Consider the following 115,343-nt stretch of genomic DNA (forward strand, 5'->3'; position numbering starts at 1 on the left):
ATAAAACTATTTTTTTAGAAAAAGATTTTTTAAATAAGAAAGATGAAGTAAACAAAGCCAGAAAAAACTTTGAAGATAAACAAGAAAAGGAAAAAAAATTAGCTGAAGAAAGAGAAAGAAGAAAAAAATTAGCCGAAGAAAAATTAAAAAAAACCAAAAATAACATTATGACTCTCAAGAATAATTCATCAAATTCTAACACAGCAGTTTGTATTAATGGCAAAACTCTAAAAAGCGCTACAAATTTTTTAATTTATGTTGACACAAACAATCAAAAAACTAATGTATTTTCAAATACAAATGGTCAATGGAATCTATCCAAGAGTATAAGTTGTAGCACAGGAAAATCCGGCTCAGAAACTCCATCAGGTACTTACAAAGTTAATTATAGAGGTACTTGGTTTTATAGTAATAAATATAGTGAAGGAGCAAAATATTGGGTTAGTTTTTATGGAAATTACTTATTTCATTCTCTACCAATGGATATTAACAAGAAAATAGTAGATTACACTTTAGGTAAACCTGCTTCCCATGGATGTGTGAGATTACCTGTGGAAGATGCAAAATGGATTTATAATAATATACCTAATGGTACTACTGTGTATATTAAATAAACGTTATATTCTTACTTATTTTGAATTGCTTTTATTCTGTTTTCAATTAACCTAAATAATCTAAGCTCCATTAATCAAAAGTTCTACTACAAATTTAAATAAATATAAATAATAAATAAATAAAAAATAATGGGGACGGTTAATTAAGTTTTAATTTTTTAAATAAACTTCTTAACCGTCCCCAAAAAAACCATAAACTTCTTAACCGTCCCCAAAAAAAATTGAATATTTTCTAATCCAGCTAATGCTTTAAATATAGCTATATACTTATTCTAAATATGTTCTTTGGAATATTTATGAATAGCAAAATAATACTTAACCATGTGCCTATTTCCTTTTTTTGTCGTAATCGAATAATAACTAGATAATGCTTAACATCCCTTTGTTTTTCTTCATTTTTCAAATTAAATTCTTAACCTTCATCTTTTCCATTGAAAACCTAGTATGAAATGTTATATATTATAATAGTAACTAATGTTTAGGAGGCATATTTTGAATGAGTAGACAAAAGAAACGCAAAGGAAAAAATCATATTCGACCTAGTTTTATATTATTGGGCGTAATTATAATCTATTTATGTACGGTATTATATTTTAGAAATCATTTTCAATTAAGAACTACTATTAATGGTGTTAAAGCATCCAATAAAACTGTAGAACGGGTCACTAAAGAACTAGAAAATGAAGTAAAAAATTATACATTACAGTTAGAGGGTAGAAATGGAACTAAAGAGAAAATTTCAGCAAAAGATTTTAATCTCAAATATAATCCTAATGATGAAATTAAAAAATTGAAAAAAGATCAAAATCCCTTTAATTTGCTTGGAGGTATTTTTAAAAGAAAACAATATGAAGTATCTAGGACTATTTCTTATGATGAAAAACTGTTAAAGGAATGCATTGATAAAATGTCCTTTTTTAATGAAAATGCAATAACAAACCCTAAAAATGCTAGTTTAAAATATACTGATAAAGGCTATGAAATTGTAAAAGAAACTATGGGAAATAAGATTATTAAAGATAAACTATATAAAGAAATAAAAGATGCAATAATTAATAATAAAAATGTTATAGATTTAGAAAAAAGTAATTGCTATGAAAATCCAAAATATACTTCAAAGTCAAAAGAAGTTGTAGAAGCTCAAAAGACCATGAATAAATATTTGCAATCAACAGTAACATTTGACATTAGAGGAAATAAAGAAGTATTTGATACCTCTATAATAAAAAATTTAATTAAAGTGGATGAAAATTTTAATGTTTCTATAGACAAACAAAAGGTATGGACATATATAAATAATTTAGCATATACTTATGATACAGTTGGCAAAGCAAAAGATTTTGTTACCGCATCAGGTACACATATAAAAGTAAACGGCGGAAACTACGGTTGGAAAATTAACAGGTCAAAAGAAGTAGAAAATTTAGTACAAGCTATAAAAGAAGGTAAGTCTGTAAGTAAAAAACCTTCATATTCTCAAATTCCAAGTAGCAGCGACCCTAATGAAATAGGTAACTCTTATGTAGAAATCGACCTAACAAAACAGCATTTATGGGTTTATAAAGATGGTGCTCTTGTGGTAGATGGAGATGTGGTTACTGGTAGTGTAGTTAAAAAAACCCCTACCCCAGAAGGTGTCTATAAATTAAGTTATAAAGAAAAGGATGCTACCTTAAAAGGAGAGGATTATGCCACACCAGTTAGTTTTTGGATGCCTTTTAATGGAGGTATTGGTATGCATGATGCTACTTGGCGAAAAGAGTTTGGTGGAAAGCTCTATGAAAAAAAAGGTTCTCATGGCTGTGTAAATTGTCCTTATGAATTAGCAAAAACCACCTTTGAAAATATTAAAGCTGGAACTCCAATTATTTGCCATTATTAATAATTGTATTTTACTTATGTGAACTATCCCCGACATAAACAACGGTGGTTTTCACAAATTTTTTATAAAACACAAATAAAAATATAAAATACAAATGCAAACAAACATAAGTAAAAATAAATACAAATAAATATAAACAAAATAAATTAAACAAAATGGTTTAAACACAATAAATACAAGCCCACATAGGTTAAAAATATTTAAATTTACCTATGTGGCTTTTATTTTTGTTTATTCTATTTTCATAAGGTACATGAAAATAAATAACAAGTCAAAGATGCAGGTATATTTTGTGTCAGACAAGGAAACAGGTTCCGCCGCTGTAGAGCTATCGGTGGTTTCTGCTGACGCAGTATGACGCAAAATAGACTAGAATACTGACTTGTTATTTATTTGAATGTGCCTAAAATAAGCAAAATGAAAATGCAGAAGGTTATAATAAAATTTTTAAATTCATAAGAATATAAAAATACTGTTTTTCTATGGCTAAGGTATAACTAAAAAGGAGGCATTAAAATGGATAATAACAACAATCTTTGGAATGATAATCAAAATTCCCAACGGAAATCAACAAATGTATTTGCTATAACTGGTTTAGTTTTAGGTATAGTATCTTGGTTTTTAAACCTTTTTGGAATCATTGGAACACTAGCGATTGTTTTCTCATCAATTGCCTTATCACAAATCAAAACAGATAATCAAAAAGGAAAAGGCTTTGCTATCGCTGGTTTGGTTTCAGGAATAATAAATGTTATTTATGCAGTCGTGATGTTAACAACACTTTTATAGATTGAATTACAAGTACAATAGATAAACTATTATCTTTTTTCTGCAAATAACTTATATATTCAACTTTTCCAGCTATAAAATTACAATTAAAAATTAAATAGAAAAACTTTTTTAGAAATTTTAACCTTAATTTCGCATTCTAGAATTAACGGGGCTGTCGCACTAAAAATAAATACTACAATATATTGTGTTAAGCTTAAACTTGCAAAACAGTATATTGTATGTAAATTTCTTAATGCGACAACTCAATTTTTTTATGTATGTATAACTTACAGTAATGGATATAATAAGTATATGTATGTATAGATTACATTAATGGAAATAATAAGTATAAAATAATTTTAACCTTCATTTTAAATTTTACATTACTAAGGGTGCCATATCCAATACGGCACCCTGTGCATTTTATAATATTCACATCCTCATTTTATAATATTCATAAAAGTCCTTAATTTAACTCAGTAATTTTCTTTCCTGTTTTTTCTTTAAGAATATTTACTATTTTTTCTTTTTCTTCGCCTGCAATATATAAAAGTGTCCTTTTTTCTTCTTTTTTATCAAAATAATCTTTTACAAATTCTTTTTCACTAGGTTGTTTTAAGTATCTTATTGATTCCATTGGGAATCCTTGAATGTTTAAACATCTTAATGGAGTGCTATACTCAAGTTTAGTTATATTTTCATATTGCACTTTTGTCTTCTCTACTCTTGGTCCCATTTTATCGCCTCTGTCTAAACCATCATATAGTATTGTAATTGCCTCCTCATTCAACTCAACTTTTGTAACTACACTCTTGTATCCAGCAACCGGTCTTGTTCTAGTTAATACAAATATAGATAAGATTACAGCTATTATTTTGGTTCGATCTAATGAAAAGTCACCTAGCCATATCTCAAATAAGCAAAGTACACCAATTATGATTAATGTCCCTTTAGTTAGTTTTCTTATGGTTGGATGCGGTGATTCTCCTTGTGTATATATTTTACTTATAAATTCTACTACCTGGTTTTCCATTGAACATTCTCCTTTTTAAATTACATAAGGAGTGCTGCTGCACCAAGAATAAATACTACAATATATTATGCTAGCTGCAATTGGTAATTTGAAATCTATATTAAAATTTTCTAAACGAAACAATATAGTTTCAAGCCATTCTTAAATATAATGATTAACCCACAATAAGGTACAATGCAGTGAAATTATGAAATTTCTCTGGAATGAGTTGAATAAGAAGCGAAGGAACTATTTAAATTAAATTTATTGTTCCCAGCTCTTATGTAACTCATGGAGGAGACATTTCATAATTCAAGTAATGTAATACTTTTTGTGGGATAATCATATAATAATTATACAAAAACAATGAATATTTCATGTATAAAGTTTATATTACAAATTAAAATATGCCAGTTTAAAGTTTGCAAAACAATATATTAGCTGTAAATTTCTTAATGCAACATGCCCTTTGTAATTTATTTTGATGAAAATATTTTTGCTAATTCTGCATCTGTTTGTTCTAAATTTTCTGCTGCTCCATTCATTTGATTTGCTAAACCTTCTACTGTTGGCGGGAATGTTTTTACAAACTCTGAATATATTTGTTCAAAGCTTTGTACATAACTACTCTGAGCTGCACCTTCCCAGTTATTTGCTACCTGATCTACTGTAGACTTTAATGTTTTTAAATCCTGCATTATAGAATTTGCTATTCCTTTTATCTTATTAGATCCGTCATATAATTCCTGTGGTGTAATTCTAATTTGTGACATATAAAATACCTCCCAAAAATTTAATATTTAAAACCGCTTAGCGGATTTAACCTATGGATTTTAATTTATTAGCTTCTTCTATTAAACTTTCAAACTGGATTTGAGAACCACTTAAAACACCATCTAAAAAATTAACCACTTTAATATACTTATCAATCTCTTTAGCTAATTTATCATCAAATTTTTTCATACAAGCTTCTCCTGCTTCACTATCCCACCCACTATACTTCAAGCTAAATAAAATTCTATCTATTTTCAATTTTATGGTTTCTAAATTTTCTAATTGTTTTTCGTATTCTCCTGCAGCTTTTTTTAAAGCATCTGTATCTATTTTAAAATCCTCCATATAATCACCCTTTTAATTACTCCTCTGGATAATCCCTTATTTCAATCTCTACCCCGCTTTTTTCCAAAAGGGTTCTCACAAATTCTTCTAATATCTATACCCTTTAAAATTTATCAATTTCTAGCATTTATAATTTTTTCTTTATTCTGATGGATAATTAACAACTTCTATCTTTACACCACTTTTTTGAGAAATAGTATCCATTAATCCATGGTTATCGTCATAGTAAAGAAATAATCTTAACTTATTATTTTTATCTCTTATTCCTCTTTCTAAAGCAATCTCTCCTGTATTATAATTTTTGTACCATATTTTTTTATATCTTCCGTAAATGTCCAAGTTTTGATGGTATTCATTATATACTAATCTTTGTACCTTGGTGTACTGAAAGATATCCTCTTCATACATACATATTCTTTTTGCATCCTGAGGGAGATACACATTTCTAATTTCTTTATCTGTTAATATTAAAGTTTCATTTTCCTTATAATCAATAAAGCTTCTACAAGTTTTACGTAAAATAAAATAATAAGACATTGACGGTATCCAAAAAATTAATAATCCTGATATAAATCCAACAAAAAAATCACTAATACTTCTTCCTTCTTCTCCTTTATAAAACATAACTCCAACTACTATTGATCCAACTATCATAAAAATTTTCCAAAACCATCTAAGCCAAGCTCTCTTTTTCCACTTAGGATGTTTTTTATGCTGCGTCATTATTAACTTTAATCTTAATTTTCTATCAACTTCATACTGCTTCATATTTTCTCCTTATAAAACTTATTTATATTTATCATAAACTTTACTAATATTTACTTCCTAAAGCGTTATTGCTTTCTCTTAAATATTTCTGGTAATTTATTATTGCTTCTTTAATATCATCTATACTAGATTTCAATTTTTCTATATTCGGTGCTATTAGCTGTGATATAGTTATAGGTAATTTATTATCTCCTATTGCCATTCCTATCTCACTTAACCCTTTTCCAGTAAAAAATTTTCCCTCAATTTTTAGATTTAAATTATTTACAAAACTACTAAAGTCGCTTTTAAATGTTGATTTGAAAATATCTAAAGCTCTTTTACTTGTTTGACTATCACCCTTAACAACCTTACCAACTAATGATTTAGCTTGAATTAGAGTAGATTTTTTATACTTAAACTTATCTATTAATTCATATTTAAATAAGCAACAACTCTTTCCTATCTTAGACCTAAATTCATTATCACATATTAATGATTCTAATCCATTTCCTATACTCCTAAAAGTAAAAACTTTCTTTTTACCATTAGTTACCTTAAATTTACTTCCCAAAATTCCTACACTTCTAGCATTGTTTTGACTTCCGAAAAGTTGCTTTATTGAAATAAACCCCTTAGTTTTACCAGGAGTTGTAAATAATTTTCCTAAACTAGCTATAGAACCTACCCCTACTGTAATATTACTAATACATTCTGTTACATTTAAAATATTTATTACAGTTTTACTTTCATTATTATTAAAATTAGCTCTTATGAATTGTGCAAGTTTATCAATTTTCCCATATCTAACAGCCCATACTAACTCACCATTTTTATTGGAATTATACGCCTTTTCACTCTGAAACATATTTATAGTATTATTTATTATTATAAATCCATATGTTATTACCTCCGCTACAATAAAAATAAATGCTCCTCCACCATATATAGTAAATATAGTAGCTGCAACAGCTGCAACCACTGCAACTAGTGATACTCCAATATCCTCTACATATTTTCCTCCACCGGTTCTAAACCAATGCTTTATTTCAGTTTTCCAGTCATTAACTTTATTTTCTACTTTGTTGTAGACATTTTTTACCCATCTTCCTAAGGAAGTTGAGTTTATAGCGTTAACGGCTAAGTTTTCAAAGAAAGCTGAAACTTTTCCTATTTTAAATCCATTTCTATTAGCAAAATCAGCTGTAGCTTCTTTTATCTGTTTTGCAACGTTTTTATCAGTTTCTTTAACTTTGTTATGAAAATTATCAATTTGGGCAGCATAATTATGGAACTTTTTACCCTTTTCTCTTAACTCTTTTATCTTTAGCTGAGTTTCATAAAAGGCATCATTTGTCCTACAGCTTTGACCTCCTGAGATATTGCTAATTTTCCTTGATACCCCTCTTTCCATTTTTGAAGCATAATTTTCAAGCTCGCTGGCTGTTTTTTTAATATATTTACTTCCAAGTGAAAGTTCTCCATAAGTCACTTTAAGTATTGACATATATTAATCACCTCAATTTATTGAACTTTATTAATATTTTTCTTTTTTCTATTCTTCTGGATAATCCCTCTTTTCCATCTGAACTCCACTCTTTTCTTCTAATGTTTTTACAATTTCTTCATTGCCTTCAAAGTATAGGTATAGTCTTATTCTCTCATCCGGTTTATCCACCTCTTCTGTCCTACCTATCTCACCTGTCGTAACATCACTATAATATATCTCCTTTTGTTTACCATAAATATCTACCCTCTGATGATATGTGTTATATATCATCTTTGTTATATCATTAAACTTAATTTCAAATTGATGGAACAACTTTATATTATCTCGATTACTTGGATGGTATATATATTTTATATCTTCATCTGTAATTACCACGGTATCATGTTCTCTATAGTTTACTACGCATTCACAGCTTCCTTCTAATGCTTTCCGATACACAAAGTATGGTATACTAGCAAAAATCCCCATGCTTACTGCAGTGGTAACTCTTACAATCCCGTCAACTCCATCTTGAGCAAACATACCATTTTCAAACCTGTAACGAAAAAACGATAGTATACCCCCTATTGGTGCAAGCAATAAAAGTATTCTTCTTACCCACTTCCTCTTATGCCACTTTGGATGTTTCTTATATTGTGTCCTTTGTAATTTTCTTTTTAATTTTGGATCAGGATAATATTGTTTCATATAAATTTTCTCCTTTCTTTTACTTCACTCTTTAATTAAATACAAGTTTATAACGTTTAATTTTTATATCTTTAAGGGATTTGCTTATTTTATTTAAATTAGAATGGAACGAGGCAATATTTGGAATAAATATATTTCCATTACGTATATTTTTTCCTGTTTTATATACTATATCTGCTTTATTTAATCCAATTATTGCATGTTTAAATCCTTTTCCTATTTTAGAATTAAATTTTAATTTTATGCCTAACATATTTGCATTGTTTAATTTATCCAATTTGGAAAAATCAGGAATAATATCTTTCTTTATTTTATATCCTTTATTTTTAAATGCATTTTTTATATCATTCTTAATAAAATTTGATATTATTTTTTTTGAACGTAACTTTTGATATTTATTTCCTTTTACTAAATCCTTTAAAACATATCCGCTGTGTTTCGTGTTCATCTTGATATATTTAAACGTATCTATTAACTCATCTTTAAACAACTTATTATTTTCACCTATGGCTTTTCTAAAATTACTATCAGTAAAAATTGATTTCGAACCTTTATAGAAACTTTTTATTGTAACTTTAAACTTTTTATCTCCTTTGACCATAAATTTATTACCTAATATTCCTACTGTCTCATCAGTACTGTTTCCAAATAAATTCTTAATAGATATAAAACCTTTATTTCCTAGGGAATCTGTCAGCTTTCTTCCTAATTGTCCTATTGATGTGACACCTGTTACTATTGTAGTAACACCTTCCGTTATGTCCAATATAGCTGCTGGTTCCTCATATCCTTCTTTTCGTAAGAAATCACTTAATTTATCTAGTTTCCCATATCTATGAGCCCATGCTGGATCTTCTTTGTTTTTGCCATATGCCAAACCACTTGCAATAATATTTGTTACCCCATTTGATATTGCTATTACTGCTCCTACTACAGCTAATATTGCTAGTATCCCTACTCCTGCAGTTACTATAGTAAAAACGGCTACTCCTATTGCCAATATTGATAGAGCAATATCCTTTACATATTTTCCTCCACCAGTTCTAAACCAATGCTTTATTTCAGTTTTCCAGTCATTAACTTTATTTTCTACTTTGTTGTAGACATTTTTTACCCATCTTCCTAAGGAAGTTGAGTTTATAGCGTTAACAGCTAAGTTTTCAAAAAAGGCTGAAACTTTTCCTATTTTAAATCTATTTCTATTAGCAAAGTCAGCTGTAGCTTCTTTTATCTGTTTTGCAACGTTTTTATCAGTTTCTTTAACTTTGTTATGAAAATTATCAATTTGGGCAGCATAATTATGGAACTTTTCACCCTTTTCTCTTAACTCTTTTATCTTCAGCTGAGTTTCATAAAAGGCATCATTTGTCCTACAGCTTTGACCTCCTGAGATATTGCTAATTTTCCTTGATACCCCTCTTTCCATTTTTGAAGCATAATTTTCAAGTTCGCTGGCTGTTTTTTTAATATATTTACTTCCAAGTGAAAGTTCTCTATAAGTCACTTTAAGTATTGACATATATTAATCACCTCCAAAAATCTTTTTATTTACTAAACGTCTTTCTTCATCTTTTAATTCCTCTAACCTATAATTTAGTGAATTTAGTTCATTTGTAGCTGAGATAATTTCATTTCTAACCACATTTCTTTCCTTATTTAATTTATCTATTGCAACACTAATTTTATAATCAGAATTAGTGCTTTTTTCCTTTAAAGAAGTTGAATCTGTTGAAACTGCACATTTTCCATCTACTGCTACTGCACATTTTAAGCAACTAAAACCATTATATAAGGGCCCATTTATATCCATAATGCAATTATTAACTCTATAAAATGAACTAATTGCTTCATCAATATCTTCTAATCTTCTGTTTTTTTGTCTAATATACTGTTTTTTATTTCTAATTGCATTTCTTGTAGACCTAATTCTACACCTAACATAGTACAATGATTCAGCCATATATACACCTCCACATTACCAATTTATTATAATGAAATATAATTAACTGAATTTTCGGACATATATTTCCGAGAATTTCCCTTTACGAATATATATTTCTGAGAATTCTCCTTCATGAACATATTTTTCTAAGAATTACCCTCTATATTTTTTGCTATCTTCTCATCCGTTTCCATATAAGCTGCTATACTCTCAACAATGCCATCATATAAATCATATAAATCATCCTCAATGTCCTTTAAATTTCTTTTTAGTAAATTGTATTCTACCTCATAAGAATTTCTAGCATTACCTATCCAGGTTGAAAGTAACTCCGATGTTATGCTTTCTATTTTATTTCTACAATTTTGAAACTCCTTAACATTATCCCTAAGTTCCTTTACTGCTTCTGTCATCTCCTCAGTGCTAAGCTTAGTAATACTTCCTATACAATCTACCGAAGTTTTTGAAGCCATAGACTCACCCCTTAATCTTTTAATACTTTTATACAACTCCATCACTTTAATACTTTCTTAATTCTCATAACTAATTCTTTGATACACCCCTAATCCTTTAATATGGTCTTAATCTTCTTAAATTCTCCACTATCTATCCAGTAGGCATCCCCTAAGCTCAATGGTTTTTTATAGTTTCTACTAATATTAATTGGCAAATCAAAGAATTTATTATCCCCCACGTTATCAAATATGAAGCCATTGTTTCCTTCCTTTAAGGACTTTAGTAATTCCGATGCTGTAAATCCTACTTGAGAATTTTCAACATCATTGAATATAATGCATACCTTTAAATTTTTAAATTGTGATGTAATTTTCTTATACCTGTTCATTACTTCCCCATTAGCTCCTAAGCTATTCATTGCATCTCTATTGTTATTAATTATTAAAATTAAAGGTTCATTTTTAAGAATTTCCATTCCACTTTCTGCAACTTTTTCGCTTCTATATTCTAATTCATCATATACTTTTTCAATAATCAGCTCTAAATCATTAAATAATAGAGAATATTTTTCTACAAACCCATACTCCTTCATAAAGCTTAACTTTTTCTCTATGTTATCCACTACATAGACTTGCACTGGATTTTCTAATATTTTTCTTTGTACGTTTTGGGCAATGCTAGCAATGAAGTTACTCTTACCCTTATTTTCTTTACCGATAATAGCCATAGAACTTTCTTTTAACAAGTTTATAGTTTCTAAATTAATAGTTTCATAATTTAATCCTATTGGTATTTCATATGCAGCTAATTGTTTTTTACCATAGTTTTCTTTTATAAACTTCATGTCTAAAACCTCTGGTATTTCAGGTATTATTTTTGCCTTCATATTTGGATACTTAAGCTTAATATGCTCAATAAAGCTCTTCATATCTTTAACCCTATCTATCTCCTTTTCACCTATAAAAGCTAGATAGCTTTGGTATTCATAAATATCCTTATCTATTGAGATTAGTCCTCTTCCTGGAATATTCTTTGGCTGCATTCTACATCTGTCAAACAAACTTCCATATTCACTTGAATCATTGCAATATAGTGCTATTCTGCTGGAAAAGTTAGTCATATATTTATATCCTATTCCAGTGGTTTGAGCATTGGCAATAATTACTGTTATTCCTACTGCTACTCCTTCTCTACATATATTTAATAACTCTTCATCTCTCTCGGAATACATTTCTTTAAATGCAGTCATGTTATCTAAGAAAATAATTATCTGACACATATCCTTATAACCAGCTTCCCTATAGGATACAAATGAACTTATACCAAGCTTAGATAAAACTGATTTACGATGCTCTATTTCTTTAAGCATCATGGTGGTAAAAGTCTTAAGCTTTTCATCATCTGAGGATGTAATAACACCACCTACATGTTTAAGCCCTTGAAAATTCTTTAAAATCATAGAAGCAAAATCCAAGATGTACATATTAACTTCTTCCGGTGTATAACTTTCTGCCACGGTTCTTATTATTGTTTGTAATAAGCTTGTTTTACCAAATTGTGAAGAACCTACAATAAATAAGTTACCTTCTGAAATATTTAATCTTACAGGTGCCTGCAATTGTTTAGTTGGATCATCATATATACCTATAAAAGCTTCAACGCAGGTGTTATTCTTATGAAGTTTCTCACCCTCCTTTAAAAGTATTACATCTGGCAATGGTGGTAGACATATTCCCGGAAGTTTTTCAATATTATTTTCTAAACAGTATTCATTAATATATTTAACTAATGCCTCTAACTGAGTGGCACTAGTTCCACTATTTTTTTTCTTTTCCCGTTTAAATATTGTAGTCCTCTTTCCCCATAAAGCTACCTCATTTATTTCAAATTCCTTATTATTACCCATTTCATCTCTTAGGGCTTCTGCTCCGCTATAAGCTGATTGAAATAATTCAAACACTTCATTATTACCTACTTGAAGATACGCTCTTCCTGGTTCTTTTATTTCTGCAGCTAAAGGTGATTTCAATACTTCATTACTATCACTTTGATTTTGCACCTTTAAGCAAAGCTTGAATTTTGAGTTACTCCATATCTGATCATCTATTACTCCTGACGGCTTTTGAGTTGCAAGTATTAAATGCACTCCTAAGCTTCTGCCAATTCTTGCTGCACTTATTAGTTCTTTCATAAATTCTGGTTGATCACTCTTAAGCTCTGCAAATTCGTCAACAATCAATATCAGATGTGGCAGGGGCTTAGATATTTCTCCGCTTTTAAATTTCTTAATATATGCATCTATATGGTTCACCCCATATTCAGCAAATAGTGCTTGACGCTTAGTTAACTCAGCTTTAATTGAAGATAGCGAACGGTTAATTTCCCTCCCATCAATATTTGTAATTGAGCCAACTAAATGAGGTAAATCTTTAAATTGATTAACCATTCCACCACCTTTAAAATCTATAATCACAAAGCCTACTTCATATGGATGGAATAAGGTACACATAGATAATATATAACTTTGTAATATTTCACTTTTACCTGAACCTGTGGTTCCGGCTACCAAGCCATGAGGACCGTGTTTTTTTTCATTTAAATCCAGGTATATGATTTGTCCTTTGGTTTTTACTCCTAGTGGAGCTGCCATGCTCTTATATACTTTAGATTCCTTCCATCTTTTTTCAATATCTATTTCATCTACTACGGTTACTCCAAGAAGCTCAAATAAGGATATATTTTTGGTCAACTGACTTTCCAAACTTACCTCATCTACATAAATTGGCGCTAATCTTAAAGCTAGTTCATTTAAATCCACATAATCTATATTTTTATAGGTAAAACCAGTAATGCATTCTCCATTATTACAGTTTACAATTTCTGCACTAGTACCATTTTCATCAAGCCTTATTATTTCACTACAGCCCATAGGCAACAGTTCTTGACTCTCATTAAAGAATATAAATGTAGTGCCAAGTTTACTACTGGATTTAATAAATCTTGATATGGGATGGTTTTTTATGCCCTTATCATCTACTACAAAAATAACAAAATGTGTATGGAAATCTCCCTTATTAGATTTTATTTCCTCTTCTCTTTTGATCAATTGTATATATAAATACTCAAACAATGAATTTTTACTTTCCTCATCATATATTAAATTTCTTACACCTATATCCTCATTGTATATGTGTTTTATCCACCTTAACCATTGAAATTCAGCTTTATTCTCTTCATTAAATACATAAAACATCTTTACATCTTTATAAAAATGTCTTCCTATAATATCTACAGTTATATTTTTAAGCATTCTACATAAGTTTTTATAATTTCCTAGTATACCTACAGCATTAGCTGAAGCTAATTTCAAAATAACTGGTGCATTATCAATAAATTTATATTTATTTTCTATTTCTTCTGGTTTATCCACTAATTCATCTGTGGTATCTTTAAATTTCTGTGGAGTTATCTTCACTTCACACCGGGATGCTACTGTTCCATATCCCAGTGTAACCTCTAAAAAATCTTCATCTTCCTTGCTTCTGTCAAAAAGCTCCTTATTAAATTCTCGTACATTTTTTACATTTTCTTCTAAGGAAATATACTTTTTCTTTAATACCTTTAATTCCTTTTCTCTCATGTTTTCTATAAAGTTTGCTTTTTCTTCTATATATTTAAGATAATTAGTTTTTCGTTTTTCTACTTCTCTTTTGTATTCTTTTTTTGTATTTATGGAATTTACTATAGACATAATTATTCCTATTGACATTGTAGCAACGCTATAGATTACAAAACTGCCTCCGTTGCCTATAACTCCTCTTAAAACTATGAGTAATGCCACCATAGCTAACGCAGGAATCAGTGTAATCAATATATTATTTTTAGGTGGGTTTGGTAATTTTTCCGGAGGTAAGACTTCTATATCTGTGTTTGGTGTTATATACTTTATTCTTGTGCTTCTATTAAATTTAGGATATTTTAATTTATTGGTATATATCTTATCAGTAAATTTAAGTCCCAATATGTGCATATTTTCATTTTTATCTGTGTATAACTTATTATTTTTAAAGTAAAAATAATACCCCATAATTATAAGGAAATCACAATCTTTAAGCTGAGTTTCCTTATTAATTTTCTGGGTATTTTTATAAACCCCGTATTTTGTATTGTTATCCTTTATGTAATATTTATTGTCCCTTAAAAACAAAGTTACATTTCCCTGCTTCAGCAAATCATCCTGTATATATATAGTATCTTTTTCACTTCCACCAATTGTAACTTTTTTAACTTCCTTTAAATCTATTACTCTATCATAATTTCTTTGAATACTGTCAAAATCAATTAAAAAGTTTAACTTAAAAACTGTTTCATTATAATTTTCGTACTTTATAATTATTTCATCACCATGCTGCAAATCTTTATTATATAATTTCATAATACCATCTATTGTAAAATACACTGAATTAGTACAATTTATTTCAAAGCCATCGACATGCCTTAAAAGTTCAAATTCAAAATCCTCAAAAAATCTTTCTTTTTTAAATCTAACTTGGCATCCTTTTGTTGTTCCTACTTTTACTATATTGCTTTCAAAGTCTGAAAGAGAATATTCTCGATAGATATTTTTGCCAAATATAATTATTTTATATTTATTTTTTCCCATGACTTTATCTCCCCTACTCTAAAATATTTATAATAGAACCATCTCTAATATTGAATTCCTCTAGTGTTTTATTCCCTTTTAATAAAGCTATGGGCTTTTCAGACCTTGCATAAACCTCCATAATATTATCAGTGTTAATTTTTAAATCATAGGCCTTATTTATAGCTATCACCAAATCATTAGCTGTAATGTCTAGAGGTACTTCTATATCTACCTTCTTATTAAGTTTTGGTATATTTAATATTACAATTGCCTTATTCATTTCTGCCCCCTTAATTAAACATATATAGTCTTATTTTATAACCGCTAGAATCTAAAATCATTTTAGGGTCCCTTAATTAAACATATATATAATCTTATTAAAGCATCTATTCTTTGCTAAAAAATCTATTGTAATATCCTCTTCTCTAAAACAATCTATATATTCGGAAATATTACAATTACTAATATACTCATCTTTGATTAAATAATTTTCCTTAGTGTCTACATACTTATTGCAAATAAATATAAACTTATTTGGATTTGAACAATCTATATTAACCCTTAAATTATTTAATTTTATTGCATCTACTTTGCTCTGCTTTGTTAATATGATTACCTTATGGCAATAACCCATAAGCATAGACTTTTCACTGTTAAACTCATTAGATGTGTCAACTATTATATAGTCATACTTACCACTGTCTTTAAGTTTTTCAATAAAAAATCCAAACTCCTTCATACCTATATTTAATGAAGACACAGGTTGTTTAAAAGGTAATAAATAATCAAAAGGTTTTTTACCCATTGCATCATCTAAATGATTAAGAATTTTCTCATCCTTATTCACCAAATATCTATCAAAGCCTGAAGTGCAATATTGATCATTTCCAATTATAAAATCAAAGCTTTGTATACTTTCCGTATTTAAATAAAATACTCTTTTATTTAAATGTTTTAAAGCTGCAGCTATACCTATAGACACAGTGGTTTTACCACTTCCCCCTATTGGAGAATAAACCATTATTACCTTTGACTTATGATTTTCTCTAACTGGCTCTATAGAACTATTACTCATTACTTCATTGTAAATTTCCTTTACACTTGTATATTTATATATGTTGTGTACACTTAAGCTACAGGTTATTTCCTTTAACTCTTCTTGTTCTGTTAATATAAATGTATTTGCTATATTATGCTTTTGCAGCTTTGGATCATATAATTCCTCATTTATTATCAATATATCTATATGTCTTGGTAAATTGAAATACTCCTTCAAATAATCTTCATTGGAAATCACTATGAGCTCAAGTTTATCACCCAGCTCTTGTATTAATTTTAATTCAATAGGCATTAAATATTTTTCATCTCTATCAACCAACATAATAACTATATTTTTCATTATTTGTTTCTCCTTTACATAAAAACAAATTATGTTAGGTACATGAAAATAAATAACAAGTCAAAGATGCTGGCATATTTTGTGTCAGACAAGGAAGCAGGTTCCGTCGCTAGTAGGACTATCGGTGGGTTCTGCTGACGCAGTATGACGGAAAATAGACTAGCATACTGACTTGTTATTTATTTAAATGTGCCTTATTTCAACAATCATAAATTCACTATTGGCAAGGGTAACTATATCCCCTGGCACTATCTCTTCTTTTACATCTTTTTCTAGCCTTCTACCATTAATAAATGTACCATTGGAGCTTCCAAGGTCAACCATATAGTATTTTTCATTTTCCTTTAAAATACTGCAATGCTTCCTGCTTATAGCTTTATTAAATGTAATTAATCCCTCTACATATTCATCCTTACTCCCTATTATAAATTCCGGCTTATCTATAACTATTGTTATTTTTTCTGGAGTATTTACTCCCGTTAACGCTATTTTTGCACTTTGCTCTTCAGATAGCAAAGTTGTACCATCATCCTCTAATAATCTTGTATCATGGCAGTTATTGTAGTGCTCATATTTAGTGCGAAAACTTGATGTATTGTGTCCACTTTTATGCTCCTCAGCTTTATTTTTTCTTTTTCTTGAAAATATGCTACTAAATGGTCCTATATATCTCTTTTTATTTTTAGTGTCCTTGTAATCTCTAGTACCCCCATGATCTTCACTATCTATATGATTTTCACTAAGCTTATGCCTAACTTCTTTTTTTACACCAGACTCTTTTTTTACTTCTGATTTAATATTTGCAGTACTAATGTTAATCTCCCTGAAAATATTCTCTAAAGATTTGCTTGAATTTAAATTAGAATACAAGTTATCAATGGCGCTTCCTGTAAGTTTTTTATTGTTATCAATAGCTTTTAATATATTTTGTTTTAATTCATTACTAAATGTCTTTTCTGTTCTTCCGTTATCATATATTACTGGAATGTATATATAATAAATATTAAGATTGTTGGTATCTACAAATATAGAATTTAAGTTTGTATTAATATTTTTATATTCTATAAATCCGTTTTCTTCTACATTTAAGGCCACTATCAGTAACTTTCTTATTATTTTTATAAATATGTCTACGCCACTATTTTGTATTACAGTTTCTAAATCTTTATATTTTGAAATGTCATAAACCAATTTAATTTTTCCATTATGCATGACTTTAACGCATTTCACAAAACCATTATTCACTTGGTTTTGTAATACCTTATATCCAACTTCGTAAAAAATACTCTCCTGACTAAGTATATAGTTTATATTTGTGCTATATCTATTTTCTTCAATAAGAGAATTCAACCATAACTCCCCCTTAAAATATTTTCTATCTATATTTTTCCTTAAATCAATGGTTCAATTTCATCATATTCTCAACTATCTTCATAAGCTAAAATCTCTCACTACCTTAGAGTTCTTTAGTCCCCTCACTAAACTAAAGTAATTCAGTCTCCTGGCTATCTTCCAGTAATTCTGTTTCCTCACCATTCTGAAGTAACTCAATGCCCTGGCTGTTCTCCAGCAATTCTGTTTCCTCGCCATTCTGGGGTAACTCAGTACCCCGGCTGTTCTCCAGTAATTCTGTTTCATTGCTGTCCTTGAATAACTCAGCTTTTTTACTCTTATCAAGCAATTTATTATCATCACTATTTTGGAGTAATCCATTAAGATTTTTATTATTTACCTTTTCTTCATTAATAGTTAATTTAAGTTTTTTATTATTAGAGGATTTATTAAGTGCTCCTTTGGATCCTTTAAATTCTTTAGATGCTTTAGATAAGTAGCACCATAATATACCTATGATTGAAACTACCGATATAGCTATGCCAATTATTAAAATTACCCAACCTATATTCATAAAAACCCCCTTATTTTACATACCCTTGGTTTTGAAGTTCCTTATATATTTGTTTCAACGCTTGTATGTCATTGCTACTTTGAGTTGTACTGTATTTTTCAGCCAGTTTGTAATTTTTGAAAAAATCTGAAAAATCTCTTTGCTCTTTGTCCTTTGTCATTTGCTTTAAATAAAATAACTTAGCTAACTTAGCATATCCTATGGAATTATTAGGATATTTATTAATCAAAACTTTAAAGTATTTTTCAGCTTCATCAAAGTTTCGCAATTGAAGCTCCACATTGCCTAAACTACTATAAAGAGTCATAGTATCTGTTCCTAATTTCTTAACCATTAAATAATTTTCTAAAGACTTATTATAATATTTTTTCCTTTCCGCCTCATTATCCGATAACATAGCCTTTGCATTGTATGCAGCGCCTAATCTTTCATAAATAGCCGTATTTCCTTTATCCTTACTTTGAGAATTGATTTTTTCTAATAAATCTATTTGCTTATTATAATCCTCATCTAATATCATAAAATTATCTCTGTATATATCAGCTATCATTATATAGCCTCTTAATCTCTTTTCCTCATTTTCTATGGTTTCTATATATTTAATTAGTTCGTCAACATTTTTTATAGCTTCATCGTCTTTGGTAAGCTTCCCTGGTTTATTTAATGACTTAGATATAGCATAATAATAATTAACACCTTCAAATTTTTTATCTTTAACCTTTTCAAAACAACTGATAGCTTCCTTATAATTTGCTTTTGAAAAACACGCCAGACCTAAAAAATAATTATACTTATCATTTTGGATTAATTCAGGTCTTTCACTAACAGCTTCCACTTTTAAATACTTGAGCATTTTGTCAAAGTCTGATTGAGCATAGTACAAATTGGCCACTGCTAAATATCCCTCATCTTTATCAGGCAAATTATCAATAGCACTATTAAAAACCCTTAAAGCATCATCATATTGCTTTGCCTCTTGATACTGTTCTCCCTTAGTTAAAAGTGACATGTAATCATTGTTTTTTAGATTATTTATTTTAAAAACACCAAACACCGTTATTGCCACTCCAATGCATAAAGCAGCTATAAAATACTTGCCTTTGCTTCTTCTCTTTTTAATTTTATAACTATAGCTTAATTTTTCTATATTATTCAAATCATAAATGAGTTCCTCTATATTTTGATATCTGTTAATAGGGTCTTGCTGAATACATTTTGAAATTATATGTTCTATCCCCTCTGAGTACTTTGGGTTTATAGTCCTAACTGGTACAAGTTCATAGGGTGGATCATTGGGTCCTTGTCCCGTCAATAGATGGTATAAAGTAACCCCTAAGCTATAAATATCTGTTCTATTATCTGTTTGATGATTGCCATATTGTTCTGGTGCTGCATATCCCCTAGTTCCTATAATTACAGTATCTGATGCAGTATCTTTTTTATATTCTCTTGCTATTCCAAAATCTATAAGTTTTATTTTTCCTTCTTTATTTAGCATTATGTTTCCAGGCTTCATATCCCTATATATGATTGGATTTGGCTTCTGATTGTGTAAGTATTTCAATACATCACATAGCTCCTTGGCCCAACTTATAACCTTTTCTTCTGGAAAAGATATACACTGATTCAATAGAATATTTAAACTTGTCCCATCTATATAATCTAAAACTATATATATTTTTTCTTCTTCATTTATAATATCCACAATCCTAGGCAGCGCTGGATGATCTAAATTTTTTAATATGTTTGGCTCAGCTAGAAAATCTATATCAGCATTTTTATTGAGAGTAATTTCCTTTACAGCCCAATTCTTTTCAAAATTTATGCTTACAGCTTTATATACTACACTCATACCGCCCTTACCTAATATCTCTATAAGTTTATATCTACCATCTATTATCTTCCCTTTGTATTCAGACATACCTTTCCTCCAAAATTATCTTCCAAATAATCTATTAAAAATCCCCATTTTTCTCTTTTCATTTTCTATTAATACAATAATTACGGATATATTATCTCTTTCTTCTCTGGACTTTACTGTATGAATCATATCCAAAGCTAATTTTTGAACCTCTATATCATAATTTTTGCCCCCATAGTCCTTATATAAATAATCCTTATCTACATAATCTTTGCCTTGGTAGTGCCCACCTTGGTATTTCTTACTTTCGTAATGCCCACCTTTGTAATTCCTGCCCTTATAGTGCTTTCCTTTAAATTTGTTATTTCTATAATCCCATTGTCCATAGTCCTTACCCTTTAAGAGCTTATTAACATTTTCTATCATTTCTTCTTCCTGAAATTTATTATAAAAGCCATCGCTACACAATATAAAAGCATTGGTATCCCCTATTGATCCCATTTTTTTATAAACTACTATATTCTCTTTGGCACCTACGCATTGTAAAAGTACATTCTTCATTTTACTTCTTTTAGCCTCTTCTACTGTCATCTCTTTGTTTTTAACCTTCATAGCCACATAGGAATCATCCTCTGTTTCTTGTACTATCCTCCTATTTATTTTATAAATTCTTGAATCTCCTACATTGGCAATATAATATTTTCCTTCATATATAAACAACACTGTTATAGTTGTTCCCATTTTAATATTATTTTCCTTAGAATATTTGTATATTGATTTATTGGCAAGTAAAATAGTCTCTTCCAATGAATTCAATATTGCTTCATGACCAGCTTTAATCACTCCGCTAAACTTTTGTTCCCACCATTCCTTAAATAATCTAACTGCTGTAATACTAGCTATTTCTCCTTTGGATAAGCCTCCTAACCCATCACAAACAATAAATAATCCAAACTCTTCCTCCCTATGCTCACCAATTTCAACTAACACGTTATCTTCGTTAATTTTTTTTATATTGCCTATATCACTAGCAATTCCTACATGAAATTTTAAATTTTTCATTTTTAAACTCCTCAGTAGATTTACTATCATCTTTTATATCTATATAAATTACACTTTTATACAAAGTAGCCATTTACATTTTATCATCTTAAATACTTTATTTCAATTATCTTCAAATATATTTCAAAATTTTCAAATATGTATTGATATTATGTAATTTTAACTATAAAATATAATATATTTATATTATGTATAATAATGGAGGTAAACATGAATAGAAAAAAGCTAAAAGCTATTATAGCTTTAACATTGAGCCTGTGTTATTCCAATGTAACATTTGCTAAACCTGTTAAAGCTTTTTCAAATGTCATTTATAAGGCACATTCTCCTAGAGATATGTATGAAAACTTTATTAAAGACAAACTTAACTTACAAACTATTGACTTTACTGCTGCTGAGAATAGCTCAACTAATCTAGATGCAGCCAGTGCTCTTATGCAAAATAATAAGGAAAATATTAAATTATTTCTTGGGGAAAATGAGAAAGGTATCTTTGTAAGCCCTACTATAAATTCTGACAAACAAGAATTCTCAATACCCACAAAATCCTTTTTCAAGGAAAAGTCACTGGTTATTGCTCCTGCTGAAAATATAGAAACTTTAAACTTATTTTTAAGTACTGGACAATCTGTAAACTACTCAAATTTAAACAAAAACTCTTTTTATAAATTATTAAATTTAGATTCTAATACTCAGCTTAATTATGCTTTAATAAAATACAAAAATGATACAAATATATATAAGCAAGTGTTTTCCTTTATAAAGGACGAGAAAGAACCTTCCATTACTGATATAAAAAAAGAGTACAGAGTAGAAAATTCCAAGCCAATAGTTCGTATTTCTTGGAAAGAATCAGATACTAATTTATTTGATGAAATCAGTTATAAAAAAGTTTATTTTAACAATGATCTACTAGATGTTACAAAATCTAATTTAAAAAATTCGTATTATTGTGATATTCCAATACAAAATTTACCATCCAAAAATATCTTTCATATACTAACTTGTGATTCAACTTATCAAACAGGGGATATGCAAGGTGAATTTTTAGCATTGCCTCACATGGACTACAGTGATAAAACCTTAATTAAGGATGATATTATAGATGGAAAATATACAATTAAATTTCCTTTTAACTCTAATGTAAAAAACGTTGCCGTTAAGTGTAACGAAGATAATTTCACTTTAGACAGTAATAATACCACAGCCAATATCTTAATACCTGAGGCTGGAACTTATGAAGTAACTTTTAAAGTAACATTAATTTCTAATGAAAGTTACACTTTTACTAAAAACTATATTTATGATGATAAACCATTGACTTTGGATAATACAACATATAAATCAAAAATATATAAAACCTTTGACCACACTGTAGACACTGATTCTATTATTAATAAAAAAATAAAGAATGGGGATACAATTTATTATGATGGAACAACCATTGACAAAGGAAAAAATGTATTTCCTATAAATGTTTCTGGAAATAAGGATTTAAAAGACTTATCTATAACAGTTAATGATCAGTCTGTTTTAGATAAGTCTACAAATTTTACTCAAGACTTAGCTTTAAATGCTGGCAGTAATTTAATTTTTATAACAGCTAGGGATAAATCTGGCTATACTGCAAAACTATATTTCACTGTAGAGGTTGCGACAGAAAATTATAATTTTAATATAGATGCTGATCGGGGCAGTGTGAACAAATTAGATGAATCTAACTATGAAATTAATTCTAATAAAAAATTAAATTTAAAAGCAAAGTTAACTGATTATCCTGAGGATTTAGTTAAAGAAAATCTCTATATAGAAGCTTTAGATAATAATAAAAAAGCTTTGCAATTAGATTACAGCATTGACCAAAATGAACTTATTATAAATGATGTATCATCCAATTGTTCTAGTATTTCAATTAAATACTTAGATAAATTCAATAGAGTTATAAATTCAAATATATCAATAAATATAGACGTTGTTAATCCTATTATAAACTCTGAAATTTCCAGTACTGAATTTTTAAATCTTTCTGGACTTGATAAATTAAAAATAGATGTTTGGGATGATAGTTTATTTATACCTAGAAGAATTAATTTAACCTCTGACTTTTCTAGTAACGTGAAAAACAGCTTCTGCTATGAAATATTAGACAAAAATTCTAATGCTGTGGCTTTAACTTTGCCTAGGGATGCAGTTAAAATAAATATACTATCTAGAAAGCTATCCATTGATTTTAGCAGCTCTGTAAAGGCTTTAAATCTTCCTGATGGAGAATACACTTTAAAATGCAAGTATATTGATAACGTATATAATTCCTCCGATGAATATTTAAGAAAAATAGTAGTAGACAATACTACACCTGTTATAAAATCTGATTTTTCTACTACTTTGTTTAAAGATTCAATATCAATTAAAAAGGATGGAAGTTCATTATTATTCAATGATAAAAAAGTAATTTCAGTTGAAGACAATAACTTCCATAGTTTAGACTACAGGATATATAAAATGGATGACAATTCAAAACTAGAAATTTCTGACTCCACACTTAACACCAGTGGAGATTATGTAATTTCTGTTTACTGTAGAGATAAAGCTGGAAATGAATGTACATTAAATGAAGCTAAATTTTCACTGGACTGTGATGCTCCATCAATTGATGCTTCTGAAAATGACTCTAATGCCTTTAATCATAGATATTATTATAAAAATGGTGTTTTTACATTGAAATTTGATGATAATTATATGGATTTTAGTAAATCAATATATTCAAGTATAGATACAGATAAAACTAATTCCATTTATGTATCACTAACGGACACTGAAAACCCCCATATTAATTTATTTGATTCTGATAAATCCATTGAAGCTGACCCTAAACAATTAAAATTTAACATTGATGAGTTAAACCTTAAAGATGATGAATACAAACTTTGTGTTAAGGTAATTGATAAAGTTGGCCACATTACAATTAAAGATTATACCCTTGTAGTAGATAAAACCCAACCTAAAATTACAACAAATGAGCAGGACTTCAAAGATAAAGCTAGCATTGGAAATCTAAATTATTATTTATTTGATAAAGCAGTTACTATAAATACAACTACTTCTAAACCACTAAATCCTAATAAGAAAAATACCTATAACATTTCAATTGACGAAAAAAACTTTAAAAAAGGTAATATTACCATATGTAAGCTAAAGCCAAATTCAGAATCAGAAGAAGTCGAAAACATCAATTTAGATGCTATATCTGTTAATAGCTACTCTAAAACTCTTACAGAGGGAATGTATACTATTAACTATCACTTTGAAGACCTGGTTGGAAATAAAACAGAACAATCAATAACCTTAGCTGTAGTATCTACTCCAAAAATAAATTTTGGTTATTTAGATAAGGACGGTACTTTTATATATTTGAAAGATGTGAAATACACTAAAAATGATTTTTCTCCTGTTATTAAGGTGGAAGGCTTATTAAATGGTAATTTAAAGAAGTGTAATATAACTAGAACCCACTTAGATGATTCTAATAATATACAAACAGAAGAATTTAATGAAAGTGATTTTACTGTCACTAACCATGTTAATGAATATGGTGAGTGTTACTACAAATTAGGCAGTAATGTGGATAACGCATTTAAATTTATAACTCTTGATGATGGAGAAATAAATTATAACTTTACTTTTTCCAGTTTCTTTGGTGAAGATGTAATTTTACACAATAAAATATTCTTAGAAAAAAATTTACCAGCTGTCAGTGCAACCTTAAATGACTTGCCTACAGAAAATCAAGTTAACTATATTAACACTACTCCTGAATTTAAAATTAATGTGAGCAAAAATTATTCCTCATTAAAGGAGAATACTCCATCATTTATTATGAAAAAATTAAATGCTGACAACAGTGAGATTGACGTTTCCGATAAATTTGAAATTATAAAATCTAATAGTACTGATTATTGTTCTGAATTTGAAATTAAGTTAAAACCCGGCACTATGTTTAATGAAAATGGCGTTTATATGGTTTCTTACAAAGTAAATACCAATGCCCAAAATAGTATAAATAAAAGTTTTAATTTTTCATACGATACAAATTCGCCATCTTACAGCATTAAAGCTGTAAATAACGGTACTGAAACTAATTTCAATATGGATTCTGTGGGTAACTGCTTCAATAAAGATTCAAATACCTCTTTAAAGATAGAATTTAATGATAACTCATTTAAATTTAATCAATCATTAGCTGACGTTAGCAAACTTACAAATAGTATTATTGTGAAAAAATCTGATTCAAATAAAACTATTTTTGAAAGCGGCAACTTTAATTCAAATAGTAGGATTATAAATTCTAATATATTTACTGAGGGCTGTTACCAGATTATTATTAAATCTACTGATGCTGCAAACAACATTTTTACTAAAAATATAAAATACTATTTAGATCATACAAAACCTAGTATAGAATTTAAAAATTCACCTATTTTAACCAAAGAAACAACTCATTACTTCAAAGATAATTTTAAACCAAATTTTGTTATAACGGATGCCACCCCTCTAGATACTATAACTATTAATTATAGTGTAAATGGAATACATTATAGCTCTTCTGCTGATAAATTTAATGAGAATTTATTAGATACATTAAACTCTTTAAAGAAAAATATTTCTAATAAAAATCAATGCAAATTTCACTTGATTATTAATGGTACTGATAAAGCTGGAAATACAATTTTTGAAAATAATGAAGAATTTAAATGCAAATTAGTTTTAGATTCAACTGCACCTAAAACCACTGTATCTGTTAATGGCACTGATATTACCAGCAATAAACACAAAATTTTTGATGCCATACCAAATAATATTAAACTTATAGTAAATGATAGCAATTTAAACATTGATGATATAAAAAATGATTTTAAAGTAAGATACCTTGAAACTATTTCAAATGACCCACAAAAGGATGTACTTTCCTCCCCTGCTATGGACATAAAATTTCATTACGATGATATCATGAAAGGGTATGTGGCTGATATTCCTTACTCTGGCAATGGATATTACTATATAGAAACTTCCGCAAAAGATTATAGTGAAAACGCTGAAGGATTAGTACGCACATTTTTCACTATAGATACTACTAATGTGAATGTAAATCTTGAAAGTAATGATGGTTCTTTCAATTTAAATAAAAAGTACTATAATAATTCCATGAATTTTTCACTAAATGTAGCTGGTCACTACTCTGGTTTTGAAAAATGCCAATATAGCTTAATTAGAGATGGAGTTGATGTAACAAAAGATTTCTTAACTGCAAGCTTTAGTGGTGTAAATAAAGGAGGATATATATCTTTTAGCTTACCTAAAAACAAAACTTTAGAAGGAAATTACACATTTAAATACTCCATAATTGGTAAGGTTGGTGGAAAAAAAGAGAATGTTGTGAATTTTATTGTAGACAAAACAGCTCCTAGCTTATCCCATTTTAATTTAAACATGGGGGATGGTAAAGTTGTAAATAATATATTCTACACCAATGCACCTAGCGCAAATATTAAGTTCAATGCCTATGACAAATACACTGAAGTTGGTGATTTAATAAAAACCGTTTCTATAAATGGTTCAAATTACAAACTAAGTGATACATCTGTTCCAAATAACTATATTTCTGCAGATGGAAAATACACTGTATCCTTTAGTTTAACTGACAATGCTGGAAATACATCTTCCTATAGTTATAGTATTGTAATTGATAGAGTTTCTCCAAAACTTAAGGTTGATGGTTTTAATGGAACTACCTCTCCAGAAGATCAAGAATTTTATATTAACAGAAACATCACTCCACAAATTTCTGTAACTGACACCAATGGTGAAGATGTATCCGCTAGAAATATAACTTTAGATAATTCAACCTATAGTAGTTCAACAATTTCAAGTAACGGCAAGCATACTTATAAGGTTAGAGTTAAAGATTATGCGGGAAATTTCTCTGAATTTGAAAAGACCTTCATTTTAGATACGGTGTTCCCTGTTATATCAACCAGTGACGTTATAAATAATAAATACTATAACAAAAATGTTTTACCTAAATTCACTGTTGATGACCCAAATGCTAAATTATATGCTTATTTAAATGGTTCTAGCTATAATGGTGCATATATTAAAAATGATGGTATCTATGAATTAGTTATTAAAGCTACTGATAGAGCTTTAAATACAACTGAAATTAAAATACCATTTACTATAGATAAAATAGCTCCTATTATTTCAATAAAAGGCGTTTTAGAAAATCAAGTTAATGGCGGTTCTGTTACACCATTAATCACAGCCAATGAGGCACAAGCGTTGATTACTTCTTTATTAAATGGAGAAGAATATTTAGGCTTTACTATAACAGATAGCGGTAAATATACTCTAATAGTCCGTGCTATTGATTTAGCCGGCAATGCTGCCCAAAAAGTTATTAGCTTTATTGTAGACTCCACGTTACCACAAATAACTGTGAAAGGTTTAGAAAATGGTAAAGTATATACTGGACCAATAACCCCTAAAATTTTTGCTTCTAAAAATGCTAAGCTAAAAATATTCTTAAATGGCAAGCCTTATGATGGAAGTAAAATTTCAGAGGTTGGAGAGTATGAACTTAAAATAATTGCCACCGATAAAGTTTCTAATACGAGTGAAGCAATTTATAAATTCTCAATAACCAATGATGCTGCCCAAGTAAGTTCATCCAGTGTGGGCAAAACTAGTACTAAAGCAAATTTAAAAAATAAATCTAAAAATAATAAAGCTAACAATAATTTCTTTAGTAAAAACGTATTACCTATAACTGCTACAGCTATTGTAGGAGTTATTATAGCCATCCTAGCCTCTATAAATATTAAAAAAAAGAAAAAAGAAAATAAAAAACCTGAACAATAAAAAATACTAAAAAACACAATATAAGACCACATGGAGCAAAGTGTATTTCACTTTACTCCATGTGGTCTCTTGTTTCTATTACACTATTAGTCCATGTGTGGTACTCACTAATAATATCCGTAGTGATAACCTCTAGAATTTTTTTCTTTAAATTTATTTAAAACTACACCTAAAATATTTGCATTTACTTTTTTCAGTGATTCTTTTGCCTTTATGGCCATAGCTTTTTCTGTCTCTCCAGAGGCAACTACTAAAATCACTCCATCAGTTATAGTTGATAGTATCTGTGCGTCAGTAACTGCCATTACTGGTGGACTATCAATTATCACCATATCAAATTGCTGAGAAACTCTCTGTAAAAAATCCCTTAATTTATTTGAAGAAAGCATTTCTGATGGGTTTGGAGGTATAATCCCTGCTGTCATTATAAATAATTTATTTCTATAAATTTTAATAGCTTGTTCAAAGTTAACTTCCCCTAAAAGGAAATTGGTTATACCTACCTGATTGGATATATTAAATTTTTTATGCAAACTAGGTCTTCTCAAATCACAATCTAGTAAAAGTACTGACTTTCCTGTTTCTGATATAGAAAGAGCTAAATTAGCTGCAGTGGTAGATTTCCCCTCTTTTGGTCCTGAACTTGTCACCAGAAGCCTTCTCACTTCTTTATCGAAAGATGCATACTGTATATTAGTTCTTAAAGTTCTAAAAGCTTCTGCTGGTACTGATTTAGGCTTTTTTTCTATAATAAGCATATATCTTTCCCCCTAACCCTTATTTGTATTTTGTTACTATGCCCCCATAAAATTTATTGAAAATACTTGTCTAAAGTGTAATGTTATGTATCCATTTATTTTATTTATCTTATTGTAATATATTTCCTATATTTTTTAAATTTAAATTCAAATTTATCATAATATTAAATAGCACTATTTTATAATACTTAAATATTTAAAGTTTTTTGGATAATATAAATACAATAATGTATAATAGTTTAAACCATGTACCGAACCTTTATCAGTTCATTACTAATAGTACAATATATACTTTCATTTGTAAACAGCATGGTTTTATGTAATATTATGTTAATATTTTTTATTTTTAAATTAAATTTTATAATAATAGTTTTATTTTCATTAACTTTCCTATGGCTTTTTATATTTATACATATTTCTTAATGTATATTTAAAATCTACTATACTCTACATGCTTTATCATAAACACTATATTAATTTTCGACATAGATTTCTTATGACTCTTACCCTTTTTTAATTAAATATTTTTTTACCTATATATAAAGTTGTGCTAAGTGAGTTCACACACATACTTAACTTCATTTTCATAACAAACCTAAAAACGTAAAAAAGACCACATAGAAAAGTAGAATATACTTTAATCTATGTGGTCTTTTTATACCATTTTATCCAAACCCTCTAACTTATTTCATATAACAGTTACTCTAGTGTTTCTAATTATATGTGTAGATTCTTTAATAATGTAGTTAAATTTAATATTAAATCTTGTAAATTCTTTCTTACAAAGGATCCCAATATAATTAATATTATAAATACTACTATAGTACTTATGATTGGAGCTACATAAACTGCTACATCTCCACTTTGTAGTAAGTAGTTTCTAATAAGTAAAGTTAAAATTGATATAGTAATTGCTATTCCTACTATTAGTACAAAAATGCCAATAGTATTATTAATATACGAAACTAGAACTGATAATATTTCCATAAAAATAAATGGAAATACAGATATTATACTTATTTTATAAATATTAAAACTATCTACTTTCTCCTTATTAATTAAATTATAAATTAAGAACAAACTTATAAATAATATTATAATAGCTGTAATAATTAATATGCAATTTTGAAAAAATATTTTACCGTAAGGCACATCCATTACATTTTTTATACTCATTATATGCTGCTGTAATTCTCTCATTTCATCAGGAGACATTTCAGGCATATTTTTGCCAAACAAAATGCTTGTAGATCTAATTTTATCTATAATTGTATAAATTAAACCGCTCAATTGTGACACTATCTGGTTGGATTTCCATATACCTAAAAGACCCTGTAGAACTATAGCTACAATAGTAACTATCATTGCTGAATCCTTTTGGCCTTCATCTATAAATTTACAAGCAGTAGTAAACGGTCTTGAAATCAATTTAGCCACATAATCCAACGCTCCATATTTGAGAAATTTAGGAGAAGTATTTACATTATCCTCATTTACTCTTTTCCCACATGCAGTACAAAACACATCATCTTCATTTAAGTTATTCCCACAGTATTTACATACATTCATAAGTTGGCCTCCTCTATTATGTATTTATATTCATGTTTATTATATTATTTTGCACTTCTTATGTTCTTTAAGATTTCAATGTTGCTTTTCTCAAAATCATTGAAATCACTTTCTTTAACATCACTTTTTACTCCCACATACCAAGTTTTATTTGAAAAATAATTTACCCATTCCTCATCACTAAATTTATAACCATGTTTAGCATAAATCTCATTTATTAATAATTGAATTTGATGTTTATTTAGCTTTGAAAAGTCTCCCTCAGCTAAATAGGTTTCGCTTAAAGCAGAACAAATATATTCATTATCTCTACACTTAAAATTGTATAAATTTGAAGACGCATTTGAAGATTCCTCTGTTAGTACACTTTCTTCATTCTTTTCTTCTTTTGCAACTTTACTATCTTTACTCTTCATAGTTTTATCATCTTTACTCTTATCACTCTTTGCAGAATCATCATTTTTACTTTCTACTTTATTACTAGTCTTATCCTCATGTTGAGTTATACTTTCAGTAGGTTTAGAATCATTAGGCTTGTTTGGCTTAGAAAAATATATGTATGATCCAGCAAAAACTGCTATAGCCGCTAAAATTGTTCCAATTATTATAAAAATATTATTTTTTCTACGACTAGATCTAATATTTTCTTCCTCTAAATCATCATTTTTCTGTGGCGATACAACCTTTGTTTGCTCCTTATAATCATTTCTTTCCCCAGAGGCAATATTGACTGGTGACATATTTACTTGAGTTACATCCCCTGATTCTTCTATAAAACCACCTTTATTATTCTTACTTTGCTTGTTTTGTGAAACACTAAAGCTTTGTCCACATTTTCTACAAAACTTACATCCATCTTTATTTTCACTTCCACACTTAGGGCAAAACACCTCGTAACACTCCTCTTCTATTTTATTCAATTTAATATGACAGTAACCTACTTTTTTTAATTTTACCAAGTAATATTATAGCATATTTTGTACAAAAATGTATGTAAAGTTGCATATTCCTACAAGTTACAGCTATATTTCTCTAGTTTCTATTAAGAATTGTTTTTTTTATTCGAAGTATTTAATACAACATAAAATAGGGGTGATATTATGGATAATAGTATTTTACTAGAATCTGGTACTGGTGAATTAGAAATACTAGAGTTTATCATAAATGATAAGCACTATGCTATAAATATCATAAAGGTTAGGGAAGTAATAGACATAGATAATTTAACAAAACTTCCTCAATCACATGAAGCTATAGCTGGATTAATACTATATAGAGAGGAAATATTAACTTTAGTAGATTTAAAATATATTGTGGACGGTAGGAAACAGGAATTTAATAAATCTAAAGTAATAATATGTGAATTTAATAAAATAAAAGTGGCTTTTAATCTAGACAGAATTGTAGGAATTCATAGAATCAAATGGGAACAAATAGTGAGACCAGATGATTTATCATCTAATTCATTAGTTACAGGAAATATAATATTCGAAGATAAAATAATACTTCTTTTAGATTTCGAAAAAATAGTTACTGACATAAATCCTAGCACAGGCATAAGTGCAGAAAAATTAGTTGATGTAAACTATAAAGATATGTCACATGTTAAAGTAGCATTAGCTGATGACTCTCCATTAATAAGAAAATTATTACATGACACATTAACCAAGGCAGGGTTCACAAATTTAAAATTCTTCAATAACGGAAAAGAAACTTACGATTATCTAATGGAACTTTCAGATAAAAAGAAAGATAAATTTATAGAAGATGTGCAGATACTTATAACAGATATTGAGATGCCCCAAATGGATGGTCATACACTTACTAGAAAAATTAAAGAAGATCCTATTTTAAGAGAGCTTCCAGTTGTAATATTCTCCTCTTTGATTACAGATAATTTAAAACACAAAGGAGAATCTGTAGGTGCTAATGCTCAATTAAGTAAACCTGAAATTGGTGACTTAATAGATGTAGTAATGAAACTTATGCAATAAAATGAACTTTCCCTCCACTTGCTTACACTGAAGTGGGGGCTTCTTAGTTAAAATATAAAAGGCCACATAGCTAAAGTATATTTTACTTTAACTATATGGCTTTCACTTTTACTTTTCAGCGCCAAGTGATTTTTTTTCAGTTACTAATTTATTATTAAATTTACTATTCCTTTTTTTAGAAACAAATGTATCATTAAAGAAATTACTTTTTTGTCCAAATCCATCTTCTACTTTTTCTAATCCATCGTTTTCAATCAGTGTGTTCTTATTAGAAAATAAATTAGTTCCAAGTCCTAACTTATCTCCTTTAATTTCTACACCCATACTTGATAAAATAGTTGGAAACATATCAAAATTAGAAAACTTCCTATTTTTCACTCTATCCGTTGTAACAGCTGAATTAAGTAATAAATTAAAAACTGTTCTATGATATGATTTATCAAAATCCTTAAAAAACTTCTTATCCATACTTAAATGATCTCCAGTAACTACAATAGTAGTATCTTTATAAAATGGCTGCTTTTGAATCCATTTTATAAATTTAACTGCTTCTTTTGTGGAATAAGCAATAGCATTTGCATATTGTGAATCATATTTTTTAGCTGCATTTTTAGATAAATATCCATCTGGGAAATGAGTGTCCGCTGTTTCCATAGTAAAGTTAAATGGCTTTCCTGTATTAGATAAGCGTGTTATTTCGTCTTTGGCATATTTATATAATTTGTCGTCTTCAAATCCCCACCATACTTTATAATCCTCTGGTATAAGTTTCTTCTTTTTTGCTGCTTTATAATCAAAAATATTAAAATTACCATGAGTAGTAAAGTAAGTAGTCAATCCACCAAAATCCGCATCTGCACCAAACATTATTGTTTGCTCATAACCTTGCGCATCTAAAATATCTCCAATACCCACAGCACCTGGTAAAAAAGTCCCTGATTTACCATAAGCGTTTCTTTGCATAGGAATTTTAAGTGGAAGTCCCATATCCATATTTATCATAGATGCAACTGACCAGCTAGAACCATAAGTTTGATATGGACCACCAAATTTATCAGAATGAGAAAAGTGAATTCCTTCTTTTGATAGTTCCGTTAGCTCCGGCATCAAATTTTCCTCCATATATCCGCCTAACTCCTTAGAAAGATATGAGTTTTCTATAGATTCTAAGTATATATGTATTAAGTTTCTCTTTTTAGCTGGAAAAGCCATAGGAACTGAACGCGGGTCTGAATAATTATCTTTAATGTAATTTGAATCAGAAACATATGCCTTATACACTTCCTGTAAGCGTAATTTTTTTACACTATATGATGCTCCTCCAACAAAAGAAACAATTGAAATTACAAAGGATATAATTTTTACTCCTTTACGACTTAATATTTTTCTATGGGTTTCCCCTTTCCTCAATAAAATCTCATAATGACCACCTATAAATATTGAAAATACAACTATACAAATTATACTACAAAGTACTGGTGACATGATTATTTCTTTAATCATGTTAGAGCTCGTCCCTTTAATTGGTGAATTAAAATTAAACAAAAACTGTTCTGGAGTTATTTCACCGAAGAAATTAATAAACCATGTTGAAAAGAATATGCACAGCATACCTATTGCAAAAAATAAAACTAATAGTACTTTATTAAGCACACTTTTCCAATTACTTCTACATTTCCATGGTACAAAAACAATTTTTGAGCTTCTAATACCTTTTATTAACAAGTATACTATTCCACATAACAATGTAAATGCTATATATTTAATAGAAAATGCACCTGTATATGTAGAAGATTTAAGTACATAGGATTTTCTAAGTAAAAATTTTAATATGCTTAATGATATTACATTAAATATCACAACACATGTTAATATCTTCTTTACAACAGATAAAACACCCGTATTCTTTTCAAAGAAAAAATAATCCATAAGACCTATTAAAATTCCTGTAATTAAATAACTTAATGTCTGCATAATTCCTCCTGAAAAATTTTAATTATATTTTTTAATAAAAATCCCCTATTTTAAATATATGCTGCAGTTCCCCATACTACTCACTTTTAAAATTTTATCATAAAATCTATAATGAAAAAGTAACAAACAAATAACATCATGTAGGAAAAGCTCAAATAAGTTGCTAGAACTGCCAATATTTATTACAAATTTAAACTAAATATACTACATCTTTACAAAATATATTTTTTGTAATACAATATAAAATATGGTAGTTAACTAATTGCAATATTGTCATTAGCTATTTTATTATCCATAAACTAAAAATTTAAAATATATGATTAGCAACCACGAAGGTTGATACTGTAATCGTAATTACAGCTTTCAATTTTTGTGGTTTTTTATTTTCATTAAATTTTATAAGAAAGAAGGAGAAACAAAATGAAAAAATTTAAATTAAGTGCTAGTATTACTTTTTTGATTTTAATTTGTTTTAGCATGACTGTACTAGCAGGAGTTCCTAATGGCATGGAAGTTATGTCCAGTAGAACTCAAGGAGAAAAACTAGTTCTAGAGGCTAGATATATGTTCGGTGGCACCGCAGAGATAAAAGATGTAGATGCCAATAACTATATGGATATTATCATAAAGGATGGAAACTACCTACTTGGTGAAGTAATGGAAAGCAAAGGTTACTTCAAATATGTTAGGGAACATGGAGAATTTATTCAGTTATCTACTCTAAATATAGCGGGAATCTCTCTTTCCAATGTAAATATATTTGATGCAAACTGCAATAGAGATATTTGCAACGCCTTTATAAAATTAGCCAACAAAAAACACCTTAATGAAGTTACCTTAAACTCTTTAAAAGGTAAATTTTTTAGAGGAAGCCTTAATGGTATTACTTATACCATCAGCTTTAAAGAAGATGACATTGCCACAACACCAATTGACATATTAAGAAAAACCATTAAATATGCCCAAACATTAAATTCAAAAGATTACTCATCAGAAGCCTATAAAGGCATTGAAAACGCTATCGTTGAAGGGGAAGCTGTAGCCAATAAAATAAACTCATCAGCAAATGATATAGAAAAAGCAATACACAATATTTGGGATGCCATAGAAAAAGCAAACTCATCTAAAGATAAAACTGAAGAATTAAAATCTATCTTATCAAAATTACCAGAAACAGAAGAAGCCGCAAGCAAAATGATTAGAAGCCAATTGCAACCTTTACTAGAAAACTATGAAACAAAAGTGAAGGAATCAGCAGTACCAACCAAAGAAATAAGAGAATTACCTAATTATAGTAGATTGGCAATCGCCAAGAGAAGAATGGCAGACATTGCTCATGGTAAAAAAGTCTATACAGGTAAAGTACATTTTACTTTACTTGTGTAGACTTTTGTTTGTTACATTTCTATCCAGATAGCAAATATCTATATTTGTTTTTTCTTAAAATTAAAATAATTTCATCTATATATTAGTTACCTATAAAGAAATATTCTTTTTCTTCGAAATATTTATTATACATTATTGCAATATATGCATAATATCCTGTTAATTTTCGGAAAATTCCAATAATTAAGTTTCTACTTATTATTAACATTTAATTAAATAATGATCTTTTTTAATTATTGCATACTATTAATAAATGATATACTTTTAATTCATTTACGTTATTAGTAAATTATATAAAAGAAGAGGGGATTAAGTTGCAAAAAAAATTCAAAAATCTTAAAATTTCAAACATCATAATTCTTTTAGCTTCTATAGCTACAATTTTCAGTTTATGCATTGGCCTTTTAGGAACCAAAGCTGCATCTAAAATTAATGACAATGTAACAACTATGTATGACGATGCACTATTAACAATTTCAAATGTATCAAAAATGAGAGAGAATTTTTTATACATAAGATTACACAGCGCCAATGCATTTGCAAATTATAATGAAAAATATTCACAACTTATAGACAAGTGTGATAAAGAAGTAATGAAAGAATATAAAGCATATACTTCTACACCATCAGATGAAACCGAAACAAAATATTTAAAAATATTTGAGGACAACTATAAAATTTATCTAGATACATCAAAACAATTCCTCATAAATGCTAAAGAAGGTAAACCTATCCCAAAAGAAGAAGACGAAAAATTAACGGTACTAGGAAATAAAATTGAAAAAGCTTTAGATGATTTACGTATATATGACACAGAATGGTCTGAAAGAGATAAAATAGAAAGTAATAAAGTATATAGTACAAACAGAACTACTCTAATTATAAGTTTAATATTATGTATTTCTATTTTTACCATATTGTCTGTGCTAACTGTAAGAGTTTTGAAAAGCTATTTAAAAGAAATAGATGACATTTTAAAAGAAATGTCCTATGGAAATTTAGATATAGAAATTAAATCTACAGGTAAAAATGAATTTGAACAAATGAAAAAATATATACAAAACACTGTAAATGGCTTTTCAAATATAATACGAGAAATAAAGGAAAAAAGTCAATTAATAAACACATCTTCTGAAAATTTAAGCGCTATTTCAGAGGAAATGGCATCCTCCTCCGAAAATGTATCCACTGCTATAAATGATGTAGCAAAAGGAACTGGAGAGCAGGCTGAAAACTTAGTTGATATAAGCACTATATTAAATGATTTTGGACATGCTATTAAAGAAATGACTAATAACTTAAATAATTTAAATTCTATTTCTAATGAAATAGAATCCACTGCAAGCGTAAGCAGTGACAAAATGAAAAACTTATATACATCTTTTGAATTTGTTGGAGAATCCTTTAGAAAATTTATATTTAAAATTGATGGTTTAGGAAATGAAATAACTAAAATTGATGAGATAACTTTACTCATAAATGCTATAGCTGAACAAACCAATTTATTAGCTTTAAATGCTGCTATAGAAGCTGCTCGTGCTGGGGAATCTGGAAGAGGATTTGCAGTAGTTGCAGATGAAATACGAAAACTTGCTGAACAAAGTAAGGAATCAGCTAATAATATAAGCAATCTCATAAGTCAAATATCAAAAGAAACTGAAAATATAATACATGATACCAATGATATAGATGAAAAGCTAAAAGATTCTTCTGAAGTAATAAATGACTCTCTCCTTTCCTTTAGAGACATTATTACCTCAATAGACAATGTAATTCCTAAAATAAATCACTTAAATAATTCTGCAATGACTATAGATAAAGAAAAAGATAATATATTTGATAAAGTAGAGGAAGCATCTTCTGTATCAGAAGAAGTATCTGCATCTTCCGAAGAAATTGCAGCCTCTTCTGAAGAAATGAACTCCTCTTCTCAAGAGGTTGCTAGAACTGCAAATGATTTAAGTGGTTTAACTTTAGAGCTTCAGGATAAAATAAACAAATTTAAAATAAAATAAAATCAAAAAAATAAAAAAGGCCACAGATTGAAGTATAGTTTACTTTAATCTGTGGTCTTGTATTCTTGTGTTCTATTATATTATTAATAAACTTTACAACAATATAATCCTACAAAAAAGATAATTGCCCCTTTCCATATGACTCCATATTTCTTTCAATAATATCCTCCTCTCCAGTTAATTCTCTATGCTTAACTTAATATGAACATAAATAAAACCACTGTACTTATATATGCTATCCTCTACACATGAATTCAATGGATTGTATAAATATAAAAAAGGCCACATGAATTGAAGTATGTTCTACTTTCATATTGATTATTAGACTTATCTTTATTTTAAATCATGCTTTCAGAAGTTGTAGAATATTTGTTATAAAAATATAAGTATGCTCCACTAAAAACAGCTATACAAGCTATAATTATTAAAAATATTATTATAACATTCTTTTTTCTCTCCCCAGATCTAGTATTTTCTTCCTCAAAATCATCATCATTTTTATCTGAAGGTATAACCTTTTTTTCCTCTTGATAGTCATCTCTTTCATTTGAAGTAACATTAGCTTGCGGCACTTTTACATGCGTTATATCCTCTACCTGAGTTACATTCTCTGATTTTCTTATAAAATCATCTTTGTTATTCTCCATTAGTATATTACGTATCTCACTCAAACTCTGCCCACACTTTTCACAAAATTTGCATTCATTTTCATTTTCACTCCCACATCTAGGACAAAACACCTTCATACCACTCCCTTTTATCTTATACTGTTCTGACCCTTTATGTATATTTTAACCAATTAATATTATGCATATTTTATGAAAAAATTAACAATTCCCTTTTTTCTAATTTACAAACTGTTTTTAGTAGTCAGATTTTAAATAGGCTTCACATTCATTCAGTTCTGCATTCTCTCTATATTTTTTTACCTTAGTTTTCAATTTGACCATTTTTTACATTCCCCTGTAATCAAGAACACAAAATATAATACTTCTTAATATAGTGAGAACAGTTATTCTTAATTATTACCAATTGTATGAATTTTACACATATGATTTGCTTTATTTTCTTTATGAAAATCTAAATAAACCTAAATGTACATAAAAAAAGACCACATAGATTAAAATATAGTTTACTTTATCTATATGATCTTGTTTCTTATTGCATTGTTGGTAAAACTTACTCACATGGGGTACTGCCAAAAAAAAGCTATACTTCTGCAGTACAAATATCTTTTTTGCCTATCACAATAACAAGAGCTGTCTTTAAGCCATCTTCTCCAAGTTGTTCTTTAACCATTTTGCTTTCTGCATAACCCTTAAGTTGATTTAATCCCTCTTCTTTTACTTTTTCTAGGGTGTTTCTCTCACTTTCCTTTATATATTTTAATTCTATAATCCACTGAAATTTTGTTATATCTTTAAATTGAATTTTTCTCTTAAGCATTATATCTACATAGCCTTTGTTGTTTTCCGCTTCACTTTGTATGAAATAAGTGCCATCTATGCCTAAAAGGGTTAAAAACATCATTTTAATGTGCTTTTCATCCATTTGCATTAAATCTCTATTGGATAAATCCTCTAGTATTTTACTTATAATTTCCACCAAAGGTTCTATGTTTCCATAAGCTCTCATTTCAGTTATTGCATCTCTAACATCTTTTATTTGTATATTATATTCTAAGTTCATCCTTTGGAAATACTGTTCCCAATAAATTGTTTTTATCACGTAATTAGGTACTTTAAGTATAGTACCACTAAGTCCTTGACCCTTTATTGTAAGCATACCTAAATAAAACAATAGGGATTTGAAATTTTCACTTACACTATACATAGTATGAATATTAAATCTATCCACTAGCATAGTAGAGGTTTCTCCTTTATTCATTATTTCCTCTAAAGCTCCCCTATCATTAAAATTATAAGCCAGCTGATTAACTCTTCCATAATCCGTTTTTACATTATTGTCTATCATCTCTTTTGGATAACGATTATACATCAAATAATTATCTAAAAAATACATGGACATATCTGGATTAAAAACTGATTTACTATTTTCATTAAATTTATATCCATCATAATAAGTAGTCATATCAGTACATATTTTTTCTCTAAGCTCTGTATCCTTTATATTTACTTCGTCCATAATCCATGATAATTCTTCCCTTGTAAATCCCATCATGGCATTAAGATTTTCATCTAATGTATAATTTCTAGTTATATTAAATCCACTAGTTAAATCATCCAGCATTATAGGACTTACACCAGTCATAAATATTCTATTAAAATTATTCATAGTTGCATCTTTCAAAGCTTTATAAAACACTTTAACAAAACCTTCACCATGGAGAATACTTTCATAGGTGTTTTGTTTTCCTCCTGTGATTAGTTCATTGGCAAAATTATCATATTCATCTATTAAAACAAATACGGGCATTTTTATTTTATTAGCTAAAATTGATATATATTTAACTGCTACTTCTGCACTTTTCATTTCCTTTGAAATATTTTTATCCTCAAATAGGTATGAATAATTATCTATAAATTCTTGTACTGATAAATTAACAATTTTATTAAAACTATTTCTTAACTCTTCTTCCCCATGACCTGCATCAATACCAGCAAAACTAATTTTCCAAATAAGAAACTTATTTTTCTCTTCTGTAGGATTTTTTCCTATATATAAATCCCCAAATAACTCCTGAAATTTATCTTTTTTATTTATATCATAATAATTTTCTAACATAGATATAAATAAACTCTTTCCAAACCTTCTTGGCCTTATAAAAAACTGATAAGGAGCATATCTATCTAAAATTTCTATATATGAAGTTTTATCTACATATAGATAGTTTTTTTCTCTTAAAACCTGAAAATTAGAAATACCATAAGGTNTTAAATAATTATCTAAAAAATACATGGACATATCTGGATTAAAAACTGATTTACTATTTTCATTAAATTTATATCCATCATAATAAGTAGTCATATCAGTACATATTTTTTCTCTAAGCTCTGTATCCTTTATATTTACTTCGTCCATAATCCATGATAATTCTTCCCTTGTAAATCCNCTTAAATCACCTTTTATGTTTTCACTATATTTTTATTATTTTTATATTATTTCTATATTTCTGTATTATTTTTATATGATGTTTTAAATATTGATTCCATGACTATCTTTGTAGGCACTTGCATTATTCTATCTTTTCTTATTGGTATTACTAATGGTCTTTTACTAGCATCTTTCTTATATATACTCCACCCAATCTTCTAATCTACTTTTCATAAGTATTTTCATTGGTACATCTATTTTTGCCACTAAAACTTCACTTCTTCATTATTTATATTTTACCATATTGGCACCTTAAATAAACCATATACTTTCTCTTTGCATATATAATATTTTTCATTATTGCCACTTCTACAAATTTTACACACATAATTTGTTTTATTTTCTTTATACAAATAGAAATGAAGGTAAAAAGACCACATAGATTAAAGTCTCCTATAGGCTACTTCATCTATGTGGTCTTGTATTTTTATTATATTATTAATAAAAATTGAACGAACGGGGTACTTCTTATTTACCGAATGCTTTTTTTGCTTCATCTAATTCTTCTCTAGCTTTTTTTTCTGCGTCACTTAATGCTTTTTTTGTATCTTTATTTCCTGATATTATTTCATTTAATGCCTTAGCCATATTATCGTGTATAGCATATCCATTTAATACTTTAGGATCACAGTAACCATATTCAAATTCCTTAGATGCTTCCCCTTTGGCTGGATTTTCTTTTTCTACATAAGCCTTAAATTCTTGTGAATTTATAACTGAATTTCTAAGTGGTAAATATCCTGACTTCGTAGCCCATTTTAACTGTGATTCTTTTTCCATAAAGAATTTTAAATATTCAAAAGCTGCTAGTTTTTCTTCTGATGAAGGAGTATTAAATATCGCCACATCTGTACCTGAAAATAATGCTGCTTTTTTCTTTCCTTCTGGTAATACCGCTGTTTTAAAGTTTACGTTATTTCCTTTACAAGCCTTTATTATATCTGGTAGTGCGGATATAGAAGAGATACCCATTGCTGCTTCTCCTCTACTAAAAGCACCTGTCATGTATTTTTCTTCATTATCTACTTTTGCATAACCGTCTTTAATTAATCCTGATAAGAAATCAAAAGCTGCTACACCTTCTTCTGAATTAAAAAGAAGTTGGTCTTTTTCTTCATTTATTAAATGTCCACCAGCTTGTTCCACCCAAAAGCTTGAATCTATACCTACAGATTTGTTTAATCCAAATCCGTATATGTCATTTTTTCCATCTCCATTAGTATCTAAAGTTAATTTTTTAGATGCTTCTTTTAATTCATCCCAATTAGTTGGAACTTCTACATTATGTTTTTTTAATAAATCTTCGTTATAGAAAAGAAGATATGTACCTTTATTAAATGGAAGTGAATAATGTTTTCCATTCCACATTCCGTTATCTCTTATAAACTGTGGTATATCATTCCATACTTCTTTATCAAATCCTACTTTTTCATTTTCTATATATGGATTTAGGTTTTCCACTAAATCATTCATAACATAAGCTGTTAATCTATTTGGATATATCATAGTCAATGCTGGTAATTTTTTAGATTTTGCAGCACCATCTAATTTTGAGAATAATTCTTTATAATGTCCTTGATACACCAAATTTACTGTTATTTTCCCTTCATTTTTCTTGTTAAAATCCTCTGTTATTTCCTTAAGTGCCGCTTCATTGTCACCGTTCATTGCATGCCAAAATTCGATAGTAACAGGATCTTTTATTTCTGTTGCTATTGATACTTTCTCTTCTTTATTTTTTGCTGCATCCTCTTGCTTATTACCACAAGCTGCTAATCCCAAGGTTAGAGTACAAGCTGCGATAATAGCTGTCAATTTTTTAAACTTCATTTTGCTACCTCCTATTTAGTTGTATATATTTTTTTATATAAATTTTATTGATATACATAATAAATTAATCACTGAACTCTCACACATAAAGTTTAAACTCTCCATTAGATTAATAAGGGTCTTTAATTTAAAAAACTCTTTGAGTTTTATCCTTAACTCTTACTTCTCAACTCTTACCTATTACTTATTTTATGAATATTACCTATTACTTACCTGGAAATTTCAATTATAGTTAGTTTCTAAAAGAACTTTATTCTTCCCTTAAAATTTTGATTTTAACCTTTTATTCCAGATTTAGTCATACCTGATATAATGTATTTCTGCAATACAAAATACACTATAATTATTGGAATTATTATCATGGTAACTGCTGCCATTAATAAATGATAATCAGCCCCTGCTTCTGAGGTAAATGTCATAAGTCCAACTGGAAGTGTTCGCATATTTGGCACATTTGTCACAATAAGTGGCCACAAAAATTCATTCCAGCTATTTATAATCCTTAATAAGGCTATAGTTATCAAGGCCGGTTTGGCTATTGGAACCATTATCCTCCACAAAAACTTAAAGTCACTGCATCCATCTAATTTAGCTGCACTATAGAGTATCTCTGGTATACCTAAGAAAAATTGTCTAAGTAAAAATATAGAAAATACACTTACAGTCCATGGTACAATAAGCCCTTTATAGGTATTCATCCATCCTATTTTAGATATAGTTATATAATTAGGTATTAATATAACCTCTCCCGGTATCATCATGGTTCCAATAAATATGGAGAATATTATATCTCTTCCCCAAAACTTAACCCTAGAAAAAGCAAAGGCTGCCAAAACAGTAGTGACAACAGTGCCTAAGGTTATTCCTAAAGTTATAAGTACACTGTTTAAAAAATATCTTAATAAAGGTATTTTATTTTGAACTTCTACATAATTTTCCCCATAATTTTAGATGGTATCCATTTAGGTGGCATCAAAAATACTTCATTAAAAGGCTTTAATGATGTACTTATCATCCAAATAAAAGGTATTACAGTGATAATGCACCCTAGTATTAATACCATATAAATGAAAGATTTCTTTAAAATATTTTTTATCATAATACAATCTCCCTATAAAATACGGTTCAAATTTATAAATTAATGATATTCTACTTTTTTCTTACCTATATAAAATTGAACTAAATTAAATAAACTTATTATTATAAATAAAATAAATACCGCTGCAGACGCAATACCATATTGATATTGGTTATAAAATTTGTTGTATATGTAATAAACCATTGTAAGACAACTATTTAAAGGTCCTGGCTGCTTGTCAAACAATGCAAACACCTCACCAAATACCTTAAACGAACTTATCAATGTCATGATACACACAAAAAATATAGTTGGCGATAAAAGTGGTATAGTTATATTTTTGATTCTTTGCCACTTACCAGCTCCATCTATCTTAGCAGCAAAATTATATTGTTCATCTATATTTTGAAGACCTGCTAAAAATATAACTATATTATATCCAAGACTTTTCCATACACTTAATATAATTAAACTAGTTTAAATTTTATAGTTAAATTATCTATTTTTAAATTCACTTTATCACCATCCTAAAGCAAAGCCTTGTATATATCCTCTATATTATTTTCATCTAGACCCATAATATTTATATTTAAATGTTTTTTTTCTAACATTTTTTTGATTTCTTCAATAAATATTCCTTCTTCATTTGACATACTTATGCTATCAATAACACTTTGAAGTTCTTCATTAGAAGAAAGCTCTCCACCCCACTTACCAACACAGGTTCTATTTACACCACAAGATGGACTCCCATCTATTCCTATAATACCCAATATTTCATAACCATTATTTTTATATTCCTCTATTTGTTCTAAATATATAGAGAACAATTTCTTACAGTGATTTCTAAAATGTGGTGTATCAAACTGATTCTTAACATGTCCCCATCTATTAACTCCATAACAAGTTACTTCTGGACAAGGAAGCTGTACAATAGAAATGTTGTTATCAACAAGCATTTTTAACAACTGTTTCTTTTTTTCATCTCTTTCTAAATTATTTTTTTCTCCATGATATTTCACCTTAGAACTTTTATTTAATATACAATGTGCTAACAATACTACCTTTTCTTTCATTACTTTCCCCTTCCATGTCATTTGCTTTTAAATTCATATTTATTCATAAGATTTTATAATCCGTAGTAAATTACATTTTATAATATAAAAAAACAAATTTCTAATACATATATTAAATACATTAATATTCATATATTGGAATTTTAAATATATCAAAGGTATAATATGGTTAATAAAAATTACACCCCCTAAAAAGCTATAAAATCAATACCTTCAACGACTATACTCAAAGGAAATATGCTTTTACTAAGCTAGAAAAGGCACTACTGTGTAATACTAGTTACGAGTATGGGAAGATTTTAGAATAAGGAATTATTTAACTGGCATAAAAAAAGCCACAAAAAAAGACCGCATAGATTAAAATATAGTTTACTTCATCTATGTAGTCTTGTGTTTTTGTTTGTTGTATTATTGGTGAAAATCAACCTATAGGAGTGCTACCAAAAAAGGCTATACTTCTACAGTATAAATATCTTTTTTACCTACCACAATAATAAGAGCTGTCTTTAAGCCATCTTCTCCAAGTTGTTCTTTAACCATTTTGCTTTCTGCATAACCCTTAAGCTGGTTTAATCCCTCTTCTTTTACTTTCTCTAGGGTGTTTCTTTCACTTTCCTTTATATATTTTAATTCTATAATCCACTGAAATTTTGTTATATCTTTAAATTGAATTTTTCTCTTAAGCATTATATCTACATAGCCTTTGTTGTTTTCCGCTTCACTTTGTATGAAATAAGTGCCATCTATGCCTAAAAGGGTTAAAAACATCATTTTAATGTGCTTTTCATCCATTTGCATTAAATCTCTATTGGATAAATCCTCTAGTATTTTACTTATAATTTCCACCAAAGGTTCTATGTTTCCATAAGCTCTCATTTCAGTTATTGCATCTCTAACATCTTTTATTTGTATATTATATTCTAAGTTCATCCTTTGGAAATACTGTTCCCAATAAATTGTTTTTATCACGTAATTAGGTACTTTAAGTATAGTACCACTAAGTCCTTGACCCTTTATTGTAAGCATACCTAAATAAAACAATAGGGATTTGAAATTTTCACTTACACTATACATAGTATGAATATTAAATCTATCCACTAGCATAGTAGAGGTTTCTCCTTTATTCATTATTTCCTCTAAAGCTCCCCTATCATTAAAATTATAAGCCAGCTGATTAACTCTTCCATAATCCGTTTTTACATTATTGTCTATCATCTCTTTTGGATAACGATTATACATCAAATAATTATCTAAAAAATACATGGACATATCTGGATTAAAAACTGATTTACTATTTTCATTAAATTTATATCCATCATAATAAGTAGTCATATCAGTACATATTTTTTCTCTAAGCTCTGTATCCTTTATATTTACTTCGTCCATAATCCATGATAATTCTTCCCTTGTAAATCCCATCATGGCATTAAGATTTTCATCTAATGTATAATTTCTAGTTATATTAAATCCACTAGTTAAATCATCCAGCATTATAGGACTTACACCTGTCATAAATATCCTGTTAAAATTATCCATGGTTGCATCCTTTAAAGCCTTATAGAACACCTTAACAAATCCTTCACCATGAAGAATACTTTCATAAGTACTTTGTTTTCCTCCTGTGATTAGTTCATTGGCAAAATTATCATATTCGTCTATTAAAACAAATACGGGCATCTTTATTTTACTAGCTAACAGGGATATATATTGAACTATTACTTCAGCACTGTTTACCTTTTTTGGAATAATACTATCTCCTAATAAATCTGAATACTGGTTTACAAATTTCGTTGCAGAAACAATAACTTTTGAATTAAAACTATTTCTTAACTCTTCTTCACCATGACCTGCATCTATTCCAGCAAAACTAATTTTCCAAATAAGGAACTTATTTTTCTCTTCTGTAGGATTTTTTCCTATATATAAATCCCCAAATAATTCCTGAAATTTATCTTTTTTATTTATATCATAATAATTTTCTAACATAGATATAAATAAACTCTTTCCAAACCTTCTTGGCCTTATAAAAAACTGATAAGGAGCATATCTATCTAAAATTTCTATATATGAAGTTTTATCTACATATAGATAGTTTTTTTCTCTTAAAACCTGAAAATTAGAAATACCATAAGGTATTCTTTTCATAATTCTACTCACACTCCTAACTTTGTTGTGTTTATTTAAATTATTTTTTATATTTTCACTATTTTTGTATTATTTTTATATTATGCTTCACCCAATGTTTTAATCTACTTTGCATAAGTCTTTTCATTGATACATCCATTTTTGACACTAAACCTTATTTCTCCTTATTTATATTTTACCATATTGACAACTTAAATAAACAATATACTTACTCTTTGAATATATAATATTTTTGAATTATTACCGGTTATGTAAATTCTACGCATTATTGGCTTTGTTTTTTATTGAATTTTTTCCAAAACATTTTTATTTATACTCTAACAAAATATATCGCTCGCTACCATTTTCATTTATCTTTTTAACCTTTGCTCTAACCATTTCTATTTTATCTCCGTCAAACTTATCTTTGTAGATTTTTTCTGCATTATCAAAATTTAATGAATAATAATCGTAATCCAAATCAATTTTTTGATTATATTCATTAGTATGATAATTTTTAGCATATATATAATATTGGTTATTTCCTATATCCTCCATTTTGTAAACAACAGAGTAATCTATCGGACACTCGCCATCGCCGTGCATTTTGTAATAATATCCATTTTTATATTCATATATATCATTATAAGCCTTTTGTATTGATTGATGTTTAATACTATTTATATTAAAATATTTTTTCACTGCATATTCAATATAGTCCTTTTTAAGTTTATCGTGAAGATTCTCAAATTCAAAATAATTAGCTCCTTTTGAAAAGATTCCTCTGTAATGGTTTCTATAATTATGCCAAAAACCAAATAGTATTAGTTGTTCATTAGATATCTTACCTTCCGCAAATTTCATATCATATGGAATCTCCGCAAAATTACTCATAAAAATATTAAACTTTCTTTGCAATTCTTGATTAAGAATTATCTCCTTGTTTTTTACATTATACTTATAGGTTATTTCATTACTTATATTATTTTTGTTGTTAATAACCATAACTCTTAAAGTTATGCTACCATTTTTACTTAATTTAATCTTTTCATTATATTTTTGCGAATTTTTATTTGGATTCGTGCCATCCATTGTATAATATATACTACAATTCTCAGGTGCATTTATTGTTATATAATCACCAAAGTGCATTTCTCCGCCCTTAGGGTTAACATTTATTACTAACGTTTTTCTAATTTCTTTTTCTGATTCATCTATAAGTCTTTCAACCCTTTTATCCTTAGTTAAATTATAGTATTTTTTTACTGTTGTATAGGCATCTTCTATTCTATTACCTCTCTTATATAAATTATAAAGTTCAATATTAGCTTCATAGTAATCCGGCTTATTATTTATTACACTAACAAGTTCTTTTTCAGCCTCATTATAATTATTCATTTTAATATAAGATTTAGCTAAGCCAAACTTAGCTTCTATGCCTAGTTTACTATCATTCTCCAATTTCTTAAATATATCAATTGCTTTAGAAGTTTGTCCATTATTCAAATATTCATTAGCCTTGCTCAAACTTCTTTTATTGCTACCACTAAATAATAAAATTAAAATAGCAATCAGACTTATTATAAAAACTAAAACTCCAATAATCTTTTTATTCATATACATTCTTCCTTTACATTAGTATTTATGCATAAAATCATTATATCAAATTATTACATTTGCATATAATAATTATTCTTTATATTAATTTACATAATTTAAAATACAATAAAAACATTGAGTCTCCTAAGAAAAACTCAATGTCTTGGTTTAATATTTTTATCTGAGGCCTAATTCCCAAACTTTCTAGTAATATTACATTTTATCTATATTATACATATCATACCTTAATTATACATTAACGCACTTTTATTTACAAGAAAACTTATGTATTCAATTTAAAAAATGAACTCCTGGGGTGGTAGTCAGTCTTTGTCACATCTAATACGACATGCCCGGTCTTCTGCAATACGACATCTGCGTTCACCATAATAAATACAAGGGAATAAATAAAAACTAAGTATATTTATAGTAATTCTTAATCAATTAGTTTTTAAGATATAACTTTTTTGATACACATTTTAAATGCGAATTTTTAATATAACTTTCTATTACATAATATAAACTAATTTCTCTAAAATAATAAAAAAACTTAAAAATTGAAGTGGAATTATATTCAAAAATACATATCTAGTTATTAGAAGGACAAACTCTAAGCTTTAAGCCTTAGACTTTAATAAAATAACTGGAGGTACTGAATATGAGCTTTATATCAATTGATTCTGAGATTTTAAATACTAATATAGATGGACAAGCTTTAAAACTATACTGCCTATTAGAAAGCTACTGCTACGGAGATAAAAAAGATTGTTTTCCATCTCAAAATACTCTAGCTACTAGAATGAATAAAAGCATAAGAACAATACAGAGATACCTAAAAACTCTAAAAAATCTAGGCCTTGTTATAATAAAAAGACGTGGCTCTACCAGCAATCTGTACATATTGCCAAAGAAACTTAATAAAAAAGTACAGGAAACTGCTCAAAAAATACAAAAAAAATGCAGCGATTTTAGGGCTGCATTAAAAACTAGAAAAAGTAATGCTAATAAATCATCTATGAATATTCACAACACTGATTATAATATTAGTAATAATACCAATAGTTGCAGTAATAACTCTTATAGTAACTACAGTAATATCCGTAATAACGGCCATAGCAATACCTTCAAAAATCACAAAAAAAGCTATAAAACCAATACCTTCAACGATTATACTCAAAGAAAATATGATTTTAGTAAGCTAGAAAAGGCACTACTGGGTAATGCTAGTTTTGAGTATGAGGAGGTTTTGGAGTAGATTGAATTATTAAAATTTACATCCCAGGGGCGCTACCAGAAAAAGATTGGGGCTAAACAAAAGACTTTTTGGGGTTGCCATCAGTCCTGCAAAATAAAAAGCTCCCAAGGTAATACACATCTCCTGCGATGGCTTCATCTATTTTTTCACTCTCAATAATTTTCTCTTTTACTTTTCCTATATACATAAAATTATACCCTAGGGGTGCTGACAAAAAAAGAATAGAGCGGAGGAGAAGACTTTTTTTGTTTGCTAGCTACCTGTTCTAGAGTGTTTGGACTTTTCCTCGAAAAATTTTTATTTTTCCCTGCAATTCCATCAATGATAATTTTTCTAGAATGTCTACTCTGGTATTATTTATAATAGTTTTTAGTTCATCTATGGTTTTAGGTTCTTTATGTATGGAATTTAATATTAATTTTTCTATAGAATCTATTTTAAAACTATTAGTAGCTTGTACTTGATTATTTTGTTCATAGTTTTCAATTTTTTTAATAGACTTATCCAGCAATTGCCTTGGGGAAATATATATTTTTGAGCCATTTAATATTAATTCATTGCTTCCTATACTTTCTTTTGAAAAAATATTATCAGGTGCAGCAAATACTTGTCTACCATATTTTTTAGCAAATTCTGCTGTTATAAGAGACCCACTGCTACGGCTAGCTTCTATTACTAGAAGTTTCTTGCTAAAGGCACTAATTAGTCTATTTCTTTTTGGAAAATTTTTAGCATCTGGCTCGGTACCTGGAGGATACTCGGACACCACTGCTCCTATTTCTATAATCTTCTCCATAAGTTTTTTATGCTCTTTAGGGTAAACTACATCAACACCGCATCCTAAAAATGCCATAGTATATCCCCCTAAATTTATACAAGCTGTATGAGAATAGCCATCTATTCCTTTTGCCATACCACTTATAACAGTTATGTTATTCGCACATAAAAATTCAGCTGCTTCTTTAGCTATTCTTTTCCCATAATCAGTACATCTTCTAGAGCCAACTATACCTACACCTAAAGGATTTTTTCTAATATTGCCCAAATAGTATAAAAGATTGGGGGAATCTTTAAGTTTCTTAACTTCTATTGGATATAACTCATCATTTATATTAAGTATCTTTATACCATTAATAATACATTTTTTTATTATAAAATCTGCTCTACTCATAGTTTCATCTTTAGACTCTACTATAGTTTTAGCAATTTTGTCACCTACTCCCCCTACGCTAATTAGCTCATGATAGGAAGCTTTAAATATATTTTCTGGTACGTTAAACTTTTCTAAAAGTTTCTTACCCATAACTGGACCTATACCCTTTATTTCACTCAACCATATCCAATATACATTCATTTCTATTTAAGACTCTCCTTTACACCACCATCATATTGGCTTGCTCCTTATCAAATTCTCTACAAATAAGCGCTTTTGCCACATGCTTCTTTAAAATATTTTCTGTTCCATCCATATCTGCAAAAGTTCTTGCTACTTTTAAAAACTTATGAAAAGTTCTTGCGCTATATTTGAATCTGTCATAAGCCATTTGAAGCAAATTAATACACTCATTGTTTAATACACAAAATTCCTTAATCATAGAAGGTGTCATTTGAGCATTACAATTTACTCCTTCTAAATTTTTAAATCTAACCATTTGCATTTTCCTAGTTCTCTCAACTATTTCTCTGATTTTCTGAGAGGATATACCTTTTTCATACTTAGAAAGCTTCATAAACTCTACTGGTTGAACATTTTTCTGTATATCTATTCTATCTAATATGGGCCCTGAAAGCTTTTGCCTATACTTTAACACCTCATAATCAGTACAATGACACCTATCTTCCCCATAGTAACCACAGGGACATGGGTTCATTGCCGAAACCAACATAAAATTTGCTGGATAAGTATTTGTAAACCTAACCCTAGAAATAGTAACCTTATTATCCTCCAATGGCTGTCTTAAAGCATCTAAAGTGCCTTTATTGAACTCTGCTATTTCATCTAAAAAAAGCACTCCATTGTGAGCAAGAGATATTTCACCGGGCATGGCATTATTGCCTCCCCCTATAAGAGAATTAGTTGAAGCATTATGATGTGGCGCTCTAAAAGGTCTTTCTGTTATAAGTCTGCCTCTGTTTTTTAAAAGCCCCGCTACACTATAAATTTTAGTTACTTCTAAAGCCTCTTCTTCTGTCATAGCCGGCAATATAGTTGGAATTCGCTTTGCAATCATAGATTTACCACATCCTGGTGAACCAGAAAGCAGTATATTGTGCCCTCCTGCTGCAGCTACTGTTATAAATTCTATGGCTTCATCCTGCCCTTGAACATCCTCAAAATCAATAAAATATTTTCTTCTGACCACATGATCATCTTTAAAATTTTCTACATTTTCATAAGTATTAGTTCCCTCAATAAATTCTACTACTTCCTTCAAATTTTCAAATCCAAATATATTTATACCATTTACAAGTGAAGCCTCCTTTAGATTTCGCTTTGGAACTATTAGATTAGTGATTCCTCTTTTCTTTGCCTCAATAACCATAGGCAGTACACCACTGCATGGTCTTAAGTCTGCATTCAATGATAATTCTCCTATAAATCCAAAGATGGACAAATCCCCTGTGCACAACTGTTTAGATTGTATAAGAAGACCTATAGCCATACCTAAATCAAAGTGCGAACCGCTTTTTTTCACGTCACAGGGCGAAAGATTCACTACTATTTTCATTTTAGGGAATTCATATTTCGAATGAACAACAGCTGCTTCTAATCTTTCCCTCGCTTCCTTTATGGCAGTGTCACCTAAGCCTACAATAGAAACAGCTGGTTTACCGTAAATAGTGTCCGTTTCTATTTTAACTGTATATGCATCTATTCCACTTATGGCAAAACTATTTACAACTGAAGCCAAAGATTTCATCTCCTTTTCCTTAAAATTAAACTATGATCAATTTCATAATGCATCCATCATGCATCAATTTTAACTTTTATACCACTTTCCACAAAGTTCTTATATAACTCTCTTTTATCTGCTTCCTTGTAATAACAAAGAATTTTGTCAGAACATATAATTTTTTCTTTTTTTTCACCTATATACATGCTGTAGCTACTCCACTGATACTCCTCTGGCTTTTGAACCATATTAGCTTTCAATGGGTTTAAATGAATATATCTGCTAGCCTCAAGCATTTGGACATCTGTTTCTATAAACTGTGGATGATACCTGTCTTGAAATAAGTGGCCTATGTAATTATATTTTTTATTAAAATATTTTGCATACATGGCATTTACCCTCCCTATAAATTTACCTGGTGGTTTATCCTTTGTTTCTATTAATATGTGTACATGGTTATCCATCAAACAATAGCAAATTATCTTATATCCATCATATTTAAAGTGGTCTAGTGCCTCTTCTATCAATATTAAATAGTATTGAAAATCTTCTCCATCTCTAAATATATCATTTCTATGGTTGCCTCTTGCAGTTATATGGCAGCTGCTTCCGGGAAACCAAGGTACTTTTGGTGTAGGCAAAACAGCACCCTCCTTTTTCATCACTATTCTTGATTATGACCATTTCTATAAATTTTACACATTAATTTGCTTTATTTTATTTATAAAAACTTGAATAAAGGGAAATTAGCATAAAAAAACACATAGATTAAAGTTTAGTTTACTTTATCTATGTGTTTTGTTTTTTATTGAATTATTGGTAAAATTTATACCCCAGGGGTGCTGACAAAAAAAGGATGTAGCGGAGCGGAAGACTTTAAAACTTTTTTCATATTTTAATTAAAAATTAATAAACATTTAAATTTGAAATTGTTCAATAATAATAATATATACATGATATAATAATAAAAAAGGAGGTTGAAGCTAATGGAATTAAGAAAAAATAATGCTGTAGTTATACCAGAGGATATACTTCCATTATTAGATGACTTAGCTCACGGTGATTCCCTAGATGAAAATGTACGAATATCTATAGCAATAAGTTTATTTGTTGCTAAAAGTGTTTCCTTAGCTAGAGCGGCAGAAATTGCTAGACTTTCACTAAATGATTTTATATATATACTTAATTTCAAAAATATTCCTTGGGGTGAATACACAGATGAAGATATAAAAGAAGATGAAATGGCAATAAAGGATATACTAAAGGAGTATAACAAAAATGACTAAAATCGTGTGCAATTCCAGTCCCATTATAGGCTTAAGTATAATTAATAAATTAAATTTATTATGGGAAATTTTTAACCAAGTATATATAACTGAAGAGGTATATATAGAGATTACTCAAAACAATGAATTCAAACATTATGGACAAGAGGAACTTAAAAAGGCCGTTAATGAGGGAAAAATAACAGTTTATAAGATAAAAAATAATAAAATAGTAGAATCAATGATTGGAAGATTACATCGTGGAGAATTAGAGGTAATACAGGCTGCTAAAGAATTAAATATTAATAAAGTTATTATTGATGATAGATCTGCTAGAAATAGAGCCAAAGACATGTTGCTTAAACCTATAGGAATCATAGGAATTCTACAATTAGCAAAGAAATTAGGAAAAATTGCTGAAATCAAGTTATATTTAGATATACTTATTGAAGAAGGTTATAGGATTTCAAAAAGATTATATTTAGAATCTTTAAAAATTGCTTGTGAGGAAGAAAAAATTTTTGAAAACAAATAATAAAACTTGAATTATATTTACTGTCTTTTATATAGTGAAGATATTTACCCAGAATTTCCTCTGTTAATATTTGAAAATATATTATATAATTATTGGAGAAAACTACACCCAGGGGTGCTGACAAAAAAAGGCTGCAGCGGAGCGGAAGACTTTTTTTGTTTGCTAATTTTGGATAACCAGATACCAGTCTCCTAGAGATTAACAGGTATTTTTTCAAATAATATCAATAGCATAAAAAACACATAGATTAAAGTTTAGTTTGCTTTATTCATGTGTTTTTGTTTTTTTATTGAATTATTGGTAAAAATTACACCCCAGGGGTGCTGACAAAAAAAGGATGTAGCGAAGCGGAGGACTTTTTTTGTTTGCTACTAATGCAAACATACATATTTCATTGGTTAGAAAAGAACTATAGTAATCACTTTTATAACATCTAACTACCTCTTCTCCCAAGCAGATATCGCTAACCATGCAAAGCTTATACTCATTAAAAAAATATTGTTGATTTCTTTTAGATTTATATTACTGATATTGAAAAAAAGGTGATATAATTTCTTTATTTTTTAGTATAAATTTTTTAACTTTTTCTTTTTTATTTGTGTCTATTTCTAATTTTATATTGTTGTCCCGGAGGTATTCGTTTAACTTTAAAGACCTTATTACATAACTATCTTCTAATTTACCTACTTTAATACTTTCAAAATCTGATGATTTTTTTGTATATATTTTACATATCCAAGTTTAAATGCCAAATTTTCCTTAATAATAGTTTCTTTCTTAGTAATTTCTATTTCTTCATCATAACCGGTAAAACTTTTGATATCCTTAAATTTTCCTATAGCTTCCCATATAACATTGAATAAAGAAAAGATAAATATAATTAATACAAAGAGATTTGTTAGATCAATGTCGATAGAGCCTATGTTATTATTAATTGCAGTTATTAAGGATATTACAAATATAGATAAATTAATTATTAAGCTAATACCTTCTCTTTTCTTTAAAAAAAATAAATATTTATAGAAATTTACAATCATTTTAAATTTCTTATTTTTCATTAAACCACCCCACTATTCTAAGAAACTGCAATATTTTGTTTATTGAAAACATAATATATAAATTATTTATTTTGGTTCTTTTAACTTTTTTCCCATATTTAATCCTTTTTTAGTTATATTCTACATAATTGTTTTAATTCCTTTTACCAATTCTACAAATTTTACACATATAAATTTCTATATTTTCTACATGAAATCTAAATGAACGTAAAAAACACATAGATTAAAGTACATTTTAATAGTTTACTTTATCTATGCGTTTTTGTTTTTTATTGCATTATCGGTAAGAATTACATCACAGGGGTACTTACAAAAAAAGGATGTAGCAGAGCGGAAGACTTTTTTGTTTGCTATGAAGTTTAAATCCATAGTAAATTTCTTTTTTTGATGCACATCTGCCGTAGGCGGCTACGCCTCTAAAGGTCTTATGAAAATGTGCTCTTCCAAACTTACATGCATAAATAGGCATACTGTCTACAATACGATGGTTATCATACTGTATGCAAAGAATTTCGCTAAGTTTTTTTCTAATACTTTCTATAACTTTGAAAAGCGCTCTTCGAGTTCTATTAAATCGAGTGCGACATGAGAAATTAGGGAATAACTTCCTAAGATTCTTTTTACAATAGCCAATCCAAGCATTTTCTGAGTCTATTGTTAAAAGTTCTCCAACTAATGCTATAGTAATTATTTCACTATCATGCATTATTGCAGTATTAACATTTTTTCTGTTCTTTACAGAGTCAGGTGTTATTTCTTGATAAATATCATCAATAATGACAAAACTTACAGTAATAAAGTCTTTTAAACTTTCAATATTTATGGTAATGTTGTGTTTAGAAAGCTCTAACATATATGTTACCTCCATTGATTATTTGGTCATTTTTAATGAAAGGTTAACATATTATGTTGGGGCTTTTCTATATGTAAATTATGTTAAAATAATTTACTAGCACAAGAGATTAATTTAAACATGTTTTAAAGACCTAATGATACTATAAAATATAGACAAAGCAATCATAATGAATTAATTATAACATAAACGAAAAAGTAATTTAGACTTTGATAAATATAAGGTTCAAAGTATACTCTCTATCGAGAGATATTTCTTACTTGTATTTTTACAAATCAATTTTTTAGAATTGTATAGGTTATATCATCTTAATGAAGTAGAAACATTAGGCAATGCCATTGAAGTAATGCAAAGCCTGTCGGCCAAAGAATTAGTGTACCTAGTATATAAAAAAGCTAACGACAATATCCCTATAGAGATAATACTATGTGAGCTAAAGCTAGCTTCTTAAAAAATTAATTGTATTAATGTAGGATAAGTCTAAGCTAAGTTGTTGGATTAAAATCCCTAAAGATAAATTTATAACTATAATTGGTAATTAGGCTTTTGAAATTGCAGAACATAAGTTAATTCTTAAAAATTTTTATGCACATTAATTTCTATTTTTTTTCTTTAATCTTATATATACATGTCTAGCTAGATATTTATATTCCTCTACATTAAATTTATTTATAATAATTGCATATACAATTACACCTATAAATGAAGATACGCCCAAATTAAGTATTGTAAAAATTAATCCTTTATTTAAAATTTTATTTAGACACATATTTACTAAGAATACTACAACTCCCATTATTAGTGATGCAACTACAACTTTGCAAAAAATCATAACTATCTCATAATAATTAAAATTAGTTTGTTTAATAAAACTTCTTAAAAGAAGAATAGTAGTAACTACAGCTGCAACCGTAGTAGCTATAGCCAATCCATTAATCCCCCAATTTCTAATTAAAATTATATTAAGCACTATATTCACTAAAACTCCTATGCCACTATTTATCATAGGGGTTTTAGTATCCTTTATAGAGTAAAAAGCCCTATTCATCACATCTCTAATACCATATATAATCATAGCAGGTGCATAACAAACAAGAACACTTGCAGTAAGTTTAGCTGCTTTATCATCAAATGCTCCATGCTTAAATACTACATCAATAATCGGTACTCTAAGTAGCACCATACCTACTGTGGCAGGAATCATAACTAAATTGATAGTATTTATAGCTTTAGTAAGAGTTCTTTCATAAGCTTTTATATCTTCTTTAGCAGATTCTCTAGAAAGTTCAGTGTATACTACTGTAGAAATCGCCATTCCAAACACCCCATATATAAACAAGTTCAACTTATTAGCAAAATTCAGTGTAGATATACTACCTTCTCCTACACTAGAAGCAAAAGCTCTGTCTACTAAAAAATTAACTTGAGTTATAGAGGTACCTACAATTACTGGAACTATTAAACTCATCATTTTTTTTATAGCTCTATCTTTAAAATCTAATACAAATCTATACTTATATCCTAATTTTATATATGTAGGAATATGTATAAGCATTTGAGCAAAGAAAGCTATAACTAAAGCAATTATAAGACCTTCTGCGCCAAACTTATCTCCCCAAAGTATTAAATATGTAATTAGTACAATATTGAAAAAAATTGACATACTAGCTGGAACCGCAAATTCTTTATGTGCTTGCAGAACTCCTGTAAGAACATTTTGGACACCTACAAATATTAATGATATAAATACAATTCTCGTTATTTTTATAGCTTCTAAAAAATTAGCTTCACTGTATTTTGTTGCAAATCCTGGTCCAAAAATAAGAACTACATATTTTCCAAAAACTACTCCTAATAAACTAAGAATTACAGCTAATAAAACTGTTATATTTAGTATATTATTTACAAAATAATTTCTATCTTTAAAAGACTTATTTTCAATATAATCAGAAAGCATAGGAATAAATGTAGTACTTAAGGCTACTCCTATTGTAGCAAATAACATACTTGTTACACCCCATGCAAATACATATATATCACTCGAAAAGGAGGTACCATATTTTGCTGCTACTAAGCTTTCTCTAAAAAAACCCATAACTTTACTTAGTAAAGTTATTACCATTATAATTACTGTACTTTTTGCTAAACTCTTTCTTGACATTGATACTCTCCTATAAAATTAAATATTATATTCTTTAATCATAAGTTTAAACTTTAAAATTATTTTTTATAATTTAATATGTATTCAGCTACCTCTCTAACAGCACCTTGTCCACCTTTACTTTTGCAAGTATATTTTGCAACTGCTTTAACACACTCCATGCCATCAGCCACAGAGCAACCAAGCCCTACTTTTTTTATAACATCTAGGTCATTTATATCATCACCAATATAAGCTATTTCATCATAATTAACATTATACTTATGACAAATTTTATCTATACACTCTAGTTTATTTTTAATACCTAAATGTATTTCATCAACTCTCAATTTTTCAGCTCTTCTTTGTACTAAACTAATATTTTCTCCTGTAATTATACCTGTCTTTATTCCTTTTTCCTTCAATAATTTAAAAGCCATCCCATCTTTTGTATTAAACTTTTTTAGTTCATCACCATTTTCTGAATAATACATGCCACCATCTGTAAGCACTCCATCACTATCCGTAAGTAAAATCTTAATCTTACTTACATCAATATCACAAATTTTTTTACTTCTTTCTTTTAATAGTTGTTCTATTATGAGCCAATCGCTAAGTTCATCTATTTCAAAATAAGTTTCTTCACCCATTTCTACACAAGAAATATTTCCTGATATTCTACAGTTACTTCTTAGTAAACTTTCTTTTGTAGTAATATAAAAAGCTCCATTTTCTACTAAAAAACCATCAAATTCTTGTCTTCGTGGTCTTTTTAAATAATCGTAATTATATGGCTCATAGTTATATTTTGATTTATTCCAAATAAACCTCTTTTGTCTTACAACAGATAATACAGAATCAATCCCATTTTTACTAAATTCTTTAAATCCTTTGTCCAAATCTGTTGAAGTAAGTAGTGGGGAAGTTGCTTGAATTAACACTATATTATCAAATTTATAATCCTTTGCAAACTCCAACATTACAGATTCTGTAGAGGCAATATCAGTGGAAACCTCTGCAGATCTACTAACAACTTTTACTTTATCATTATAATAATCTTGTACAACATTTTTTATTTTCAAACTATCAGTAGATACAATAACCTCATCTATTTTATTACAGTTAATAGCTGCATCAAGAACCCAACAAATCAATGGTCTTCCATTAATTTGTTTAATGTTTTTTAAAGGTATTGATTTACTTCCTCCCCGTACGGGTATAAAAGCTATATTCATATTAACCACCTTATTTCTTTCTATATTTTAATTTTTCTCTTTGTACCTTTTCAATATCTAATATCTCTTGATTTTTGTAAGATAATGCCTTATGCGTAGCTTCTAAATCTCTTTTTAATCTTCTAATTCCATCTGGTTCCAATGATGCGGCATGATCTGTACCTTTCCAAGTTCTATCTAATGTATAGTGTCTTTCAATAAATGTAGCACCTAATGTATATGCTGCTACATCTACCGCTATACCAAGATGATGACCTGAAAATCCTATTTCTTTCACTCTTTCCCCATAACTTTGTTGTAATCTCTTTATTTCCAGTAAACAAACATCATCAAATGGAACAGGATAACCTGAGGTACAACTATATATTATTAAATCTTTATTTCTCCTCTTCTCTTCAAATAATCCAATTATCTTCTCTTCTTCTTCATGGGTTGTCATACCAAAAGATAAATGAATTTCTCCCTCATAATTGCTACATAACCATTCTAACATTTCAAAATTATTATTACATGCTGATGGTATTTTAATCATTTTAGGTTTTAGTGAAGCAATTTCTTTTGCAGAAGTTAAATCCCACACCGATGTACTATATTCAATTCCAAATTCATCACACCATTTTTTTAAAGTTCTATGTTGTTCTAATGTAAATTCCAAATACTCCCTATGCTTCCCATATGTTTCACCGTAGGAATTTATAGGATTTGGATGTGGAGCATTATATTGTTCTTCAGTTAATAACTCCCTATTATTTCTCTTTTGAAACTTTACTATATCTGCTTTGCAAAATATTGCTGCTATCTTAATTAGCTCTTTAGCTATTTTCATTTCCCCCTTATGATTACATCCTATTTCTGCTACTACTTTTGGTTTTTTATACATAATATCTTCCTCCTAAATTATTTATTTTTAGTAATTTGTGGTCTTCTTAAAATATTAATTTATCTAACTCTTTATCGTTAAATTTTTATATTTTCTGCACTATGTCATGATAGATTTAAAACATAAAAAATTAAAATCAGCAAAAAATTTTCATATTATTTATCACATACTAAAAATAATTTAAATATAACTATTATAAAACTAATTGTATAAACAAGTATCTTAAAATAATTTTGGAATCCATAGTATATAAGAGTACTCATTTCCCCAACAATTATTAAATATATACATAAATACATTTTATTATTGCTTCTTATTTTTTCTAACAAGTAAAAATATACTGATAAAATTATACTAATAAGGTATATACCTAAAATTCTAAAATTTGAATATGCTTCTGTTAAATATAATGCACCCATATTATATCCAAGATTATTATTATTTAATATATACCTACCTAGTATATCACTAAATTTTATATTAGTACTTTTAGTAAAAAATTTAGGTAATATATTTTTTATCGTAACTAAATAAGAATTTTCATCACAAAAAAATTCATTTTGAATTACAAAATTTAATGTATTCAATTCATTTCTTTCATGGACTCCTAATAATTCAAAAAAATTATTTTTTTGTATAGGAAATCCAAATTTCAAAATACATTTAGCTAAAATTAAAATTAAATATATTAAAATACCTATGACTACAATTTTAAAAATATCCCTTAAATAAATATCCTTTTTATCAAGAAAAACACATGAAAATATAATAAATAAATTTACTATCATTGCTCGATAACCTAAAATCAATAAAATAATTGTTATTAAAAAATACATAATAAACACTATATCAAAAAACCAATTTTTTTTACTATTTACTATTTTAATAGAAATGATAGTAAATAAATTTATACTATAAAGCTCAAACCACGGAAGTGAACTATTTGAAAACTCTTTATAATTTCTAAAATTAAAATTAAATTTTGTTACAAAGAATAAAATTGCTAATAAAAAGTATATATTTATGATATAACCTAATTTAGGTTTTATATGTATATTCATACATGTATCAGTATTTTTCAATTTTTTATTAGCAATTAAATAAATGTATAAAACTAAACTCATAATTATTAGTGATATATATATATATCTAAAACTTATTGAATCCAATAATAGATTGGAATAGCTTACCCTCCAACTTTTTTCACCAATATTAAAAATATAGTTTTTTATAAATACAATTAATAACATTTCCAATACTATTAATTGAAAATAAAAAAAAGAATATAATTTAGCTTTTAATGAATGTATAACACTTATACTAGTTGAAATTACCATAATTAAAAACATACATACAAAATGAGTGTATGAATTTATTTCAATATGTGCTATGAAAAATAGTATTATATTTAACATAAACATGCAAAAATAGCTTGTATTAATTATCATATAATTCTCCTTAATTAATAGCTTTTAAAAAAATAAAATCATAATTTTATCTTTTTTATAACATCACCATCATTATCAATAAAATCAATATTCTTTGTTTTATAAAGAACTTTTAATTTTTTACTCAGTTTATTCAATCCAAAATATCCAGCTAAATAATAATTATTTTTTTCTATTTTACAAATATTTAAATTTACTGTAGAAAATACAGATAAATATCCTCTAAACCTATTGTCATTAATATAATCTTCTGCCAACATTTTAGTTTCTATAATATTTATAAAATTAATCTTTTTTATCCAATCCTTTTCTCTAGGATGTGGTAGGTAAAAAATTTTACAATTTACCATTTCGCAAAGTTTTTCCATTTTGTGTATGAATTGTTTTTTAGTTAATATATGATCTTCTACTAATGGTTGTCCTATAAATATATAACTATTTGTATAATTTTCACATTTTTTTAATTCTAAGTTATAATTAAGTTTATTATTTAAAAATCTATCATAGCATTCTACTATTTCTCGATCAAATGCTTTTTTAAATATATTTTTGGGATAGTATCCTAAAAATAATTTAAATACTGCTTTTAAATAAAAATTTGGATAATAACATATATAATAATTTAAACCATCCTCCCATAACTCAACTTTTTTATTATTAATACATTCTTTAAAAAAATTAGAGACAGGGTCATTATCATTAAATAAAATTAATTTATCAATATTGTTAATATTAATTATTTTTTTTAATTTATTATAATAAATAAATTTATTATAGTAAAAACATTTTATAATATTTAATCCACATTTTTCTTTTTCAAAAAATATGATTTTATCCTTATAAAACTCAAAATATTTATCATTCTTAAGCTTACTTGAAGTGTAAATTTCAATATTAACTTTATTATTATCAAATAAAAGTTTAAGATGAAAATTACTTCTTACAACAGCTACTTCTCTCAACTTCTAATTCCTCCAATATAAAATTAATTATTTTAAACTTAATATTTATACTTGTATTGCTATTATTTTATACTTTTTATAAATATAAATAAAAATTACTTATCCTTATTTACTATATATGTCTATTTTAAATTATATAATTTTAAAAAGTTATTATATTCTTTTGAATCCCTAGACCAAGGATATATTATAATACAATCCTCATATATATAATAATCAGTTGTAACCAATTCCTCACTTAATTTAAATTTATTTAATGCAGCTACTTTTATATTTATATTATCACCACAAAATTTTTTCAAAAAATCCAATGCAGTAATAATTGTATGTCCTGTGTCTATTGAATCATCTATCAATAATATGTTTTGGCCTTGTACCAAATCATTATCAACTTCTGTTACCAATCTTTTTGATCTTTTTTTATGTATACCTGATTTAAATTCTATTTCTCTTAATAAATTTTTAAAACTCGTTGGAATTATTCTTAATATTAAACTCAATTTTGTTTTAATAGAGTTTCCTTCCCTAGAAATTCTAAATCCTGTTAAATTAGTATTAAAATAATCAGCAATTACTTTTGCCACTAAATAGCCACCTGACTTTATATAAACAATACAATCTGGTTTAAAGTTATCCTTTTGAATTTTTTGTGCTAATTTTAAAGAATCTTTTTCTACATTTTCTATAGATAAGTTCAAATGCTTCATTAAATTTACCTTCCTTTATTATTTTTTTTAATTTAACAAACTTTGTATATTGGTGTATACTCTTATTAATTTTCATATTTAAAACTTTCATTTGTCTAAGTTGACTATTTATATTTTTTCTAGTAATTTTATTATTTAAAATCATACAGTTAAACTTAAGTTCATAATAACTATGAGCATCACTTGCTATAACCCCTATCTTATTAAGTGAATTGTTTAATAATTCACTTTTCTTAACATCTCTTCTATCTATACATCGTCCATTAAATATTTCTATAATATCTATAGAATCTGAATATTCCTTTATAATGTTTTCTTTTAAACAAGTTTTATATCTTTTACTATCAAAAGGATGAGGAATATATACTATTCCATCTTGATTTTTTATTTTTTCTATTGTCTCTCTTGGTGTTAAACCTTTTTCCACCTTTTCTTTTAAAAACAATCCAATAATTTCCCCTTCAGTTGTCATTATTTCTTCGCCCACTATTACATCTATCTTGTTCCCATACTTTTCTTTAAACTTCATTGCACCATCTATAGTATTATGATCTGTTATAGCTATTCCAGATATATTATGTTTTTTTAAAACTTTATACAACTTGCTTAATTTAACATCACTATCAGGCGAATATTTAGTGTGAACATGAAACTCATATATATACATTCTATTCTCCAATTCTTTTTCAATAATATCACTAATCTTATATTACTTAACTCTTCTATTCAAAATATTATGGAATATTTTATTTTTCTTTATATTAAAACTTCAATTACATTCTAAGTATTTATCAATCATTTACTTTTAAATGCACCCTTAAGCTGCATTCTTATCTCCAAATAATACACCAAAAGTTCTCAAAATAAGTCTTATATCAAGCAATGTAGTCCTTTCTTTTAAATAACTTATGTCTAATTCCATCCATTCCTCAAAATCTATATTATTTCTCCCCATTACCTGCCAGTAACAAGTTATACCTGGTTTAGCTAAAAGCTTAAGCTTATGATGAGCATTAAACTCAGCTACTTCTTTTGGAAGATTAGGTCTTGGACCTACTAGAGACATGTCTCCCTTTAATACATTAAATAGTTGCGGAAGCTCGTCTATGCTTGTCTTTCTTATGAACCTTCCTACTTTAGTTATCCTTGGATCTTCTTTCATTTTAAACATGGGACCTGACATTTCATTTTTGTCCTTTAATTTTGCTAACAATTCTTCAGCATTAATTACCATAGATCTAAACTTGTACATCTTAAATGTTTTTTCACTTTGCCCTACTCTCTCTTGGGCAAATATTACTGGTCCTTTAGAGTCTATTTTTATAGCTATAGCTGTAACTAATAGTATAGGTGATAAAAGTATAATTCCTACTAGTGACCCTAATACATCAATTATCCTTTTTACTACAAAATAAGCTTTTGACTTTTGAAATTCATTGCTTATTTCCAAGTTAATATCTTGCTGAAGCTCTATGTTCTGCATAATTTCATCCCCTTCCCCAAAATTTTATAATTTTTATCTAAACATAGCCAAGAATCCCTTCTTCCTATGCTTAATAACCTTATGCTCCTTATGAATATCAAATCCGTTCACCACGGCCCCTGCATTTTCTAATATGTCATCAAATATGTATTCATAGTTGTTTTGTATGAAATCGTAGCACTCCCTTAGCTTTGGATTTCTTTTGCCTATGCCGTGGGCATCAGAGGCTACAAAATCACATAGACCTTTTTCTATTAAAAGTCTTGCAGTTTTTTTAGTTTCTTTGCCGTATATACCCATGATGCTGCCAGCATTTAGCTGGAATAAGCAGCCTTCCTCTATAAATGAATTTAAACTTTCTAAATTTTTTTGCACGTAGGCATATCTTTCTGGGTGAGCTATTATGGTTCTTATACCCTTGATTCTTAGCTCGTATATTAAGTCTATATGCTCCTTGGGGCATTTAGTAAAATCTGTTTCCAAAAGCATGTACTTATTATTTTTATTGAGAGTGTTTATAATTCCCTTTCTATATAAGTCTAACAGATGGTTGTCCAAGAAAATTTCCTGTCCTGGTAAAATTTCTAAGTTTATTTTATTATTTTTTAATTCTGTATTTAGCATATCTAATTTTTCTTCTATGCTTAAGAAAGAATTTTCATAATGATTTTGATAAAAATGAGGAGTGGCTATTATTTTCCTCACTCCATCTTCATAGGCCATTTTTGCCATTGCTATGCTACAAGAAATATCCTTTGACCCATCATCTATATCAGGAATTATATGACAATGTATATCTATCATAAAATCCTACTCCTTTTTTCTCTTTTTCTTTTTTACTTCTCCATTTTCATCTTCATTATAATAGTAATAATATCCATAACTCTTGCCATTTTCTTCTTTGATTCTATTTAAAACCACTCCTAGGATGTTTGCATTTACCTTTTTAAGTGATTCCTTTGCCTTTATTGCCATGGCCTTTTCAGTTTGTGCAGAAGTAATTACTAAAATAACCCCATCAGTTATGGTAGAAAGTATTTGAGCATCGGTAACCGCCATTACTGGTGGACTGTCTATTATAACCATGTCAAACTGATCAGAAACTTTTTTTAAAAAGTTCTTCAATTTATTTGAAGAAAGCATTTCCGCTGGGTTTGGAGGTATAGTTCCTGCCGTCATTATAAATAGTTTATTTTTATAGACTTTAGTAGCCTGCTCAAAAGTTACTTCTCCTAAAAGGAAATTAGTTACACCTTTTTCATTAGATATTTTAAATTTTTTATGTATACTAGGTTTTCTTAAATCACAATCTATTAGAAGTACTGACTTACCTGTTTCAGCTATAGAAAGAGCCAAATTAGCTGCTGTAGTTGATTTTCCCTCTCCTGGTCCTGAACTGGTTACCAATATTCTTCTTAATTCCTTATCAAAGGATGCATACTGTATATTCGTCCTTAAAGTTCTATACGCCTCTGCTGGTACGGATTTAGGACTTTTTTCTATAACAAGCATTTACCTTTCCCCCTTTTATTCATGCTCTGGTATTACGCCTATAACAGGTATTTCTAAACTTTTTAACACATCTTCATCGGTTTTAATAGTGTTGTCCATGTATTCTAATAAGAATGTAAGTCCTATGGATACCATAAGTCCTAGAAAAAACGCTATGGCTATATTTAATTTTTTATTAGGCTTTATAGGCTTTTCAGGAACCTGTGCCGGATCTAAAATTTCAACCTCTCCACCTTGTATTGCCTTAGTAGATTTTTTTATAAACTCCTCTGTAAATATGTCTGCTATTACTTTAGCCTTATTAGGATTTTTATGTTCTACTGTTATGTCCAATATTTGAGTGTCCGCTTGTGGTGTAACCTTTACTATATCTTTTAATTGCGTTGGTGTAATGTTTAAATTAGCCTTTTCAATAGTGTCTTCTGCCACAGATTGAAGCTTTGCAATTTCTGCATAAGTTTTTACAAGCTTTTGGTACATCATAACTTCATTATATTGATAATTTTCATTTTGCTTCTTATCTCCAGTCTTTCCTATAACTACACTAACCTTTGATTGGTAAACTGGTGATAGTACAAAAAAACTTATAACCCCTGCAATTATAGTCGATAAAAGGGTTATACTCACTATTAATTTAACTCTCTTCTTCAAAATCCAAAAGAATTCTCTTAAATCTAATGTTACTTCTTCTTGCATTTTAATCCTCCGTTTATAACATTATAGTCCATATATTTTTTTCGTTTAAGTTTAATTATACTTTAACAAAATATTAACATTTCTATACTAATTCAACTTTCGCAGTTATAAAATAAAAATGTAAAATTTAGAATGAAGTAAACCTGCTTTAAATTAATTTTTAAAATTTAAAATTAAAAACGTTTATTCATCTAATGTAGAACTTGAAATTCATGTACAAAAGTTGAGTTATATATAACTTTCAAACAACTAATGTTATGGATAATTTTTTACATTTTAAACTTAATATAGTATTCAATAATTAATATTAAGTAAAAAACTAGCTTAAAATATTACTTTAATAAGTAAATAAATCATATATAATAAACTTTATCTATTATAGTAATTAAATTTATCTATTACCAATATTAATAATATTACAACGAATCATATAATTTGTAAATATAATAAACGCATTGTAATATTTTGTAAATATTTTCTTGTTATTAAATTAAATTTTATAATCATGATTTTATTTGTATTAAATTTCCTATATGTTTTTTATTTTTATACATCTTTTTCAATATGTCCTTAAAATCTATCCCATTCTACATTTTTTTGTTAACAATTTATTCATTTTCGACATAAGTTTCCTCTTTTTTTATTTCTATTTTGAGCAAAAATATTTTAATTTTTTTTATTTTTCTATTTTTTTATTTAAATCCATAATACAAACCAAAAAAGAAACCTTACAGTGGGTTTCACAACTTTTTCTGTAAGGCTTCTATTTAAAATTTTTAATTTTTAAATTTCGATTCTAACTTTATAATTTTAATTTTATGATTCTAACTTTAAAAATCTTGCACTACAATTTTTAACTTACACTTGTAGATTTCACATTTAATCCTCAAGTTTAGTTTTACCCTTTTTTCATTTTTCACAATTATATTTTTTACTCATTATTCTCAGCTTTTAGTAGTTTTCTCAATTTCTTAAATAAATTAGTTTTTCTTTTATAAACTCCACTTTGGGATAGCCCTTTCCTTTTAGCATACTCCTTTAATGCTCCTTTAGTATTTTTATATATAATTAGCAGTAATTCCTTTTCTTCTAAAGATAAATGCTTTATGGACTCCTGAAGCTTTTCCCGTTCTTCCTTTTCTAAGTAATCCTCTTCTAAATCTATCTCCCCTTGAAGCATATCCTCTAACGTAAGTCCATCTTCTATAGGAGCATCTAAGCTTATACTAAATCGTTCATTTGCCTTCTTTCTTATCTCATAATAGTAATTATTTCTTATAGCAGTGGTCACATAAGTGGTGAAATTTTTTGATCTTTCTAGGTCAAATTTTTCCACTGCATGCATTATAGATATACATCCTATTTGCTTAAGATCATCATCATCCATCCCTCTAATGTATACACTTTTTGTTATTTTAACTATAAAAGGCATAAATTTCTCCATAATCTTCTGTAAAGCATTTTTGTCTCCCTCTTTAGCCATAGATACCAACTGATTTAACTCCTGTTCCCTTTCTCTCATGTTTTTCTTAACGTTAACTTTTCCTCTCATAAACATTACCCTCTTTCTTTTAACCCCATTTCTTTTTTTCTAATCCTGTGTGTATCTATGCTTTTATACCATGTATCTACCTTAATATAAAACAAGCATATTCTTCAATTTAGTACTTCAATATTTATATATTCAACTTTCGCAGTTATAAAATAAAAATATAAAATTTTAAATGAAGAATAAAGCCCTTTTAGAAATTAACTACAATTTAAAATTTGTAGTTAAGTAGTTAGTTCTTACCTTTTCATTCTTACTTCTTACTTCTTACTTTTTACCTATTAATTCTTACTTAAATACCAAATTGTAAGTTAAATACTTGTTTAATTTTTTATACATACTAACCTTTTTAATTTACTCTTCCCGGGAATGTTTGTATTTTGGTAAATACTGTAATTATAGTATATCCAAACTTAAGTTTGCTGTCAAGAAGCTTTTGTAAGTTTTATCTAGATGATTTTATACAATTAACATTCACTTACTAATAAGGTGCATGAAGAAAATAACAAGTCAAAGATGCTGGTATATTTTGTGTTAGACAAGGAAGCAGGTTCCGACTTTGGTAGAACTATCGGCGGGTTCTGCTGCGCAATATGACACAAAATAGACTAGCATACTAACTTGTTATTTATTTGAATGTACCTAAAACGGGGCTGTCGCACTAAAAATAAATACTACAATATATTGTGTTAAGTTTAAACTTGCAGAACAGTATATTGTATGTAAATTTCTCAATGCGACAGCTCCATAATATAAATTTCTATTATGATTATCCCACAAAAGGTATTACATTACTTGAATTATGAAATTTCTCCGTAATGACTTGCATAAGAAGCAAAGGAACTATTTAAATTTAATTTTTCTATGCAAGTATGGTACCCTTCATAAAAAAGTTCTTTAAGAAAGTCTGGTTGAAAATTCAATGTATCATGACTATTGAAACCCTTCTCTCTATTTATCAAAACTATATCTTCTTCTTTGTATTCTTCTTTTATGTACTCAGGTATCACAAAGTTATTGCTTAAAGGCATTAAATATAACTTTTCTACTTTGTTTTCCACAAAAGGTGTCAAAAAACAATTGTTAAGAACTCCACCATCTAAATTGTATCCATGGTATTCTCCACTTATGAGACATTCCTTAAATTTTTCTATTTGTTCTCCTGATACAAATTCTCTCCACAACTGTTTAAAATTTTTTTCCTCCTGTTCATGGGATACATAAGGCAAAAGCGAACTGAACTTTACTGCATCCAGTTTTTGTTCTTGTTGTAAATTACAAATATTAACCACTTTTTCTTTAATATTTATCCCCATAACTTCTACATAATTCACATAGAAAGCCTTTATTTGTGCATTGTTTCCTTTCAATTCATTTAATATGTTCATAATAATACTATTATCTACAACTTTATTCAGCTTAATCTTCTTGTTTAATAAAGCTTCCCCTTGCTCTCCTGAATTTGTGTAAAACTCCTTCATGGCTTCTAGATTTTCTGTGTATAAGTAGTATCCATTTACAGCCCCTATAGAAGTACCCGCTATCACTCTTAGTTTTACGCCCTTTTCCCATAAGGCATAAAGAGCTCCTGCCTGAAAAGCGCCTTTAGCTCCACCACCTTGTAAAAATAATCCACTCACCGTAATCCTCCTCTTCCTGTAATGCAAAAATAAATTTTCTATCAATATGAATATACCATTTTTTAAGCTGCTGGTCTTAGAAAACTGTAAATATTATCAAAAAATTTATATTTTACCTCATTCGACCCATGTAATTAATTACTTTAGTTATATTCTATATACTTGCACAATTATTCATTAAACAAAATTAAGAGCATATATGGATTTACAATTCCACATATGCTCTCATTCTATTCCCTAAGCTTATTTAGCTATAACTTCTTTTAATTTTTCACAAATATACTCTTTAATTTCCACTCCATCTATGAATGTATTATCATCAAAATCACTTGGTTTAACTTTGAAGAAGTTTATTATTAAAGAATTATCTTTTATTATGTAATCTTCTAATGATAATGGTGAGAATCTAACTTCTACCTCTTCATATTTAGAATCTACATCTTTTAATTTTTCTACTAAAGAGTCTAAATTTAATTGTTTAACTGGTTGCACCATGCTTAAAGTATACTCTAAGTCTTCCATTACCCACATGTTATAATTCCAAAATCTTCCTTCTTTTTTTGTCTTTTTAGATAAAAGTTCTTTATTTGTTATAGAACTTAAAACTTTTCTTACAGATTCAGCATCAAACTCTTCATCATAGGATGCAGATATCCCTTTCATTGCAGCTACATCTACCATGTACTGCTCTGAAACTCTCTCCTTTTCACTAGTAGCCTGCCAAAAATATAGCATTGATTCAACTTCGTCCAAATTTACTTTTATTGTCTTTAACATCCTTACCCCTACTTTCTTCCTAATATTGAAAATTTATAATTCATGCACATCTTATTTTAACATAAAAAACATATGTTGTGACATAATACATTGAAGAAAAATCTGATTTTAATTCCGTAATAAATGTGGAATTTGCGACTGTTCACAATACGCCAAGAACTTCTAAATGTCTCACAGTTAAAGCCCCTAAAGCTTTTAAACTCACTCGTTCCTCGTTCAAACATAAAAGCTTCTTAACGGTTCTTTAACTGTGAGACATAAGAAGTTCTAGAGCTAGTTCAATAGTCCCAAATTCCACATTTATTACTACATTAAAATCAGATTTTTAGCTTAATATGTATGTGTTTTCAGCGGAGAAGCCTACTAAAGGATGATTTTCCTCCACTACGTTACGGAAAATCTTTAATTTATAAATAGAAAAACGCTCATAATATTTTTTAGGCGTAGCCTTTCGGTAAATTTTATACTACACATAAAAATAAGGAAATAACTAAAATTTAATACATTTTGCCGTAAAGTAATGTTTTCATATGCGTCTTAGCTATATTATTTATGTTGGCTATCGCCATTAAAAAATTTTTAAAGCCTTAAAAGAAAAAGCTATAATTATTCCATTAATAACATAATTATAGCTTTTATTATTAGATTATTATGTTTATATATTTTCTATTTAATTAAAGATTTTCTGTAGCATAGCGGAGGAAAATCATCCTTTAGTTAGCTGTCTCCCTCCTTTGATAGCTTATGCATGAACCGAAAAATCTGTCTTTAAGGTAACAATAAATATATTTTTTTAGACTATTGAGCTAGCCTTAGAAATTCTTTGTTTTCAAATTTCAATACCCGTTAAGAAGCTTTCATGTTTGAGCGCCGTTAGAAGCGAGTTTGAAAGTTTTAGGGTATTGAAATTTGAAAACATTAGAATTTCTTGGCGTATTGCGAACAGTCTTAAAAAATATATTTATTGTGGACTTAAAGACAGATTTTTCTTATGCCACTTACATCACAATATTCTTATTTGTTTCCTTTTCCTATATGTCTATTAATGCTCAATGCCAATATTGGTAGTGATACAACCTTTTGGTATGCTAAAAACCTTGGATTCCAATCAGGGTCAAATTTCCCCTTAAAATATCTAAGTCCTTTAAAGTTATACCAGTGGTTGCCATAGTTAAATATGAACTTAGCAAATTTTTCTCCAGTGTGGCAGTGGTCTGCTACTCCAACGTTGGCTAGTGGTGCCATGCCTAAGCTAAAGTTTTTATACCCCTCTTCCTTAGCCCAAAGTATTAAATGTAAAAAGAGTAAATCCATCATGCCATTAGGACTATCTTTTTTAAACCTCATAAGATCTATAGATATGGTTTCTTTTCCATCATAATATGGAACAGTGGATGCAAAAGCTATTATTTCATCCTGTTGATCTTTTATTACACCTATAGAAGACTTATTTAAATATTCTTTTTGAAACCAACCTATGGAGAACTTGTCTTCTTTTCTCCCATTTAACCACTGTACAGATATGCTCTGTAGTTTCTTTAAAAATTCATCTGAATATGGGGGATATACCATTTGAAAACTATAATTTTCTCTTTCAAATTTATTTTTTGCAGTTCTCAAGCTCTGCTTTTTCTTTCCCTTTAAATCGAAATTTTCCAGGGATACCACCGCTTCTTCTCCTAATTTATAAAAGTGATATCCATTTTCATGGTATTGAGCTAATTTATCTCTGTCTATTCTATAGAAAGCAGTACTTAGAGTAAATTTATTAGCAAAATCCTGAAATTCTTCTATAGCTTCAACTATATACTTTTCATCTCCTACAGGGTCTCCTAAAGCTACTAGTGAATCTCCTATCTTAGCGTACTGTATAAGTACCTTTCCATCCATACCCCAAAATAAAGCTTTATCTCCTAAAAATATTAGATGAGTGTTCACATCTCCCCTATTTTCCTTTAAAAATTCTTCTACTTTGGCTAATTCTTCATCTGAGGTTTTATTTTTTATTCTATCTCTAAATACTATTAGACTTCTTAATATTAAAAATGTCCACGTTATAAAATATACGAATAATCCTGCAAATAAAAAGCTTCTTCCTTTTTTAAATAAACCTTTTTCTATAATGCTTTCTGATAAAAAGCTCTCCTGTAAAAAGGGTGCCGCCATCATATACATTAATATAAATATAAAAGATAAAACAATTAAAATTCCATATTTTCTTTTTCTAAACGAAGCCCACTCTCTGTACAAATGACCTTTTATTATTCTTAAAAGTAAAATACTTAAAAGTATTAGCATTATATCTACGTAATCTAATCCTAGTGATAAAAATAAAATTAGATTTAAAATAAGAAATGTCTGTGTTGTTCTATAACTTTTTTTAAGTCTTAAAAATATTTCCATGGATAAAACTATAAGACCTATGCCTATAAATATTGACATCAGAAACATTATGCATCCTATTTTAAACTTTTCTACTACGGGAAATCTTTCCATTATAATACTATCTCCACTGAATATGGAGTATAATACTAACGAAAATCCTCTTATTAATATCATAACTGATACTACAATTACTCCTATATCGCCAGTAAGTTTAAAATCTTTCGCAAGTTTCCAAATCTTTTTTGCCTTTAAAAATACCTCTTTCATGTTAACTCCTCTCATTGTTATTAAGTGGATTCATAGCTAGCCTTCTTAATTAATTATCAATCCACTAGTCCCCAGTATCCAATCACCAAAAATCTTATTTATAAAAATTTTTATTTAGTTTAGAAGTGCTAGCCCATATTCCTAGAAACTAGTAGATAGCACCTAAATATACCCTATTACACCTAATTATACATTTTATAAATTTTCGTTACAACTTTTTGGTATTTATGATGATTTTTTAATACTTTTATGATAATAAATGTAAAATCCCCTTTTATAATAACACACATTAATAAAAAAAATTATTACAAAAAGGTTGCAAAATAAAAAAAGGCGCAGAACGCCTTTGGGTTGATTGGTAAATTAAAGATTGAGTATTATGGATTAAAGATTGGGTATTATAAACTAGGGGTTTGGGACTAAAACAACAGTCCCGCTATAGTAGCTGTCATGAATGTAGTTACGCAGCCACCTATTAATGCTCTTACTCCAAGCTTAGCTATGTCAGAACGTCTTTCTGGTGCAAGACCACCAATCCCTCCTATTTGAACAGCTATGGAGCTTATGTTTGCAAAACCGCAAAGAGCGTAAGTTAATATCATTATTGTTTTTGGCTGTAATGCTCCTGCTTTTATCATTGGAGCTAAGTTTGCGTAGGCAACAAATTCATTTAACACAAGTTTTGTACCTATTAAGTTACCTGCATTTAATATGTCTTGAGCAGGTACTCCCATTACGAAAGCTAGTGGAGCGAATATTCTTCCCAATAACCATCCAAGGTTTATATATGGTGCCCCAAATAGACCTGCTACCCAAGCTATTAATGAGTTTACAAGGGCAACCATAGCAACAAAGGCTAAAAGCATTGCTGCAACATTTAGCGCAAGAGATAACCCCTCACTAGCGCCTGTAGCTGCTGCATCTATTACGTTTGAGCTAGTATTTTCTAATTCTATTTGAATTTTTCCTTTTGTCACTGGCTCTTCTACTTCTGGACATATTATTTTTGAAACCACAAGTCCTGCTGGTGCAGCCATCATGCTGGCTGCCATCAAATGTCCAGCACTAACACCCATAGCTACATATCCTGCCATAACTCCGCCGGCCACAGTACACATTCCTCCTACCATTATGGATAGAAGTTCTGACTTTGTCATAGTTTTTACAAAAGGCTTTATTACAAGTGGCGCTTCTGTTTGACCAACAAATATGTTAGCCACAGCTGATAACGTTTCAGCTCCACTGGTTCCAAGAAGTTTAACTATTCCTTTAGCTAGTACAGATATTAATTTTTACATTATTCCAAGATAATATAATACACTCATTAAAGCTGAAAAGAATATTATTGTTGGAAGTACTTGAAGTGCAAATACATATCCTACCTTATTTGTGTCCATAAGTCCTCCAAATAAGAATGTTGTTCCTTCTTTAGTGAAGTCTAAAAGCTTTGTGATAAGTCCACTGACAACCTCAAAGGCAGCTCTTCCTGGAGGAAATTTTAATATAAATAGTGCAAATATGAATTGCAGTGTTATACCTGTTGCTACTAATCTCCAGTTTATTTTCTTTTTATTATTGGAAATCAAGTAACAGATACCTAAAAGTACAATTAAACCTATAATACCTATAAATCTGTTCACTTTTCTTATTCTCCCTTTTTTATGATTTTTATTCCTAACTCACTTTATTATTTTTATACTTTTCTTTATTTATAATTTGCTTTATTTTATCTCTAATCTATTTTGTCTTATTTCTATTTTATTTTCTTTATAATTTATTTTGTTTTGTTTTTATATAATCTTTATGTTTTGTTTTTCTACATTTTTTATGCTTTACGGTTATTTTGTCATACAATTTTCAATATTTATTTAATTAATTTAAATTATCATTGGTATTTTGACCAATAATTATCCACTCACAAGTCCGTTGTCGTAATTAAGCGAATTTAGAGTGGTTAACTATCAATTCTAAAAAGCTTTCACCATTCTTTATTGGTTCTATTTTAAATATATCTGCTACAGTTTGACCCATGTCTGAGAAAGTTTTTCTTGTTTTCAGGTCTTTACCCTTTGAAAGCGCTTTCCCATAAGCTAAAAATGGAACGTATTCTCTTGTATGGTCTGTTCCCTCTGTAGTTGGATCACAGCCATGATCTGCTGTTATAAATAGTATGTCATCATCTTTCATCTGTTCCATTATTTCTGCTAATCTCACATCAAAGGCCTCTAATCCTCTTCCATACTCTTCTGCATTGTTTCTGTGTCCCCACTTCATATCAAAGTCCACAAGATTTGTAAATATAAGGCCATTTTTATCTTCCTTCATGTATTCTAAGGTCTTATCTACTCCGTCCATATTGTCCTTTGTATGCACTGCTTCTGTTATGCCTGCGCCTTGGAATATGTCCTCTATTTTACCTACTGCCATAACATTTAACTTTGAAGCCTTTAATTTATCTAAAACTGTTTCATGTATTGGCTTTAATGAAAAGTCTCTTCTGTTTGAAGTTCTTGTGAAATTTCCTTTAGCTTCTCCTACAAAAGGTCTTGCTATAACTCTAGCTACAGCATGTTCTCCCACTAGCATATCCCTAGCTATTTGGCAGATTTTGTACAACTCTTCCACTGAATAAATATCTTCATGAGCGGCTATTTGAAATACACTGTCTGCTGAAGTGTAAACTATTGGACATCCTGTTTTTATATGTTCTTCTCCTAGTTCATCTAGAATAGCTGTACCTGATGCTGGCTTATTTCCAAGAATTTTTCTTCCTATAGCTTTTTCAAATGCTTCTACTACTTCTTTTGGAAAACCCTGTGGATATGTTGGAAATGGTTTATCTAACTGTATTCCACACATTTCCCAATGTCCAGTAGTAGTATCCTTTCCATCTGACATTTCAGCAAATCTTCCAAAACACCCTATTGGATTTTCTACCTTATTTATATTTTTCATGCCTTCTATATTTCCAAGTCCTAATTTCTCCATATTAGGAAGTTTTAATCCCCCTAATTTAGAAGATACATTCCCTATAGTATTGCAGCCCACATCTCCAAACTTTACTGAATCTGGCATTTCTCCCATGCCCACACTATCTAGTACTATCCATATGACTCTATTTATCATTTAGCTACCTCCTATGAAAAAACTTTATACCTTTCAATGCTCCATATAATAACTGTAAATTTGAAAAAAGCTTGAAAATTTAAAATACTTTCTATGGAAACACTATTTTTTTACTACATGTTACCGCTTACATATAATTTTTATCATATTGAAAACAAAAAGTAAAGAAAAAATATTACTCTTTTTTGGAATATTTTTAAAACAAATATGCATTTATTGGTTATATATTTTCATTATAGAAATTGTTTACATATAGCATAAAATCAGTTTTTTATATATTTTATTTTTAAGCTTCTTTAGTATTTTATTTTAATTTTTGCATAAAATATTTTTATATAATTTTATATAATTTAATATATATTCTTTATTCATTGTAATATCTTTTACAAATTTATATCTTTTGCTAAAACAAAGTAATATTTCAAGAAAGCTATTTTCAATTAATAATTATTATTATATAATATAAATACAATAATAATCATTTTAATGAAATAGAAACTTTCATCCATTATTATAAATAATAAATTTCATCTACTTAATATATTATAAAACTACAATACTATTCGTTCTATTTTAGAAAGGAAGTGAAAAAGTGCCGTTAATTAGCGGTATATCCTATGGAAAAACAAACAGTATCTTTAGATTTAATCATTATAGGTGCTGGTCCTGCTGGATTAGCAGCAGCAGTTTATGCCTCCCGCTCAAAACTTGACACTTTGGTTTTGGAAAACAAAATAGTAGGTGGTCAAGTGAGAGACAGCTATAGAGTAGACAATTATCCTGGTTTTTCTTATATAACAGGAGCAGATCTTTCAAATAACTTTCAGCAACATGCTTTAGATTCCGGTGCCAAGATTGATGAATTCGACAATATAATATCACTAAAATTAAGCAGTGATGAAAAAATAGTTGAAACTTCAAAAAAAATATATAAACCACTAGCAATCATATTGGCCACAGGCTCAAATAATAGACTTCTTCCTGTACCTGAGGAAACAAAATTTCATGGTAACGGAGTACACTACTGTGAACTTTGCGACGGTGCACTTTATGAGGGCAAGGATTTGATAGTGGTAGGCGGCGGTAACTCTGCTATTGAGGGAGCCATAGTGCTATCAAAATTTGCAAAAAATTTAACTATTGTACATCAATTTAATTATCTTCAAGCAAATAAAACTAATGAAGAAGAGCTTTCCACAAAACCTAATATTAAATATATATGGAACAGTGAAATTCGCCATGTATTAGGTGAAAATTCAGTGGAGGGTGTACAAATTGAAAATGTTAAAACTGGAGAACTTTCAGAGATAAAAACTGATGGTGTCTTCGTATACATTGGTAGAATTGCTAACACTGAATTATTTAAAAACTATATAAAATTAGACAATTGGGGTCATGTGCTTACAAATGAGAATATGGAAACCAACATAAAAGGCGTTTATGCTGCCGGAGATTTACGTTCAAAGACCATTAGACAGTTAACTACTGCTGTATCTGATGGAACCATTTCAGCCTTAACAGCTGAAAAATATATTATGGAAAAGAAGGTATAATTATGGTAAAAGTTTTTTCAACACCAACATGTCCATGGTGTAAAAAGGTTAAGGATTATTTAAAAAGCAATAATATAGAGTTTCAAGATATCAATGTGGCTGAAGATGCCGCTGCAAGAAAGGAAATGTTCCAAATTTCAAATCAAATGGGAGTTCCTGTAGTTCAAATTGATGATAAGGTAATCCTTGGTTTTGACAAAGATTCTATTGATGAAGCTTTAGGATTATAATCTGAGCTTTGTGAGAATTAATTTATTGTTCCGAGCTCTTATGCAAGGCATGGAGGAGAAATTTCATAATTCCATCGCATTGTACCTTTTTGTGGGTTAATCATTAAATAAAATGTTTTGGAAAGGAGTTATGTTACTTATGGAAAGATTAGTTGGTAAAAATGCACCTGATTTCACAATGAATGCTGTAAAGGGTGGCGGCAGTGATTTTACACAAGTAAGTCTTGAGGACTACAAGGGCAAGTGGCTAGTTATGTTTTTCTATCCACTAGATTTTACCTTCGTTTGTCCAACTGAGATAACAGGTTTTAGTAAAAGGTATGAGGATTTTAATAAAGTAGGCGCTGAGCTCCTTGCAGTTAGCTGCGACAGTCAGTATTCCCATGAAGCTTGGATTAAGGGTGATCTAGGGAAAATTAAATTTCCTATAGCTTCTGATATTACGAAGTCCGTATCTGACAGCTATGGTATATTAATTAAAGAAGAGGGTATTTCATTGAGGGGCTTATTTATAATAGACCCTGAAGGAGTAGTAAGATATAGTGTGGTTCACGACTTAAATGTAGGCAGAAGTGTAGATGAAACCCTACGTGTACTTAAGGCTTTAAAAACTGGAGGTATGTGCGCCGTAGACTGGAGCGAAGGAGATAAAACTTTATAATAACCAATTTCACTTATGCAATATTCACTCTTGTAATACTAAAATCCAAAAGAAGATATTCCCCCCTTCTTTTGGATTTTCTAATAGGACTATCCGCGTGTTCTACTGACGCAATATGACCCAAAATAGACTAGTATACTTACTTGTTATTTATTTAAATGTGCCTTAGATATCTTTAAAAATGCTAAGCACATCCTGTACCATTCCTCTTTGTTCTTCCGTATTTGCCAAACTCATTAGTTTTTCCTTTATATCTTGCTGCTTAAATGGAATTTCTATTAATGAATTTTGTATATCTTCTATAAATTTTACATTCATGGCATCTGAGTAAACTTTAGCCTCCAGTACTTTTGCATTTTTAAGCTTTAAATTAAATTCAATACCTCCCCAAGGAAATCTCTCCTCTAAGCATATGTCAAATTTGGGTGAACTGCCATATCTAAATTCCCAAGAGGAATACTTTTCATAAAGTTGCTGCATTTCATTAGAATTTTTTTCAGTATATATTTTCTTCCCTTGAACTCTTCCATAAGCTTCCTGAAAACTTTTTTCTAACTGCTCCATCAATTTTTCTATGGATATTTTATCATTTATTTCTTTTAAGTTAACTATTCTGGATTTTACAGAATCTATACCTTTGGATTTTATTTTCTTTTCTGAAACTGTAAGGTACTGAACAAGCCTTTTCATGTCTCCATTTACAAGAAGAGTTCCATGGTGATAGCAAGTATGATCTCCGAAGTAAAAGGCATTTCCTGAGAATTTTCTTCCATCTGCCAATATGTCGTTTCTTCCTGAAAATTCCGCATTTATTCCTAGGTTTTTTACTGCTTTTAATATGACTTGTAATTGATTTTCCAAATTATAGAGTCCTTTGTCCATGGCAAAGGTGAAGTTTAAATTCCCAATGTCATGGAATACTGCCCCTCCCCCAGAAAGTCTTCTAGCCAGCTTCCCACCGTCTTCTTCTAATTCTCTGCATTTACATTCCTTCCATGGATTTTGGTTTTTGCCTATGACTACAGTATCTGCATTTTGCCATAGATATAGTATTATTTCATTAGCTTTTGCTTCTTTCACTAATTTTTCTTCTAAAGCTAAATTAAACCATGGATTAATGCTTTTGGATACTACTATATTGGTAATAATTTCTTTATTATGCAAAATGAATTCCCCCTATTAAAATTCAAGTTACTATAGTACTTTAGTTAGCATTTATGACTATTTTATCCAATATTTTTTAAATATTTCTATTTCCTTAGCCACTCTATTAGTTACAAATGCCACACAAGTTTCTATATCAAACATTTTACTCAAATCCTCTCGATCATCTCTAAGGCTGTAATTTTTAATAATTGACAACTAGAAAATCACACCCCAAAGTGCTATATACATATGTTATATCTTACCCTTAACCAGCTTTTAAATCAAGTAACTTGTGAATTCTACAAATAATGCTAATTCAATGCTAATTGAATAGAAAATTTTCTCTTTTCATACAATGTGCTTATATTGCAAATTTAGTATTATTATATATAATGTGATTATATTGCGAATTTAACATTGCTATATATAATGTACTTATTTTGCGAACTTAGCACTATTATATATTGGGTAAAATAATTCTTTTTTGTGTCTCCAATCACTAATCTCTATTTAGTGTTTAAGTAAAATCTTATTTGGTAGTTAAATGAAATTTTATTTAAGATTAACTAAATTTTATTTAATGATTGGAAACTGTGGATTAATGGACTGATGAATGAGAACTTTTGAGCAAATATAAAAAATCGAGGTGATATTTTGAAAATTTTAAGACAAATTTGCATTATCTTATTTATAAACTTTATTGGTGAGATAATTCATTTAGTTTTGAGAACATCCATACCTGGCAATGTAATTGGTATGATTTTATTATTGATTCTTTTATGCACGGGAGTGCTTAAATTAGAAGTTATAGAGGAAATAAGCGACTTTTTCCTCAAGAACTTAGCTTTTTTCTTCTTACCTGCAGGGGTTGGTCTTATTTCTTGTATGTCTATATTAAATGGAAACTGGAGCGCCATTTTGATGGTATGCCTTTTATCAACTATAGTAGTCATAATAGTAACAGGATTTACCATACAAATTTTAAAGAAAGCCTGTGAGAGTAAAAAACTAAAAATTAATACTAATGATTAACCCACAATAAGGTAGAATGTAATGGAATTATGAAATTTCTCCTCCATGACTTGCATAAGAGCTCAAAACAATAAATTTAATTTAAGAAATTCTAATCTTTTAGCCATATAAAATTATCTAACGCTCACATTCAGCGTCCTGCCTCAGGTTCGCTAGCCTGGCGTCCTTGCCAGACTTACGATAATTTTATCTGTCTAAAAGAAGAATTTCTAAAATTAAATTTAAACAGTTCCTTCGCTTCTTATGCAAGTCATTCCAGAGAAATTTCATAATTCAAGTAATATAATGCTTTTTGTGGGTTAATCTTATTTATTACTTATTTAAAGGAGTTTTATAATGGAAAATCTTTTTAATAATCCCCTATTTGGGATAATAATTTCAGTGATGGCTTTTGAAATAGGTAATTTTATTTATAAAAAAACAAAAATTCCTTTTTTCAATCCCCTACTTATTTCTGTAGCTTTAATAATTTTATTTTTGGAATTTTTCTCTATAAATTTGGAGTCTTATAATAAGGGAGCAAGTATAATAAATTTCTTTTTAGCTCCATCTACAGTAGTTTTGGCGGTGCCTCTTTATAAGAAGATAAATCTTTTAAAGGCTCATGCTATGCCTATAATAGTTGGCATAACTACTGGCAGCATTGCTGGTATAGTTAGCATTATATATCTTTGCAAATTATTTAATTTAGATACAAAATTGAGCATTTCCATGATGCCAAAATCTATAACTACACCTATAGGTATTGAAATATCTAAGCAGCTGGGAGGTATTCCTGCAGTTACCGTAGCAGTTATCATAATAACTGGAATTATGGGTGCCATAATAGGTCCTCTTGTATGTAAAGCTTGCAGAATCAAAGATAGCGTGGCCCTTGGGGTTTCCCTAGGTACCGCTTCCCATGCCATAGGTACCACAAAAGCCATGGAGATAGGTGAAGTGGAAGGTGCCATGAGTAGCCTTGCTATAGGCATAGCTGGACTTTTAACAGTATTTCTGGCTCCACTTTTATTTAAAATATTTCTATAGTTTAAAGGAACCTTTAAGAAGACGATTGAGAAATTTACATTCTTTTTACGACAAAAATTTCTTAACCGGCTTCTTGTTTGTTTTCCCCTATTCTTTATGTTTTCATCTGTTCCTTATGTTTTTCTCTGTTCCTCATATAAATTTTCATAGTGTTAACTGAAATTTTTCACATCTTTGAAATAATATACATCTAGTGTTGGACGCCGCTCTGCTGCTGAGTCCTGCCTAAGTTCTCCGCTCTATTAGAAACATATTCTGTATAATTTGCTCTTCCTTGGGACTCTAACGTCACATTTGCCTTCACTTTTATATTTGATTTAGGCACTATATCATTCCAATCCTGTCCAGTATCTCTTCCATATTTCGCTACTGCATATTTACCTAAACCCAGTACATCAGTTTTGTATTCTTTATTTATCTTTTCTACTACATCTTGACACTGGCTTTCAACTTCCTTTTCAATTTCATTTTGACATTTTTCAACTTCTTTAGGGTCGTTATCTAAATTTTTATATAGAACATTGGACACTACTGTTCCCTTTAAATCTATATTTATTATAAAATTATACTTTCCATTTTCTTTAAAACACTTTACCTTTCTTTTAGATTTGCCGTAAAAATTGATATATTCCTTTACATTTTCTTGTATTGTGATCATCCCTTTTCCACCGTTAAACTTCATTAAATTTATAAATTTTGTTTCATTAAGATTAGCCACTCCAATCATTTTTTCTCCTTTAAATATAGCTAATCCTGTGTTTTGCAATCCACCATCTTTCATCTCTATATAAGGCAGTACTAAGGTTCTTCCTTCCGCATCTACCCTAACTATCATATCTATTGCAGTAAAATTTTTCACATAAAAATAAGCTTCATTTAAATTTTTAATTAAATTCTCTGTATATTCTGCTGGATTCACTCCTTTAATATTTTTTTGTTTAAGTATGTCGTAAGCTTTGCCAGAACATACTGACACGTATCCTCTGTCATTTGTTCTGGGATTTCTCACTAATATATCTAAAAGTTCTCTTACACCTAAACGTGCCTGTGCCTCACTTATTATGTATGATCTCTCTACTCCAAGTATTAATTTTTTATCCATTTTGCTACTTCTGTCTTCTCTTGATTCACCTAAACTATTCCCCTCACCTATTTGAATTATTCCAGTTTCTTGCTGGTCTTGCACTGCCATTAATATAGGAACTACATATTCTTTACCATCCATTTCTTTTATATCATATCCTACAGCCATGGGTATACTAACATTCTCCACCAGTTCACCTTCATTTCCTAAAAATGAATAAATAAACAATATAATTACTATTATTAATGTAATAATTCTTATATTTTTAGGATTTTTTATTTTCTGTAACATTTTTTTCTCCTCTTTTTAACATGATTAGTATAGCAATGGATGTTACATATACTAGGTTAAATATTGCATACATTTTTCCAAGTTTTATTATAATATCTCTCCTATTAGTGGGTGTACCATAAATGCCAGATATATAAAAAAGCACTGGATACAATATATATATCCAAGTCTTCATATTAATTTTTCTCCATATTTCACCTAAACAGTAAGCAATTGAAAAATAGTCTATAGATATGGTTTTAAAAATCATCAATGTCCATAACGACATGCTTATGTACCTAAATGAATTTATTCCAGGAACCATTATACTTTCACTCACCGTTACCACAGGCCATAAAAATTTAGGAATTATATTTATACCTATATAATAAATGGTTATAAAAGTTATCCATGTATATATTATTATAGCTACTATGGAAGCCTTAATACCTGAAGATGTTACTTTCTTTTTATCTTTTAAAAATGGATAGATTAAAAACAAAATTTCTATTCCAAAGTACGAAAATAAACTTTCTTTAGAAGCTTTAATAATATTTTTAAATCCTGATGAAAATACTGGCATTATATTGAGTATATTTCCGTCTTTTAGGGCCACCATGGGTACTAAAAAAAATATAAAAGTTAAATAAAATATCACTTCGTTCATTTTTCCCAAGGTTTTTATTCCTTTATATGATATAAATGCTGGTACTAGTAGTATTGTTATTAATATTTTTTTAGTAGTTAAAAAAGGAGTTATGTACATTATAAGCACGTTGCTTATGCCAGAAGAAAGTCCTGTGAGTAAGTAAATAAAATAGCTTGTAAAAATCAAATTTAGTATAGTGCCTAAAAAATTTCCAAAATATATCTTACTTAAATCCAATATATTATTGTCTGGATGTTTTTTACACATATAGCTTCCTATTAAGACCATATAAATTACATATATTCCTCCTATAGCCGCAGATATCCATCCGTCTTGTTTTGCTATTTTTACTACACTATTAGGTAAACTAAGCATACCTATTCCTATGATACTGCCTATGAGTATTAATGTATACTGGTGGTTAGTTAAGTATATTTCGCTATTTTTTTTCATAAATATGCATAATAGCATTGATTTACAACGCTATACCGAAAACAACGGTACTCCTTTCTTGCATTTACGGTTACGTATTTTTTTTCATCTTTAATCTAATTCTATCTTTTAGTGGTATAACTTCCGGTCTTTCTTTCATTTCTGGAATAGGTGCACGTATAAAGCTGTCCTTTAGGTCTTTTTTCCTAAATGAGAAGTATGCTACACCAAAACTATCCAATGAAGATAAATAAGATACTATAAAGAAATTTCCTAAAACTATTCCATACATTCCTAACCAATTTCCTAAGATCAGCATTGGATAAGAAATCATTCTTATGGATAAAGCCATTTCATAGTTCGGTATTAAAAAAGTAGCTACAGTACTTATACCTACTACTAAAAGTGTCGTGGGACTAACTATTTTTGCTTTTATAGCTGCATCCCCTATGATAATACCGCCTACCACACTTAATATTTGGCCTACTTTACCTGGAAGTCTTAGGCCTCCCTCTCTTAAAAACTCTACAGTTAAATTTATTGATATGATTGACATAAAAGGTGTCAATGCTATGCCCTTTCTTGACTGTAATATGCCCTTTATAAAATCTATGGGTATTAATTCTATATTAAATTTTATTAATGTTATATATACCGCTGGTAAATTTATTATTATAATTACAGATAGAAATCTAACAAGCCTGGAAAAGCTAGCCACTATTGTTCTCTGATTATAATCTTCCACAGCTTGAAAAAATTCTATAAAAATGCTAGGAATGCTCATTACAAAAGGAGTTCCCGATATAAAAACTGCTATTTTTCCTTCCAATAAGTTTGCCTCAATTATGTCTGGTCTTTCTGTAACTAGTGCCTGTGGAAATACAGAAAAAGTATGTTTTTCTATAAGTTGTTCTATTATACCTGCACCTGAAACTTTATCTACATTTATTGCCTTTATTCTTTCCCTAATACTGCTTAGGATTTTATCATCTGTAATATCTTCAATATACATTATAACAACATCTGTATCGCTTCTTTTTCCCAAGGTAAAATTCTCCATCTTTAAATTTTTATCTTTTATCTTTCTTTTTAAAATACTTATATTTACCTCAATATTTTCTACAAATCCTTCTCTACTGCCTCTTATACTAGTTTCATTTTCAGGATCACTTATGCCTCTGTACTCTCCCCCTACAGTATCTGCAACTATAATTTCATTGAAACCATCTACTACTATAGCAGTTTTTCCTCTTTTTAAATTCTTCCCAATCTCTACTAAATCTGAAAGCACTTTAGTATCAGATGCTGTTATATATTTTTTACTTATATATTCTATTTTATCTATATCACCCAAATTTATATTTGTACCCAACATTAAGGGCCTCAATATATCTCTATCTATTGTTTCTTTACTTGCCAATCCATTTATATAGAATATTTTACCTTCAATTTCATCCTTCCCAATTAATATATCCTTTATAACCAGTTGTGCTGGATTTCCTAAAAGTTCTTTGATTTCTTCTTGTTTTTTTTCAATTACACTAGATTTAAATTTCATGAAATCACCACCCTAATCCAGTTTCCCACAATTTTTCTAACCACATTATATATTGTGTATTTTTACAAAAAATATTCTACAATCCCTAGGTTATGCTATGGTGATGAAACAACGTTAAATTTAATTTTCACTATTATATCTTTCCTTTTTTATGAAGATGTCTTATGATAATAAACCCAACTATTATAAACACAAAAGTAAATATTCCTTCTGCTATTAACTCCATTTCTAATTCCTCCAACAATAAATTGTATATAGATTGACTTTCAAATATACTAGCTAAAAAATTATTTTCATAATATTTTTAGCTGGTATATTTGAATTAGTATTTTTAAATTGCTGTCCTTCAATAATGACATTTAGCCAATTTAGGGAGTTTACTAAATTTATTTATCTATATATGAATAAATATCTAATGTATAATTTCAAAATTATGTATCATATTATTAATGTGCTAATTATTGAAAATTTATTCAATGGAGAGATGTATATATGAAATTATTTATTGAAATAACTATACAAACCCTTTTAGCCTTTTTTTCCATACTTTTTATAACTAGAATACTGGGAAGACAGCAAGTAGCTCAACTTACTGTGTTTGAATATATAAATGGCATAACCTTTGGCTCTATAGCTGCCACCCTTGCCACTGACACCAATCAAAAAACTTGGCAGCACCTTATAGGACTTTTCATTTTTGGTTCTTTAACTTTTTTACTCTCCTATATATGTATGAAAAATAGAAATGCTTCTAAAATAATTCAAGGAGAACCAGTTATAGTAATAGAAAATGGTAAAATTTTAGAAGGTAATTTATCAAAATTCCACTATACTGCAGATGACTTAACTCATCTTCTTCGAAAAAAAGATATATTTGATTTAAATACTGTTAAATATGGAATTTTAGAAACTACTGGAGAAATAAGTATTCTAAAAAATGATGACTCCCAAATGTATTTGCAAAAAGAAGTTGTAATTACAGGTAATATAATATATGAAAATTTAAAAAAGCGAAATTTAGATGTGAAGTGGCTTTTAGATAATTTGAGCTTTATGGGCGTAAAAGACATAAAAGATGTATTTTTTGCTTATTTAGATGATAATAATAATTTATTTGTAGACAAAGTGGAGGATCACTTTAAAAAAGAAAATGATATAACGGAGTGAGAATATATTGTGAAGCAAGTGCCATAAGAAAAATCTGTCTTTAAGTCCACAATAAATATATTTTTTAAGACTGTTCGCAATACGCCAAGAAATTCTAATGTTTTCAAATTTCAATACCCTAAAGCTTTCAAACTCGCTTCTGACGGCGCTCAAACATGAAAGCTTCTTAACGGGTATTGAAATTTGAAAACAAAGAATTTCTAAGGCTAGCTCAATAGTCTAAAAAAATATATTTATTGTTACCTTAAAGACAGATTTTTCGATTCATGCATAGTTTATCTAGGGGAGAATACGGCCTACTAAAGGATGATTTTCCTCCGCTGCGCTACTGAAAATCTTTTATTGGCGGCAGCCAGGCTAAATAGTAAAACTAAGATTGATATAAAACAATACCTTACATCAAAATATATTAAACGTTTTCTACTTTTTTATTTTAATAAATAAGTAATTATTTATTATTCTAGAAGTTTAGCGCTTAAAATTTTTTTGGCGTGAGCCCGTTGATTTATAATGAGTGATCGAGATATAGGTTGAAACACATAAATATAGATTATAACAACGGATTCTAGCATCTAATCCCTATAACCCAGCACCTAAAAAACCTTTGGTACTAGGGATTGATGACTAGGGATTAGAGACTAAAGACTAAAACGAAAGGCTTCGCCTCCCAAACCACATACATATTAAACTAAAAATCTGATTTTAATGTAGTAATAAATGTGAAATTTAGGACTATTGAACTAGCCTTAGAACTTCTTATGTCTCACAGTTAAAGAACCGTTAAGAAGCTTTCATGTTTGAACGAGGAACGAGTGAGTTTGAAAGCTTTAGGGTCTTTAACTGTGAGACATTTAGAAGTTCTTGGCGTATTGTGAACAGTCCCAAATTACACATTTATTACGGAATTAAAATCAGATTTTTCTTCAATGTATTGCTTCACAATATTCTTATATTTTCTACATGTCTTTTTTTAGTAGTTCTTGAAATTTTTCTTCTGTTACTGGTGGACTATAATAATAACCTTGTATCTCATCACAAGAATTTTTTTTCATAAATTCAATTTGCTCTTCTGTTTCAACTCCTTCAGCTAATACTTTTAGTTTTAAGCTATGGGATAAGTTTATTATTGTTTTAGCCAAAGTTCCATCTTCTTTTTCTGGGTAATCCTTCACAAATTCCCTGTCTATTTTTACTTTATCAAAATGGAATCTTCTCAAATAACTTAAAGATGAATATCCTGTTCCAAAGTCATCCATAGCCATTTTCACTCCTAATTCTCTAATAGATTTTAACTGTTTTTGTATATTGTTTATATTATCTATTAAGACTCCTTCTGTAATTTCTATCTCTAAACAATGGCCTGGTAAATTATACTTTTCTAAAATTTCCTTTATGGTTTTATACATATCTGATTTCTTAAACTGTATAGGTGATATATTAACTGCAATAGTTATGTGTCTATTATATTCATTTATCCATAGGCTTAAATTTTTACAAGACTCTTCTATAACCCATTTTCCTATAGGAATTATCATATCCGTATTTTCTGCTATAGGTATGAATTGATTAGGGTACACCATTCCCATTTCATGACTATTCCATCTAATAAGTGCTTCTGCACCAACTATTTTTTCATTTTTTAATTCAACTTGTGGCTGGTAGTTTAAGTAGATCTCTCCTCTTTTTATAGCACTTCTAAGCAGATTTTCTATATTTATATCTTTTAAATATTTATCTCTAAGTCCTTGCTCATACATAACTACATTGTATTCTCCAATATCCTTAGCATAAGCTCTAGCTATATTAGCCTTTTCTACTAGCTCATCTATATTATTTGAATCCTTTGGATAATTACTTATTCCTATATCTCCTTTTAAATATACAAATTGCTCTTCTATAGTAAAAGGTAATTTTAAAGAGTTAGTTATTAATTTCGAAAACTGAAGAATTATATCTTCATTATTTTCTTCCTTTATTAATATTAAAAATTCATCGCTACTCATCCTAGAAAGTATACATTCTTCTTTGCAGTTTTCTCTAATTCTTTCAGTAAATTGAAGCATTAAATTATCTATAGTATTTACACCTAAGCTATTTTTAATAGTATCATAATTACTTATAATTATAGATATTATGTATATATTTTTTCCATCTAATTTATTCGCATCTGAAAATCTACGATTAAATATCTTTTTCATTAAACTTGCATTAGGCAGAGATGTAATAGTATCATAATTTTTAAGCTTATTTATACTTTCTTCCTTATTTTTTATGTCAGATAAATCCCTAAAAATTCCTATGTATCCACTAACTTTTTTGTAATCTCCTTTTACAGCTATTATAGTGAGTAACTTTGGATAAATTTTACCATTCTTTCGTTTGTCCCATATTTCACCTTGCCATCTTCCTTCGTTTATAATTGTTGCCCACATCTTTTTATAGAATTTCTTACTATGCTTTCCTGATTTAAAGTAGGATGTCTGAAGGCCAATCACCTCTTTATCATAATATCCTGTAATTTTACAAAAGGTTTTATTTACATATATTATATTTGTATGTGCATCTGTAAAAATTATGGCTTCTCCTGAATTTTCAAGAATACTCATAACCAGTTTTAATCTTCTAACTGTCCTTTTTCTCTTATAAATTATCACAGCACTTACGTATGATAACAATACTATTATTATTGTAAATATTATTATTATGCCTACTACACCTTTAAACCAACTTTCCTTTATTAAATTCAATTTATTCTTTGGAAAATAGCATACTAACGTCCAGTTGTCTCGTACATTATCTCCGTAAACATAAATATTTTCTTCATTTATTCTAATTAGCTCAACATTTTCTATACAATATATGCCTTTATTATTTTCCACATTTCCTATCTTTTTATTATCCGGTATACTCACATAATTTCCTTGAGTAAATATTATTTTATCATGGCTTAGAAGTGCAAATGCAAAATCTTCATTATTTTTAATATATCCCTTTAATTTTTTCCAAAGATATTCAGATTCATATTCAAAAACTAATTGTCCCACCTTTTGCTTATTTTTATCTTCTACATCTATCTTAAATTCCATAAAAGCTTTATCTATGGCTAAATCTTCTTTCTTTTGAAAATAAGCCACCGTTTTCCCTTGTGAATCTATAAATTTTATGCTTCTATATATTTTTTTATTATTAGCATATCTTTCAAACATTTTTTGCATATTATTTATATTCTCACCATTAGAATTATTTATATAATCGTTTACTTCGTTGGAGTCTTTTATTACTTTAAAATCAGTAACCACTGAATTAAGAGTATATTCTAAATCATATTTCAGTAATTGTACATCCTTTTGCTGCTTTATTTTTATTAGTTGCCTTTCATTTTTAATTTGCAATAAATAAACAGAGTATATAGTTATAACTAATATTAAAAATGAGGGTATCATTATTCTCAATAAATATTTTACTATGTTTTTTCGCCTTTTATATTGAAAAAGTTTCATAATGGTATACCCCTTTCTTTCAATTTCCCCTTATAGCCAAACAACGTATCTACACAATACCTCTTATACCATTATAAAACATACGTCAAAATATTACATACTTTTCATATGTTTTGTAGAAAATGAGATAGGTAGTAGATTAATTAAATTTATCATTTTTAATATGATTATTATTCTAAAACTCCTATAATTATGATTTATTTCATTATAATCCCCCATATACTAATTCGTATATTATTACAAAAAATAAAGACTGCTGATACATAAATTCATCAGCAATCTTCGACATTTTCCGGGAGGTGTCAGGCACCTATTTCTGAAGTACAGTTTGGACACTTTGTTGCTTCTATATCTATTTCAGTGCAACAGTATGGGCATTTCTTAGTGGTTACAACAGGTGCCTCTTTTTTCTTAAATTTATCAAATTGACGTATAACTATAAATATTGAAAAGGCAATTATTAAGAAGTCAATTACATTGTTTAAAAATAATCCATAATTTATAGTGGCTGCTCCAGCTTTCTTAGCTTCTGCTAATGAGTTAAATTCTTGTCCACTTAAGTTTATGTATAAATTAGAAAAGTCCACTTTTCCTACTAAGCTTCCTATTATAGGCATTATTATGTCATTTACTAAGGATGAAACAATTTTACCAAAAGCCCCTCCTATGATAACACCTACAGCTAAGTCTACTACATTCCCTTTTAAAGCAAATTTTTTAAATTCTTTTAACATGGCAATGGCTAACCTTAATTAAGTTAGCATTCCCTCCCTTCATATTAAATTAAATAGAACTTGTTATTCAGAGTCAATATACCATCATACCTAACTTTTATAGATAATAGGAGTATTCAAGTACATATTCCTAGAATAAAAATTCATTTTTAAATGGACTTAATATATTCATTATTATTTAATTATAATTATTAATAACTTATTTGTAAAGATTTAATTTAAATATATATTCTAAATATAATTTTAAAAACTTCTCTGAAATACATATTTGAGTTTTAATTATCAGTTGTAAAATTATGTTATAGATTTTACCCATTTATAAGATATATAATTAAAATATAATAATCATACGGAGGTATTGAATATGAAATTCATGGATTTACGAAGTGACACAGTTACAAACCCGACAGAAGAAATGAGAAAAGCTATGTTTTCTGCTGAAGTAGGAGACGATGTTTACGGTGACGACCCTACTGTAAAAGAACTAGAGGCATATGCTGCAAAACTTGTGGGAAAAGAAGCCGCTCTATTTGTTCCCAGTGGTACTTTTGGAAATCAGCTATGTCTTTTCACACACTGCAATAGAGGAGATGAAGTCATTTTAGGGGATGACTGCCACATAATAATGCATGAAGTGGGAGCTGCTTCTGTTATTGCTGGAGTCCAACTTAGAACAATTAATACCCATAAAGGCATGATGAATACTGAAGAAATTCAAAGAAAAATTAGAACTGCTGAGGAAGACATACACTATCCTGGTACAAGCTTAATATGTATTGAAAATGCCTATTCTAATGGTATTGTTCCACCTGTTACTTATATGGAAGAGGTTTTTTCCATAGCTAAAAAAAATAATTTAAGGGTTCATTTAGATGGTGCTAGACTTTTCAATGCTGCAACTTATTTAAAGGTTGACCCTAAAGAATTAACTAAATACTGCGATTCAGTGATGTTCTGCCTTTCAAAGGGTCTTTGTGCTCCTGTGGGCTCCATAGTAGCTGGAGATAAGGATTTTATAGATAGAGCTAAGAAAAAGAGAAAATTAATGGGTGGAGGATTAAGACAAAGTGGAATTCTTGCAGCTGCTGGATTGTTAGCTTTAAAAGACATGACTAAAAGATTATCAGATGACCACAAAAATGCTTTAATTTTAGCAGATGAACTTTCTAAAATACCTGGATTTAAAGTTTTCAAAGATGATGTTCAAATAAATATGGTTTTCTTCAGCATGGAGGACAGCAGCGTATCTGGGGAAAAACTAAAAGATGAACTGTTAAAGAAAGGTATAAAGATAAATCCTCCTGAAAATGGCCTTATGAGGTTTGTAACTCACTACTGGATTAAGGAAGAAGACGTTTATTATATTGTGAAATGCATAAGGGAACTTTTGTAATTAATACGTAAAATTTAGTTATATGATTAACCCACAAAAAGCATTACACTACTTGAATTATGAAACTTTTCTGGAATGACCTGCATAAGAAGCGAAGGGACTATTTAAATTTATTGTTCCCAGCTCTTATGCAAGTCCTGGAGGAAAAATTTCATAATTCCACCACATTGTACCTTATTGTGGATTAATCAGTTATATATACATCAACTAAACTATTTTTCATAAAATTGCTTGTTTATATAAAACTAGAGTTTTTACTTTTTAAAAGTATTGCTCTAGTTTTATTTTTGTCATTGTAATTAATTCTTTAATTTTCTGCTTATTTAATTGCTTAGTTTTTTAATTTTTTACTTATCATTTTAATTTTTTACTTAACTTTTGAATTTTTCCGCTTAATTTTTAAACTTTTTTTCTTAATTACTTAATTTGAAGTCCATATTCAACCAGTTACTTATTTTTCTAGTTAAATAATAAATTAGCTCTTTAATTATAAGCTTTGGATTTATGAATATTTTTGTATGCAATTACTAAAAATAATAAAGTAATTACAATGCTTTTCCCAAATACATAAATCTATTATAAAAATTAAATTATAATTAATGAACATAATACGTTAGAAAGGAGATTTGAGAAAATATATTCTTATATTTCTCACTAAAAATAAATATGAATGAGAAAAATACCAAATCCTATTGGATAGATTCCACAGAGGACACAAACTTTCCTTCACTAGATAGAGATATTCATGTAGATGTAGCAATTGTAGGTGCAGGTATAAGTGGAATAACCTGTGCCTATCTTTTAAAGCAGGAAGGTGTAAAACTTGCTCTAATAGATAGCGATAAGATAGCAAAATCTACTTCTGGGCACACCACTGCTAAATTAACGTCTCAGCATGACCTTATATATTCTAAGTTAATAAATTCTCTTGGAAATACTATAGCTAAGGAATATGCTGATGCTAACGAAAAAGCCATAGAACTTGTAAATAAACTCTCTAGGAATTTAAAAATAGATTGTGATCTTGAGAAGTTACCTGCTTATGTGTACACTGAAGATAAAAATTACATACATAAAATAGAAGATGAGGTAGGCGCTGCTGTAAATTTAGGACTGAAAGCTAGCTATGTAAATGAAATTCCTCTTAACTTACCTATAAAAGCAGGCATTTGCTTTGAAGACCAGTACCAATTTCATCCTAGAAAGTATTTATTGGGTTTGTCAAAAGAAATATCTAGTGGCAACTCCACTAACGATTGTAGTATATTTGAAAACACTGCCATAGTAGATGTTGAATATGGAAATCCTTGTGTTCTAACCTCAAAAGAAGGGAAAAAAATTACTTGTTCAAAAGTAATTCTATGTTCACATTTTCCATTTTACGATGGTTTTGGATTATATTTCGCTAGATTGAAGCCTGAAAGATCTTACATAGTATGTGCAAAATCTAAAGATAAGTTTCCCACTGGAATGTTTATAAATGCCGAAACCCCCACTCGTTCCCTTAGACGCCAAAAACATAATGACGGTGAGTTAATTCTTATAGCAGGAGAAAATCACAGAACAGCTCATGGAGAAAATACTATAAACCACTTTGAAAGATTAAAGGAATTCGGAAACTCCTTATTCCAAATAGAAGATTTTCCTTATAGTTGGTCCGCACAAGATTATACAACTCTTGATTATATACCTTATGTGGGAAATTTAACCTCTTCGAAAAAAAACATATATGTAGCCGCAGGTTTTAGAAAATGGGGCATGACCAACGGCACAGCTTCCGCTATGATTATAAGAGACTTGATAATAAACGGTAAGAGTCCATGGCAGAATGCATATAGTCCTTCACGGACTAATTTTACAGCCTCCGCGAAAAACTTCATAACTGTAAACTCCGATACAGCAAAACATCTTGTTAAAGGGAAGCTAACTGCAGGTGAAAAGGACGCTCATGTCTCTATAGGTGAAGGTACGGTAGTCGAAATAGACGGCAAAAAGTATGGTGTTTATAGAGATTCCACTGAAAATCTTCATATAGTTGATACTACTTGTACACATATGGGATGTGATTTAAACTGGAATGCAGCAGAAAAATCCTGGGATTGTCCTTGCCACGGTTCAAGATTTTCCTACGAAGGACACGTAATTGAAGGTCCTGCCACAAGAGATTTAAACCACTACAAGGAGTCTCCTAATAAAATATCCCCCAATATACTCTAAGAATAAATTGCGACGCAATTTATGGCTTAAGTGTGCTAGTTAGCCAGTGGGCTAGAGGGCTAGTAAAGGATAATTTTTCTTCATTGCATTATGAAAATTTTACAATTTTAAAAGGAGCTGTCGTACTAAGAATAAATCCTACTATATATTGTGCTAAATTTAAACTTGCAAAACAATATATTGTATGTGAATTCTTTAATGCAACAGCCTCTTTTTGGCTTAACTTAAATCTTTTATTAGCGATAGCCAGCGAAAATACTAAAACTAAAATTTATACAACCCTATGCCTCACGGCAAAATGAATTAAATTTTAGCCATTATCTTATTTTGATAAGTATCATATAATTTTTAGAAAGGCTACGCCTAAAAAATATTATGAGCGCTTTCCTATTTATAAATTAAAGATTTTCCATAGCGAAGCGGAGGAAAATCCTCCTTTAGTAGGCTGTTCTCTCCCCGTGACGATATACGCATGACCTGAAAAATCTGCTTTTAAGGGAACAATAAATATATTTTTTTAGACTATTGAGCTAGCTTTAGAAATTCTTTGTTTTCAAATTTGAATACCCGTTAAGAAGCTTTCATTGCCTGAATGAGGAACGAGTGAGTTTGAAAGCTTTAGGGTATTCAAATTTGAAAACATTAGAATTTCTTAGCGTACTGCGAACAGTCTAAAAAAATATATTTATTGTGGACTTAAAAGCAGATTTTTCCTACGCCACTTACGTCACAATTTTCTTACAAAATGTCATTTATTAAACTATTTTATGAGAAGCATAGTGTTCCTCTGCATCTTTTTGTTTTTCCTCTAAGTAATTACATATATCCTTAAAGTCTTGAATCCACTTAATCTTGGCAAGTTCTCTTAAATCTAAAACTATGCCTGTGCTTTTTTGTTTTATACATTCCATATTATATATTGGTGTTTCCACAAAACCTTTTTTATAATTATATACACAAGGTACAAAGTTATCCCAGTTATTTTCAAAATATTTAGTTTTAGCAAAACATAATCTATATATATGAAAAATCATTCCCAAAGCTGAACTCTTTTTTGCAAATCTGTGACTAAAATATTCCTGATCCGGGTATTTTTCCTGAAGTCTTACCCAGTAAAGTCTTTCATTTGGATGAAGATTGTATTTATCTAGTATTTTGCACTTTTCATGGCCTAGCTCTTCTCTCATTATTTTTTCTCTTTGCTGTGCCTCTAAACCTTTTAAAGTATCATTGTCCATAAACATACTTCTAACCTCCAAATCTTATATATATTATACTTCATCTTATATTCTATTCTCCAACCATCCACAATTCCAATATGGATTATTTATAAACAATATTTTATCTATAGATTATCTCAATTTCATAAATTTCTAATATATCAAACTTCGACTATATTCCCTATATATCGGTAGGTGCCTGACACCTGAATATTTTCTTTCATTAATTCAAATACTATTATAGAAAAATAATTTAATTTGAAGGGAGTTTTATAGAATGACCGTTGTAAATAAATTAGCTCAAACTTTAGAAATGATTAAGGCATCAGAATCCAGCTGCAAAACTTTTTCTATGGATACAGATGATCCTCAAGCAAAGAAATTATTTAATCAAGTGGCTGAAAACTTAAAGATGTGTGAAGGTATGCTTCAAAGTAGAGTTAACTACATTATGAGTGAAGAACCTCAATATCAACCTCAAGAACAACAAAAGCAAATTGACCAACAAATACAAGCTGAAAATCAACAACAGTAAATATAAATTAATAAGCACCTTATGGCTTAATTATGCTAGTCTGCCACTCAGCTAAAATTTAGTATATTCCTCCATAAGACACTGGTTTTATATGTCTTAACTATAGTGTTTAGTTAGCTATGGTCATAAAAGATTTAAAGTGAACTAAAATAAATGGCTGTCGCATTAAGGAATTCACTACAATATATTGTTTTACAAGTTTAAAGTTGACACAATATACCGTAGAATTTATTCTTAGTGCAACAGCCCCTTTATTTTTTACCTCTGTCTTAAATGGATGTTGAAAATTAATATGAAATTACTATTCAAAGGTAGAATGATACACCAAGCATTAGAAAGACTCAATTCCTTATATATCAAAAGTTATATATCTTCCTAGGATTGCATCTATTGTTTGTTTATCTTCACGGTCTGCATATATTGTAAGCATGTAATATCCCTTGTTCACTTCTTCTATAGGCTTGAATAGCATTATTATGGCTGTGCTTATAGCTGCCACTATAGAAAATACAGCTGACGTTAAAATAGTAGATACCAGTGAACCTCCTGACGAAATAGGATTTAAAATAGGCATGGGTATTACTGAATTCCCATGAAATAATCCTATAAGAGCGCCTATTATGCCTCCACAGACCGCTGCTTTTAAAATACTTTTTACTTCTCGCTTGAATATAATACAAGTACTGGATACTTCCTCTACATAATTATCTGTAAGCTGTTTGCTGTTTAAATTGTAGATTCCATTATTATTAAAGTCATCAATAGCTCCCTGTAATTCCTCTTTTTTAGAAAATATTTTTGTAACTCTATAGGTGTACCTAGGAATGTTCTCCAGCTTATTCTTCATCTTTTCATGTAATGCATTTTGAGCTTCTTCCTGGTCTATCTTTGCTTTAACTTTCCTATCTAATTCTTTCATTTTTTCTTTTCTTCTCAACTCTTCTTTAATTTCTACTTTTTCTTTTTTTCCTATCACCTCTTTGTTATCTTCTACTTTAAGTTTTCCTTTATATTCTACCCCATCTAGGTTTTGTTCCATTTTTAATTCATTATTTTTCTCTACGTTATCTATATTATCTTTTCTTATTTTATATATATTTTCTTTTCCTATTTCATCTATATTTTCTTTTCCTATTTCATCTATATTTTCTTTTCCTATTTCATCTGCATTATTTTTTCCTATTTTATCTATATTTTCTTTTCTTATTTTATCTATATTATTTTTTATTTGCTCATTTTCATTTTTTTCTTCTCTACACATTTTTCTCCTCTTTGTAAAATTCTTTTATTTTTATTATTTTTTATTTATGCACTTTTAACAACTTAAAAATTTATAACTGTTCTTTACTTAATTCAAACTTATAAGATTTTCTGTAAGACAAATATTAAACTTCTAATGAGTTAACGACCTGTATCCAGTTACTTCATTTGAAATGAAGGCATGCTTATCTCTAATAACTCATCTATTTTAGTTTGAGTAAGATTGCTTATGGCATCTTCAGAACCTATTATCCAACCACTATTGTATACATGCTCTTGTGGTGAATTATAGGCTGGCTTTATTACTTGAAGATAATTTTTCACCACATCTGGTATTTCATTTTCCTGAACTAAAAGTATTGGTGCATGCTTACCTTTATGAGATAAAACTGTGGATGTTACAGCAATTTGCCATTGCTTTGGATTTACAAATATGAAATTATGTCCAGGTTCCGAAATACCCCATCCAAAATCTCTAGGTCTTTTTCCTATCCACCAAGCAAAATTTTTACCTAAATCCTTATAGCTTGCAAATCCTACCGATGTACTGTATACATCATTACCTAATGGAATTCTTTGCACATGACCGTATTTGGAAAGTTGCTTTTCTGTAGAATTTAAAATAAGTTCTTGCCCTCCTAAAATGTATATATATGCTTTTCCGTGTCTGTTTTTTAGAGCTTTTTCAACCTCTTTTGGAATTTTATCTTTTTGTATAAAAAAGAAACCATCGCCTGAATGAGAACTCCATGCTGCTTGTGGTAATGCATACTGTGGATTTTCAATAGAGGTTATTATTACTGCATCTCTGTGATCTCCATTTAATGCTGCTAAATAATTATCTATGTTTAAACTTAAAGCAAAAACGTTATCACCATTTATATGCCTATACTTAAGTTTCCTATTATCTAGAGTTTTTAATACACTAGCATCCACATTTCCTATTACAATGATTTTCGTATTTCCATCTAGAAATATTCCTTCAGGCTTTAGTCTATCTATCTCCTTTAAGGTTTCCTCTGGTACATGCTCCTTTTTAGTATAAAGTATTGGAGCATTTATAGGTTCATGTGAAATTCTAGCTGCCAACATGGCATCCTTCATTTTATCATCTCTCACTAATATAACTGCATTAGGCCTGTTATACTTAAATGAGGATGGATAGGCCACTTGAGTTATAGCTACTGTAGTTCCATACAAAGTTTTCCCTTGAATTCTTACTGTATTACTGGTGACTTTTTGCTCTATAGAATTTCCCTTTAAAATTGTTTTACTCCTATGATAATAAGGTTTGTATATGAACAAGAAATATATAGCTACAGCTAAAAGAATTAATGCAATTGTCAAAACTACTCTATATATTTTTCTTAAAATTTCATTAGTCATAAATAATCCCTTTCTTCCATCAGTTGTATTATAATTCCTTACATAATACCTATTTTTCTACCATTCCTAACAAGTATCCAATTTGGTATGTATGAAGTTAAAAATCCTATAAAAGCTGAAAACTGCATAAATCCAAACCAAGATATATTTTTTTCACTTAGAATTACTGGTAAATATACCCTATGAAGCCACCACATACTTATGAACATACCCACTGAAACTGCAATGATAGAAATAATTGTAAGAGGTAAACTCTCCCTAACTGCTTCCTTATGTTCTATTCCCTTCATCTCAGCTATCATAGCTGGCATAAATACGAATAAATTTAACAAAAAAGCAATTATAAAAGATATTATCATATTTAAAATCATAGGATTACCTAATAGGTAGGAACCGTATCTTCCATAGAAAGATATTAAAGGTGATCCTACATAAGTAGATATGTAGTTAACTCCTATTATTGCCGATGCCCCAAAAGCTATACTCATAATTGTGGCAACAGCAGCCTGCTTCCATAATGGTCTTAGCCAAACTGCATTTTGGTTCATTTTCATCCAAGGGGAGTTTATATAACATATTATGTAAAGCCATAATCCCACAGGTCCCAAAACCAGTACTGCCAATATCCACATAACTTTAGTTAAAGTATTTAATCTTTTCATCCTGTAAAAAGCATGTAGTCCGGTCCAAAGAGCCCCCATTAATGAGATTAAACTGAGTATTATAGAAATTACATCTACTCCGCTAACTCCTTGAGGTCCTAATGTTTTATATGGTTGTATTTCTTGAGAGTAATCTGCTCTAGCCTGAACAGAAAAATCTATTACATCTTCATTTCCTATTACCCAAATATTATTAAATGGTCCTTCTGTAGGATTAACCCAATAATTAGGCTTATTTCTCCACAGATGATTTTCTGTTAAAGTAGACAATTTATCTTTATCCGTCCATAAAATCGGCCCTGCTTTGGCCTTCAGAGAAAGCTGACTACCTAATATAGCCATAGTAGGTTCTTGCCTTGAACAAATCATAAAGCTTTGGTGATTGTCGTTTCTACTTCTATTTATATTCCAGCCAACACCCTCCTCATTATCATAGAACCTGGAAAAATTAATGGCAAAGCTATCTGCACTGCGCCCTGAAATAACTTTAGTTGGTGTATTTAAATTTTTATTTAAATTCTGTACAAAATCTTCTCCAGCATTATTCTTCTTGCCTAATATATATAGTTTATCTAACTTTACATCTTTTATTGCCTGTTTTGATGCATTATAAAGCTGATTATCTTTATTTAAGTATAGTAATAGTCCTCCATTTCTAACTATCCAAGGTGCTACTGGTATAGCCATCAAAGGCTCTTTATCTGAGATTATAAATCCATACTTTTCTTGATTATATTCATTTCCATTCTGAAAGTTTTGCATTTCGTACACCTTTGATAAAAGTTCATTTGTATTTTCATAGCTTACAGCCTTCACTCTAAGTCCAGTATTTTCAAAGTCTTTTCTTAAATCTTCTATATTTGATCCTAAAAGTAATATCTGTGAATTATCTAAAGATAATATACCCTTGGGAAGTGTACTCTTAGCGTAATTTAAAATACTCTCTCTATTGCTGCTATTTATTTGTAGAATAGGGCTATTGTACTCTTTTACCAATGGCATTAAACTCAAAACCTGTTGCCATTCATCTGATTTAATTACTATAAATCCATTAGGCTTACTTTTATAATCCCCAACTGGAAATAAAATATCAGCAGTTTTTATGCCTATATCCTCCTTAGATTTTCCCATAACTCGTACGGTATTTCCTGTATTTAAATGAACCCTCTCATTTTTTAAATTTATTTTTTCTGGGAAAATAGCATTTTTTAAAATTCTCATTTGACCTACAACTAATACAATACATAAAAGTGTAGCTACATATACAGATGCTTTTTTCATTTATATCACTCTCCACTAATTGCTCCTTAATCATTATTAATCTATCTATGAATTTACACCCTGTGAACTCTCCCTCCACTTGCTTACGCTGAAATGGGAGCTTCTTGTTTAAAATATACCTACCTATATATTAATATTTGCTTTTCTATCTATAAAAATACACAAAAGACGTGACAATTTTTCATCACGCCTTTTGTGTATTTATTCGACATAATACGGTAGGTGACAGTCACCTGGCGATGACTGTCACCTATTCTATCATTTTATATCCAACTCCAAAAATTGTTTCTATTATTGAGTTTACTTTGTTCTCTTTGAGTTTTTTTCTTATTCTTTGAACATGTATGTCTACAGTTCTAGTATCGCCTATAAAATCAAACCCCCAAACTCTTTCTAAAAGTTCTTGCCGATAGAATACTCTGCCTTTATTTTCTGCAAGAAATACTAATAAATCAAATTCTTTATTGGTTAACTTAACTTCTATGCTGTTTTTTAATACTCTTCTTTTTTCTTTGTATATAATTATATGTTTTTTTAAATTCAATACCTGACACAATTCTCCATTACTATCTTTTGCACAAAGTTTTATTCTTCTAAAAATAGCTTTAACTTTAACTGTAAATTCTCTAATATCGAAAGGTTTTGGTATATAATCATCTGCACCTAGTTCAATGGCTAAAATTTCTTCAGTAATATCTTTTGCATCAGTTATGGTCACTATGGGGATTATAAACTCTCTTGCTACAACTTTGCATAGTTCAATTCCATTTATATCTGGAATATTCAAATCTAAAACCAACATATCTGGTTTGTATTTATGCAAAAAATATATGGCTTTCTTGCCCTCTTTAATAGCAATGGCATTAAAGCCTTCTTTATGAAGTGCTTCACAAATAGTTTTGGATATTAAATTTTCCGGTTCTATAATGAGAATTTTTTTTGTTTCCATAAATATCACCCATATTAAATTTTATTACAGGATGCATATGTAAAAAGTTACAAATCAGATACAAATTAGCCTTATATTGAAACATTTATAGAATATAATCTTTAGATATAACAAAGAAGCTTTAATTAAATAATAGAAACTTATATATAGCACTTTTGTGAAATTTATATTATAGCACTATTTATCATTTAGATAGTAAGCAAAAGAAAGTGAGGAGATAATTTTGTGCGGCTTTGTAGGTTTTTTCACTAATGAAAAAGTTAAAAATACTGATATTGAAAATATAAGGAAGATGAATTCCAAGATACAGCATAGGGGTCCTGATGATGAAGGTATATACTATGGTCATAATATTTTGTTAGTTTTTAGAAGGTTAAGCATAATAGCTTTAGACTCAGGTAAACAGCCTTTTTCCTATAACAATGACAATTACCACATTATTTTTAATGGTGAAATCTATAATTATATTGAATTAAAGGAAAAGCTTATAAATGAAGGTCTAGAGTTTTCTACAGATACAGAAGCAGAAGTTATATTAGCACTCTATAAACACAAGGGTAGAGACTTTGTAAAAGAACTTAGGGGCATGTTTGCCTTTGCCATATGGGATGAAGTTAATAAAAAACTTTTCTGTGCTAGAGATCCTTTTGGTATTAAACCCTTTTATTATATAGATAATGATAATAGCCTTTATTTTGCATCAGAACTTAAAAGTTTCACGGGCATAACTGATAAATATTCTAATGAAATCCGCCAAGATTCACTACATAATTATTTAACCTTTCAGTTTGTCCCTGAACCTAACACCATGTTTAATGATATAAAACTCTTAGAATCAGGATGTATTTTAGAAAAAAGCTTAAATGAAAAAATTAATATTACAAAGTATTGGTATCCTAAGTTTAATCCTATAATTAAAGACACTAACGAAAAAATATCGGAAATAAAAACCGTTTTAGAGAATTCTGTTAAAATACATATGAGAAGCGATGTTCCAGTTGGGTGTTTCCTATCTGGTGGTATTGATTCCACTATAATAGCTTTGCTAGCTAAAAAATTTAATCCTCACATCAAAACTTTTACCATAGGGTTTAATAGAAATGGTTATAGTGAAGTAGATTTAGCTAAAGAAACTGCAGAAGAATTAGAACTTGAAAATATAAGCCGAACCATAGATTGTGATGAATTTATAAAAGACATTGAAAAAATAGTATGGCACATGGATTCGCCAGTGGCAGATCCTTCACTTATACCAATATACTATATTTCAAAAGAAGCCAGAAAACATGTGAAAGTAATACTATCTGGTGAGGGTTCCGATGAACTTTTTGGGGGATATGGAATATATCATGAACCACAATCTTTGAAAATGTTCTCTCACATACCGGCCTCTGTTAAAAGGGCTTTAAAACATATTGCTTATATTTGTCCGGAAGGGGTTAAAGGTAAAAGCTTTATAGAAAGAGGCTGTACTCCTTTAGAAGAACGCTATGTTGGAAATGCTAAGATTTTTAAGGACTATGAGAAAATGGATTTTCTTAAGAATTATAACAAAGCTTTCACATACAATTTGGTTACAAAGCCTCTTTATGAAGCCGCTGTAAATTATGATGACATTACAAAAATGCAATATATAGATATAAATACTTGGCTAAAAGGTGATATTCTCATAAAATCTGATAGAATGTCCATGGCTAATTCCTTAGAATTAAGAGTTCCCTTCCTAGATAAGGAAGTGTTTAAAGTTGCTTCTAGCCTTATGACTTCTGATAAAGTACATAATAGTACCACTAAATATCTTCTTAGGGAAACTTTCAAGGATGATTTGCCTATGGATAATATAATTAGAAAAAAACTAGGATATCCAGTGCCTATCCGCCACTGGCTAAAAAACGAACTTTATTCTTGGGCTGAATCCACTATTAAAAATAGCATGGCAGATGAATATATAAATAAGGAAAATACCTTGAAAATGCTAAAAATACACAAAACTGGTCATATAGATTACAGCAGAAAGCTGTGGACAATAATTACATTTATTTTATGGCATAAAGTGTTTATTGAAGAAGTCAGCTGCGAAGCTAAAGCTATTTAAAGAATATATTGTGACATAATACATTGAAGAAAAATCTAATTTTAATTGCGTAATAAATGTGTAATTTGGGACTGTTCACAATTCCACATTTATTACTACATTAAAATCAGATTTTTAGTTTAATTTGTTTATAGTTGGAGAGAGAAGCCTACTAAAGGAGGATTTTCCTCCACTATGTTACGGAAAATCTTTAATTAAATAAATGGGATAGCAAAAAGCTATAACTGTTCCATTAAATGGAGTAGTTATAGCTTTTCTTTAAGGGCTTAAAAATCTTTTATTGGCCATAGCCAGCCTAAATAAACTCCGCCTGAAAATTAAGAACTGCCACTAAATCATTTTGGGACTAATATAAATCCTTAGTCATCAAATAAAATTTTCTAACAGGCTAACTTTAGCTCGGTAAGTACTTTTTCTATAGGTATATCTTTTTTAACTTGCTCATAAACAAAATATACTAGTTCTTTAGCCGCTAGGCTTTTGATGGATTTATATATTTAGCGAATTCCTTAATTTGCATTGTGATTCCTAATGGAGAAATTTTTTATTTTATGAGTTTATTGAAATGTAAATTTAAATAGTTAATGCGATTTCTATCAATGAGACTATCGTCCCACTTTAAGTGACTCAAAATCTATATATTGAGCTACTAATTTTAGCAGTTAGTATATGTTCTGAGATTTTAAGTAAAGACTTTGTGCCATCTAAATTTATTAATCCATTAATAATAGTGATTACATGATGAAATTGTGGCTTATTCATTCCATAGTTTACATCATTTAAGTAATTGTAAAGTTCATCATTAATGGATATAATATTATTAAATTTATTTGGCATACTGACCACCTCCAGGTAATATTTGTGTTGTAACTTATATTTAACACGGAAAAAGTCAGTGTACCATATTTATTTTTTGGTAATAGTACCAATTCAACTTTTTATTTTGCAGAATTAAAGTAATTAATTTATGAATAAGTAACAAGAGAACAGTTAGTAAAAGTTAGAGTCCTTCAAAAAGTTCAGCTTTGCTGAATTTTCACCACAACTATTACTTTTTAGCTATTACCTATTACTTATCTACAAGTTCTTATTTATCCAACAATTAAAGTTATATATTATTATATATAAATCCTAATCATACCTACATATTTACGCTGGCTACCGCCCAATAAAAGATTTTTAAAGCGCTAAAGAGAAAAGGAGCTGTTGCACTAAGAATAAATTCTACAATATATTGTTTTAACTTTAAACTTCCAAAACAATATATTGCATGTGAATTCCTTAATGCAACAGCTCCCTTTTTCATTTTATGCATGAACTGAAAAATCTGTCTTTAAGGTAACAATAAATATATTTTCTTAGACTATTGAGCTAGCCTTAGAAATTCTTTGTTTTGAAATTTCAATACCCGTTAAGAAGCTTTCATGTTTGAGCGCCGTCAGAAGCGAGTTTGAAAGCTTTAGGGTATTGAAATTTGAAAACATTAGAATTTCTTGGCGTATTGCGAGTAGTCTAAGAAAATATATTTATTCTGGACTTAAAGACAGATTTTTCTTATTGCACTTGCTTCACAATTTTCTTATGATGCTAACTGTAAAAATTCATCCATAGTTATAGAATATTGAATTTCCTTTGGTAATTCCTTATCCTCTGTAAAACCTAATTTTTTAAACGCCCTTTGAGAACGTCTATTTTTATAATTAATTTTAGCCACCACTTCATCAACTCTCCATTGAAAAAATGCATGTTTTAATCCTTCAAATATTGCATTAGTGCCTAATCCCTTGCCCCACTTTTCCTTATCGCCAATTACTATTACCATTTCTGCTGCACTGCTTTTAGGAACAAGTCTTAAAAAGCCAACAGGCTCTTCTTCCTTAGTAGTTACCATAAAAAAACTTCCATCTTGATTAAATAAATGAGTTAAAATTGGCATGTTAACTCTGTATATTACTTGTTCAATACTCTTACTAACATTTTGTCTTTCATTTAAATATTGCGTAACTTCATAATCTTTTAGCCAATCTACGATCATCCAAGCATCTGATTTAAACACTTCCTGACGCAATTGCACCTTACCATTCATTTTGCATACCTGTTGTATAAAATCTACTAAAAGCTAATATTTAGAGATTTATTCCTTATTCAACGCAACCTGTTTCGTCATAAGACTACTCCAGTTTGATATGTTGCTCCAAAGGCTTAAATTCCTGCACAACGCACAGTACATATACAAGTTTACGTTTAAGTGTAATATCTTGTATTTACTTATTTTGCTTGGTTGTCGCTAACTACTTACGCAAGTAGTCTTATTCATACACTAACCCCCTCTAGGTTTTACCCTATGATTACACCACTTTCGCAATGTATGGGATTCACAATAGCTAATTAATATTATACACAAAATAAGATAAAATATACATGTGAATTTATATTACATTCCGTTATATTTTGGTAGATTTAATACAACAGTTCACCTCCTCCATAAAATAATAAAACCCTACTTAGGGATTTTCTTACATCTCAGTGGGTTTTAAATCAAATATATGTAAGGCGTGTAAGCCTCAATCTTTTATATCAAATACTGTATTGTACTGTCAATGGCTGGAATTTACCTCTACTAAGGTTTATTTAAAAATGGAAGTTAAAAAGTGCCTTTCCCTTAGTTTTGCTCCCTAATCTAACTACACTCCATTAAATCCAAATTAATTGAAAAAAAAGTTAGTTAATTAACATTTTCGTAAGAAATTCTTCATTTTTATAGTATGCATTTTGTAATATGTTTCCTTTAATATTAAATTATAATATTAATTTAACTTAAACTGCTCGAACCACAAGTTTTTACACTAAATTCTATAAACAAAGTACTAAAATAGCTAATCCATATATGGATATTATATCACTGATATTTAAGGAGGTTATTATGGAAGGCATGTGCAATGATAATCAAATTTACAAGAGAAAAAAATTAAAAAAACGAAATATTAAGATTAATAGATTTAAATACAAAATAATGTTCCTCACCCTGCTTATTATCATCCTCCTAATTTATTTTTCAAGTAATTTAATGAATGATAAAAATTACAATTATAAATTAGGTAAAAAAATATATACATCAATGAATGATAAACAAAATAGAACAAAGGCCTATGTCAGCGCTGTATATCTCAATGGCGGCTATTCTGAAAATACCTGCGTATATTTTTTAGCTGAGGTTTTAAGAATGAGTGGCGAAAAAATTGATGTTAGTGTTTGTAATACTGCTAAAATTTTAGATATAATGAAAAGGGACGGCTGGAAAATAGAAAGAAATTATAAAAAGTTAAAGCCAGGAGATATTTGCTTTACTACTGATGAATCATTGAATAAGAATGGAACTCCAACCCACACCTATATATTTATGGGATGGAAAAAAGAAGGAAATTATGATTATGCCTATATTTGTGACAATCAAGCTAAAGATTATAATGGCAAAATATATCATTTAAGAAACATAACAAAAGCAGAAAAGATGGGTAAAAACGTTAAGGAACCTTTTAGCTTTTTTATGTATAAAAAATAATTTCTATACTTATTATATACATTTAAAACAGTAAAGCTAGTGATTGTGCACTAATAGCTGTCGATTGCACTCTAACCACTAAACAGGCTGATACTAAAATATACTAATACGGGGGGATGGACGTGGAGGACACTTATAATGTACTTGTAGTGGATGATGAAAAAGAAATTAGGGATGCTATTGAAGTATACTTAAGAAGTATGGAAAACATAAAAATAATAAAAGCAGCGGATGGATTAGATGCTTTAGATGCTCTAGAAAATAATGAGGTTCACGTAATACTTTTAGATATAATGATGCCTAAATTGGATGGCATACGAACCTGCATGAAGATAAGAGAAAAAAGAAATATCCCTATTATAATGTTATCTGCTAAAAGTGAGGATACAGATAAAATTTTGGGACTAAATATAGGCGCTGATGACTATATAACTAAGCCCTTTAATCCATTGGAGCTAGTGGCAAGGGTAAAATCTCAACTCAGGAGATATATAAATTTTGGGAATTTCCCTAAAAACTCTAATGATCAAATAGTTATAGATGGACTAGTCATAAATAAAACAAGACATGAGGTTACTGTTGATGGAAGCTCTGTAAAGCTTACCCCTATAGAATACGATATACTTCTGCTTTTAGCTGAAAACCGAGGCAGGGTTTTCCCTTCTAATGAAATATATGAAAGGGTTTGGAATGAGCCTTCCTTTAAGACAGAAAATACCGTATCAGTGCATATACGAAGGCTTAGAAAAAAAATCGAAATAAATCCTAAAGAGCCTAGATATGTAAAGGTGGTGTGGGGAGTTGGATACAAAATTGAAAAATAAGCTCCTAAATAACTCAAGTTTGTGCAATTTTCTAGAAAGATTTATACTTATTTTATTTATAGCGCTTATAATTCTTTTTACTATAATAAATTCCAATATGTCTTCTATTCACTATAAAAAAGAAGACATTAATTCTACAGAAAGTTCTTTAACGCAAATAAATTCAAAAATTGATACTGTAAAAAACTATGAAAAGGGTAAAATAGATATTAATTTGATAGATTTCAACGCCTGGATGCTACATTGCGCAACACCTAGTAATTTATCTGTTTATAAAAAAACCAATAATTTGAGAATACTCTCTGAAAAATCTCAAGAAGAACTTACTAAATTAAGCAAAAATTTAAAACCTACATGGGCTGGAAATGATTATAGTCGATTAGTAAAGTTTATAGTAATTGATAAAAACAAGCTTACATTTATCACTAACGATATGGATAATATAGATTTTATTAAAAACAATGTTAAAGCATTTTCTCAAGAAGATGGTCAGTTTTATAATTATGTTTCCAGTAAAGGCAAGTGGTACAATTTGTCCTATAATTCTTCTTCGGCACCTGCACACAACTATGATGATTCAAATTCTAACAATTCAAATATTATTATACACAACCCTGGAAATTTTGTTGAGGCATATTGGTTTCCAATAGACTATGAATATTCTAGAGAAGATAACTTATTACTTGAAAAATTATTTAATGAATCCAAACAAAATTTAACTTCTCAAGTAACTTCTTTAAAATCCAACATTGTAAGAATGAAAAATGATATAACTAAAGCTAAAGTAGCAATAGTTATTTGTTGCATTTTAATTTTTATAATTTTGTTTGCTCTTTATTGTTTAGGAAAAACCCGCATTCTTAGGGGCATAAAAAATAACTTCTTATGGAGAGCTGCAAAATCTATAGATAATAAATTTCAAAATAAAGGTGTTATTTTTAAAGTTACATTTTTTGTTCTATCCACTGTATTTACATTCTTTATATACCTTATTAGCCTATTTGCTTTAAATTCAAGTATTATAGGATTATTAGTTTTATTTATACCTTGGACATTTATATATTTTATATTTATATTGCCTAGGATGATTAAATTTTTGAAATATCTAAATGATATAATAAAGGGCTCAGACAACATAACCAGTGGAAATTTAAATTATCTTATTCCTGAAAAGGGAGATAAATCTCTCAAAAAATTAGCTCATAATATAAATAAAATTAATAAGGGATTTAAGGTGTCCATTGAAGATAAGATAAAAAATGAAAGACTAAAAAGTCAGTTAGTGGCTAATGTATCCCACGATTTAAAAACTCCACTGACGTCTATAATAAATTCCACTGATATATTATTAAGAGAAGATATTTCTGAGGAAGAAAGGGAAGAATATTTAAAGATTCTTCATAGAAAAAGCTTAAAACTAAAAAAACTTATAGATGATTTGTTTCAAATATCTAAAATCAACAGTGGAAAAGTGGAATTAAACAAGGCAAATGTAGATGTTTTGGAACTATTAAATCAATCCATAGCTGAATACTCCGACACAGACATCTACAATGATAAGAACTTAAATTTTATTATAAGGCCTTTTAAAGAAAATATAGAAATGAATTTAGATGGAAATAAAATGTCTAGAGTTTTTGAAAATATAATTAATAACACCCTAAAGTATTCTTTGAAAGATACTCGGGTCTATGTGGATATTGAGCCTCTAAATAGTAGCAATTCCCTTAATCATAATGGACATAGCAATACTGGTGGCATTGTCAATGATTATAGTAACTCTAGTAATTACAATACTAATAATACTACCAATAATACCACCAATAATACTACTACCAATAATACCAATAACAATATTAACAATAATACTACTACCAATAACAATAATGATAATAATGCCAATAATTCTATTGGCAATGAAGACACTAAAAATAATTCTAATGCATTTGGCGGAATTAAAATAATCTTTAAAAATATCTCCTCTACCGCATTAGATTTTGACAAAGAAGAAATCTTCGAAAGATTTACCAGAGGGGATGAATCCAGAAATTCACATATAGATGGCAATGGATTAGGTCTTGCTATAGCTAAAAGCATAGTAGAGCTGCATGGAGGAAAAATGTATGTGGATTTTGATGGTGACCTTTTTAAATCTATAATTGAACTTTATTAGAGTATTTTACTTACTAATTTTGTAATAAAATAAAAGCTATACTCCATGGGGAATATAGCTTTTATTTTATATATTAAACGCATATGCCAGTTACAAGATACATTATATACATTAAACATATTAGACATATTAGACACAAATCGGCATAATTCGGTATAATTCGGTAGGTGCCTGGCACCTTATTAATAATAAAGACTTTCTGTTGGATATTCTGGGTCACAGGTTATATCAATGCCAAGTCTTCTGAAGGTTTGCTCATCATTTGTGCTTATGATTGTAGTAGAGTGAGCCTGACAACCTTTTAGCATGGATAGTTTTTCCATAGCCACTTGTGCAGTTGGATTTGTGGCTGCACATATGCTAAGGGCAATTAAAACTTCCTCACAGCTTAAGGCAGTGTTTTTAATGCCTAAAGTTTTCGATTTTAAGTTTATTATAGGTTCAAGTATAACTGGAGAAATAAGGTGAATTTCATCAGATATATTAGCTAGGTATTTAACAGCATTTAAAATTACAGCTGCTGTGCCATCCATTACGTTTGAACCCTTACCAGTAAGTATTGTGCCATCATTAAGTTCTAATGCTACTGCTGGACAAATTTCATTTTTATGAGATTTCTCCTTTAATTCAGCTGAACGCATTCTTGCAGGTATAACAACTTTTCTATCTTCTTGTTTTAAATTAAGTTCTTCCATAATAAGTTTAACTCTTTGCATAGTTTCCTTATCTGTATAACCTTTTTTATATTCGCATCCAGTTTTGAAATATCTTCTTATTATCTCCTGCTTAGAAGCTTCTTTTACAACCTCGTCATCAGTAATTCCAAAGCCTACTCTATTTACCCCCATGTCTGTTGGTGATTTATATATAGATTCTTCCCCAGTTATTTTTTCTATAATTCTTTTAAGTACAGGGAAAGTTTCAATGTCTCTATTATAGTTTACAGCTACTTTATTATAAGCATCAAAATGAAATGAATCGATCATGTTTACATCTTTAAGGTCTGCTGTAGCAGCTTCATAAGCTATATTTAAAGGATGCTTTAATGGAACATTCCATACTGGGAAGGTTTCAAATTTTGAATACCCTGCCACGTTCCCCCTTTTATATTCATGGTAAAGCTGACTTAAACATGTAGCTAATTTACCACTACCTGGACCTGGAGCTGTTACTACAACTATAGGCTTTGAAGTTTCAATATATGGATTTTTACCATATCCTTCATCGCTTACAATTGTGTCTACATCTGTAGGGTATCCCTTAGTAGCTCTATGTTTATATACTTTTATACCTCTACGCTCTAATCTATTTATAAAAACAGTAGTTGCTGGTTGTCCATCGTATCTAGTAATAACAACACTATTTACCTCTAAATCATAGGATCTTAAGTCGTCAATAAGTCTTAAAACATCCATATCATAAGTGATTCCGAAATCACCTCTTATCTTATTTCTTTCGATATCTCCAGCATATACACAAATAACTATTTCAACTTTTTCTTTTAATTTGTGTAGAAGTTTTATTTTTGCATTTTCATCAAATCCAGGTAAAACTCTCTTTGCATGAAGATCAAATAGAAGTTTTCCTCCAAATTCTATGTACAATTTGTCATAGTTGTTAACTCTTTCTAGTATGTATTTTGACTGTTCTTCTAAATACTTTTTGTGATCAAATCCTATACGCATGTTTACGCTTCACCATCCTAAAATAATTTTATAAGTTTAAATAATGCCTTTAACAAAAATAAATATATTTAGCCTTATTGTAGTTTCTAATGTAATTTCTATAGTAGAAACTAATTAATAAGAATAAATATATTTTAATTAACCAATTGATTATAATTCCTATTGTTATAGTGATACATAAATTAATAAGAATGCAACATTCCTGAATAATATATAAAATTTTGTATCCAAATTAAGGATACATAAATTAAAAAGAATAAACAGATTTTAATGAAGAATTTCTAATAGATTCTCTAATAAAAATTCTAATAGATTTTAAAATATAAAATACAAATATTAACTCAATAAATTTCTTTGACATTTCATTATTGCATAGTTTTCTCATAATGTAAATAGCATTTAGGCAGTAAATATAATATATAAATTTTCTTTATTTTCGAAAAAAACCCTTTAAGCTTATCATATATGACTTAGGGTTTATTAATGCCATAAAATATTTTATAATTATAGAAATTTTCTATAATCAACTATTGATCAAAAATTAATACCCCCAAATTTTAACTTGAGAGTATTACCTTATAAATTATAATTTTTTTCATTATATTTTTTCATTATACGATTAATCCACAATAAGCATTACATTACCTGAATTATGAAATTTCTCAAATTAAATTTATTGTTCCCAGCTCTTATGCAAGGCATGGAGGAGAAATTTCATAATTCCATCCCATTGTACCTTTTTGTGGTTTAATCATTATACTTTTTTCATTTTTTCTATTCAGCAATAAACTCTATTAAATCCTTTGCTAGTTTACCAATACGTGCCAAAGAATAAACATCATATCCCTTTTCTTTTAATTTATCACGTCCTGGTTGAAATGATTTTTCGACAACAATGCCAATACCAGAAACTTCTGCTCCTGCCTGTTCTACTAATCTTGCAGCACCTAAAGCAGCCTCTCCATTAGCCAAAAAATCATCTATAACTAGTATCTTATCTTCTGCTGTTATATATTTTTTTGACAAGGTTAGTTCATAATCTACTCCTTTAGTAAAAGAGTGAATTGTAGTTTGATATACATCATCTTTTAAAATCTTTGACGATTGCTTTTTTAAAGTTACCATAGGCAAATTCATCTGCATAGCAGTCATAACCGCAGGAGCAATGCCTGAACTTTCTATTGTAAATACTTTTGTAATACCCTTATCCTGAAAATAGTTTTTAAAATAAGTTCCCATTTGATACATTAATTGTGGATCTACTTGATGATTCAAGAAAGAATCAACCTTTAATACATTTTCATTTAATGCATGCCCTTCATGTAAAATTCTCTTATGTAAAAT

The 115,343-nt window shown here is 28.7% G+C and carries 84 protein-coding genes and 7 pseudogenes (2 of these 91 running past the window's edge); 24 read left to right on the top strand and 67 right to left on the bottom strand.

Translation table 11 applies throughout. The features are described 5' to 3' along the window. The 3 genes from C1715_RS06645 to C1715_RS06655 form a co-directional block, all read left to right on the top strand. Positions 1-614: the 3' portion of a L,D-transpeptidase gene (locus C1715_RS06645; RefSeq protein WP_102399789.1), read on the top strand. 598 nt of this gene lie to the left of the window's left edge; the window shows 614 of its 1,212 coding nt (coding positions 599-1,212); its start codon lies beyond the left edge, outside the window; it ends in the stop codon at positions 612-614. Positions 615-1,110: 496 nt separating this feature from the next. Further along, on the top strand, positions 1,111-2,496 hold the full coding sequence (locus C1715_RS06650) for a L,D-transpeptidase family protein (protein WP_102399790.1): 1,386 nt from the start codon (positions 1,111-1,113) through the stop codon (positions 2,494-2,496). 516 nt (positions 2,497-3,012) lie between these two features. Next, positions 3,013-3,285, top strand: a complete 273-nt coding sequence (locus C1715_RS06655) for a DUF4190 domain-containing protein (protein ID WP_102399791.1) — start codon at positions 3,013-3,015, stop codon at positions 3,283-3,285. Positions 3,286-3,733: 448 nt separating this feature from the next. Here C1715_RS06655 and C1715_RS06660 read toward each other — a convergent pair whose 3' ends face one another. The 16 genes from C1715_RS06660 to C1715_RS06735 form a co-directional block, all read right to left on the bottom strand. Beyond that, entirely contained in the window at positions 3,734-4,300 is a 567-nt protein-coding gene (locus C1715_RS06660; protein ID WP_102399792.1) for a hypothetical protein, read from the bottom strand. Positions 4,301-4,755: 455 nt separating this feature from the next. Then, entirely contained in the window at positions 4,756-5,052 is a 297-nt protein-coding gene (locus tag C1715_RS06665; RefSeq protein ID WP_035291641.1) for a WXG100 family type VII secretion target, read from the bottom strand. A 46-nt stretch (positions 5,053-5,098) separates the two neighbouring features. After that, on the bottom strand, positions 5,099-5,398 hold the full coding sequence (locus C1715_RS06670) for a hypothetical protein (RefSeq protein ID WP_035291643.1): 300 nt from the start codon (positions 5,396-5,398) through the stop codon (positions 5,099-5,101). 141 nt (positions 5,399-5,539) lie between these two features. After that, a complete protein-coding gene (locus tag C1715_RS06675) occupies positions 5,540-6,166 on the bottom strand; it encodes a hypothetical protein (protein WP_102399793.1) in 627 nt (208 codons plus the stop codon). Between the two features lie 43 nt (positions 6,167-6,209). Further along, entirely contained in the window at positions 6,210-7,652 is a 1,443-nt protein-coding gene (locus C1715_RS06680; RefSeq protein WP_102399794.1) for a hypothetical protein, read from the bottom strand. Between the two features lie 48 nt (positions 7,653-7,700). After that, positions 7,701-8,342 carry a hypothetical protein gene (locus C1715_RS06685; protein WP_102399795.1) on the bottom strand — a complete coding sequence of 214 codons (642 nt, stop codon included), beginning with the start codon at positions 8,340-8,342 and terminating at the stop codon, positions 7,701-7,703. Between the two features lie 31 nt (positions 8,343-8,373). Beyond that, complete coding sequence (locus C1715_RS06690) at positions 8,374-9,861, bottom strand: hypothetical protein (protein WP_102399796.1); 1,488 nt, start codon at positions 9,859-9,861, stop codon at positions 8,374-8,376. 3 nt (positions 9,862-9,864) lie between these two features. Beyond that, a complete protein-coding gene (locus C1715_RS06695; RefSeq protein WP_102399797.1) occupies positions 9,865-10,302 on the bottom strand; it encodes a hypothetical protein in 438 nt (145 codons plus the stop codon). 128 nt (positions 10,303-10,430) lie between these two features. Next, the gene (locus C1715_RS06700; protein WP_180964019.1) at positions 10,431-10,757 is read right to left on the bottom strand and encodes a WXG100 family type VII secretion target; all 327 of its coding nucleotides are present in this window, start codon (positions 10,755-10,757) and stop codon (positions 10,431-10,433) included. 89 nt (positions 10,758-10,846) lie between these two features. After that, positions 10,847-15,403 carry a type VII secretion protein EssC gene (essC, locus tag C1715_RS06705; protein WP_102399799.1) on the bottom strand — a complete coding sequence of 1,519 codons (4,557 nt, stop codon included), beginning with the start codon at positions 15,401-15,403 and terminating at the stop codon, positions 10,847-10,849. A gap of 13 nt (positions 15,404-15,416) precedes the next feature. Next, the gene (locus tag C1715_RS06710) at positions 15,417-15,665 is read right to left on the bottom strand and encodes an EsaB/YukD family protein (protein WP_035291660.1); all 249 of its coding nucleotides are present in this window, start codon (positions 15,663-15,665) and stop codon (positions 15,417-15,419) included. Positions 15,666-15,737: 72 nt separating this feature from the next. Beyond that, positions 15,738-16,784, bottom strand: a complete 1,047-nt coding sequence (locus C1715_RS06715; protein WP_102399800.1) for an AAA family ATPase — start codon at positions 16,782-16,784, stop codon at positions 15,738-15,740. A gap of 183 nt (positions 16,785-16,967) precedes the next feature. Further along, a complete protein-coding gene (locus C1715_RS06720) occupies positions 16,968-18,134 on the bottom strand; it encodes an FHA domain-containing protein (protein ID WP_102399801.1) in 1,167 nt (388 codons plus the stop codon). Between the two features lie 133 nt (positions 18,135-18,267). Next, positions 18,268-18,690 (bottom strand): hypothetical protein, encoded by a 423-nt coding sequence (locus C1715_RS06725; protein WP_102399802.1) that lies wholly within the window; start codon positions 18,688-18,690, stop codon positions 18,268-18,270. Positions 18,691-18,700: 10 nt separating this feature from the next. Then, positions 18,701-20,611, bottom strand: coding sequence for a serine/threonine-protein kinase (locus C1715_RS06730; protein ID WP_102399803.1), 1,911 nt, complete (start codon positions 20,609-20,611; stop codon positions 18,701-18,703). Between the two features lie 15 nt (positions 20,612-20,626). After that, positions 20,627-21,613: a PP2C family protein-serine/threonine phosphatase gene (locus C1715_RS06735; RefSeq protein ID WP_051931676.1), complete on the bottom strand. Its 987-nt coding sequence runs from the start codon at positions 21,611-21,613 to the stop codon at positions 20,627-20,629. A 210-nt stretch (positions 21,614-21,823) separates the two neighbouring features. Here C1715_RS06735 and C1715_RS06740 point away from each other — a divergent pair, with 210 nt between their 5' ends. Next, the gene (locus C1715_RS06740) at positions 21,824-28,528 is read left to right on the top strand and encodes an Ig-like domain repeat protein (RefSeq protein ID WP_102399805.1); all 6,705 of its coding nucleotides are present in this window, start codon (positions 21,824-21,826) and stop codon (positions 28,526-28,528) included. 107 nt (positions 28,529-28,635) lie between these two features. Here C1715_RS06740 and C1715_RS06745 read toward each other — a convergent pair whose 3' ends face one another. From C1715_RS06745 to C1715_RS06755, 3 genes are all read right to left on the bottom strand, one after another. Then, positions 28,636-29,286 (bottom strand): CpsD/CapB family tyrosine-protein kinase, encoded by a 651-nt coding sequence (locus tag C1715_RS06745; protein ID WP_102399806.1) that lies wholly within the window; start codon positions 29,284-29,286, stop codon positions 28,636-28,638. A gap of 717 nt (positions 29,287-30,003) precedes the next feature. Further along, on the bottom strand, positions 30,004-30,855 hold the full coding sequence (locus C1715_RS06750; RefSeq protein WP_102399807.1) for a zinc ribbon domain-containing protein: 852 nt from the start codon (positions 30,853-30,855) through the stop codon (positions 30,004-30,006). A 44-nt stretch (positions 30,856-30,899) separates the two neighbouring features. Beyond that, positions 30,900-31,745, bottom strand: a complete 846-nt coding sequence (locus C1715_RS06755; protein WP_102399808.1) for a YARHG domain-containing protein — start codon at positions 31,743-31,745, stop codon at positions 30,900-30,902. Between the two features lie 210 nt (positions 31,746-31,955). Here C1715_RS06755 and C1715_RS06760 point away from each other — a divergent pair, with 210 nt between their 5' ends. Further along, positions 31,956-32,849 carry a chemotaxis protein gene (locus tag C1715_RS06760; RefSeq protein ID WP_102399809.1) on the top strand — a complete coding sequence of 298 codons (894 nt, stop codon included), beginning with the start codon at positions 31,956-31,958 and terminating at the stop codon, positions 32,847-32,849. 108 nt (positions 32,850-32,957) lie between these two features. Here the strand turns inward: C1715_RS06760 and C1715_RS06765 are convergent, their stop codons facing one another. Beyond that, positions 32,958-34,823: an LTA synthase family protein gene (locus C1715_RS06765; protein ID WP_102399810.1), complete on the bottom strand. Its 1,866-nt coding sequence runs from the start codon at positions 34,821-34,823 to the stop codon at positions 32,958-32,960. Positions 34,824-35,243: 420 nt separating this feature from the next. Between C1715_RS06765 and C1715_RS06770 the strand changes: the two genes are divergently transcribed. Both C1715_RS06770 and C1715_RS06775 read left to right on the top strand, forming a co-directional pair. Beyond that, entirely contained in the window at positions 35,244-36,209 is a 966-nt protein-coding gene (locus C1715_RS06770; protein WP_102399811.1) for a hypothetical protein, read from the top strand. 314 nt (positions 36,210-36,523) lie between these two features. Beyond that, complete coding sequence (locus C1715_RS06775; RefSeq protein WP_102399812.1) at positions 36,524-38,224, top strand: methyl-accepting chemotaxis protein; 1,701 nt, start codon at positions 36,524-36,526, stop codon at positions 38,222-38,224. A 338-nt stretch (positions 38,225-38,562) separates the two neighbouring features. On the opposite strand, the gene C1715_RS06780 is transcribed toward C1715_RS06775, so the two are convergent. The 8 genes and pseudogenes from C1715_RS06780 to C1715_RS06815 all read right to left on the bottom strand — a co-directional run bounded on the left by C1715_RS06780 (position 38,563) and on the right by C1715_RS06815 (position 49,063). Next, positions 38,563-38,970, bottom strand: coding sequence for a zinc ribbon domain-containing protein (locus C1715_RS06780; protein ID WP_102399813.1), 408 nt, complete (start codon positions 38,968-38,970; stop codon positions 38,563-38,565). A gap of 463 nt (positions 38,971-39,433) precedes the next feature. Continuing rightward, positions 39,434-41,143, bottom strand: coding sequence for an ATP-binding protein (locus tag C1715_RS06785; protein WP_102400005.1), 1,710 nt, complete (start codon positions 41,141-41,143; stop codon positions 39,434-39,436). A 663-nt stretch (positions 41,144-41,806) separates the two neighbouring features. Continuing rightward, complete coding sequence (locus C1715_RS06790) at positions 41,807-43,168, bottom strand: ABC transporter substrate-binding protein (protein WP_102399814.1); 1,362 nt, start codon at positions 43,166-43,168, stop codon at positions 41,807-41,809. 275 nt (positions 43,169-43,443) lie between these two features. Beyond that, positions 43,444-44,267 (bottom strand): annotated as a pseudogene (locus C1715_RS06795) (carbohydrate ABC transporter permease). A gap of 39 nt (positions 44,268-44,306) precedes the next feature. Then, positions 44,307-44,720: pseudogene (locus C1715_RS06800) on the bottom strand (carbohydrate ABC transporter permease); the annotation flags it as partial. Positions 44,721-44,773: 53 nt separating this feature from the next. Continuing rightward, complete coding sequence (locus C1715_RS06805; protein ID WP_035291708.1) at positions 44,774-45,322, bottom strand: CD3072 family TudS-related putative desulfidase; 549 nt, start codon at positions 45,320-45,322, stop codon at positions 44,774-44,776. Positions 45,323-45,772: 450 nt separating this feature from the next. Next, entirely contained in the window at positions 45,773-47,467 is a 1,695-nt protein-coding gene (locus tag C1715_RS06810) for an ATP-binding protein (RefSeq protein WP_102399815.1), read from the bottom strand. 306 nt (positions 47,468-47,773) lie between these two features. Continuing rightward, positions 47,774-49,063, bottom strand: coding sequence for a chitobiase/beta-hexosaminidase C-terminal domain-containing protein (locus tag C1715_RS06815; protein ID WP_180964020.1), 1,290 nt, complete (start codon positions 49,061-49,063; stop codon positions 47,774-47,776). Between the two features lie 640 nt (positions 49,064-49,703). On the opposite strand from C1715_RS06815, the gene C1715_RS06820 reads away from it, so the two are divergent. Further along, positions 49,704-50,300, top strand: coding sequence for a helix-turn-helix domain-containing protein (locus C1715_RS06820; protein ID WP_051931682.1), 597 nt, complete (start codon positions 49,704-49,706; stop codon positions 50,298-50,300). A 52-nt stretch (positions 50,301-50,352) separates the two neighbouring features. On the opposite strand, the gene C1715_RS20015 is transcribed toward C1715_RS06820, so the two are convergent. The 4 genes and pseudogenes from C1715_RS20015 to C1715_RS06835 all read right to left on the bottom strand — a co-directional run bounded on the left by C1715_RS20015 (position 50,353) and on the right by C1715_RS06835 (position 53,835). Continuing rightward, positions 50,353-50,487: a hypothetical protein gene (locus tag C1715_RS20015; protein ID WP_278320095.1), complete on the bottom strand. Its 135-nt coding sequence runs from the start codon at positions 50,485-50,487 to the stop codon at positions 50,353-50,355. Positions 50,488-50,565: 78 nt separating this feature from the next. Continuing rightward, positions 50,566-51,633, bottom strand: a complete 1,068-nt coding sequence (gene dprA, locus C1715_RS06825; protein ID WP_242971910.1) for a DNA-processing protein DprA — start codon at positions 51,631-51,633, stop codon at positions 50,566-50,568. A 40-nt stretch (positions 51,634-51,673) separates the two neighbouring features. After that, positions 51,674-53,227 (bottom strand): annotated as a pseudogene (locus C1715_RS06830) (YifB family Mg chelatase-like AAA ATPase); the annotation flags it as partial. Positions 53,228-53,268: 41 nt separating this feature from the next. Continuing rightward, the gene (locus tag C1715_RS06835; RefSeq protein ID WP_035291718.1) at positions 53,269-53,835 is read right to left on the bottom strand and encodes a transposase; all 567 of its coding nucleotides are present in this window, start codon (positions 53,833-53,835) and stop codon (positions 53,269-53,271) included. A gap of 345 nt (positions 53,836-54,180) precedes the next feature. On the opposite strand from C1715_RS06835, the gene C1715_RS06840 reads away from it, so the two are divergent. Both C1715_RS06840 and C1715_RS06845 read left to right on the top strand, forming a co-directional pair. Next, on the top strand, positions 54,181-54,480 hold the full coding sequence (locus tag C1715_RS06840) for a UPF0175 family protein (protein ID WP_035291720.1): 300 nt from the start codon (positions 54,181-54,183) through the stop codon (positions 54,478-54,480). After that, the gene (locus tag C1715_RS06845; protein ID WP_035291723.1) at positions 54,473-54,994 is read left to right on the top strand and encodes a PIN domain-containing protein; all 522 of its coding nucleotides are present in this window, start codon (positions 54,473-54,475) and stop codon (positions 54,992-54,994) included. Before C1715_RS06840 ends, C1715_RS06845 begins: the two co-directional genes overlap by 8 nt. 683 nt (positions 54,995-55,677) lie before the next feature. Here the strand turns inward: C1715_RS06845 and C1715_RS06850 are convergent. The 19 genes and pseudogenes from C1715_RS06850 to C1715_RS06940 form a co-directional block, all read right to left on the bottom strand. Beyond that, on the bottom strand, positions 55,678-56,052 hold the full coding sequence (locus C1715_RS06850; protein ID WP_102399818.1) for a hypothetical protein: 375 nt from the start codon (positions 56,050-56,052) through the stop codon (positions 55,678-55,680). A gap of 349 nt (positions 56,053-56,401) precedes the next feature. Next, a pseudogene (locus C1715_RS06855) lies at positions 56,402-56,905 on the bottom strand (transposase family protein); the annotation flags it as partial. A 592-nt stretch (positions 56,906-57,497) separates the two neighbouring features. Next, positions 57,498-59,066 (bottom strand): murein biosynthesis integral membrane protein MurJ, encoded by a 1,569-nt coding sequence (murJ, locus tag C1715_RS06860; RefSeq protein WP_102399820.1) that lies wholly within the window; start codon positions 59,064-59,066, stop codon positions 57,498-57,500. Positions 59,067-59,125: 59 nt separating this feature from the next. Then, complete coding sequence (locus C1715_RS06865) at positions 59,126-60,280, bottom strand: N-acylneuraminate cytidylyltransferase (RefSeq protein WP_102399821.1); 1,155 nt, start codon at positions 60,278-60,280, stop codon at positions 59,126-59,128. Positions 60,281-60,290: 10 nt separating this feature from the next. Then, positions 60,291-61,160 (bottom strand): N-acetylneuraminate synthase family protein, encoded by an 870-nt coding sequence (locus C1715_RS06870; protein WP_102399822.1) that lies wholly within the window; start codon positions 61,158-61,160, stop codon positions 60,291-60,293. 155 nt (positions 61,161-61,315) lie between these two features. Next, positions 61,316-61,948: a hypothetical protein gene (locus C1715_RS19130; RefSeq protein ID WP_146005374.1), complete on the bottom strand. Its 633-nt coding sequence runs from the start codon at positions 61,946-61,948 to the stop codon at positions 61,316-61,318. A 698-nt stretch (positions 61,949-62,646) separates the two neighbouring features. Further along, a complete protein-coding gene (locus C1715_RS06880; protein ID WP_102399824.1) occupies positions 62,647-63,570 on the bottom strand; it encodes a polysialyltransferase family glycosyltransferase in 924 nt (307 codons plus the stop codon). A 122-nt stretch (positions 63,571-63,692) separates the two neighbouring features. Beyond that, positions 63,693-64,277 carry a phosphoribosyltransferase gene (locus C1715_RS06885; protein ID WP_102399825.1) on the bottom strand — a complete coding sequence of 195 codons (585 nt, stop codon included), beginning with the start codon at positions 64,275-64,277 and terminating at the stop codon, positions 63,693-63,695. Beyond that, positions 64,201-64,944: a PHP domain-containing protein gene (locus C1715_RS06890; RefSeq protein WP_102399826.1), complete on the bottom strand. Its 744-nt coding sequence runs from the start codon at positions 64,942-64,944 to the stop codon at positions 64,201-64,203. The genes C1715_RS06885 and C1715_RS06890 overlap by 77 nt, the downstream gene beginning before the upstream one ends. A 150-nt stretch (positions 64,945-65,094) precedes the next feature. Then, positions 65,095-65,760: a sugar transferase gene (locus tag C1715_RS06895; protein ID WP_102399827.1), complete on the bottom strand. Its 666-nt coding sequence runs from the start codon at positions 65,758-65,760 to the stop codon at positions 65,095-65,097. A 33-nt stretch (positions 65,761-65,793) separates the two neighbouring features. Continuing rightward, complete coding sequence (locus C1715_RS06900; protein WP_035291769.1) at positions 65,794-66,564, bottom strand: tyrosine-protein phosphatase; 771 nt, start codon at positions 66,562-66,564, stop codon at positions 65,794-65,796. 6 nt (positions 66,565-66,570) lie between these two features. Further along, positions 66,571-67,272 carry a CpsD/CapB family tyrosine-protein kinase gene (locus C1715_RS06905; protein WP_102399828.1) on the bottom strand — a complete coding sequence of 234 codons (702 nt, stop codon included), beginning with the start codon at positions 67,270-67,272 and terminating at the stop codon, positions 66,571-66,573. A 15-nt stretch (positions 67,273-67,287) separates the two neighbouring features. Next, a complete protein-coding gene (locus C1715_RS06910) occupies positions 67,288-67,968 on the bottom strand; it encodes a YveK family protein (protein WP_035291773.1) in 681 nt (226 codons plus the stop codon). A gap of 931 nt (positions 67,969-68,899) precedes the next feature. After that, positions 68,900-69,520 carry a sigma-70 family RNA polymerase sigma factor gene (locus tag C1715_RS06915; protein ID WP_035291774.1) on the bottom strand — a complete coding sequence of 207 codons (621 nt, stop codon included), beginning with the start codon at positions 69,518-69,520 and terminating at the stop codon, positions 68,900-68,902. Between the two features lie 797 nt (positions 69,521-70,317). Next, positions 70,318-71,157 carry a patatin-like phospholipase family protein gene (locus tag C1715_RS06920; RefSeq protein WP_180964021.1) on the bottom strand — a complete coding sequence of 280 codons (840 nt, stop codon included), beginning with the start codon at positions 71,155-71,157 and terminating at the stop codon, positions 70,318-70,320. 243 nt (positions 71,158-71,400) lie between these two features. After that, a complete protein-coding gene (locus C1715_RS06925; RefSeq protein WP_035291776.1) occupies positions 71,401-71,934 on the bottom strand; it encodes a TDE2712 family protein in 534 nt (177 codons plus the stop codon). A gap of 1,014 nt (positions 71,935-72,948) precedes the next feature. Further along, positions 72,949-74,586 (bottom strand): phosphatidylglycerol lysyltransferase domain-containing protein, encoded by a 1,638-nt coding sequence (locus C1715_RS06930; RefSeq protein WP_051931693.1) that lies wholly within the window; start codon positions 74,584-74,586, stop codon positions 72,949-72,951. A gap of 419 nt (positions 74,587-75,005) precedes the next feature. Continuing rightward, positions 75,006-76,226 (bottom strand): annotated as a pseudogene (locus tag C1715_RS06935) (NupC/NupG family nucleoside CNT transporter). A 295-nt stretch (positions 76,227-76,521) separates the two neighbouring features. Next, positions 76,522-77,712, bottom strand: coding sequence for a phosphopentomutase (locus C1715_RS06940; RefSeq protein ID WP_035291777.1), 1,191 nt, complete (start codon positions 77,710-77,712; stop codon positions 76,522-76,524). A 617-nt stretch (positions 77,713-78,329) separates the two neighbouring features. Here C1715_RS06940 and C1715_RS06945 point away from each other — a divergent pair. The 3 genes from C1715_RS06945 (at position 78,330) to C1715_RS06955 (ending at position 80,156) form a co-directional block, all read left to right on the top strand. Next, positions 78,330-79,265, top strand: a complete 936-nt coding sequence (locus C1715_RS06945) for an NAD(P)/FAD-dependent oxidoreductase (RefSeq protein ID WP_035291779.1) — start codon at positions 78,330-78,332, stop codon at positions 79,263-79,265. A 2-nt stretch (positions 79,266-79,267) separates the two neighbouring features. Then, the gene (locus tag C1715_RS06950) at positions 79,268-79,495 is read left to right on the top strand and encodes a glutaredoxin family protein (protein WP_035291781.1); all 228 of its coding nucleotides are present in this window, start codon (positions 79,268-79,270) and stop codon (positions 79,493-79,495) included. A 139-nt stretch (positions 79,496-79,634) separates the two neighbouring features. Next, positions 79,635-80,156 (top strand): peroxiredoxin, encoded by a 522-nt coding sequence (locus C1715_RS06955; RefSeq protein ID WP_035291783.1) that lies wholly within the window; start codon positions 79,635-79,637, stop codon positions 80,154-80,156. 165 nt (positions 80,157-80,321) lie between these two features. On the opposite strand, the gene lplA is transcribed toward C1715_RS06955, so the two are convergent. Both lplA and C1715_RS19340 read right to left on the bottom strand, forming a co-directional pair. Continuing rightward, on the bottom strand, positions 80,322-81,320 hold the full coding sequence (gene lplA / locus C1715_RS06960; RefSeq protein WP_035291784.1) for a lipoate--protein ligase: 999 nt from the start codon (positions 81,318-81,320) through the stop codon (positions 80,322-80,324). A 57-nt stretch (positions 81,321-81,377) separates the two neighbouring features. Then, positions 81,378-81,518, bottom strand: a complete 141-nt coding sequence (locus tag C1715_RS19340; protein ID WP_180964022.1) for a hypothetical protein — start codon at positions 81,516-81,518, stop codon at positions 81,378-81,380. A gap of 438 nt (positions 81,519-81,956) precedes the next feature. Here C1715_RS19340 and C1715_RS06965 point away from each other — a divergent pair, with 438 nt between their 5' ends. Continuing rightward, positions 81,957-82,334, top strand: coding sequence for a CidA/LrgA family protein (locus C1715_RS06965; protein WP_035291786.1), 378 nt, complete (start codon positions 81,957-81,959; stop codon positions 82,332-82,334). A 336-nt stretch (positions 82,335-82,670) separates the two neighbouring features. Beyond that, positions 82,671-83,363 carry an LrgB family protein gene (locus C1715_RS06970; protein ID WP_035291788.1) on the top strand — a complete coding sequence of 231 codons (693 nt, stop codon included), beginning with the start codon at positions 82,671-82,673 and terminating at the stop codon, positions 83,361-83,363. Positions 83,364-83,553: 190 nt separating this feature from the next. On the opposite strand, the gene C1715_RS06975 is transcribed toward C1715_RS06970, so the two are convergent. The 3 genes from C1715_RS06975 to C1715_RS06985 all read right to left on the bottom strand — a co-directional run bounded on the left by C1715_RS06975 (position 83,554) and on the right by C1715_RS06985 (position 87,356). Continuing rightward, on the bottom strand, positions 83,554-84,738 hold the full coding sequence (locus C1715_RS06975) for a Ger(x)C family spore germination protein (RefSeq protein ID WP_051931695.1): 1,185 nt from the start codon (positions 84,736-84,738) through the stop codon (positions 83,554-83,556). Continuing rightward, a complete protein-coding gene (locus C1715_RS06980; protein ID WP_035293507.1) occupies positions 84,713-85,819 on the bottom strand; it encodes a GerAB/ArcD/ProY family transporter in 1,107 nt (368 codons plus the stop codon). The genes C1715_RS06975 and C1715_RS06980 overlap by 26 nt, the downstream gene beginning before the upstream one ends. Positions 85,820-85,889: 70 nt before the next feature. Next, positions 85,890-87,356, bottom strand: coding sequence for a spore germination protein (locus tag C1715_RS06985; protein ID WP_035291790.1), 1,467 nt, complete (start codon positions 87,354-87,356; stop codon positions 85,890-85,892). 492 nt (positions 87,357-87,848) lie between these two features. Here C1715_RS06985 and C1715_RS06990 point away from each other — a divergent pair, with 492 nt between their 5' ends. Continuing rightward, positions 87,849-88,523: a DUF421 domain-containing protein gene (locus C1715_RS06990; protein ID WP_035291793.1), complete on the top strand. Its 675-nt coding sequence runs from the start codon at positions 87,849-87,851 to the stop codon at positions 88,521-88,523. Between the two features lie 956 nt (positions 88,524-89,479). Here C1715_RS06990 and C1715_RS06995 read toward each other — a convergent pair. Both C1715_RS06995 and mscL read right to left on the bottom strand, forming a co-directional pair. Then, positions 89,480-92,023: a putative bifunctional diguanylate cyclase/phosphodiesterase gene (locus C1715_RS06995; RefSeq protein ID WP_102399830.1), complete on the bottom strand. Its 2,544-nt coding sequence runs from the start codon at positions 92,021-92,023 to the stop codon at positions 89,480-89,482. 302 nt (positions 92,024-92,325) lie between these two features. Further along, positions 92,326-92,757: a large conductance mechanosensitive channel protein MscL gene (gene mscL / locus C1715_RS07000; protein WP_035291799.1), complete on the bottom strand. Its 432-nt coding sequence runs from the start codon at positions 92,755-92,757 to the stop codon at positions 92,326-92,328. 364 nt (positions 92,758-93,121) lie between these two features. Here mscL and ltaE point away from each other — a divergent pair, with 364 nt between their 5' ends. Beyond that, positions 93,122-94,150 carry a low-specificity L-threonine aldolase gene (gene ltaE / locus C1715_RS07005; protein ID WP_035291801.1) on the top strand — a complete coding sequence of 343 codons (1,029 nt, stop codon included), beginning with the start codon at positions 93,122-93,124 and terminating at the stop codon, positions 94,148-94,150. 666 nt (positions 94,151-94,816) lie between these two features. Continuing rightward, on the top strand, positions 94,817-96,367 hold the full coding sequence (locus C1715_RS07010) for an FAD-dependent oxidoreductase (protein ID WP_035291802.1): 1,551 nt from the start codon (positions 94,817-94,819) through the stop codon (positions 96,365-96,367). Positions 96,368-97,122: 755 nt separating this feature from the next. Here the strand turns inward: C1715_RS07010 and C1715_RS07020 are convergent. After that, positions 97,123-97,611: a hypothetical protein gene (locus tag C1715_RS07020; protein WP_341457741.1), complete on the bottom strand. Its 489-nt coding sequence runs from the start codon at positions 97,609-97,611 to the stop codon at positions 97,123-97,125. A gap of 253 nt (positions 97,612-97,864) precedes the next feature. On the opposite strand from C1715_RS07020, the gene C1715_RS07025 reads away from it, so the two are divergent. After that, the gene (locus C1715_RS07025; protein ID WP_035291806.1) at positions 97,865-98,122 is read left to right on the top strand and encodes a DUF1657 domain-containing protein; all 258 of its coding nucleotides are present in this window, start codon (positions 97,865-97,867) and stop codon (positions 98,120-98,122) included. Positions 98,123-98,471: 349 nt separating this feature from the next. On the opposite strand, the gene C1715_RS07030 is transcribed toward C1715_RS07025, so the two are convergent. The 4 genes from C1715_RS07030 to C1715_RS07045 all read right to left on the bottom strand — a co-directional run bounded on the left by C1715_RS07030 (position 98,472) and on the right by C1715_RS07045 (position 103,660). Next, on the bottom strand, positions 98,472-99,383 hold the full coding sequence (locus tag C1715_RS07030; RefSeq protein ID WP_102399831.1) for a hypothetical protein: 912 nt from the start codon (positions 99,381-99,383) through the stop codon (positions 98,472-98,474). Positions 99,384-99,541: 158 nt separating this feature from the next. Continuing rightward, on the bottom strand, positions 99,542-100,768 hold the full coding sequence (locus C1715_RS07035; protein WP_035291807.1) for a cell wall-binding repeat-containing protein: 1,227 nt from the start codon (positions 100,766-100,768) through the stop codon (positions 99,542-99,544). A gap of 38 nt (positions 100,769-100,806) precedes the next feature. Next, entirely contained in the window at positions 100,807-102,711 is a 1,905-nt protein-coding gene (locus C1715_RS07040) for a DUF4396 domain-containing protein (RefSeq protein WP_102399832.1), read from the bottom strand. A gap of 250 nt (positions 102,712-102,961) precedes the next feature. Then, positions 102,962-103,660: a response regulator transcription factor gene (locus C1715_RS07045; protein WP_035291811.1), complete on the bottom strand. Its 699-nt coding sequence runs from the start codon at positions 103,658-103,660 to the stop codon at positions 102,962-102,964. A 223-nt stretch (positions 103,661-103,883) separates the two neighbouring features. Between C1715_RS07045 and asnB the strand changes: the two genes are divergently transcribed. Continuing rightward, positions 103,884-105,755, top strand: coding sequence for an asparagine synthase (glutamine-hydrolyzing) (gene asnB, locus C1715_RS07050; RefSeq protein ID WP_035291812.1), 1,872 nt, complete (start codon positions 103,884-103,886; stop codon positions 105,753-105,755). Between the two features lie 627 nt (positions 105,756-106,382). Here the strand turns inward: asnB and C1715_RS07055 are convergent. Both C1715_RS07055 and C1715_RS07060 read right to left on the bottom strand, forming a co-directional pair. After that, positions 106,383-106,592, bottom strand: a complete 210-nt coding sequence (locus C1715_RS07055) for a hypothetical protein (protein WP_035291814.1) — start codon at positions 106,590-106,592, stop codon at positions 106,383-106,385. 742 nt (positions 106,593-107,334) lie between these two features. Continuing rightward, positions 107,335-107,841, bottom strand: coding sequence for a GNAT family N-acetyltransferase (locus C1715_RS07060; protein ID WP_035291816.1), 507 nt, complete (start codon positions 107,839-107,841; stop codon positions 107,335-107,337). A gap of 981 nt (positions 107,842-108,822) precedes the next feature. Here C1715_RS07060 and C1715_RS07065 point away from each other — a divergent pair. From C1715_RS07065 to C1715_RS20290, 4 genes and pseudogenes are all read left to right on the top strand, one after another. Next, positions 108,823-109,317, top strand: a complete 495-nt coding sequence (locus C1715_RS07065) for a hypothetical protein (RefSeq protein ID WP_242971911.1) — start codon at positions 108,823-108,825, stop codon at positions 109,315-109,317. Between the two features lie 116 nt (positions 109,318-109,433). Then, a complete protein-coding gene (locus tag C1715_RS07070) occupies positions 109,434-110,141 on the top strand; it encodes a response regulator transcription factor (RefSeq protein WP_035291817.1) in 708 nt (235 codons plus the stop codon). Between the two features lie 1,084 nt (positions 110,142-111,225). Further along, positions 111,226-111,597: pseudogene (locus C1715_RS20285) on the top strand (sensor histidine kinase); the annotation flags it as partial. Between the two features lie 549 nt (positions 111,598-112,146). Next, positions 112,147-112,263 (top strand): annotated as a pseudogene (locus C1715_RS20290) (ATP-binding protein); the annotation flags it as partial. Between the two features lie 233 nt (positions 112,264-112,496). Here the strand turns inward: C1715_RS20290 and C1715_RS07080 are convergent. After that, a complete protein-coding gene (locus C1715_RS07080) occupies positions 112,497-113,999 on the bottom strand; it encodes a DUF1846 domain-containing protein (protein WP_102399834.1) in 1,503 nt (500 codons plus the stop codon). 774 nt (positions 114,000-114,773) lie between these two features. Beyond that, a protein-coding gene (locus tag C1715_RS07085; RefSeq protein WP_102399835.1) for a xanthine phosphoribosyltransferase crosses the window boundary here: on the bottom strand, positions 114,774-115,343 show its 3' portion. It continues 6 nt past the right edge of the window; only the last 570 of its 576 coding nucleotides appear in the window; the start codon falls outside the window, past its right edge; the stop codon is at positions 114,774-114,776.

Source organism: Haloimpatiens massiliensis (genome assembly GCF_900184255.1).
In the GTDB taxonomy this organism is placed as follows: domain Bacteria; phylum Bacillota; class Clostridia; order Clostridiales; family Clostridiaceae; genus Haloimpatiens; species Haloimpatiens massiliensis.

Bases quoted from the DNA above. Each gene is read 5' to 3' on its own strand.
- C1715_RS06765 (WP_102399810.1), bottom strand. From the start codon at position 34,823: ATGCAGACATTAAGTTATTTAATTACAGGAATTTTAATAGGTCTTATG.
- C1715_RS06695 (WP_102399797.1), bottom strand. From the start codon at position 10,302: ATGGCTGAATCATTGTACTATGTTAGGTGTAGAATTAGGTCTACAAGA.
- C1715_RS06780 (WP_102399813.1), bottom strand. From the start codon at position 38,970: ATGAAGGTGTTTTGTCCTAGATGTGGGAGTGAAAATGAAAATGAATGC.
- C1715_RS07055 (WP_035291814.1), bottom strand. From the start codon at position 106,592: ATGCCAAATAAATTTAATAATATTATATCCATTAATGATGAACTTTAC.
- C1715_RS06925 (WP_035291776.1), bottom strand. From the start codon at position 71,934: ATGTTAAAGACAATAAAAGTAAATTTGGACGAAGTTGAATCAATGCTA.
- C1715_RS06985 (WP_035291790.1), bottom strand. From the start codon at position 87,356: ATGAAATTTAAATCTAGTGTAATTGAAAAAAAACAAGAAGAAATCAAA.
- C1715_RS06665 (WP_035291641.1), bottom strand. From the start codon at position 5,052: ATGTCACAAATTAGAATTACACCACAGGAATTATATGACGGATCTAAT.
- C1715_RS06980 (WP_035293507.1), bottom strand. From the start codon at position 85,819: ATGAAAAAAAATAGCGAAATATACTTAACTAACCACCAGTATACATTA.
- C1715_RS06760 (WP_102399809.1), top strand. From the start codon at position 31,956: ATGGATAATAGTATTTTACTAGAATCTGGTACTGGTGAATTAGAAATA.
- C1715_RS06845 (WP_035291723.1), top strand. From the start codon at position 54,473: ATGACTAAAATCGTGTGCAATTCCAGTCCCATTATAGGCTTAAGTATA.
- C1715_RS06895 (WP_102399827.1), bottom strand. From the start codon at position 65,760: ATGCAGAACATAGAGCTTCAGCAAGATATTAACTTGGAAATAAGCAAT.
- C1715_RS06870 (WP_102399822.1), bottom strand. From the start codon at position 61,160: ATGTATAAAAAACCAAAAGTAGTAGCAGAAATAGGATGTAATCATAAG.
- C1715_RS06770 (WP_102399811.1), top strand. From the start codon at position 35,244: ATGAAAAAATTTAAATTAAGTGCTAGTATTACTTTTTTGATTTTAATT.
- C1715_RS06655 (WP_102399791.1), top strand. From the start codon at position 3,013: ATGGATAATAACAACAATCTTTGGAATGATAATCAAAATTCCCAACGG.
- C1715_RS06650 (WP_102399790.1), top strand. From the start codon at position 1,111: ATGAGTAGACAAAAGAAACGCAAAGGAAAAAATCATATTCGACCTAGT.
- C1715_RS06675 (WP_102399793.1), bottom strand. From the start codon at position 6,166: ATGAAGCAGTATGAAGTTGATAGAAAATTAAGATTAAAGTTAATAATG.
- C1715_RS06805 (WP_035291708.1), bottom strand. From the start codon at position 45,322: ATGAAAGAAAAGGTAGTATTGTTAGCACATTGTATATTAAATAAAAGT.
- C1715_RS06955 (WP_035291783.1), top strand. From the start codon at position 79,635: ATGGAAAGATTAGTTGGTAAAAATGCACCTGATTTCACAATGAATGCT.
- essC (WP_102399799.1), bottom strand. From the start codon at position 15,403: ATGGGAAAAAATAAATATAAAATAATTATATTTGGCAAAAATATCTAT.
- C1715_RS06690 (WP_102399796.1), bottom strand. From the start codon at position 9,861: ATGTCAATACTTAAAGTGACTTATAGAGAACTTTCACTTGGAAGTAAA.
- C1715_RS19130 (WP_146005374.1), bottom strand. From the start codon at position 61,948: ATGATAGTAAATTTATTTATTATATTTTCATGTGTTTTTCTTGATAAA.
- C1715_RS06890 (WP_102399826.1), bottom strand. From the start codon at position 64,944: ATGTATATATATGAGTTTCATGTTCACACTAAATATTCGCCTGATAGT.
- C1715_RS06700 (WP_180964019.1), bottom strand. From the start codon at position 10,757: ATGGCTTCAAAAACTTCGGTAGATTGTATAGGAAGTATTACTAAGCTT.
- C1715_RS06905 (WP_102399828.1), bottom strand. From the start codon at position 67,272: ATGCTTGTTATAGAAAAAAGTCCTAAATCCGTACCAGCAGAGGCGTAT.
- C1715_RS06945 (WP_035291779.1), top strand. From the start codon at position 78,330: ATGGAAAAACAAACAGTATCTTTAGATTTAATCATTATAGGTGCTGGT.
- C1715_RS06850 (WP_102399818.1), bottom strand. From the start codon at position 56,052: ATGAAAAATAAGAAATTTAAAATGATTGTAAATTTCTATAAATATTTA.
- C1715_RS20015 (WP_278320095.1), bottom strand. From the start codon at position 50,487: ATGTATATAGGAAAAGTAAAAGAGAAAATTATTGAGAGTGAAAAAATA.
- murJ (WP_102399820.1), bottom strand. From the start codon at position 59,066: ATGTCAAGAAAGAGTTTAGCAAAAAGTACAGTAATTATAATGGTAATA.
- C1715_RS06915 (WP_035291774.1), bottom strand. From the start codon at position 69,520: ATGAGAGGAAAAGTTAACGTTAAGAAAAACATGAGAGAAAGGGAACAG.
- C1715_RS07010 (WP_035291802.1), top strand. From the start codon at position 94,817: ATGAATGAGAAAAATACCAAATCCTATTGGATAGATTCCACAGAGGAC.
- C1715_RS07080 (WP_102399834.1), bottom strand. From the start codon at position 113,999: ATGCGTATAGGATTTGATCACAAAAAGTATTTAGAAGAACAGTCAAAA.
- C1715_RS06995 (WP_102399830.1), bottom strand. From the start codon at position 92,023: ATGAAACTTTTTCAATATAAAAGGCGAAAAAACATAGTAAAATATTTA.
- C1715_RS06910 (WP_035291773.1), bottom strand. From the start codon at position 67,968: ATGCAAGAAGAAGTAACATTAGATTTAAGAGAATTCTTTTGGATTTTG.
- C1715_RS06790 (WP_102399814.1), bottom strand. From the start codon at position 43,168: ATGAAGTTTAAAAAATTGACAGCTATTATCGCAGCTTGTACTCTAACC.
- C1715_RS06885 (WP_102399825.1), bottom strand. From the start codon at position 64,277: ATGAAGCATTTGAACTTATCTATAGAAAATGTAGAAAAAGATTCTTTA.
- C1715_RS06975 (WP_051931695.1), bottom strand. From the start codon at position 84,738: ATGTTACAGAAAATAAAAAATCCTAAAAATATAAGAATTATTACATTA.
- C1715_RS06660 (WP_102399792.1), bottom strand. From the start codon at position 4,300: ATGGAAAACCAGGTAGTAGAATTTATAAGTAAAATATATACACAAGGA.
- C1715_RS07025 (WP_035291806.1), top strand. From the start codon at position 97,865: ATGACCGTTGTAAATAAATTAGCTCAAACTTTAGAAATGATTAAGGCA.
- C1715_RS06730 (WP_102399803.1), bottom strand. From the start codon at position 20,611: ATGTCTGAATACAAAGGGAAGATAATAGATGGTAGATATAAACTTATA.
- C1715_RS07040 (WP_102399832.1), bottom strand. From the start codon at position 102,711: ATGAAAAAAGCATCTGTATATGTAGCTACACTTTTATGTATTGTATTA.
- C1715_RS06670 (WP_035291643.1), bottom strand. From the start codon at position 5,398: ATGGAGGATTTTAAAATAGATACAGATGCTTTAAAAAAAGCTGCAGGA.
- C1715_RS06990 (WP_035291793.1), top strand. From the start codon at position 87,849: ATGAAATTATTTATTGAAATAACTATACAAACCCTTTTAGCCTTTTTT.
- C1715_RS07020 (WP_341457741.1), bottom strand. From the start codon at position 97,611: ATGTTTATGGACAATGATACTTTAAAAGGTTTAGAGGCACAGCAAAGA.
- C1715_RS06740 (WP_102399805.1), top strand. From the start codon at position 21,824: ATGAATAGAAAAAAGCTAAAAGCTATTATAGCTTTAACATTGAGCCTG.
- C1715_RS06680 (WP_102399794.1), bottom strand. From the start codon at position 7,652: ATGTCAATACTTAAAGTGACTTATGGAGAACTTTCACTTGGAAGTAAA.
- C1715_RS06815 (WP_180964020.1), bottom strand. From the start codon at position 49,063: ATGAATAAAAAGATTATTGGAGTTTTAGTTTTTATAATAAGTCTGATT.
- C1715_RS07065 (WP_242971911.1), top strand. From the start codon at position 108,823: ATGAATGATAAAAATTACAATTATAAATTAGGTAAAAAAATATATACA.
- C1715_RS06715 (WP_102399800.1), bottom strand. From the start codon at position 16,784: ATGAAAAATATAGTTATTATGTTGGTTGATAGAGATGAAAAATATTTA.
- C1715_RS06750 (WP_102399807.1), bottom strand. From the start codon at position 30,855: ATGAATGTATGTAAATACTGTGGGAATAACTTAAATGAAGATGATGTG.
- C1715_RS06940 (WP_035291777.1), bottom strand. From the start codon at position 77,712: ATGATAAATAGAGTCATATGGATAGTACTAGATAGTGTGGGCATGGGA.
- C1715_RS07060 (WP_035291816.1), bottom strand. From the start codon at position 107,841: ATGAATGGTAAGGTGCAATTGCGTCAGGAAGTGTTTAAATCAGATGCT.
- C1715_RS06710 (WP_035291660.1), bottom strand. From the start codon at position 15,665: ATGAATAAGGCAATTGTAATATTAAATATACCAAAACTTAATAAGAAG.
- C1715_RS06685 (WP_102399795.1), bottom strand. From the start codon at position 8,342: ATGAAACAATATTATCCTGATCCAAAATTAAAAAGAAAATTACAAAGG.
- C1715_RS06810 (WP_102399815.1), bottom strand. From the start codon at position 47,467: ATGAAAAGAATACCTTATGGTATTTCTAATTTTCAGGTTTTAAGAGAA.
- C1715_RS06820 (WP_051931682.1), top strand. From the start codon at position 49,704: ATGAGCTTTATATCAATTGATTCTGAGATTTTAAATACTAATATAGAT.
- ltaE (WP_035291801.1), top strand. From the start codon at position 93,122: ATGAAATTCATGGATTTACGAAGTGACACAGTTACAAACCCGACAGAA.
- C1715_RS06735 (WP_051931676.1), bottom strand. From the start codon at position 21,613: ATGAAAAATTTAAAATTTCATGTAGGAATTGCTAGTGATATAGGCAAT.
- C1715_RS06725 (WP_102399802.1), bottom strand. From the start codon at position 18,690: ATGAATATAGGTTGGGTAATTTTAATAATTGGCATAGCTATATCGGTA.
- C1715_RS07035 (WP_035291807.1), bottom strand. From the start codon at position 100,768: ATGACTAATGAAATTTTAAGAAAAATATATAGAGTAGTTTTGACAATT.
- C1715_RS07045 (WP_035291811.1), bottom strand. From the start codon at position 103,660: ATGGAAACAAAAAAAATTCTCATTATAGAACCGGAAAATTTAATATCC.
- C1715_RS06840 (WP_035291720.1), top strand. From the start codon at position 54,181: ATGGAATTAAGAAAAAATAATGCTGTAGTTATACCAGAGGATATACTT.
- C1715_RS07070 (WP_035291817.1), top strand. From the start codon at position 109,434: ATGGACGTGGAGGACACTTATAATGTACTTGTAGTGGATGATGAAAAA.
- C1715_RS06950 (WP_035291781.1), top strand. From the start codon at position 79,268: ATGGTAAAAGTTTTTTCAACACCAACATGTCCATGGTGTAAAAAGGTT.
- C1715_RS06900 (WP_035291769.1), bottom strand. From the start codon at position 66,564: ATGATAGATATACATTGTCATATAATTCCTGATATAGATGATGGGTCA.
- C1715_RS06745 (WP_102399806.1), bottom strand. From the start codon at position 29,286: ATGCTTATTATAGAAAAAAAGCCTAAATCAGTACCAGCAGAAGCTTTT.
- C1715_RS06970 (WP_035291788.1), top strand. From the start codon at position 82,671: ATGGAAAATCTTTTTAATAATCCCCTATTTGGGATAATAATTTCAGTG.
- C1715_RS06930 (WP_051931693.1), bottom strand. From the start codon at position 74,586: ATGAAAGAGGTATTTTTAAAGGCAAAAAAGATTTGGAAACTTGCGAAA.
- C1715_RS07030 (WP_102399831.1), bottom strand. From the start codon at position 99,383: ATGTGTAGAGAAGAAAAAAATGAAAATGAGCAAATAAAAAATAATATA.
- mscL (WP_035291799.1), bottom strand. From the start codon at position 92,757: ATGTTAAAAGAATTTAAAAAATTTGCTTTAAAAGGGAATGTAGTAGAC.
- C1715_RS06865 (WP_102399821.1), bottom strand. From the start codon at position 60,280: ATGAATATAGCTTTTATACCCGTACGGGGAGGAAGTAAATCAATACCT.